The organism is Streptomyces sp. NPDC026092, assembly GCF_040638605.1.
GTDB lineage: Bacteria > Actinomycetota > Actinomycetes > Streptomycetales > Streptomycetaceae > Streptomyces.
The window spans coordinates 1-101,476 of record NZ_JBEZYN010000025.1; the positions used below are offsets into that span (position 1 = coordinate 1).

Genomic DNA, 101,476 nt, shown 5'->3' on the forward strand with positions numbered 1-101,476 from the left:
GCTTTCCGGCTTCTTCGGTTTCCCGTTTCGGCCTTCCTGCGTTTCCGACTCTATCAGATCCTTTCGGGCCTGATTCCCAGTCAGAGTGGGTTGTCCTCGCGGCTGTTGGGCCGTTCCGACGAGTGAGACTTTAGCGGATTCCTTGCCCCCGACGCTAATCGGGCGGCTCGCGCTCAAACCTTCGAACGCGGATTCCTCATTTCGCAAAAACGCACGGAAAGCACGACGACGCGACGAAGCGCCGTCAGCTTCAAATGGATCTTGCGGAATCGCTGTCCGGGGCCGACCGGAGTCGGTGCTCACGTCGGACAACTCGGAGAACACTACGGAGCAGGGAATCCCATGTCAACCCCGGTCCTCGGGCGTACCCTCTCCGTATGACCACGCATGCGCACACCACTCAGTGGTGGGCCGCCTGACCCGGCGGCCCCACTAGACGCATGCACTCAGCGGCCGCCGACTCGGCGGCCGTTCGCGTATCCCCCTCCGGGAGTGCGGCCGACGGGTCGGCGCACATCGGAGAGGGAGAACGACGCGATGAAGCGGATCTTCAGCGGGATCAAGCCGACGGGCCATCTGACCCTGGGCAACTACCTCGGGGCCGTACGGCGGTGGGTCGAGGTGGACCAGCACGCGTCGGACTCGCTGTTCAGCGTCGTGGATCTGCACGCGCTGACCGTGGACCACGATCCGGCGCGGGTGCGGCGGCTCAGTCGGCAGGCGGCCACGCTGATGTTGGCCGCGGGCCTCGATCCGAAGCTGTGCACCCTCTTCGTCCAGAGTCATGTGGACGAGCACGCGCGGCTCTCGTATCTGCTGGAGTGCACGGCCACGGACGGCGAGCTGCGGCGGATGATCCAGTACAAGGAGAAGGGTGCGCGGGCGGTGGCGGCCGGGCATGGGGTGCGGCTGTCGTTGCTGACGTATCCGGTGCTGATGGCGGCGGACATCCTGGCCTACGGGACCGACGAGGTGCCGGTCGGTGAGGACCAGACGCAGCACGTGGAGCTGACCCGGGATCTGGCGGTGCGGTTCAACCAGCGGTACGGGCATGTGTTCACGGTGCCGAAGGCGACGCATCCCGTGGTGGCGGCTCGGGTGATGGATCTGCAGGACCCGGGTTCGAAGATGGGGAAGTCGCACGAGAACGGGGCCGGGATCGTCTATCTGCTCGACGACGAGGAGACCGTTCGGCGGAAGATCATGCGGGCCGTGACCGACAGCGGGCGGGATGTCGCCTACGACCGGGAGGGCCGGCCCGGGGTCGCGAATCTGCTCGATGTGCTGGCGGCCGCGACGGGTGGGAACCCGGAAGCCCTGGCCGGTGTATATGAGTCGTACGGATCCTTGAAGCGGGACACGGCGGACGCGGTGGCGGAGCTGCTGCGGCCGGTGCGGGAGCGGCATGCGGAGCTGGCGGCCGATCCGGGGTATGTGGATCAGGTTCTACGGGAGGGAGCCGAGCGGGCCCGGGGGATGGCCCGGCCGTTGGTGGACCGGGCCTATCGGGCGATCGGGTTGATGCCCGCCGGGTGACGGAAGGCGGGCGCGGTGGCGAGGGCGGCCTCGCCACCGGCGTACGTCAGCCGTTGCCGTTGGCGAGTTCGCGGCTGCGGTCGCGGGCCGCTTCCAGGGCGGCGATGAGGGCGGCCCGTACGCCGTGGTTCTCCAGTTCGCGGATGGCGCTGATGGTGGTGCCGGCCGGGGAGGTGACGGCTTCGCGGAGCTTGACCGGGTGCTCTCCGCTGTCGCGGAGCATCACGGCGGCGCCGATGGCGGCCTGGACGATCAGGTCGTGGGCCTGGGCGCGGGGCAGGCCGAGGAGGATGCCGGCGTCGGTCATGGCCTCGACGAGGAAGTAGAAGTAGGCCGGTCCTGAGCCGGAGAGGGCGGTGGCGGCGTCCTGCTGGGACTCGGGGACGCGGAGCGTCTTGCCCACGCCGCCGAAGATCTCCTCGGTGTGCACGAGGTGGTCGGGGGTGGCGTGGCTGCCGGCCGAGATGACGGACATGCCCTCGTCGACGAGGACGGGGGTGTTGGGCATGACGCGGACGACGGGGGTGCCGGTGGTGAGCCGGTCCTCGATGAAGGAGGTGGGGATACCGGCGGCGGCGCTGATGACCAGGCGGTCGGCGGTGACGTGGGGGGCGAGTTCGTCGAGGAGACGGCCCATGTCCTGCGGCTTGACGGCGAGGATGAGGGTGTCGGCGCGCTTGGCGGCCTCGGCGTTGGTGACGGTCTCGACGCCGTAGCGGGCGCGGAGCTCCTCGGCGCGTTCGGTGCGGCGGGCGGTGACCAGGAGGTTGGCGGGGCGCCAGCCGGCCCGGATCATGCCGCTGAGGAGCGCTTCACCGATCTTGCCGGTGCCGAGGACTGCGACGGTCTGGGTCATGGCTCTGTTCACCTCGCCGGAAGGAATACGTGTCGCCATCCTCGCACCGCGCGGGGGCGCGCGGTGCGGGTGTCCGAGGGGCGGTCAGGCCGTGCGGCGGCGGAGGGTGGCCGCGCCGAGGGCGAGGACGAGGAGGGCGCAGCCCGCGACGACGAGGGCGTCGCGGACGAAGGCGCCGGTGATGTCGGGGTTGCGGAGGACCTCGTTCATGCCGTCGACGGCGTACGACATGGGCAGCACGTTCGAGATCCCTTCGAGGACGGGCTGCATCTGGTCGCGGGCGATGAAGAGGCCGCAGAGCAGCAGCTGGGGGAAGATCACGGCCGGCATGAACTGGACGGCCTGGAACTCGGAGGCGGCGAAGGCCGAGACGAAGAGGCCGAGGGCGGTGCCGAGGAGGGCGTCGAGGAGCGCGACCAGGAGGAGCAGCCAGGGGGAGCCGACGACGTCGAGTCCGAGGAGGCCGAGGGCGAGGGCGGTGGCGAGGGCGGACTGGACGATGGCGAGGAGTCCGAAGGCGAGGGCGTAGCCGGCGATGAGGTCGCCCTTGCCGAGGGGCATGGCGAGCAGGCGTTCCAGGGTGCCGGAGGTGCGTTCGCGCAGGGTGGCGATCGAGGTCACGAGGAACATCGTGATCAGCGGGAAGATGCCGAGCAGCGAGGCGCCGATGTTGTCGAAGGTGCGCGGGTTGCCGTCGAAGACGTACCGGAGCAGGAAGAGCATCAGGCACGGCACGAGGAGCATCAGGGCGATCGAGCGCGGGTCGTGACGCAGCTGCCGCAGGACGCGGGCGGCGGTGGCGAGGGTGCGAGAAAGAGAAGGCGCGAAGCGCGGCCTTGGAAGGGTGGTGGTGGGAGACGGGAGGGCGCTGGTCATGGCTGGGGCTCCTGGAGGCGTACGGCTTCGCGGGCGTCGGCGGCGTCGACGAGGTGGAGGAAGGCCTCTTCGACGGTGGCGGTGTCGTTGCGGCGGCGCAGGGCCTCGGGGGTGTCCTCGGCGAGGATGTCGCCGTCGCGCATGAGGAGGAGCCGGTGGCAGCGTTCGGCCTCGTCCATGACGTGGGAGGAGACGAGGATCGCGGCGCCGCGGTCAGCGGCGATGCGGTGGAAGAGGTTCCACAGGTCGCGGCGGAGGACGGGGTCGAGTCCGACGGTGGGTTCGTCGAGGACGAGGACTTCCGGGGTCCCGAGGAGGGCGACGGCGAGGGAGACGCGGCTGCGCTGGCCGCCGGAGAGCCGGCCGGCGAGGGCGTCGGTGTGCGAGGCGAGGTCGACGTCGTCGATGGCGCGGGCGACGGTGGCGCGGCGCTCTTCGCGGTGGGCGCGGCCGGGAAGGAGGACGGCGGCGAAGTAGTCGAGGTTCTGGCGGACGGTGAGGTCGTCGTAGACGGAAGGCGCCTGGGTGACGTAGCCGATGCGGGAGCGCAGGGCGGCGTCGCCGGCGGGGCGGCCGAGGACCTCGAGGGTTCCGGTGACGTTCGCCTGGGTGCCGACGATCGCGCGCATGAGGGTGGACTTGCCGCAGCCGGAGGGGCCGAGGAGGCCGGTGATCCTGCCCGGGGGGACGGTGAAGTCGAGGCCGCGCAGGACGGTGCGGTCGCCTCGTACGACGGTAAGGGCGTGCGCGGAGATCGCTGGGGCCGGGCCCCCTTCCGAGTAATTCATCATGCGTTGAATAATGCTCCTGGGGGATCGGAGCGTCAAGCGTCCGGGCAGGCATCAGAGCCCCGGCCGATGGATCGGCCGGGGCTCTGATGGTGAAGAGGGAGGGGTGGGGCGTCCCCGTACTACGTGCGCTTGGGCTTCTTTCGGGCCGCCGGGTTGCCCGTACGGGTGCCTCGGCGCTTCTCGTACTGCTTGCGGGCCGTCTCGTACTCGGTGCGGCGCAGCTTCTCGCCCGGCGCCTCGATGAAACAGCGGAAGAAGTAGGCGAGGAGGGAGCCGATGAAGCCGATCATCTTGAGGCTGCGCAGCGAGTCCTCGCGGGCCGGGTCGGCCGGGCGGCGGACGAAGCCCTCCCAGGTCTTGCGGAAGGCGATGGCGCTGCAGATCGCGAACATCAGCACCACGAGCATGTTCACGAAGCCGCCGACCTCGGCGATCTCCAGGCCCTGGTAGGCGAAGCGCAGGACGAAGCAGCCCGCCGCGGCGGCGACGAGCGCCCCGAGGGCGACGCCGGCGCGGCGGAGCCCGTACTGCCCGTCGTGCTCCACCCAGGTCGTCCCGAAGAAACGGATCTCCTCGGGCTGCGGCCCCGCGGGAACAGCAGCGGTGCCTGCGGCGCCGGTGTCGGTCGGCTTGGCGGTCTGGTCTTCGTCGCTCACGTGTCGATTATCCCGGATCCCCAGGAAGAGGGGACGGAAGGCGTCAGCCGCAGCGCTTGGCGACGAAGCCGTCGCTGCCCGTCTTCACGTACGCGTCCGAGATGAACTCACCGGCCGCGATGTTGTCCCAGATGTTCGTCGTGCCGTACGGGCCGCTGACGCGTTCGCCCGTCGTCTGGCAGAGGATCGGCACCCGGACGTCCAGGGCGAGCGTCCGCACGATGCGGTGCTGCGTGCCCGGGCCCGAGCGCACGTTCACGCGGTAGCCCGGGGCGACCGGATAGCGCACCGCGCCCATCGTCGACACCCCGGCCTGTTCCGTTCCGGCTGCGGTCTTGTCCATGCCCATCGTGTTCTCCCCCGTTGGCGCAAAAGCGCTCCGATGACTTTCACTCTCCGCGACGCGCAGGCTAGCAAGCCCCACCGACATCCCGTGCGCCATCGACTAGGCTCCGTGCGTCGCGCACGCGCGCGAAGTCGAGCGGAACCACACGGGGGTGGGCGATGCCGCCGTTGCGCAGGACCGGTGCCGACCGGGAAGCGGAAGAGCCCGAGTACGCGGGTGAGTACCGTCTCCAGGCCTGCCTCGGCGCGGGCGGCATGGGCGTGGTGCATCTGGCCACCTCCGCCTCCGGGCTGCGGCTCGCGGTCAAGGTGGTGCACGGACAGTACGCGGAGGACCCCGAGTTCAGGGCGCGTTTCCGCCAGGAGGTGGCCGCCGCGCGCCGGGTGAGCGGCGCCTTCACCGCACCCGTCGTGGACGCCGATCCCGACGCCGAGCGCCCTTGGATGGCCACCCTCTACGTGCCCGGTCCGACGCTCGCCGACCAGGTGAAGCGGAACGGGCCGCTTTCTCCCGCCGAGTTGCGCCGGCTGACGGCCGGCCTTGCCGAGGCGCTCCGCGACATCCACCGGGCCGGTGTCGTGCACCGGGATCTCAAGCCGAGCAATGTGCTGCTGACCGACACCGGGCCGAAGGTCATCGACTTCGGCATCTCCCGGCCGGTCGACAGCGATCTGCACACGGAGACCGGGAAGCTGATCGGCTCGCCGCCGTTCATGGCGCCCGAGCAGTTCCAGCGGCCCCGCGAGGTCGGGCCCGCGGCGGACGTGTTCGCGCTCGGCTCCGTCCTGGTGCACGCGGCGACCGGGCACGGGCCGTTCGACTCGGACAGCCCGTACATCGTGGCGTACCAAGTCGTCCACGACGAGCCGGATCTGACGGGGGTTCCGGACGCGCTCGCTCCGCTCGTCGCGCGGTGTCTGGCCAAGGAGGCGGCGGACCGCCCGACTCCGGCCGAGATCATGGCGGCGCTGCAGCCTCCGTCGTACGAGGCGGCGGCGTTCATACCCGCCCAGCGGCGGCCGCTCACGCTGCCCGACCCGCTCCCTGACGCGTCACCCGCTTCGGGGGCGTGGGACGCCGACACGCCCGTACGGGCCTCGGTGCCGCGCACCCGGCGGAGGCGGCTGGTCCGGCCGTCGGTCGTGGTCGCCGCCGCGCTCGTGGTCCTCGCGGCCGGGGGCGCGTTCGTGGCCCTGCGCGCGGGGGACGGCGACAACCCTGCGCCCCGGTCGCAGCCCGTCGGGGAGGCAGCCTCCTTCGACGGCTGGGAGACCGTGCTGGGGAAGAACGGCGCCCCGGCGTGCGTCACCGCGGCCGACGCGCTCTACTGCTCGGCCCGGGGCGTCCCGCTCGCCCGGCTCGACCCCGCCACCGGCCGCGTGCTCTGGTCCCGGCCCGGGGCGCCCGGCGCACAGGTCACGGCCCCCCTCCCCTTCGGCGGCCTGGTCGGGGCCGTCTCGGACGACGGAACCCTGCGGGTGTACTCCGCCGACCGAGGCGCTCCCGTCTGGGACACCGGCGCCGCCGCACGCCAGGAAGGCGCCAACGCGGCCGGGAACACGCTGCTCTACCCGACCTCCACCTCGGCCGTCCGGGCCGTCGACGGGGACACCGGGAAGCAGCTCTGGCGCCGCGCCCTGGCCGGCTTCACCGCGCCCCTCTTCGGCCCGTACGACGAGAGCTCGGGCCTCGTCGCCGTCTTCGAGACCACGGGCGGCGCCGCCCGCACCACGCTCGGGGCCCTGCGCCCCGAGACCGGCGAGGTCGTCCGGCGGACGCGGCTCGCGGGCGACCTCGTACCCGTGGGCACGAGCGGCGAGGGCGTGGTGTTCCTGCGGTCGTCGAACGCCGACAGCCGGACCGACGCCCTCGTCCGGTACGACCCGGCCGACGGTTCCGCACGCCGTGCCGCCCTGCCGTACCCGCTGGACGACCCGAGGATCGTCGTGGCCGGCGACACCGCCTACCTCCTTGACACCACCGGCCGCCTCACCGCGCTGGACACCGCCGGCGGGCGGGTGCTCTGGGAGCTGGAGACGGCGACGGGGAACATGTCGGCGCCCGTGCTCGGGCCCGATGGGCGGCTCTACTTCTCCGTGGCCGACGGGCGGTTGCTCGCCGTCGACACCGGGCGCGGGGCCCTGCTCGGGCAGACCGGGCCCCGGCTGCGGGACGGGCGGCTCGGGTACGCGGCAACGGTGCCCGCGCCCGTCGTCGTCGGCGACAAGGTGTTCGGGACCGCGCCCGACGGGTCCGTCTTCGCGGTGGACGGGCGGGATCCGGCGGGGTGGTGAACCCCGTGACCCCGTGACCCCGTGACCCCGTGACCCCGGACAGCGAGGAGCGCGGGGAGCGGCCTTTCGGGCCGCTCCCCGCGCTCCGTCTTTCCGAGCTGTGGCGCGTCAGCCGAGCTTCGACACGTCCCTGACCGCGCCCTTGTCGGCGCTCGTCGCCATCGCCGCGTACGCCCGCAGCGCGGCCGAGACCTTGCGCACGCGGTTCTTCGGGGCGTAGACGCCGCCCAGCGCCTCTCGGCGGGCCGCGAGGGTCGCGTCGTCGACGAGCAGCTCGATCCCGCGGCTCGGGATGTCGATACGGATCCGGTCACCGTCCTCGACCAGGGCGATCGTGCCGCCCGACGCCGCCTCCGGCGACGCGTGGCCGATCGACAGGCCCGACGTACCGCCCGAGAAGCGGCCGTCCGTCACCAGCGCGCAGGTCTTGCCCAGGCCCCGGCCCTTGAGGAAGGACGTCGGGTAGAGCATCTCCTGCATGCCGGGGCCGCCGCGCGGGCCCTCGTAGCGGATGACGACCACGTCGCCGTCCTTGATCTGCTTGTTCAGGATCTTCTCGACGGCCTCCTCCTGCGACTCGCAGACGACGGCCGGGCCCTCGAAGGTCCAGATCGACTCGTCCACGCCGGCCGTCTTCACGACACAGCCGTCGACGGCCAGGTTGCCGCGCAGGACCGCGAGGCCGCCGTCCTTGGAGTACGCGTGGGCCGCGTCGCGGATGCAGCCGCCGGCCGCGTCCGTGTCCAGGGTGTCCCAGCGCTCGGACTGCGAGAAGGCGGTCGCCGAGCGGACGCAGCCGGGGGCCGCGTGCCACAGCTCGACGGCCTCCTCGGACGGGGAGCCGCCGCGCACGTCCCAGGTCTCCAGCCACTCCTTGATGGAGCGGGAGTGGACGGTGTGGACGTCCTCGTTCAGCAGGCCGGCGCGGTACAGCTCGCCGAGGATGGCGGGGATGCCACCGGCGCGGTGGACGTCCTCCATGTAGTACGTGCCGCCGGGCGCCACGTTCGGGGCGACCTTGGCCAGGCACGGCACGCGGCGCGAGACCGCGTCCATGTCGGAGAGGCCGTAGTCGAGCTCGGCCTCCTGGGCGGCGGCGAGCAGGTGCAGGATCGTGTTGGTCGAGCCACCCATGGCGATGTCCAGGGCCATGGCGTTCTCGAAGGCCGCGCGGGTCGCGATCGAGCGCGGCAGGACGGAGTCGTCGTCCTCGTCGTAGTAGCGGCGCGTGATGTCGACGACCGTGCGGGCCGCGTTCTCGTACAGCGCCTTGCGCGCGGTGTGGGTGGCGAGGACCGAGCCGTTGCCGGGGAGGGAGAGGCCGATGGCCTCGGTCAGGCAGTTCATCGAGTTGGCGGTGAACATGCCGGAACAGGACCCGCAGGTCGGACAGGCGTTCTCCTCGATACGGAGGATGTCCTCGTCCGAGATCTTGTCGTTCACGGCGTCGGAGATCGCGTCGACCAGGTCGAGCGTACGGACCGTGCCGTCGACCAGCGTGGCCTTGCCGGACTCCATCGGGCCGCCGGAGACGAAGACCGTCGGGATGTTCAGGCGCAGGGCCGCGTTCAGCATGCCCGGGGTGATCTTGTCGCAGTTGGAGATGCAGATCAGGGCGTCCGCGCAGTGCGCCTCGACCATGTACTCGACGCTGTCCGCGATCAGGTCGCGGGAGGGCAGCGAGTACAGCATGCCGCCGTGGCCCATCGCGATGCCGTCGTCGACGGCGATCGTGTTGAACTCGCGCGGGATGGCTCCGGCCGCCGTGATGGCCTCGGAGACGATCCGGCCGACCGGCTGGAGGTGGGTGTGGCCGGGGACGAACTCGGTGAACGAGTTGGCGACGGCGATGATCGGCTTCCGGCCGATGTCCGCGCCGGGTACACCGGAGGCGCGCATAAGGGCGCGTGCGCCCGCCATGTTGCGGCCGTGGGTGACTGTGCGGGACCTCAGCTCGGGCATCGTCGCTCGCTCCTCAGTGATGCTCAGTGATGATGGGGGTGCTTGGTACGAGCGTACGCCGACCGCCCAAGATCTGGACGGCGTGTCCGGATGCCGGACGCGCTGTTCAGCCTTCGGTCAGGCTCCCCCGAGGGATCCGGTCAGGGCCCGGTCAGGGTCCGCTCAGGCTTCCGTGAGGTAGCGCTGGAGGGTCGGGGCCACGTGGGCCACGATCTCCTCCGGGTCCGCGGAGGCCAGCGGCTCGACCTGGATGACGTACCGCAGGATCGCGATCCCGATCATGTGGGAGGCGGCGAGTTCCGCGCGGAACTTCGGGTCCGGTACGTCGAGGTCGGCGGCGATCCGCTCCAGGAGCCGGCGCAGGACGAAGGTGCGCAGCACCTTCGCCGCCGCCTCGTGGGTCAGCGCGGAGCGGACGATCGCGAGGAGCGGGGCGCGGCTGACCGGGTTCTCCCAGACGCCGATGAAGTAGCGGGCGAGGCGCTCGCCGATCCCGTCGCGGGGGCCGCCGAGGATCGCGGGGAGGACGAGGGCGGGTTCGAAGGAGACCTCGATCGAGGCGGCGAAGACCTCGTCCTTCGTACCGAAGTAGTGGTGCACGAGCGCCGGGTCCACGCCGGCCGCCTTGGCGATGGCGCGCACGGAGGTCTTGTCGTAGCCGCGCTCGGCGAACTGGGCGCGGGCGGCCTCCAGGATGCGCTCGCGGGCGCCGGGTCCGCTCTCCTCCTCGGTACGGGAGGGACGGCCGCGACGGCGCGGGGCGGCCGGTCCGGTCATGGGCGGGGCGCTCCGGAGGGCCGGGACGAGGAGCCGGAGCCGGTGGACCTGGCGGAGCCGGTCGAGCTCGCGGCCGTGGCGGAGGCCAGATGGAGGCGGGTGAAGGCGAGGGCCTCCGCGAGGTCCGCCTCGCGCTCGGCCGCCGACATCGCGCGCCGGGTGTTGACCTCGATGACCACGTGACCGTCGAAGCCGGTGAGCGCCAGGCGCTCCAGGAGCTCGGCGCAGGGCTGGTTGCCGCGGCCGGGCACGAGGTGCTCGTCCTTGGCCGAGCCCTTGCCGTCGGCGAGGTGGACGTGGCCGAGGCGGTCGCCCATGCGGTCGATCATGGCGAGGGCGTCCGTGCGGGCGGTGGCGGTGTGCGAGAGGTCGACCGTGAAGTGGCGGTAGTCGTCCTTGGTGACGTCCCACTCGGGGGCGTACGCGAGCATCTCGCGGTCCTTGTACCGCCAGGGGTACATGTTCTCGACGGCGAACCGTACGTCCGTCTCGTCGGCCATCCGCCAGATCCCGGTCACGAAGTCGCGGGCGTACTGGCGCTGCCAGCGGAACGGCGGGTGGACGACCACCGTGGAGGCGCCGAGCCGCTCGGCCGCCGACCGGGCGCGCTGGAGCTTGACCCACGGGTCGGTGGACCAGACGCGCTGGGTGATCAGGAGGCAGGGCGCGTGGACGGCGAGGATCGGGACCTGGTGGTAGTCCGAGAGCCGGCGCAGGGCCTCGATGTCCTGGCTGACCGGGTCGGTCCACACCATGATCTCGACGCCGTCGTAGCCGAGGCGCGCGGCGATCTCGAAGGCCGTCGCCGTCGACTCCGGATAGACCGAGGCCGTCGACAGCGCGACCTTCGCATCCGGGATGCGCACGACTGGTTCTGCCACGAAGGACAGGGTACGGGGCGGGGCCGGGACCGGGGAGGTGGTTCCGGTCACGGTGGGGGGCGTGGGCGGGTCGCTCGGGGGCGGGCCGGGGGCACGCGCGCGTGGACGGACCGGGCGCCTCACGCGCGCGTGGCGGCCGTTCGGGGCGGGTGCTCCTCCGGCCGGTGGTGGCGGCTACTCCTCCGGCAGGTGGTCCAGGCGGCGCAGGATCACGCCCTCGCGCAGGGCCCAGGGGCAGATCTCCAGCTCGTCGACGCCGAAGAGGTCCATCGCGGCCTCGGCCACGAGGGCGCCCGCGAGCAGCTGCGGCGCGCGGCCCTCGGAGACGCCCGGCAGGGCCGCCCGCTGGTCGGCGGTCATGACGGCGAGCTTGGGGACCCACTCCTCCAGGGACCTGCGGGTCAGCAGGCGGTCGACGTAGAGCCCCTCCCCGGAGCCGGGGGCGCCGGCGATCCGGGCGAGCTGCTTGAAGGTCTTGGACGTGGCCACGACATGGTCGGGCTTGCCGAAGCGGCTGAACTCGCCGACCGTACGGGCGATCTGGGCGCGTACATGGCGGCGCAGCGCCCGTACGTCCGCCTCCTCGGCCGGGTCTCCGGGCAGCCAGCCCGACGTGAGCCGTCCCGCGCCGAGCGGCAGCGAGACCGCCGCGTCCGGCTCCTCGTCGATGCCGTACGCGATCTCCAGCGAGCCGCCACCGATGTCGAGCAGGAGCAGCTTGCCGGCGGACCAGCCGAACCAGCGGCGTGCGGCCAGGAAGGTGAGCCGCGCCTCCTCCTCGCCGGTGAGGACCTGGAGGTCGACACCGGTCTCGTCCCTGACCCGGGCGAGCACGGCGTCGGCGTTCGTCGCCTCGCGGACCGCCGACGTCGCGAACGGCAGGACCTCCTCGCAGCCCTTGTCCTCGGCCGCGGCCAGGGCGTCCCGCACGGTCGCGATGAGCAGCTCCACGCCGCCGGGAGCGATGGCGCCCCCGGCGTCGAGGAGCTGCGCCAGCCGCAGGTCGGCCTTGTGGGAGTGGGCGGGCAGCGGGCGGGCGCCGGGGTGGGCGTCCACCACCAGCAGGTGCACTGTGTTCGAACCGACGTCGAGGACTCCGAGTCTCATGGACGGAACGCTACTGCGCCCGCGCGCATACGCTTGGCGTGTGCCAAAGACGAAAAAGGCGAAGCCGGGCAAAGACAGCGGCGGCGACAGCGCCACGAAGTCTCCCAAGCCCCCCAAGGACCTCAAGACCTCCAAGGACTCCAAGGCCTCGAAGGAAGCCGCGAAGGCCTCCAAGGTCACGATCAAGCAGGGCACGGTGTCCGGAGTGGGCAGCGAGCCGGACGAGAAGGGGCTGGACTTCGCGCGCGCCTGGGTCGAGTTTCCCGACCCGGCCGACGACGAGCAGATCTTCCGCTGCGACCTGACCTGGCTGACCTCGCGCTGGACGTGCATCTTCGGCAGCGGCTGCCAGGGCATCCAGGCGGGCCGCGCCGACGACGGCTGCTGCACGCTCGGCGCGCACTTCTCGGACGAGGAGGACGAGCAGCGGGTCGCCTCGTACGTGGAGCGGCTCACGCCGGAACTGTGGCAGTTCCACGACGTCGGTACGGACTCGGGCTGGGTCCAGCTCGACGACGACGGCGACCGGCAGACCCGGCGCTGGAAGGGGTCCTGCATCTTCCAGAACCGGCCCGGGTTCGCGGGCGGCGCCGGCTGCTCGCTGCACATCCTCGCCCTCAAGGAGGGCAAGGAGCCGCTGGAGACCAAGCCTGACGTCTGCTGGCAGCTGCCGGTGCGCCGGACGTACGAGTGGATCGACCGGCCCGACGACACCCGGATCCTGCAGGTGTCGATCGGCGAGTACGACCGGCGGGGCTGGGGCCCGGGCGGTCACGACCTGCACTGGTGGTGCACGTCGGCGACCTCGGCGCACGGGGCCGGGGATCCGGTGTACGTGACGTACCGGCCGGAGCTGACCGAGCTGATGGGCAAGGCGGGGTACGACGTGCTGGTCGAGCTGTGCGAGGCGCGGCTCGCCTCCCAGCTGCCGCTGCTGGCCCCGCACCCGGCGGACCCGCCGCGCTCCTAGGAGGCGGGCGGGGAGTCCGAGCCGCTCGGGGTTCCCGGGTCCGTGGACGTCGGGGGCTCCGTCGTCGGGGTCGGGTCCGTCGTGGGCGGCGGGGTCGTCGGCTCCTCGGTGGGCGGGGGTGTCGTCGGCTCCGTCGTCGGGGGTGTCGTCGGGGGCTCCGTCGTGGGCGGCGGAGTCGTCGGCTCCTCTGTGGTCGGCGGGGGCTCCTCCGTCGTCGGGGGCGCCGGGGTGGTCGCCCCGCGACCGTCGATCCGTACGACCGCGCCCGACGGGTTCACGCCGACCCGGGCGGACCAGGCGCCCGCCGGTTCGCGCGCCTGGTCGACGGAGATCCGTACCGTCACCGACTCGCCCGGGCGCAGCGTGCCCGAGGCCCGGTCCACGTACAGCCAGGGCGCGTCCGACCAGAGCGCCCAGGAGACGGGCGAGCCGCCGGAGGCGGTGAGGGTGAGCAGGGTGGTGTCGCCGTTGCCCCGGGCCGTGACCGTGATCCGGCCGGGGCTCGCCTCGCCCGGCGCCGAGGGACCCACGGGGCCGCCGGGGCTGATCACCTCGACCGAGACGTCCGGGGACCGGCTGCCCTGGGTGAAGCGCGGGTCGGGGGTGGTGCGGGCGTTGCCCGCGTTCTCGTAGTGGTCGTACGGGGAGCCGTCGAGGCCCGCCGGTTCGTCCGCCTCGCTCGCGCTGACCGGGGCGCCGGCGCGGGCCTCGCCCGCGACGGGACCGCTGCGGTACGAGGCCCAGAGGGCGAGGACGGGGGCCGCGACGACGGCGGCCACGACGGTGGTCGTCACCGCGCGGGCCCGCATCCGGTCGCGGCGGGCCGCGTGGTCCTTGGGGTCCAGGGGGAAGCCCGCGGGCCCGAAGCGCGGGGCGCCCGCACGCGCGCGTGGGGCGTGCAGCATCGCCACGTACGCGGCCGCCCTGGGCGCCTCGACCAGCGGGAGCCGGGCCGGGGTGGGCGTGGTCGCGCCGGGCCACGGGCCGCTCGCACCCGCCCGCTCGGCGGCCCGGCGGCAGCGCGGGCAGTCGTCGACGTGGCGGACGAGCTCGGCGCGCAGGGCCGTGGAGAGCAGCACCTGGTGGTCGCCGGTGAGCCGGGCGACGGTGGGGCAGTTGCCGGTCTCGACGACCGCGAGGGCGGCCCGGGTGCGCTCGACCTCGCAGGCGGCCGAGGAGAGCAGCTCGCGGGCGGCGAGCGGGTCGAGGGAGAGCACGGCGGCGACCGCGCGGTGGCTGAGGCCGTGCCGGACGGCGAGCTCCAGCGCCTCGCGCTGCTCGGGAGTGGTGCCGGCGGCCTCCGGCCAGGCGAGGACGGCCAGTTCGGCGCGGCGTCGCTCGGCGACCTCCTCGGAGACCCGGGTCGGCTCGGGCGCGGCGACCGGCGGGCGGCCGGTGTGCGCGCCCTGCCGCTTGGCGCGCTGCTCGCCGAGGCTGCGCAGACAGGCCCAGCGGGCGAGCGCGTACAGCCAGGCCCTGCGCCCGTCCTCGTCGGACGGGCAGCGCCCGCGGTGGCGCTCGGCGACGGCGAGGACATCGCCGAGGACGGCGGTCGCGGCGTCGTGGTCGCAGAGCACCGAGAGGCAGTAGGTGAACAGGCCGTCCAGATACGCCTCGTAGCGGGCGGGCGGGTGCTGGCCGAGTGTGCGGGGGCTTTCGGCCGCCCGCCGGTGCGCCCGGTGTGCGCCGGTGGTGTGGGTGGGGGGTTCCAGCCTGCTGCTCGTCACTGGGCGACCGTAGGCAGGGCGGGGCGGGGTCTTCGTACCGCTTGAACTCTTTTAATCCTTACGGGTGAAGGTATCCCTCAAAAGGGGACACGAACACGGCATTCCGCTGCCGCGAGGGCGGCGTGGGACCGCCGTCGGACCGCCCCCGCTCCCGGCTCCGCGTCCGCTGTCAGTGGGGGCGGCTACGGTGTGGCGCATGGCTGCCCGTACGAAATCCGCCAAGGACCGGCCGTCCTACCGCTGCACCGAGTGCGGTTGGACGACCGCCAAATGGCTCGGCCGTTGCCCCGAGTGCCAGGCCTGGGGGACGGTCGAGGAGTACGGCGCGCCCGCCGTCCGCACCACCGCCGCCGGCCGGGTCTCCACCGCCGCGCTTCCCATCGGCCAGGTCGACGGCCGCCAGGCCACCGCGCGCTCCACGGGCGTGGACGAGCTGGACCGGGTCCTGGGCGGCGGACTGGTGCCCGGCGCGGTCGTCCTGCTCGCGGGCGAGCCCGGCGTCGGCAAGTCCACGCTGCTGCTCGACGTCGCCGCGAAGGCGGCCAGCGACGAGCACCGCACGCTGTACGTGACCGGTGAGGAGTCCGCGAGCCAGGTCCGGATGCGGGCCGACCGGATCAACGCGCTGAGCGAGCACCTGTACCTGGCCGCCGAGACCGACCTGTCCGCCGTGCTCGGGCACCTCGACGCCGTGAAGCCGTCCCTGCTGATCATGGACTCGGTGCAGACCGTCGCCTCCCCGGAGATCGACGGGGCGCCGGGCGGCATGGCCCAGGTGCGCGAGGTCGCCGGGGCCCTGATCCGGGCCTCCAAGGAGCGGGGCATGTCCACGCTCCTCGTGGGCCACGTCACCAAGGACGGCGCCATCGCGGGGCCCCGCCTCCTGGAGCACCTGGTCGACGTCGTCCTGAGCTTCGAGGGCGACCGGCACGCGCGCCTGCGCCTGGTCCGGGGCGTGAAGAACCGGTACGGGGCGACGGACGAGGTCGGCTGCTTCGAGCTGCACGACGAGGGCATCACGGGCCTGGCCGACCCCTCGGGCCTCTTCCTGACCCGGCGCGACGTGGCCGTGCCCGGCACGTGTCTGACGGTCACCCTGGAGGGCCGCCGGCCGCTGGTGGCCGAGGTGCAGGCGCTGACCGTCGACTCCCAGATCCCCTCGCCCCGGCGGACCACCTCGGGCCTGGAGACCTCCCGGGTCTCGATGATGCTGGCCGTCCTGGAGCAGCGCGGCCGGATCACCGCGCTGGGCAAGCGGGACATCTACTCGGCGACGGTGGGCGGTGTGAAGCTCTCCGAGCCCGCCGCCGACCTGGCCATCGCGCTCGCGCTGGCCTCCGCCGCCAGCGACACGCCCCTCCCGAAGAACCTCGTCGCGATCGGCGAGGTGGGCCTCGCGGGCGAGGTCCGGCGGGTGACGGGCGTGCAGCGGCGGCTCGCGGAGGCGCACCGCCTGGGCTTCACCCACGCATTGGTTCCCACCGATCCGGGGAAGATCCCGGCGGGAATGAAGGTCACGGAGGTGGCCGACATGGGCGACGCGCTGAGGGTGCTGCCGCGGGGAAGGCGGCCCGCGGAGGGGTCCTGACGGACGGGTGCAAACGGTGTGCGAATCCCGCGCGGGGCGGTGTCGCTAGACTTTGCCCTGGTCTCGCCCATCCGTACGAGCCGGAGGAGAGCAGTGGCAGCCAAGGACGGGAACGAAGCGCTGATGCGCGCGGCCCTCAGCGCGGTCGCTCCCGGCACCGCACTGCGTGACGGCCTCGAGCGCGTTCTGCGGGGCAACACCGGTGGTCTGATCGTGCTCGGCATGGACAAGACGGTGGACTCGATGTGCACCGGCGGCTTCGTGCTCGACGTGGAGTTCACGGCGACGCGCCTGCGCGAGCTGTGCAAGCTCGACGGCGGGCTCGTCCTCGACAAGGACATCTCCAAGATCCACCGGGCCGGTGTCCAGCTCGTTCCGGACGCCTCCATCCACACCGAGGAGACCGGCACCCGCCACCGCACGGCGGACCGGGTCTCCAAGCAGTGCAACTTCCCGGTCGTCTCGGTCTCCCAGTCGATGCGGCTCATCGCGATCTACGTGAACGGTGAGCGCCGCGTCCTGGAGGAGTCCGCCGCGATCCTCTCCCGGGCCAACCAGGCCCTCGCGACCCTGGAGCGGTACAAGCTCCGGCTCGACGAGGTCGCCGGCACGCTCTCCGCCCTGGAGATCGAGGACCTGGTGACCGTCCGGGACGTCACGGCCGTCGCCCAGCGCCTGGAGATGGTCCGCCGGATCGCCACCGAGATCGCCGAGTACGTCGTCGAGCTCGGCACCGACGGCCGGCTTCTCTCGCTCCAGCTGGACGAGTTGATCGCGGGCGTGGAGCCCGAGCGCGAGCTCGTCGTCCGGGACTACGTGCCGGAGCCGACGGCCAAGCGCTCGCGCACGGTCGCGGAGGCGCTCACCGAGCTCGACGCGCTCTCCCACGCCGAGCTGCTCGAACTGCCCATCGTGGCCCGCGCCCTGGGCTACAGCGGCTCCCCCGAGACCCTCGACTCCGCGGTCTCGCCGCGCGGCTACCGGCTCCTCGCCAAGGTCCCGCGGCTGCCCGGCGCGATCATCGAGCGGCTCGTGGAGCACTTCGGCGGCCTGCAGAAGCTGCTCGCGGCCAGCGTGGACGACCTCCAGACCGTCGACGGCGTCGGCGAGGCGCGGGCGCGCAGCGTCCGCGAGGGCCTCTCCCGGCTCGCGGAGTCCTCGATCCTGGAGCGGTACGTCTAGGAGCGCGCAGGCCTAAGGGCGCGCACAGCACGCGGAAGGGGCGGTACGGGATCGGATCCCGTACCGCCCCTTCCGCGTGGCGTCAGTCCTTCGCCAGCGTGAACACGGCCGGAGTCACCTTCACGCCCGGCACGGCCGCCTCCGCCAGGTACGTTCCCGGCCCCACCGGGCCCGCCGGGGGCGTGGCGCACTGCGGGGCGCTCCGGGCGCGGTCCCACTCCACGGTGTGCGTGATCGTGGAGCCCGCCGGGATCCGGAGCAGGACGGCGTCGGCCGGGCGCGGGCAGTCCTGCGAGGACCAGACCTCGTCGTCCTTGTTGTCACTGATCGTCAGGACCGCGCTCTTCGGGCCGAAATCGGCCTTGCACTCGGTGGCCGAGGTGTTCTTGGCGACCAGCTGGAAGCGCGGCTTCTCGCCCGGCGCGTACGAGACCTTGGCGCTGCGCAGGGTCAACTGGAGTGCGCCGGGGGCGCAGTTCGGCAGCGGAGAATTGGCCGGAACCTGCTGCCCCGCGCCCGTACCCGCACCGCCGTCGCCGCCCCCGCCGTCGGTGTCGCCGTTCTTGCCGCCGCCCTCGGCGCCGGCGTCCGCGCCCGTGCTCGTACCGGCGCTCGCCCCCGCGTCCGTACCGCCGTCGCCACCGGAGTTGTCACCGGAGTCGCCCGACTCGTCGCGGCCGCCCGGGTGTTGGCTGATCGCAGGACCGGAGCCGGACGGCCCGGGGGTGATCGAGGGCGCGGGAGAAGAGCCGTTGGCGGCGTCGTTGCCCTTCTTCCCGCCGCCGCCACCGGAGGTGACGACCCAGAGGGCGACCAGTGCCACGAGGGCGATCAGGCACAGCGCGACCGCCCTCCGTCGCCAGTAGATGGAGGAGGGAAGCGGCCCGACCGGATTGCGCAGTGATCCCACGCCACGAACCTTACGAGAGATCGGCGCCAACTCCCGCCCCACCCGCCGCCCCAGGCATCAAGTTTTGCCGATGATCACATCCACCCCACTTTCGTCAGGGGTGGTCGTGGTCCTTCGGCCCGGGTGGAGGGCATCGGCCGGCGCCTAGCGTCGCCTGCCATGGACACCCTCGACACCGTCTCCGACGATCTCTATCGCGACGTCACGGACTTCGCCCACTCCACCCCGCACTGGTTCCGGCTGCTCGCCGAGGTGTGGACGGAGGCCGGGCTGCTCCTCTTCGGCGTGCTGTTCCTGGCCGGCTGGTGGCGCGCCAGGTCCGCGCAGGGCGGCGCGATGGCGCTCGCGCTGCTCGCCCCGCTCGCGACGGCCTTCGGGTACGTGGTGAGCGAGGCGCTCAAGTCGGTGGTGGACGAGGAGCGTCCGTGCCGGGCGGTCGTCGGCGCGCCCGCCTCGCTCGTGCCGTGCCCGCCGACCGGCGACTGGTCCTTCCCCAGCAACCACGCCGCCATCGCGGGGGCGGCGGCCGTGGCGCTCGCGCTGTCCTGGCGCGGGCTCGTGTGGCTGACCGTGCCGATGGCGCTGCTCATGGCGTTCTCCCGGGTCTTCGTGGGCGTCCACTACCCGCACGACGTGGTCGTCGGCCTGATGGTCGGCGGGGCGGTCGCGTTCCTGGTCGTCAAGGGGGCGAACCGGCCGGTCCGGGCGCTGGTGGAGACGGCGCGATCGAGCCGGAACGGCGCCGTGGTGTGGTGCGCGGGGCGCGGGCCGCGCTCGCATGCCTCCCCGCGCCCCGGGGGCGTACGCCACGGCGCGTACTGAACGCGCGTGGGGCGGGCGTCGGACGTGTGCCGGACGTGCCAGGATCGGAGTGCGATGACTTCCACCGATGCCTCCTCCCCCGCGTCCACAGCCGTTTCCACCGCCGTGGCGGCCTCCGTGTCGACCGCGTTCGAAGCCCCGGCCGGCGCGGCGCCCGCCGCGCTGCACGGGCCCGTCCTCGCCTGGTTCGACCGGCACGCCCGCGACCTGCCCTGGCGGCGCCCCGAGGCGGGGGCGTGGTCCGTGATGGTCAGCGAGTTCATGCTCCAGCAGACCCCGGTCGTCCGGGTCCTGCCGGTGTACGAGCAGTGGCTGGCGCGCTGGCCGCGCCCGGCCGACCTGGCCGCCGACGCGCCGGGCGAGGCCGTCCGCGCCTGGGGCCGGCTCGGCTACCCGCGCCGCGCGCTGCGGCTGCACGCGGCGGCGGTGGCCATAACGGAGCGGCACGGCGGCGATGTGCCGCGCGAGCACGCGGCGCTGCTCGCGCTGCCCGGGATCGGGGAGTACACGGCGGCGGCGGTGGCCTCGTTCGCGTACGGGCAGCGGTATCCGGTCCTCGACACGAACGTGCGCCGGGTCTTCGCGCGGGCGGCGACCGGCGTGCAGTACCCGCCGAACGCCACGACCGCCGCCGAACGCAGGCTCGCCCGGGAGCTGCTCCCCGAGGACGAGGGCACGGCGGCGCGCTGGGCGGCGGCCTCGATGGAGCTGGGCGCGCTGGTGTGCACGGCGAAGAACGAGGACTGCGCGCGGTGCCCGATCGCCGACCGGTGCGCGTGGCGACTGGCCGGAAAGCCCGCTCACGACGGGCCGCCCCGGCGCGGACAGACGTACGCGGGCACCGACCGCCAGGTGCGCGGCCGCCTGCTCGCCGTGCTGCGGGACTCGGCGGGCCCTGTGTCACAGGCCGCCCTCGACGCGGTCTGGGACGAGCCGGTGCAGCGCGCCCGCGCCCTCGACGGCCTGGTCGCGGACGGCCTGGTGGAGCCCCTGGAGAACGCGGAGTACCGCCTGCCGCAGGGGTGAGGCCGGAGCGGGCCCGTGCCTCCGCGCGGGCCGGGACGCGGTCGAACCGGCTCAACACGAACAGGCGGCACCCGAACCCGGGACCCACCCCGCACCCACCCCGCCGAGCCCCGCCCTATACCCACTCCAGCGCCCTGTTACACAACCGATGGACAGCCGTGCGTCCGCCGACGGCTGGGGCGCACAACCTCGTGACAACAGCTCCGTAGCGTCATCGACGTCAAGCAAACGAGCTGGTCACGGGGATGGAGGCGGTCGGTATGTCGCACGGCGAGGTGCTCGACTTCGAGGAGTACGTACGGACTCGGCAGGACGCGCTGCTGCGCAGTGCCCGCCGGCTCGTGCCCGACCCGGTCGACGCCCAGGACCTCCTCCAGACCGCTCTCGTCCGGACGTACGGCCGCTGGGACGGCATCGCGGACAAGTCGCTCGCCGACGCCTACCTCCGCCGGGTGATGATCAACACCCGGACCGAGTGGTGGCGGGCGCGCAAGCTCGACGAGGTCCCCACCGAGCAGCTGCCCGACGCGTCCGTCGACGACGCCACCGAGCAGCACGCCGACCGCGCGCTCCTCATGGACATCCTCAAGGTACTCGCCCCGAAGCAGCGCAGCGTCGTCGTCCTGCGGCACTGGGAACAGATGAGCACGGAGGAGACGGCCGCCGCGCTCGGCATGTCGACGGGTACGGTGAAGTCCACGCTCCACCGCGCCCTGGCCCGACTGCGCCAGGAACTGGAGAGCCGTGGCGTCGAGGACGCCCGTGCTCTGGAGCGCTCGACCGTACGACGTCACGAACGGGGGCAGGACCGGTGCGCGGCCTAGGCGCCAGAATCGACGGCGACGACGGGCCCGGCGGCCCGCGCCGCCGGACCTTCACGGCGGCGAGCATCACGGCGGTGGCCGTGCTCGCCGCCGTCGCCGTGCTCATGACCGCCTGCTCCACCGGCGGTACGGGCTCCCGGGACGAGGGCGCCGCCCGTACGGACGAGGTGGCCTCGGCCGTCCCCGCGCCGACCTCCCCCTCCCCCTCCTCCGGTCAGATGCCCGCCAAGCGGGTCGACCCGATCGCGCTGCTCAAGGCCGACCCGAAGATCGGCTCGCGGCTGAAGGACGATCTGAAGCCCTGCGTCGCCGACCAGTACCCCGTGGACACCTCGTACGGGAACCTGACGAACGGGACTTCGCCCGATGTCGTCGTCAACGTGATGACCTGCGGTGACGCCGTCGGTATCGGCACGTTCGTGTACCGCGAGAACGGCGACGGCTACAAGAACGTCTACATGGTCGAGGACGCGGCCGTGTACGCCACGATCGACCGGGGCGACCTGGTCGTGACCAAGCAGGTGTACGCGAAGGGCGACCCGGTGGCCTACCCCTCCGGCGAGGACGTGATCACGTACCGCTGGTCGGGCAGCAAGTTCACCCAGCACGACTGGGTGCACAACGACTACAGCCGCGCGGTCGGCGACGGGGGGCTCGACGTCCCGCCGACGCCCGAGCCGAGCGGCAGCTGAACGAGAGCCCGGTTGAACGGGAGCCGCGGTGGAACAAGAGCCGCGGTGGGACGAGAACGTGAAGTGAGAGGGCGCGCGATGGCCGAGACCCATGTGCTGTTCGTCGAGGACGACGACGTCATCCGCGAAGCCACCCAGCTGGCGCTGGAGCGGGACGGCTTCGTGGTGACCGCCATGCCCGACGGCCTGTCGGGCCTGGAGGCGTTCCGGGCGGACCGCCCCGACATCGCGCTGCTCGACGTGATGCTGCCCGGCATGGACGGCGTGAGCCTGTGCCGCCGCATCCGCGACGAGTCGACCGTGCCCGTGATCATGCTCTCCGCGCGCGCCGACTCCATCGACGTCGTCCTCGGCCTGGAGGCCGGGGCCGACGACTATGTGACCAAGCCCTTCGACGGTTCCGTGCTCGTGGCCCGGATCCGGGCCGTGCTGCGCCGCTTCGGCCACGCCGGCGGCCCGGCGCCCGGCGACGCGGGCGAGGACGACGGGCCGGAGGGCGGCCTGCTGGTCTTCGGGGACCTGGAGGTCGACACCGAGGGCATGGAGGTCCGCAGGGGCGGCGCGCCCGTGGGCCTGACGCCGACGGAGATGCGGCTGCTACTCGAGTTCTCGTCCGCGCCGGGCACGGTCCTGTCGCGGGACAAGCTCCTGGAGCGGGTCTGGGACTACGGCTGGGGCGGCGACACCCGGGTGGTGGACGTCCATGTGCAGCGGCTGCGCACCAAGATCGGCCAGGACCGGATCGAGACGGTCCGCGGCTTCGGCTACAAGCTCAAGGGATGACGCAGGGGATGACGCAAAGGATGACCTCCGCCGATGTGTGAGAAGCAGGTCGGCAGGTGAGGCCGCCGGCCCTCCGTACCGGTGTGCGCTGGAAGATCGCCGTCGCCATCGCGGCCGTCGGCGCGCTCATCGCGGTCACGCTCAGCCTGGTCGTCCACAACTCGGCGCGCGTCTCGATGCTCGACAACGCGCGCGAGGTGCAGATGGAGCGGCTCCTCTTCGCGCAGCGGATGTACGAGAGCTCCAAGCCGAAGGAGCCCCGGTTCGGCACCAAGATCAACGACCCGATGCTGCCGCCCCAGCTCGACCAGCTGATGCGCGACAAGCGGCGCGGCACGTTCGTCCAGGAGCACAGCCACGGCGGTCCGCCGGACGTCTGGGCGGCCGTGCCGCTCGCCAACGGCGACGTGCTGTCCCTGCACATCCCGTTCGCCGACCGCAGCGCGGCGATCATGAAGGATCTCGACCGCGCCCTGATCATCGGCTCCGTCTCCGTCGTCTTCGGCGGCTGCGCGCTCGGTGTGCTCATCGGCGGCCAGCTCTCGCGCCGGCTCCGCAAGGCCGCCGCCGCGGCCGGCCGGGTCGCGCAGGGCAATACGGACGTACGGGTACGGGACGCGATCGGCGGAGTCGTCCGCGACGAGACCGACGAGCTGGCCCGGGCCGTGGACGCTCTGACCGACGCGCTCCAGGAGCGGATCGAGGCCGAGCGCCGGGTCACCGCCGACATCGCGCACGAGCTGCGCACCCCGGTGACCGGGCTGCTCACGGCGGCGGAGCTGCTGCCTCCGGGGCGCCCCACCGAACTCGTACGGGACCGGGCGCAGGCCATGCGCACGCTGGTCGAGGACGTCCTGGAGGTCGCCCGCCTCGACAGCGCCTCGGAGCGCGCCGAGCTCCAGGAGATCGCCCTCGGGGAGTTCGTGGAGCGCCGGGTGCGGGCGCTCGACCCGGAGGCGGTCGTGCACGTGGTGCACGAGTCCTGGGTGAGCACGGACCCCCGGCGCCTGGAGCGGATCCTCGGCAACCTGCTGGCCAACGCGGCCAAGCACGGCAAGCCCCCGGCGGGGGCGGACGGGCCCGCGCGGCCGGTCGAGGTCACGGTCGAGGGCCGGGTGGTACGGGTCCGGGACCACGGCCCCGGCTTCCCCGAGGCGCTGCTGCGCGAGGGCCCGAGCCGGTTCCGTACCGGTGCGAGCGACCGCGCGGGGCACGGCCACGGGCTCGGCCTGACGATCGCGGCGGGGCAGGCCCGGGTCCTCGGGGCCCGGCTGACCTTCCGCAACGCGGCTCCGGAGGGCACGCCGCGGGGGGCGGGCGGCGCGATCGCGGTGCTCTGGCTGCCGGACCACGCGCCGACGAACACGGGGAGCTTCCCGATGATCAACTTCGCGGACTGACGACTGTAGACGCGTGAGAGGGCCCCGGCACCTGTGGTGTGCCGGGGCCCTCCCCTATGTACAGCCTTCGTCAGACCGTCTCGGCGACCTTCGCCTGTTCGCCGTCCGTGGCCTGCGGCTTCTTCGCCTCCGGTCCGGCGCCGCGCAGGGCGACCTCCTTGACCAGGAAGGCGAGGACGAAGCCGACGACCGCGATCGCCGCGCCGACCAGGAAGGCCGAGTGCGTACCGGCGGCCACCGCGTGCTGGTACGCCTCGCGCAGCGCCTCCGGCAGCTTCGCGAGGGAGGCCGCGTCGAGCTGGGCGGACTGCTGGGTCAGCTCCGAGCCGCCGCGCGACGCCATCTCGTCCTGGACCCGGCTCGTGAAGAGCGCGCCCATGATCGCGACGCCGAAGGAGGAGCCGAGGGTGCGGAAGAGCGTGGTCGAGGAGGAGGCGACGCCCATGTCCTTCATCTCGACGCTGTTCTGCGCGACGAGCATCGTGATCTGCATCAGGAAGCCCATGCCGGCGCCGAGCACCGCCATGTAGACGCCGGAGGTCAGGCGGGAGGTGTCGGTGTCCATCTGCGCGAGCAGGAACAGGCCGATCACCATCAGGGCCGTACCGATGATCGGGAAGATCTTGTACTTGCCGCTGTTGGTGGTGATCCGGCCGGAGATCAGCGAGACGACCATCATCGCGAGGAGCATCGGCAGGAGCAGCAGACCGGAGTTGGTCGCGGAGGCGCCCTGGACGGACTGCTGGAAGAGCGGCAGGAAGAGGACCGCGCCGAACATCACGAAGCCGGTGAGGAAGCCGATCACCGACATGAGGGTGAAGTTGCGGCTGCGGAAGATGTGCAGCGGGACGACCGGGTCGGCGGCGCGGGTCTCGGCCCAGAGGAACGCGGCGAGCGCGAGGACACCGGTGACCGAGAGGCCGACGATGGTCGCGGAGCCCCAGGCGTACTCCGTACCGCCCCAGGTGGTGACCAGGACGATCGCGGTGATGCCGACGGTCAGCAGCCCGGCGCCGAGGAAGTCGATCCGGGTGGAGCGGTCGCGCTCCTTCTTCGGCAGGTGGAGCACGGCGGTGACCATCGCGAGGGCGACGGCGCCGAGCGGCAGGTTGATGTAGAAGGACCAGCGCCAGCCCCAGTGGTCGGTGATGGTGCCGCCGACCAGCGGTCCGCCGATCATGGCGAGGGCCATCACGCCGGCCATCATGCCCTGGTACTTGCCGCGCTCACGGGGCGGGATCAGGTCGCCGATGATCGCCATGACGCCGACCATCAGACCGCCGGCGCCCAGGCCCTGGACGGCGCGGAAGCCGATGAGCTGGCCCATGTCCTGGGCCATGCCGCTGAGCGCCGAGCCGACCAGGAAGATCACGATCGAGGTGAGGAAGACGCTCTTGCGGCCGAACATGTCGCCGAGCTTGCCCCAGATCGGGGTGGAGGCGGCGGTGGCCAGGGTGTAGGCGGTCACGACCCAGGAGAGGTGCGCGAGGCCGCCGAGCTCGCCGACGATGGTCGGCATCGCGGTGCCGATGATCATGTTGTCGAGCATCGCGAGCAGCATCGCGATCATCAGGGCGAGGAGGACGACGCGGACGCTGCGCGGCTGCTCCGTCTCCGGCGCCGTCTTGGCTTCTGGTGTGGTGGTCATGTCGTCCGCTGCTCCCGTGTCCCCTGCTCCCGACGCCCGCCGGGTGCTACCGACGCCCGCCGGGGTGCTTACTTGCCGACCGGCTAGTTACTACACTGGGGAAGGTAGACCCGTAACTAGCCGGGCGTCAAGTAAGTAAGAGCGTGTGGGAGCGAGCAGACCATGGCCAGAGGCAACACCCGCCAGCGCATCCAGGACGTGGCGCTCGAACTCTTCGCCGAACAGGGGTACGAGAAGACCTCGCTGCGGGAGATCGCCGAGCGTCTCGACGTCACGAAGGCGGCGCTGTACTACCACTTCAAGACCAAGGAAGACATCCTCATCGGGCTCTTCCAGGACCTCACCCGCCCCATGGACGAGCTGATCGAGTGGGCGCGGACCCAGCCGCGCACGCTGGAGACCCGCCAGGAGGTACTGCGCCGCTACCAGCACGCGCTCCTCGACGCGGCCCCGCTCTTCCGCTTCATGCAGGAGAACCAGGCCACGGTACGGGAGCTCAGCATCGGACTCACGTTCAAGGAGCGCATGATCGAGCTGACGGGCCTGGTGCAGGAGCCGGACTTCGCGATGGTCGACCGGGTGAGGTGCGTGAGCGCGATCTTCACGCTGCACGCGGGCACCTTCTTCATGCAGAACGTCGAGGGCGACACCGAGGAGAAGCACGAAGCCGTCCTCGAGGTCGCCCTCGATCTGCTGAGCCAGGCGCATCACGCCTGATCACAGTCTGTATGTCAGATGGTGACGCCCACCGAACGCAGGAACGCGGCCGGGTTGAGGGCGGAGCCGTAGTTCGGGGTCGTACGGATCTCGAAGTGCAGGTGCGGGCCGGAAGAGTTGCCGGTGTTGCCGGACAGGGCGATCTTCTGGCCGGCGCCGACCTTCTGGCCGACGTGGACCTGGATCTTCGACAGGTGCGCGTACTGCGAGTACTTGCCGTTGGCGTGCTTGACGACGATGGCGTTGCCGTACGCGGGGCCGTCGCCGCCGCCGTTCGGGCCGGCCTTCACGACGGTGCCGGCGCCGGCGGCCTTGACCGGGGTGCCGGTCGGGACGGCGAAGTCCTGGCCGGAGTGCTTGTGGGCCCACATGGCGCCGCCCTGGTTGAAGCTGGCGCTCAGGGTGTAGCCGCCGACCGGCTTGACCCAGGAGGGGGCCTTCTTGGCGGCGACCGGCGCGGCCTTGACCTTGACCACCTTGGCGACGGCCGCCTTCTTCGCGGCGGCGGCCTTCTGGGCGGCCGCGAGCTGGGCGGTGGCGGCGTGAGCCTGGGCGTCGGCCTGCGCGGCGACGGCAGCGGACGCACCGGTCGCGGCAGTCGCGATCGGGGCCTTGCCCTCGGCGGCGAAGGCGGACCCTGCTCCGGCGACCAGCGACACTCCCAGACCCGCGGTGGCGAGAGCGACGGCGGTGACTCGGGCGGCGGGGTTCATAACGCGCTTCGACATACGGGGGAAAACCTCCGGACAGAAAGGGACCCGACGCGAGCGGTGCGCCGGGCGGGCTTGCTCATCCTTGGTAACCCGGACCCCCATCCGGCGTAAACCACCCCATCTACGACATTGCGTCGTAGCGGCGGACGGGGAAGTTCAGCCCTTGACGAGCCGGGGCCGCACCTTCGGAATCGGACATACCGACACAAGAGAACTGGTTTATCCGCACGTCGGACTCGCCCGAAACCGTCCATCAGGCCCCTCCGCGCACGGTTCGGGTGGCCTCGGGACCAAAGTCCCGGGGTCGGCGCCCTGAACGTCCCGAAAGAGCACCAAACGCCACCACTATTCCGTCTAGTACCCCTCGAAACGCCTGTGCGCCTTGTCACGGCGCCGCCCCCGCCAATGGGACCTGGGTCACGCAACCGAGGCCTTCTGGATCACGTCCGGGACTACGCTGACGCCGTCGGGCACCAAAGGGGGACACCAATGGATCCGTCAGTCATCGGCACGCGCCTCGCCTCCGCGGCGATGGCCCCGATCCTGAAGAAACTGCTGGTCAGCGACGGTCCGGGAGCCGGCCTGCCGGGCGCGGCCCGGCGCATCCGGCTCTCGGGGCTGGTCTCCTTCCGCGGCGAGAGGCGCACGCTGACGGAGAAGGACGTCCGCAAGCTCGCGGCGACGCTCGTCGAGCGCGCGGTGGCGGGCCCCGGCGAGCCGCCGTTCCCGGCGGACGAGACCGAGGCCCTCACCGACACCCTGGCCGCGACCCTGCTCGCGCTCGGCGACCTCGACATGGACGACGTCCAGGCCGTCCACCTGGGCACCACGGCCCTTGCCAAGCGCCTGCGCGCGGCGGCCCCGGCCCCGGACGGCCTGTCGACGGACTCCGTCCACTTCCTCGGCTCGCTGACGGAGTGGGCCTGCGTCCACATCCTGGAGTTCTTCACCCAGCGCTCCACCTTCGTGCCCCGCTCCCTGGTCGAGCAGACCCGCGGGCAGGCGGAGCTGAACGCCAAGGTCGACGAGGTCATCCGGCGCACGCCCCGGGTGGACGCGCGGGACGCGGAGTTCGAGCGGCGGTACCTGGCGCATGTCGCGAGGAAGCACGGGAGCCTTCAGATCTATGGGGTGGACCTGGAGGGGGCTCCGGAGAAGTGGCCGCTGGACGTGGCGTATCTGTCGCTGGAGGCGACGGGGGCGTTGGCCGGGGGAGCGTTACGCACGGAGCTGGACGCGTTGGCAGCCGCCGGCGACCGCCTCTCCCAGCTGACCGACCGTGCCGCCGCGCTACCTGTCGCGGGGGGCGCCCCGACCGGCCCGGATGCAGCTGCCGTGCTGTCGGAACTGACCACGGCGGCGGCCGAGCATCGCCAAGCCATAAGCGCCGTCGCCGACCTTGCGGTCCGCTCCGCAGCCGGCGGCCGCGCCGACCTCGCCCTCACTCGCCACGACAAGGTGCTTCTCCGCGGCCTCGCCGGCTCCGGGAAGACCACGCTCGTCCAGTGGCTGGCCGTCTCGGCCACCCGCGAGGACCTCGCGGACGACATGGCGTACCTCCGCGACCGCATCCCCTTCGTCCTCCCCCTCCGCACCCTCACCCGCCACGGCGAGCGGCTCCCCACCCCCGACCGCTTCCTCTCCGCCGTCGACTGCCCGCTCTCCCCGCCCGAGGGCTGGGCGGACCGTGTCCTCGCCGCCGGGCGCGGCCTGGTCCTCGTCGACGGCATCGACGAGATCCCCGAGGCGGAGCGCGAGCGCGCCCGCCGCTGGCTCCGCGACCTCCTGGACTCCTACGACGGCAACCGCTGGCTCGTGACTTCCCGGCCCAGCGCCGTACGCGACGACTGGCTGACCGCCGACGGCTTCGCCGAACTCACCCTCGCCCCGATGACGACCGCCGAGGTCACCACCTTCGTACGCCGCTGGCACCAGGCGGCAGGGCCGGAGGCCGCACCGTACGAGCAGCCGCTGCTCGACGCCCTACGGACCACGTCCGACGTCGCCCAGCTCGCCACCAACCCCCTCATGTGCGGTCTGATCTGCGCCCTGCACCGCAGCCGCCGGGGCTTCCTGCCGCGCGGCCGGAAGGCCCTCTACGACGCCGCTCTCTCCATGCTCCTCACCCGCCGGGACCGCGAGCGGGACATGGGCACGCCGTACGGGATCGAGCTGGGCGAGGCCCCGCAGATCCAGCTGATCCAGCGGATCGCGTACTGGCTGACGCTCAACGGCCGCACGACGATGGACCGTTCGCACGCGGAATCGGTCGTACGGGAGGCGGTGCCGGCCATCACCGAGGCGTCCGGGCACGCCCCGGACCGGGTCTTCACCCACCTCCTCCAGCGCAGCGGCCTTCTCCGCGAACCGACCGCCGACACGGTCGACTTCGTGCACCGCACCTTCCAGGACTACCTCGCGGCGAAGGCCCTCGTGGACCGCTGGGACATCGGCGTCCTGGTCCAGCACGCGGCCGACGACCAGTGGGAGGACGTCATCCGCATGGCCGTCGGCCACGCGCGCCCGCGCGAATGCGCGGAGATCTTCGAGGAGTTGCTGCGCGCGGTCGACGCGGCGCCTGACCGCCGCACCCGGCTGCGGATCCTGGTCGTGGCGGCGACTGCCCTCGACCATGCGACGGAGGTGGCACCGGAGACCCGGGATCGGGTCCTGCGCCGGACGGCGGCGATCATCCCGCCGTCCGGGCCCGACGAGGCGCGGGAGCTGGCATCGGCGGGCCGGACGGTCCTGGACCTGCTGCCGGGGCCGGAGGGGCTGAACGAGCTGGAGGCGCAGATGGCCGTGGTGACGGCCTCCCACATCGAAGCCGACTCGGCCCTGCCGTACCTAGCCCGGTTCGCCGACCATCCGAACATCCTGATTCGCTCCCAACTCATGTGGGCCTGGCGCCGGTTCGACACACGTGCGTACGCCGACGATGTCATCGCCCGCCTCGACCCGACCGACCTGTTCTTCACCGTCGGCTCCGACGAGCAGGCCACGGAACTCGCACGACTGGGACTTCGCCCCACCTGCCTCGACCTGCGCTCCACCCTCTCCGAGGAGGGGCTGGTGGCGCTCGCTCCCTTGCTCGCCGAGGCACGGGACCTGAACATGTCCCAGTGGAACTCGTGGTCAGCCACGACCTGCCTCAACTCAGACAGCCTGCACCGTCTCATCGCCTCCGTCGCCCCGGACGAGGGTTTCGACTCGCTCGCCCAGCTCCCGACGCTGCGGGTGATCATCCTCCGGCAGGCTCACCTGCTGACACATCGGGACTGGCGCGGAATCGCGTCCCTCAGCGGAGTACGCAGTCTCCACGTGCGGGCCTCGACGCTCCTCGACATCCCCGCCCGCCTCCAGCTACCGCAGATCGACGAGCTGAGGCTGTATCTGGCCGAAGCCGACGCGCCCTTCGACAAGGTGGCCGAGGTCTTTCCCGGTCTTGAAATGCTCTCTCTGCGACAGGGGCCACTTGATGGGGCGCGGGACGTGGCTCCCCTGGCTGGCCTGCAACACCTGACCCTCATCAGCGGCAGAGGCATCGCTTTCACCGGCACGGAACACCTCGCCCCCAACATCCAAGTCCGCACATGAGCTGACCGCCCCCGCCCACCCCCGATACCTTCACGATCATGACCGACATAGAACTCGCCGACGCCATCGAGTCCGTACGCGATCAGTTGATCGAGGCCGCCGGCCGTGCCACCGGGAAGCCCGTCGCCTTCGAAGTGGGGGACATCGAGATGGAGTTCACGATCGAACTCCGCAAGGAGGTGAAGGGCGGCGCCAAGGTCAAGGCCTGGGTCGTCGAGGCCGGGGCCGATGCCTCCCGGACGCGGGGCGAGACGCACCGCGTCTCCTTCACGCTCAAGCCGCGCGACGCCACCACCAACGGCCCCTGGCTCGTCGGGAACGACGACGCGGGTGACACCTCCGACTTCGGCTCGGGTCCCGCGGATCGATGACCAGGCACTCCCGTCCCACCTTGCGGGCGCCCGTCGTCGTCCGTTCCGAGCCGCACGGCACCCAGGGCAGCGGCGTCCTGCTCACCACCCAGACCGTTCTCACCAGCGCCCATGTCCTCCGGTCCGCCCACTCCGCCTGGGTGTCCTTACCCGGCCGGAGCGAGTCCGTCCTCTGCCAGGTGGTCTGGTCGGACCAGCGGCTCGACGCGGCGCTCCTCCAGGCCCGGGAGAGCCTGACCGGCACGCGCAACCTCACCGAGCTCGGCCGGGTGGCCACCGACCGGCCCGTGCCCGGCTGCGAGATCCTCGGGTTTCCGCAGGTCCAGCGGTACGAGGACGGGCGCAAGCTGGAGAGCGACCAGTACCGCGGCACCCTGCTCCCCCTCGCCGGGCTCATCCGCCGCACGATGGTCGTCGAGCTCGACGCGCCCCCGGCCACCGAGCCCACCGACAAGAATTCACCGCTCGCCGGGCTCTCCGGCGGGCCCGTCTTCGCCGGTGCCGAGCTGCTCGGGATCGTGCGCGAGGTCCCGCGGGGCCGTGGGCACCGGCGGGTGGAGTGCGTGCCCCTGAGCGCGCTCGCCGCCGACACCGAGTTCCGCAGCGCCTACTCCCAGGCCACCGGCCTCGCCTTCCCCTCGCTCGCCGCCCTCACCCACCACTCCTCGACCGACGCGCCCTACGAGCAGGAGTACGGAGAGGCCGTCGCCGCCGCCTACCGCCGTACACGGATCTTCGGCCTCGACGAACTCGGCCGGCGGGCCGCCGAATGGGACCTGGACACCGCCTACCTCTCCCTGGAGGCCACCTCACGGGACCCGGGCGCCACTCCCGTCCCGCAGCGCATCGACGACCTCCTCGCCTCCCGCCCCCGCGTCCTGCTCCGCGGGGACGCGGGCGCGGGCAAGACCACCCTGGTCTGGTGGCTCGCCGCCCACGCGGCCGCCGGGACCCTCGGCCCGCGGCTCGCCGAGCTGAACGGCCTCGTGCCGTTCGTCGTCCCCCTGCGCGCCCTCCGCGCCCGCGGGGCCGGCTTCCCCTCCCCCGCCGAACTCCCGGGAGCGGCGGGCCTGATGGTCGACGCCGCGCCCGACGGCTGGGCCGGACGCGTCCTCGCCGAGGGTCGGGCGCTCCTCCTCGTCGACGGCCTCGACGAGGTGCCCCAGGAGGACCGCGAGGCCGTCCACACCTGGCTGTCGGGGCTCCTCGCCCGCTACCCCCGTACCCGCTGCGTGGCGACCGTACGGCCCCTCGCCGTCGAGGTGGACTGGCTGGGCGGGGAGGAGTTCGAGGAGCTCACCCTGCTCCCCCTGCGGGACGAGGACATCCAGGCGTTCGTCACCGCCTGGCACGACGCCGCCCGCCTCGACGCCGACGACGAGCCCCTCGACGCCCTCGAACGCGACCTGCTCCAGCAGTTCCGCCACAACCCGACCCTGGCGGACCTGGCCCGTACGCCGCTGCTGTGCGCGGTCATCTGCGCCCTCCACCGGTTACGGGAGGGGTTCCTGCCCGAGACGCGCTGGGCGCTCTACGACTCCGCCCTGAGGCTGCTGCTCGGCAGCCGGGACGACCGGCGCAGGATCGACGCCCCCGACGGCATCCGGATGTCGGTGGAGGAGCACCAGCAGCTCCTCCAGCGGCTCGCGGCCTGGCTCGTCCGGGGCGGGCAGACGGAGTTCACCCGGGAACAGGCGCTGCACCAGCTGAACCGGACGCTCCCGGGGATGCCGCGCGTCGCGGCCCAGGGCACGCCCGAGGAGATCCTGACCCACCTCCTCAACCGCACCGGTCTCCTGCACGAACGGACCGACTCCGTCTTCCAGTTCGCCCATCGCACCTTCCAGGACTTTCTGGCGGCCAAGGAGTTCGTCGAGGACGACCTCGTACCCGAGTTGCTGCGGCACGCGCGCGAGCAGCAGTGGCACGACGTCCTGCTCCTCGCGGCCGGCCACTGCTCGCGCCGCGACCTGCCTGTTCTGGTGGAGGGCCTGCTCGCGGCCGGCTCGGGGAGCCGCGACAAGGACCTGAAGACGACCCTGTACGTCCTGGCGGCCCTCTGCGCCCAGCACGCGGCCTGGCTCTCGGAGGGGCTCCACACGCGCGTGCGGAAGGCGGTCGTCTCGGTGCTGCCCCCTCGACGCCCCGGCCAGCTGAAGGCGCTGGCCCGGTTGGGGGATTTCGTCCTGCCCCTGCTGCCCGGGCCCGCGCCGGAGACGGGCGAGCCCGATCTGACGCTCCCGCTGATCTGCGAGATCGGGGGCGCGGCGGCGCTCCCGTACGCGCGCGCCTACGCCGACGACGAGCACACGTTCCGATTGTCCATCAGCTGGTCGAACTTCCCGGCGGAGGCGTACGCCCGCGAAGTCCTGGCCCGTATCCGGCTCGACACGATCAGTCTCTTCGTCACCGGCAGGGACCAGCTCGCGCAGATCCCGCTGCTACGGCACGCACCCGACTTCATCCTCCAGGGCGACTTCGCCCCGGAGGAGCTGACGGCCGCTCTCCGTGAACACGACCTGCGCGGGATCACCATCGCCGACAATCCCCGGCTGACGGACCTCTCCCTCCTCGCGCCCTTCGCCGCCACCCTCGACGCCCTGGCGCTGCAGCGGTGCACCGAGCTGGCGGACCTCACGGCCCTCGGCCGTCTCGACCGGCTGCACACCCTGCTGCTGGACGGCGTCCCGCTGGGGGCCGCCGAGCTGAAGGTGATCGCCGGGCTGCCGCTCCTGCAGCACCTCACGCTGCGGCTCCGCCCGGACGTGACCCGGCTGGACCTGACCCCGCTGCACTCCCTCACCGCCGTCGAAGTGAAGGTCGAGGGGCTCGCCAAGCGCCAGGTCCTCGGCCGTGCGCCCTTCGGCGACCGCCTCACCCTGCGGCCGTAGGGCGCGGGCGCGCAAAAGGGGCGGCCCCGGACTCTTCCGAGTCCGGGGCCGCCCCTGTCACGCGATCGGGCGCTTACGCGTCCTTCGAGAGGTTCGGGCCCGCTCCGCCCGTCGCCTGCTCGATCGGCGGGACGTCCGGCAGGGCCGACTTCTCCTCGCCGCGGAAGGTGAACTTCTTCTCCTCACCTTCGCCCTCGACGTCCACGACCACGATGTGCCCGGGGCGCAGCTCGCCGAAGAGGATCTTCTCGGAGAGCGAGTCCTCGACCTCGCGCTGGATCGTCCGGCGCAGCGGCCGGGCGCCCATGACGGGGTCGTAACCCTTCTTGGCGAGCAGCTCCTTCGCGGCCTGGGAGAGCTCGATGCCCATGTCCCGGTCCTTGAGGCGCTCGTCCACCCGGCTGATCATCAGGTCGACGATCTGCAGGATGTCGGCCTCGGTGAGCTGCGGGAAGACGATGATGTCGTCCACACGGTTCAGGAACTCCGGGCGGAAGTGCTGCTTCAGCTCGTCGCTGACCTTCGCCTTCATCCGCTCGTAGTTGGACTTCGTGTCGCCCTGGGCCGCGAAGCCCAGGTTGAAGCCCTTCGAGATGTCCCGGGTCCCGAGGTTGGTCGTCATGATGATGACCGTGTTCTTGAAGTCCACGACCCGGCCCTGGGAGTCGGTCAGACGACCGTCCTCCAGGATCTGGAGAAGGGAATTGAAGATATCGGGGTGGGCCTTCTCGACCTCGTCGAAGAGGACGACGGAGAACGGCTTGCGGCGCACCTTCTCGGTGAGCTGTCCGCCCTCTTCGTAGCCCACGTATCCGGGCGGGGAACCGAAGAGCCGGGAAACCGTGTGCTTCTCGCTGAACTCCGACATGTCGAGGGAGATCATCGCGTCCTCGTCGCCGAAGAGGAATTCGGCGAGCGCCTTGGACAGCTCGGTCTTACCGACACCGGACGGGCCGGCGAAGATGAACGAGCCACCGGGACGCTTCGGGTCCTTCAGACCGGCTCGCGTACGACGGATCGCCCGCGAGAGGCCGATGACGGCGTCCTTCTGGCCGATGACGCGCTTGTGGAGCTCGTCCTCCATGCGCAGCAGGCGGCTCGACTCCTCCTCGGTCAGCTTGAAGACCGGGATGCCGGTGGCGGTCGCGAGGACCTCGGCGATCAGCTCGCCGTCGACCTCGGCGACGACGTCCATGTCGCCGGCCTTCCACTCCTTCTCCCGCTTGGCCTTCGCCGCCAGCAGCTGCTTCTCCTTGTCGCGGAGAGACGCCGCCTTCTCGAAGTCCTGGGAGTCGATCGCGGACTCCTTGTCCCGGCGGACGCCGGCGATCTTCTCGTCGAACTCGCGGAGGTCCGGCGGCGCGGTCATCCGGCGGATGCGCATCCGGGAGCCGGCCTCGTCGATCAGGTCGATCGCCTTGTCCGGCAGGAAGCGGTCCGAGATGTACCGGTCGGCCAGGGTCGCGGCCTGGACGAGGGCCTCGTCGGTGATGGAGACCCGGTGGTGGGCCTCGTACCGGTCACGCAGACCCTTGAGGATCTCGATCGTGTGCGGCAGCGACGGCTCCGCGACCTGGATGGGCTGGAAGCGGCGCTCGAGGGCCGCGTCCTTCTCCAGGTACTTGCGGTACTCGTCCAGCGTGGTCGCACCGATGGTCTGGAGCTCACCGCGGGCCAGCATCGGCTTGAGGATGCTGGCGGCGTCGATCGCGCCCTCGGCGGCACCCGCACCCACCAGGGTGTGGAGCTCGTCGATGAACAGGATGATGTCGCCGCGGGTGCGGATCTCCTTGAGGACCTTCTTCAGGCGCTCCTCGAAGTCACCGCGGTAGCGGGAGCCGGCGACCAGCGCGCCGAGGTCCAGGGTGTAGAGGTGCTTGTCCTTGAGGGTCTCGGGCACCTCGCCCTTGACGATGGCCTGCGCCAGGCCCTCGACGACGGCGGTCTTGCCGACGCCGGGCTCGCCGATGAGAACCGGGTTGTTCTTCGTACGGCGGGACAGCACCTGCATGACCCGCTCGATCTCCTTCTCGCGCCCGATGACCGGGTCGAGCTTGGATTCGCGGGCCGCCTGGGTGAGGTTGCGGCCGAACTGGTCGAGGACCAGGGACGTCGAGGGGGTGCCCTCGGCAGGACCGCCGGCCGTGGCGGCTTCCTTGCCCTGGTAGCCGGAGAGCAGCTGGATGACCTGCTGCCGCACCCGGTTGAGATCGGCGCCCAGCTTCACGAGGACCTGGGCGGCGACGCCCTCGCCCTCGCGGATCAGGCCGAGCAGGATGTGCTCCGTGCCGATGTAGTTGTGGCCGAGCTGGAGGGCCTCGCGGAGCGACAGCTCCAGGACCTTCTTGGCACGCGGGGTGAAGGGGATGTGCCCGGACGGGGCCTGCTGCCCCTGCCCGATGATCTCCTCAACCTGCTGGCGGACCGCCTCGAGCGAAATCCCGAGGCTCTCCAGGGCCTTAGCGGCGACACCCTCACCCTCGTGGATAAGGCCCAGGAGGATGTGCTCGGTGCCGATGTAGTTGTGGTTGAGCATCCGGGCTTCTTCCTGAGCCAGGACGACAACCCGCCGCGCGCGGTCGGTGAACCTCTCGAACATCGTTAATCGCTCCTCAGAGCGGTCAGTCAGTTAGGGGTCGATCCCCTCCCTGTCCTTCCGCAGCTTAGTCCCGCAAGCGGGGACCGCTCATTCCAACTGCCGACATCCGTCCGGATCACCCCCTTGTCCGTGGGGAGACCTGCTGCCGAACAGCCGACAAATGCTCCAACTCGATGGTGCGAGACGATGTTCCCGCAGGCCAAGCAGTTACCCCCGCCTCCAGTACGCCGATGGCGAACGTGAGACGCGAATCCCCGCGAGTCGTCCCTCCTCACTAGGAATGTCTTACCCGTAGGCACTGACACTCCATGCGGCACACCCCGGTTCCCTCCGCTACGGGCGAACATCCTTGCGCCGCCGAACGCCTCCGTACGCCCCCGAAACGGACACGGAGTGCTACCGGCCAGGGACACAGGGTCAGCCAGGCATCCGGTCCGGGTACCCCTGGGGCGTAACCAAGGAGCCCTCGGGGGCGTTCCCCGGGCATGTCCTTCAGCGTCCGGCGCGTGCCGCCGCCCCGCTCGCCGCTCGACGGCGCGCCGCTCGCCGGTGCGCCGTGCGAGGGCGATCCGGTGCGCTGGTACGAGGAGGAGCTCGGCTGGGCGACGGTGCCGGGGCCGCCGGTGGGCCTGGTGACGGGGGTGCGCTTCGACGTCCTGGAGCTGCCCGCCGAGGCCGGTCGCGCGGTGCTGCGCAGGACGGGCATGGGCGCCACGGGGCCGGTGGCCCTGGTGGGGCGACGGATGCGGCTGCTGGTGGCCGCGGGAAGCGCGGAGGAGCTGCCGGGGCTGCTCGACTGGCTCGAATGGGGCGGGATCTCGCTGGATCTCACCGCGATGGGCGCCGGCAGCCGGATGACCGCTCCTGTTCCCCCAGGATGGAGCGGTTCCGGCGCGCCGGGCGCCGCGGTGTGGCTGCGGGCCCCCGAGCCGGGCCGCGCGGTGGAACCCTCACTGCCGGCCCTGCGACCCGCCGAGCGGGCCGATGGGGCCGCCCCCTGTCTCGTACGCCTGGTGGCCGCCGCGGCGGCCGAGTGCCACCGGGTGCGTCTGCTGAGCGCGCGCCCCCGGCCGACGGCTCAGCGGTTGGCGTTCTCGTAGGCGGTCTTGACCTCCGCCGGGACGCGACCGCGGTCGTTCACGGGGTAGCCGTTCTCCTTGGCCCACGCGCGGATCTTCGCGGTGTCCGGACCGGCACCCGGGGCGACGCGGCCCTTGCCACGCGTACCGGCGCTGCGGCCACCGGTGCGCCGACCGCTCTTGGTGTACGGCTCGAGCAGGCCGCGGAGCTTCTCCGCGTTGGCGGTGGTGAGGTCGATCTCGTAGGTCTTGCCGTCCAGCGCGAACGTCACGGTCTCGTCCGCCTCGACACCGTCGAGGTCGTCGACAAGAAGGACCTGAACCTTCTGTGCCACCGGATTTCCTTTCATCGAAAATGCAGTACGCGGAAAGGAAACCGCTTTTCCCGGAAAAACACAAACCCCTGGGAGAGGTTCAGAAGGCTGGGAACGCGGGAAACGTGCGCGATTCGGACATAGAGGTTCCGAGCTGGTTCCCGTTCAGGATCAGAGCGATCGTTACGTCACAGGTGCAGAAGCATCCGGCTGTTGCCCAAGGTGTTCGGCTTCACTCGTTCGAGACCGAGGAACTCGGCGACACCCTCGTCATAGGAACGCAGGAGCTCGCTGTACACATCTCCGTCGACCGGAGTCTCACCGATCTCCACGAAGCCGTGCTTCGCGAAGAAGTCGACTTCGAAGGTCAAGCAGAATACCCGGCGCACCCCGAGCCAACGCGCGGTGTGCAGCAACTTGTCGAGCACGTGATGTCCGACGCCCGCACCCTTGAACTCGGGATCGACGGCGAGAGTACGTACTTCGGCGAGGTCTTCCCACATGACATGGAGTGCGCCGCAGCCGACCACGACGGCGTCCTCGTCGCGCTCGGCGACCCAGAACTCCTGGATGGCCTCGTAAAGCGTCACCGTCGCTTTGTCGAGCAGGATGCCCCGGCGGACGTACGGATCGACAAGGCGGCGTACCGCGGCGACATCACCGGTACGGGCGCGACGAACGGTGACGGCTTTTGAAGCGGCGGGGGACGACGGCATGGGGGGACGTTATCGCCCGGTGTCGTCAGGGGCGTCGGCAGCCTCGCCGACTGTCTCGTCCGGGGCGGCGGGAGCCTCGGCCGGAGTCTCCGCAGGTGCGGGGGCGGGGGCCGGTGCGGGAGCCGGTGCGGGGGTGGGCGCGGGGGCTTTCTCCGCAGGTGGGGCGGGGGGCTCGGGGGCGTTGTACCCGACGACGCGGATCGCGTCGCTGAGGGCCTCGCGCTGCTCGCTGGACATCATGCCGAAGAACGCGACAAGGGCGGATGCGGGGTTGTCGCTCTGCGCCCAGGCTTCGTTCATCAGTGCGGCCGAGTAGGCGGCGCGGGTGGAGACCGCCGTATATCGATAGGCGCGCCCGTCGACTTCCCTGCGTACCCAGCCCTTCTGATGGAGATTGTCCATTACGGTCATGACGGTGGTGTAGGCGATGGACCGTTCCTGCTGGAGATCCTCCAGGACTTCCCGGACGGTCACCGGCCGGTTCCATTGCCAGACGCGTGTCATGACGGCGTCTTCGAGCTCTCCCAATTGACGGGGCACACCGCCACCATAGTCCGCGAACCGGTAATGGCCGGTTATTGACGGTGGAAACGCAACAAAAAGGACGTACGACCTGAAAGCGGTCGCACGTCCTTCGGGTGTCCTTCTTCGCGCGCCTTCCGGAGCGGGCGGCGCCGCGCGGGCTACGAGGCCGCGCGGTCCGACTGCCGGGTGGCCTCGGCGCGGGCGAGGGCGGCGTCCACGGCGGCGTCCTCCTTGGCCTTGTTGGGGCCGCCCTGGCTCTTCACGATCGTGACGACGAGCGCGGTGAAGAACACGGCCATCACGACGGGGGGCAGGAGCGCGGATACGTAGTCCATGGCGACCAGGGTAGCTATCCGGCGGCGCGTTCCTCGGGCGGGGGCGGGGGTACGGGGCGTCGGCGCGGCGGGAACACCTCGGAGGGCTTGGGCGCCGGGCGCTTGGCCGGTGCGGGCGCGGCGGGCGGCTTCGGGGTGGCGGGCCGCTTGGGCTCGTCGGCGGCGCGCCCGCCGGGGAGGGCGAGCAGCCGGGCGCGGGGCGCCGGGTGCGCGGACAGCGCCTGGGCGGGCAGGGCGGATGCGGGAAGCGCGGGACCGGGCAGCACGGAGCCGGGCGCCGCCTGGGCGAGGCGGGCGAGTCGGGCGCGTACGGAGCGCTCGGCGAGGACCTGGCAGCGTTCGAGGAGCACGGCGGCCCGGGGGTTGGCCCGCAGGGCGCGCAGGGCCGCGAGGTCGTCGGCGGCGGGGTCGTACCCCGCGCCGAGGGCGTCCTCGAGGAGCTCCAGATAGCCGGTGAGCGAGCCGGGCAGGGCCTCGCGGTACCGGGTCAGGTCGGCGAGGAGGAACGCCCGGAGCCGGCCTGCCTCGCGGACGGCGTCGTCCACGGATTCGGCGAGGCGCAGACAGTCCTGGACGTCCTCGTCCTGAAGGGGGACGGGGTTGAGGGCGGTGGCAAGGGCGCGGCGGACCACACGCAGCTCGTCCGCGCTGAACGCCATGCCGCCCCGGGATCCGTATGGCGTGGGCATGGGGTGACGATACGCGCTAATCGGACAAATTTCGTTTACCGATCATCCCCGGGCGCGGCGCGGGACGGCACCCTGCACCGCGCGCGGCTACAACCGGGAGACGTTCCGCTCGTACACGAGCCGCAGCCCCACAAGGGTCAGCCACGGCTCGTGCTCGTCGATCTGGGTGGAGTCGCCGAGGACCATCGGGGCGAGGCCGCCCGTCGCGATCACCGTGACGGTGGAGGGGTCGCCGTCCCGGCCCACGAGTTCGCGCTTCATGCGGGAGACCACGCCGTCCACCTGGCCCGCGTACCCGTAGACGATGCCCGACTGCATCGCCTCGACCGTATTCTTGCCGATCACGCTGCGCGGCCTGGCCAGCTCGATCTTGCGGAGCATGGCGCCCTTGACGCCCAGCGCCTCGACCGAGATCTCGATACCGGGCGCGATCGCGCCGCCCGCGTACTCCCCGCGCGCGGTGATCGCGTCGTACGTCGTCGCCGTGCCGAAGTCGACCACGATCGCCGGGCCGCCGTAGAGCTCGACCGCCGCGACCGCGTTGATGATGCGGTCCGCGCCGACCTCCTTCGGGTTGTCCGTGAGGATCGGTACGCCCGTCTTGACGCCGGGCTCGACGAGGACGGCCGGGACGTCGCCGTAGTACCGCCGCGTCACCTCGCGCAGCTCGTGCAGGACCGAGGGGACCGTCGCACAGATCGCGATCCCCTCGATGCCGTCGCTCAGCTCGACGCCGAGGAGCGGGTGCATGCCCATCAGGCCCTGGAGCAGGACCGCCATCTCGTCGGCCGTGCGGCGCGGGTCGGTGGAGATGCGCCAGTGCTCGACGATCTCCTCGCCGTCGAAGAGGCCGAGGACCGTGTGCGTGTTGCCGACGTCGATGGTGAGCAGCATCAGGCCCGCACCTCGCGCAGGTCGAGGCCGATGTCGAGGATCGGGGAGGAGTGCGTGAGCCCGCCGACCGCGAGGTAGTCCACGCCCGTCGCCGCGTACGCCGCCGCGTTCTCCAGGGTGAGCCGGCCGGAGGACTCCAGGACCGCGCGGCCGGCGACCAGGGCGACGGCCTCCTCGGTCTCCAGGGGGGTGAAGTTGTCGAGCAGGATCAGGTCGGCGCCCGCTTCCAGGACCTCGCGGACCTGGTGCAGCGTGTCGACCTCGACCTCGATCGGGACGTCCGGGAACTGCTCCCGTACGGCCTTGAAGGCCTGCGCGACGCCGCCGGCGGCCACCACGTGGTTGTCCTTGACCAGCGCGGCGTCCGACAGGGACATGCGGTGGTTGACGCCGCCGCCGCAGCGCACCGCGTACTTCTCCAGGGCGCGCAGGCCCGGCGTGGTCTTGCGGGTGTCGCGGACGCGGGCCTTGGTGCCCTCCAGGACGTCCGCCCACGCGCGCGTGGCGGTCGCGATGCCGGAGAGGCGGCACATGATGTTCAGCGCGCTGCGCTCGCCGGTGAGCAGGTCGCGGGTGCGGGTGGTGACGCTCAGGAGCTTCTGGCCGGCCTCGACCCGGTCGCCGTCCTCGACGTGCCGCTCGACCTCGAAGGTGTCGGTGCACACGATGGACAGCACGGCCTCGGCGATGCGCAGGCCGGCGACCACGCCCGCCTCGCGGGCGGTGAAGTCGGCGGTGGCGACCGCGTCCTCGGGGACGGTCGCGACGGTCGTCACGTCCACGCCGCCGTCGAGGTCCTCCTCGATGGCCAGGTGGGCGATGTCCTCGACCTGGACCGGGTCGAGGCCGGCGTCGGCGAGGAGCTGGGCGAGCGCCGGGTCCAGGCCGCTCTCGTAGATCTCGTCGGCGCAGCCGCAGCCGTCACCGCAGCCGCCGGAGTCCTCGGCGGGCGCGCTGATCTGGATGAGGGGGACGTCCACGGGCTGCGGACGTGCTTCTTCGGGCGTGCTCACGACTGCGGCTCCTCTGGGGCTACGGGTGTGACGGGGGGAAAGTCTGCGGTGGCGGTACGGCGGACCACGAGCCGCCGGTCCGAGGTGAGGCGGACGACGAGATGGCGCTGCCAGTCCTCGGCGCGCTCGGGGTGGTCCTCGCGCCAGTGGCAGCCGCGGGTCTCCTCGCGCTCCAGTGCGGCGGCGACCAGGACCCGGGCGACGCACAGGAGGTTGGTCGTCTCCCAGGACTCGACGCCCGGCTCGGCGGTCTTGCCGAAGTGGTCCTCCGTCGCGGAGAGGCTCAGCGCCTCCAGGGCGTCGGCGGCCGTCCCGAGGCTCTCGGCGGACCGCAGCACTCCGGCGTTCGCGCTCATGATCCGCTGGATGCGGACCCGGGTCTCGGGCGCGAGCAGCGGCAGCACGGTCGGGCCTGCGGGCACCACGGGCAGGCCCTCGGGGTGCGGGCCGCGCGTGGCGATGTCGTCGGCGATCCGCTCGGCGAAGACCAGGCCCTCCAGGAGCGAGTTCGAGGCGAGCCGGTTGGCGCCGTGGACGCCCGTGCAGGCCACCTCACCGCACGCGTAGAGGCCCGGGACCGTGGTCCGGCCCGTCAGGTCGGTGCGGACGCCGCCGGAGGCGTAGTGGGCCGCCGGGGCGACCGGGATGGGCTCGGTGACCGGGTCGATGCCGTGGGACCGGCAGGCGGCCAGGATCGTGGGGAACCGGTGCTCCCACATGTCGGCGCCGAAGTGCCGGGCGTCCAGGTACATGTGCTCCGCGCCCCGCTCCTGCATGCGGCGCATGATCGCCTTGGCGACGATGTCGCGGGGGGCGAGCTCGGCCAGCTCGTGCTGCCCGAGCATGAAGCGGACCCCGTCCGCGTCGACGAGGTGGGCGCCCTCGCCCCGTACCGCCTCGGAGACCAGCGGCTGCTGCCCCTCGGAGTCGGCGCCGAGGAAGAGCACCGTCGGGTGGAACTGGACGAACTCCAGGTCGGAGACCTCCGCCCCGGCCCGCAGGGCGAGCGCGACGCCGTCGCCGGTGGAGACGGCCGGGTTGGTGGTGGCCGAGAAGACCTGGCCCATGCCGCCGGTGGCGAGGACCACGGAGGGGGCGTGGACGGCGCCGACGCCGTCGTGCTGGCCCTCCCCCATGACGTGCAGGGTCACGCCCGCGGTGCGGCCGTCCTCGTCCTTGAGGAGGTCCAGGACGAGGGCGTGCTCGATGGTGCGCAGCCCCCCGTCCCGTATCGCCTCCACGAGGGCGCGGGAGATCTCCAGTCCGGTGGCGTCGCCGCCGGCGTGGGCGATCCGGCGGCGGTGGTGGCCGCCCTCGCGGGTCAGGGCGATCTCGCCGTCGTCGGTCTTGTCGAAGTCGGCGCCGGTGGCGATCAGCCGGCGGACCGCGTCGGGGCCCTCGGTGACCAGGAGCCGGACGGCCTCGGTGTCGCAGAGCCCGGCGCCCGCGACGAGGGTGTCGTCCAGGTGCTGCTCGGGGGTGTCGCCGTCGCCGAGCGCGGCGGCGATCCCGCCCTGCGCCCAGCGGGTGGAGCCGTCGTCGAGGCGGGCCTTGGTGACGACGACCGTGCGCAGTCCGGCTGCGGTGCAGCGCAGGGCCGCGGTCAGCCCGGCGACGCCGGAGCCGACCACGACGACATCGGCGTCGATGGACCAGCCGGGCGCGGGCGCGTGCAGCCGTATTCCAGTCACTTGGTGGCTCCGAACATCAGCGGGATGTTGTCGATCAGCCGCGTGGTCCCCACGCGCGCGGCGACGGCGAGGAGCGCCTCGCCGCGGTGGTCGTCGGCGACCTCGGTGAAGTCGGCCGGGTCGACCAGGGCGAGGTAGTCGAGGGTGAGCGGCGGCTCGGCCTTCGCCGCCTCGTCGACGACGGCGCGGGCCGCGGCCCGTACGGCCTCCGCGCCGCCGCTCTCGGACGCCTGGGCGACCGCGTGGGCGTCCGCCGCGGCGCGGGCCTCGCCGAGCCGGGAGAGCCCCTCCGCGCGGGTCTCGGCCCGGTTCTGGGAGCCGGGCAGCGAGTCGGCACGCGCGCGCAGGGCGTGCTGGGCGGCGAGCCGGTCGCTCGCGGCGAACAGGGCGCGGGAGAGCGCGAGGGCGGTGCGGCGCTCGCCGGCGGAGAGGTAGCGGTTGCGGCTGGAGAGGGCCAGGCCGTCGGCCTCGCGGACGGTCGGCACGCCGACGATCTCCGCGGGGAAGTTCAGATCGCGGACCATCCGGCGGATCAGGGCCAGCTGCTGGGCGTCCTTCTGGCCGAAGAAGGCCAGGTCGGGGCGGGTGAGGTGGAGCAGCTTCGCGACGACGGTGAGCATCCCGTCGAAGTGCCCGGGCCGGGAGGCGCCTTCGAGGAGCTCTCCCATGGGGCCCGCGCTGATCCGGACCTGGGGCTCCCCGCCGGGGTACACCTCGTCGACGGAGGGCGCGAAGACGGCGTCCGCGCCGGCCGCCTCGGCCGTCCTGAGGTCGGCGTCCAGGGTGCGGGGGTAGCGGTCGAGGTCCTCGCCCGCGCCGAACTGCAGCGGGTTGACGAAGACGGTGACGACGACGAACCCGTCGGGTCCGACGCACTCACGGGCCGTACGGACCAGGGTGGCGTGGCCGTCGTGGAGCGCGCCCATGGTCATGACAACGGCGGTACGGCGGCCGGTGGGGCTGTTTTCGGCCAGGACGGGTGCGGGCGCGTGGCGGGACGCCAGGGCGTGGAGTTCGTCCGCCGTACGGATCAGGGCGAAGGTCGTCGATGTCATCGGTCGGTCTCCCCGTCGGCGAGCACGCCCAGCAGGTCCTCGGCCAGCTCGGGCTTGAGCAGGCCGTGCGCGAGCGCCCGGTCGGCGGTCGTGCGGGCCATCGCCAGATAGCCGGCGACGGTACCGGGCGCGTGCTTGCGCAGCTCGGCGACGTGAGCGGCGACCGTGCCCGCGTCACCGCGCGCGACGGGGCCGGTGAGCGCGCCGTCGCCGGAACGCAGCGCGTTGTCCAGGGCGGCGCCAAGGAGCGGGCCGAGCATCCGGTCGGGGGCGGCGACGCCGGCCTTGCGGAGCAGGTCCATGGACTGGGCGACCAGGGTGACCAGGTGGTTCGCGCCGAGGGCGAGGGCCGCGTGGTAGAGCGGGCGGGCCTCCTCGGCGATCCACTCGGGCTCGCCGCCCATCTCGATCACCAGGGCCTCTGCGGCCAGGCGCAGCTCCACGGGCGCGGTCACCCCGAAGGAGCAGCCGACGAGGCGCTGGACGTCCACGGAGGTGCCGGTGAAGGTCATGGCGGGGTGCAGGGCGAGCGGCAGGGCGCCGGCCCGGCGGGCGGGGTCCAGGACCCGTACTCCGTACCGCCCGGAGGTGTGCACGAGCAGCTGACCAGGGCGTACGGCCCCGGTCTCGGCGAGGCCCTCGACCAGGCCCGGCAGGGCGTCGTCGGGCACGGTGAGCAGCACGAGATCGGCCCGGGCGAGGACCTCGGCGGGCGGCACGACCGGCACGTCGGGGAGCAGCTCGGCGGCGCGCCGGACGGACGCGTCGGAGACCGCGGAGACCGCGACGGGGCGGTGGCCCGCGAGCTGGAGGGCCGCGGCGAGGGCGGGTCCCACCCGGCCGGCTCCGACGACTCCGACGGTGAGTCGCGCGGGTCGGTCTTCCGCTCGGGGTTCTGCTCGGGACTCAGCTGGATGGTTCACGCGGCAACGGCCTTCCGTTCCAGTCCGCGGGGGGTACCGGACGATTTCTGGTCATGCTACGCCAGCGTTTCGCCCTCCTCCGTGACTGTCCACAGGGTGTGGGTGGTGGTGTGATGATCGGCCCATGGACGAAGGCGTGGACCAGAACGTGGACGAAGACGAGAGCGGCCGGTCGGACCGGCCGATGGACGGTGCCGAAGCCCGGCGCCGTCAGGCCGAGGTGTGGGGCGGGGCAGCGCGGAAGCTGGCGCACTCGCCGGTCGAGGGCACGGTCGGGGACCGGCTGCGGGCGCTCGCCGACTGGGCCGCGGACACCGAGGACGACGGCGGCTTCCTCGACGCGTACGGCGACGGCCTCGTCGAGGAGGTCGAGCGCCGGGTCGCCGCTGAGCTCGGGTTTCCGGCGGCGGTCTTCTTCCCGACCGGGACGATGGCGCAGCAGGTGGCGCTGCGCTGCTGGGCCGGGCGGACCGGCAGCCCCGTCGTCGCCCTGCACCCGCTCGCCCACCCGGAGGTCCACGAGGGCGGCGCGCTGGTGTCGGTGAGCGGGCTGCGGACGGTCCACCTGACGGACGATCCGAGGCCGCCGACGGCCGAGGAGGTACGGGGCCACACGGAGCCGTTCGGGACCCTGATGCTGGAGCTGCCGCTGCGGGACGCGGGGTTCGTGCTGCCGACCTGGGACGAGTTGGTGGCGACCGTGGAGGCCGCGCGGGAACGTGATGCGGTGGTGCACATGGACGGCGCGCGCCTGTGGGAGTGCGCCCCGCACTTCGGGCGCGATCTGCGGGAGATCGCGGGCCTCGCGGACAGCGTGTACGTGTCCTTCTACAAGTCCCTGGGCGGCCTCTCGGGGGCGGCCCTCGCCGGCCCGGAGGACGTCATGGAGGAGGCCCGGGTGTGGCGGCACCGCTACGGCGGCCAGGTCTTCCAGCAGTACCCGGCGGCGGTCTCCGCACTGCGGGGCCTGGACCGGGAGCTGCCCCGGCTGCCCTCGTACGTGGCCCACGCGCGCGTGGTCGCAGGGTGGCTGCGGGCGGCCTTCGAGGAGGCGGGCGCGCCGTGGTTCCGGGTGCACCCCGAGCCGCCGCACACCCACCAGTTCCAGGTCTGGCTCCCGTACGACCCGGACGTCCTGACGGCGGCCTCCGTGGCGCTGACGGAGGCGACCGGCACGGTCCTCTTCCGCCGCTGGCGGAGCCCCGGAGCGGGCGGTCCGCCGGGGGTGGCGATGGCGGAGGTGACGGTGGGCGAGCCGGGCCTCGCGTGGACGGAGACGGACGTACGGAAGGCGGTACGGGCGTTCCTGGAGCTGCTGCCCCGGCCTTAGGCGGACAGCCCTCATACGGGTGTTCCTGGAGCTGCCGCCCCTGCCGTAGGGGGACAGCCCTCAGCAGGCCTTCGGGTGGTGCCGGCGGCTCAGGGCCGTACGCAGCCGGCCCCGGGCGGGCCGGCCCGCGAGGACCGCGCGGAACCGGCGGCGGTCGCGGAGGGCCCGGACGGTCGCGACGTCGTGGGTGCCGGGCAGCGGCGGCATCCGCTCCTCGTGCTGCGCGGCGCGATAGGTGTCGAAGAGGTACTGGTGCATCGCGTTCATGACCTCACGATGGCTCCGCCCTACGGCCCCGTCGCGCCGATTGACGGGCGGCGTCAAACGGCGCGACACCACCCACCGGGCGTCCCGCACCATGGGGGACGTGAGCGTGACCATCGACATCACCGGCCTTCCGCACGAGCGGATCGTCTTCGCCCCCTCCCCCCTCGCCGAACTGGGGGCCGCACTGCACGCACTGTGCGAGCCCGGCCACCACCCGGGCCTGCACGGCTGGGCCACCACCACCTGCGCCGGGCTGAAGCCGGAGCTCGCCGACCGGCTCCACGAGGCCGACTTCATGTGGCGCTCCACCCGGTCCGACTTCCTGCTGACCGCCCAGCCGCGCGCGACGCTCGCCGAGGAGCTGGACGATCTCGACCGCATGGACGACGAGAAGTTCGTGGGCGCGGCCCTGGAGATCTCCTGCAACAGCCAGTACGGCGAGGGCGTGCCCTCCCCGCTCGTCGACCCGCAGGCCCGCTGCCGGGTCCTCGACCTGGCAGCGGCGCGCGGCCCGCGCCAGGCCGCGTTCGTGGAGCGGATGCTGGCCGACCCGCCCGGCACGCGCGCGTGGATCCGCAGGCTCATGGAGGACTGCGACGAGGCGTTCTTCGCCGACACGTGGAACCGGGTCCGGGTCCAGCTCGCGGCCGACGCCCGGCACAAGACCGAGCTGCTGCGCCGCAAGGGCCTCACCGAGGCGCTCGCCGCCGTCTCCCCCGCCATGAGCCTGGAGGAGGACGCCCGCGGCACCCGGATCGTCGTCGACAAACTCGTCCACGGCCGTACGACCGCCCAGGGCTCGGCGCTCACGTTCCTGCCGACCGCCTTCGGCCGGCCGCACCTCTTCGCCCTGCACGCGGCGGGCTGGCAGCCGGTGGTGCAGTACCCCGTCTCCACCCGCGAACTCGCCGGCACCGCGCCCGTGGAGACCGTCAAGCTCCGCCTGGAGGCCGTCGCGCACCCGATGCGGATGCGGATGTGCCGGAACCTCGCCCGCGCCTCGTACACGACGAGCGAGCTGGCCGACGCGTACGGCATCTCCGCGCCGGAGGTCTCCCGGCACCTCGCCGTCCTGAAGAAGGCCGGGCTGCTCACCACCCAGCGCCGCGGCCGCTACGTCCTGCACCAGCTGGACGTGACCGTCGTCGCCCGCCTGGGCAGCGACTTCCTGGAGGCGGTCCTGCGCTGAGGCGCGGTCCTCAGCCCGCGCCGCCGCCCGCCCGGACCAGGCCCGTCTCGTACGCGAGCACGACCACCTGCACGCGGTCGCGCAGCTCCAGCTTGGTGAGGATCCGGCCGACGTGCGTCTTCACCGTGGCCTCCGAGAGCACGAGCCGGGCGGCGATCTCGCCGTTCGACAGGCCCTGGGCGACCAGGAGCATGACCTCGCGCTCCCGGTCGGTGAGTCGCTCGATCTCCTTGTGCTGCGGCTCCTTCCCCGAGGACGGCAGCATCGGCGAGAAGCGGTCGAGGAGGCGGCGGGTCGTGGACGGGGCCACCACCGCGTCGCCGCTGTGCACGGAGCGGATCGCGCCGAGCAGCTCGGCCGGCGGTACGTCCTTCAGCATGAAGCCGCTCGCGCCCGCCTTCAGGCCGGAGAAGGCGTACTCGTCCAGGTCGAAGGTGGTCAGGATCAGGACGCGCGGCGCACCGGGCTCCGAGCAGATCCGCCGGGTCGTCTCGACCCCGTCCAGCTTCGGCATGCGGACGTCCATGAGCACCACGTCCACGGCCGTCGAGCGCAGCACCTCCAGCGCCTCCACGCCGTCGCCCGCCTCGGCCACGACCTCCATGTCCGGCTGAGCGGCGAGCACCATGCGGAAGCCGGTGCGCAGCAGCACCTGGTCGTCGACGAGCATCACGCGGATGGACATGAAGATCCTTAAGGGTCTCAGTGAGCGGGGTCGTCAGGGGGCGTCGAGGGGCGAGCGGGCGTCAGTGGGCGGGCTTGAGGGGAAGCAGGGCGCTGATGCGGAAGCCGCCGCCGGGGCGCGGGCCCGCGTCCAGGGTGCCGCCGACCATGCCGACCCGCTCCCGCATGCCGATCAGGCCGTGGCCTCGGCCGTCGGCGCCCCCGTCCTCGTACATCTCGTGGGTCGCGCCCCGTCCGTCGTCCTCCACGAGCAGCCCGAGACCGTCGTCGAAGTAGACCAGACGGACGCTCGCCCCGACGTCGGGACCGCCGTGCTTGCGGGTGTTGGTGAGGGCTTCCTGCACGATCCGGTACGCGGTGAGCTCGACGCCACTCGGCAGCGGACGCGGGGTGCCCTCGATCCGGAAGTCCACGGTCAGACCGGCGCCCCTGACCTGCTCGACGAGGTCCTCGATCTGCTCGACGTCCGGCTGCGGCACGTACTCCCCGGCCTCCTTGTGCTCGCCGGTGCGCAGGATGCCGAGCAGCCGGCGCATCTCGGCCAGCGCCTGCCGGCCGGTCGAGGAGATCGTCTCCAGGGCCTGCTTGGCCTGGTCAGGCGAGGAGTCCAGGACGTACGCGGCGCCGTCGGCCTGGACGACCATCACCGACACGTTGTGCGCGACGACGTCGTGCAGCTCGCGGGCGATCCGGGCGCGCTCGGCGGCGACGGCGACCTTGGCCTGCGCCTCGCGCTCCTGCTCCAGGCGGGAGGCTCGCTCCTCCAGCTGCGCGAAGTACGCGCGGCGGGTGCGCAGGGAGTCGCCGAGCACCCAGGCGAGGGCGAACGGCACGGTCATGATGATCGTGAAGAAGACGTGCGCGGCCGTGGAGTTGATCTCCTCCTGGTCCGGCCAGCGCAGCTGGGAGAGGGTCGCGGCGCTCAGACCGGCGGCCAGGGCGAGCCGGGAGGCCCAGCGCGGGCCGTCGTGCGCGGCGACCGTGTAGATGATCACGAGCATCGCGAAGTCGGCGAAGAACGGCATGAGCCCGAAGGCGAGCTGGGCGACGCCGATGACGATCGTGAGCACGAGCATCTTCTCGGGCGCGCGTCGGCGCAGGGCCACCACCAGGCACAGCAGCGCGGCGACCACGCCGTACGCGGCGGGGTTGTCGACCGCCGGGTAGGACGAGCCCACCCACAGCACGGAAAGCCCGAAGAGGACGACGGCCCAGAAGCTGTCGACGCCCGTCGGGTGTCTGCGGATGAAGTCGTAGAGGCGCTGCACGTAACCCAGCGTAGGGAAAGCGAATAGGTGCAGGGGTCAACCGTGGGGTCGATCCTTGACGCGAGGACCGTACTCCCCAAGGTGGAGACTGGGGCCCGTGACGGATGAGACGTGTCAGTGGCAGGGGTGGCGCGAGGCCACGGAGCGGGCGCTGTACGGCCCGGGAGGCTTCTTTCTGCGCCCCGAGGGACCCGCGGGGCACTTCCGCACCTCGGTGCACGCGTCCCCGCTCTTCGCGGGGGCGGTGGCCCGGCTCCTCGTCGAGGTGGCGGAGGAGCTGGACACGGACGAGGTCGCGTTCGTGGACATGGGCGCGGGGCGCGGGGAGCTGGTGACGGGGGTGCTCGCGGCTGTCGGTTCCCTCGCGGAGGGGCTGTCGGTACGGGCGTACGGCGTCGAGCGCGCGGAGCGGCCGGCGGGGCTCGACCCTGTGGTGGAGTGGACGGACCGGGTCCCGGAGGGGGTACGGGGGCTGCTCTTCGCGAACGAGTGGCTCGACAACGTGCCGGTGGACGTGGTGACCGTGGACGAGTCGGGGACCGTGCGGTACGTCGAGGTGCGGGCGGCGGACGGGGCGGAGCGGCTCGGGCGGGCCGTGGAGGGCGCGGACGCGTCGTGGCTCGAGCGGTGGTGGCCGCTCACGGAGCCCGGCACGCGCGCGGAGATCGGGCGGGCGAGGGACGAGGCGTGGGCGGCGGCGGCCGGCTGCCTGGCGGCGGGGCGGGCGGTGGCGGTGGACTACGGGCACGTACGGGAGTCCAGGCCGCCGTTCGGGACGCTGACGGGGTTCCGGGGCGGGCGTGAGGTGGCGCCGGTGCCGGACGGGTCGTGCGACGTGACGGCGCATGTGGCGATGGACGCGTGCGCCTCGGGCGGCGGGCAGTTGATCTCGCAGCGGGAGGCGCTGCGGGGCCTGGGCGTACGGGGCGAGCGCCCACCGCTCGCGCTCGCGTCGAGCGACCCGGCCGCGTACGTGCGGGCGCTCGCGGCGGCGGGCGAGGCGGCCGAGCTGACCGCGCGCGGCGGCCTGGGCGACTTCTGGTGGCTCACGCGGCGGGTGGCATCGGGGCGAGGGGCCTGACAGAGCGCCGCCCCCGGGCGAGGGGCACGACAAGGCACCACCCCCGTGGGTTGTGCCCACCCTCCCCCTAGGACTTCGTCCTGGGGGGACCCCCAGCCCTGCGGAACCATTGCCCACAACGGTGGGGGCGGCAGGGATACTGTCCCCATGACGGAGACGACGGTCGGAATCGGCGGGGCGGCGGAGAGCACCGACATGGTGCTGAACATCGGGCCGCAGCACCCCTCGACCCATGGCGTGCTCCGGCTGCGGCTGGTTCTCGACGGTGAGGTGATCCAGCGGGCCGAGCCGGTCATCGGCTACATGCACCGGGGCGCCGAGAAGCTCTTCGAGGCGCGGGACTACCGGCAGATCGTCATGCTCGCCAACCGCCACGACTGGCTCTCCGCCTTCTCCAACGAGCTCGGTGTCGTCATGGCCGTCGAGCGCATGCTCGGCATGGAGGTCCCCGAGCGGGCCGTCTGGACGCGGACGCTGCTCGCCGAGCTGAACCGGGTGCTCAACCACCTCATGTTCCTCGGCTCGTACCCCCTCGAACTGGGCGGTATCACCCCGGTCTTCTACGCGTTCCGGGAGCGCGAGGAGCTCCAGGCCGTGATGGAGGAGGTCTCCGGCGGCCGGATGCACTACATGTTCAACCGGGTCGGCGGGCTCAAGGAGGACCTGCCCGCCGGGTGGCTCGACCGGGCGCGCGCCGCCGTGGCCGACGTACGGTCCCGGATGGACGTCTACGACAAGCTCGTCACCGGCAACGAGATCTTCCGTGGCCGCACCCGCGGCGTCGGCGTGCTGACCCCCGAGGCGGTGCACGCGTACGGCGTCTCCGGGCCCATCGCCCGTGCCTCCGGTGTCGACTTCGACCTGCGGCGCGACGAGCCGTACCTGGCCTACGGGGAGCTTCAGGACACCCTGAAGGTCGTCACCCGCACGGAGGGCGACTGCCTCGCCCGCTTCGAGTGCCTCCTGGACCAGACCCACAACTCCCTGGACCTCGCGGACGCCTGCCTCGACCGGATCGCGAAGCTGCCGCAGGGGCCGATCAACCAGCGGCTGCCGAAGGTGCTCAAGGCCCCCGAGGGGCACACGTACGCCTGGACCGAGAACCCGCTCGGCATCAACGGCTACTACCTGGTCTCCAAGGGCGAGAAGACGCCGTACCGGCTCAAGTTGCGCTCGGCGTCCTTCAACAACATCCAGGCGCTGACCGAGTTGCTGCCGGGCACCCTCGTCGCCGACATGGTGGCGATTCTGGGTTCGCTCTTCTTCGTCGTCGGTGACATCGACAAGTAGGGCTCAGGTCCCCTTGCCTCAGTTCCCCTTGCCCATCAGCACGAAGTCCCTGCCGTCGTTCTCCGGGCGCACCCGCTCCACCACGGTCCAGCCCCAGCGTTCGTAGCGGTCACGCAGTTCGGGCACGTCGAGCGTCATCAGCAGGCGGGGGTGGGACGCGGGGGCCTCCGCGAGGAGGGCGTCGTGCAGTGCGCGGCCGAGGCCGCGGCCCTGGTGGGCGGGGGCGACGACGAGCTCGGCGAGTTCGAAGGCCTCCTCCGCGCCGCCCGTGAGCGCGGTGTCGAGCCACCCGGCGGCGAAGCCGGTCACGGCGCCCTCGGCGTCGTACGAGGCGACGCAGCGGAAACCGGGCTGCCGCTCCGCCGTCTTGCCGAGCAGCCGCTCGACCGTGCGCAGCGCCCCGCGCGGCGGTTCGTGCCAGGGCGGGCCGCAGAAGGCCTGCGCGCACAGGGCGATCCACTCGTCGCGGCGCGCGGCCACGTCCTCCGCGGCGAGCGCCGTCGGCGCCCCGATCGTCAAGAGCCGACCACTCCGCGCAGCTCCGTCACGTCGAGCTGCTCGGTCTCGTCGTGCGCGGTCAGGTCGATGACCTTGCCGATCGCCCGCTGTTCCGGGGTGCGGCGCACGACGGTCGCGAGGACCTCCTCGCCCACCACGTCGGCCAGGTCGGCGTCCTGCACGGCCTCGATGGCGGCGGCCGTCTTCTGTGCGCCCTGCGTGCCGAAGAAGTCGAAGCCGCCCTCGGGGCGGGCCACACGGCGCGTGGCGTACGGGACGATCGCGGAGGCGGCCGGGACGGCGCGTACCGCGGGAACGGCGGAGGGAACGGCCGCGAGGGCCGTCGAGGGGGCGGGTACGACGGCGGACGACGGTCGAGCGTGCTGCTCGCTCCCGGCGGCCGCCGCGTGCTTCCCCTGCGGCTCCTCCGTCTCACGGGCGCGCTCGGCGAGATCGCGGCTGCGGGCGGCCTCGGCCGTACGGCGGGCCTCTTGGGCGGCGGCGTTGCGCGCGAGGTTGCGCAGGGCGTCGGCGGCCTGGCGGTAGGCGGCCGGGGTGGGCGTGGATCCGGCGGCCGGCAGCTCCTTGGCCGGGCCGGACGACTCCAGGGCGAGCTGCCTGCGGCCTTCGAGGGCGCTGGCCCGCTCGGTCTCGGCGGTGGCGTACCGGCGCAGCAGCGCCGCGTGTTCGCCGCGCAGTCCGGCGAGTTCGACCCGCTTGGCGCGCAGCTTGGCGTCGAGCTTGGCCCGCAGCTCGCGCGACTCCTCCAGGTCGGCCTCGAGCTCGGCTATCCGCTCCTCGGTCTTCCACTGGTCCGCCGTACGGGCCCGGGTGAGCTCCGCGACCTGCCGGCCGGCGCTCCGGTCCCAACTGCGCATGATGACGCCACCGGTGATCGCCGCGGCGGCCGCGGCGGCCACGAGCAGCCGCAGCGCCACGGGATCGGCGAGCAGCCAGGCGCCCGCGGCACAGACGACCGACGCTCCGGCGACCGCTGAGGGCGGCAGAAGCTTGTGGAGGGGAGGTGAATGGCGGTGGCGTCCACGTGGCATGGCCTGAAATTTACCGTGCGTAGGCGCGGTATGGGGTGTCGGCCCGGCAATCTCTTGGCCACTTCTCGCCGTCGTGACCGAGTCCCGGTCGGTACCGGGCCGACTCCCCTCCCCCGAGCCTTACTTCTTGACCAGGCCCTTCGACTCCAGATAGGTCTTCGCCACGTCCTCGGGCTTCGCGCGCTCGGCGTCGACCTTGCGGTTCAGTTCGGCGAGATCGGCGGTGGTGAGGACCTTTGTGATCTTGTCGAGAGCGGCCGCGATCTCGGGCGATCCGGCGTCCTTCGCATTGACCACCGGCAGCACATTGTCGGCGTTCTGGAGCTTCTTGTCGTCGTCGAGGAAGACAAGGCCGAAGGACTCGATGGTGGCGTCCGTCGTGGTGGTCAGCACCAGCTGGTCCACGCCGTCCTTGACGGCCTGCTTGGCCTGCGGGGTGCCGACTCCCTTGGGGTCGATCCCGGTCACGTCGATGCCGTAGGTCTTCTTCAGGCCGGGCGCGCAGAACGGCCGTATCTCGCATTCGTCACCGGCCGCGATCTTCACCTTCAGCTTGGACGCGCCCAGGTCGGAAAGCGTCTTCAGCTTGTTCTTCTCGGCGAATTCCTTCGAGACCGCGAAGGCGTTCTGGTCGACGGCCTCGCCGACCGCGAGGACCTTCAGGCCGCGCGGCTCCGCGAGCTTCTTCAGCGCCTCCACCGTGGCGGCCGCGTCGCCGGACGCGACCGGCTTCTCCTCGGGCGCCTTGGGGCCGTTCGCCTTCGCATTGAGGAATTCCGCGATCGTCGCCGCGTATTCCGGTACGACGTCGATCTCGCCCTTCTCCAGGGAGGGTTCGTACAGCTCGCGGTTCTTGACGGTGGTGATGGTCGCGTCGTATCCGGCGTCCTTCAGCACCTGCGCGTAGAGCTCCGCGAGGACCTTGGACTCGGTGAACGCGGCCGCGCCCACGACGAGGGAGCCCTTCTTGCCGGCGCCGGACGTGCCGCCGCTGCCGCCGGCCTTCCCCTGCTCCAGGCTGTCGCCGCCGCACGCGACGAGCGAGACGGTCAGCGCCGCCGTACCCAGTACCGCACCCGCGATGCGCGAGGTCCTGCTCACGAGATCACTCCTAGTCGTCGTTCGTTCCGTGTCACAAGCGGTTCGTTCCAAGCCGGGCAATACGGCGTTCAGGCGCGTCGGGCAAGGAGGCGGTCCGCGCCCACCAGGGCGGCCTCCACGACGAGGGCGAGCAGCGCCACGAGCAGGGCGCCCGCGACCACCTGCGGGGTGTTGTAGGTGTTGAAACCGGCGGTGATGATCCGGCCCAGGCCCCCCTGGCCGACCATGGCCGCGATCGTCGCAGTGGCGACGACCTGCACGGCGGCCGACCGCAGCCCCGTCATGACCAGCGGCCGGGCGAGCGGCAGTTCGACCTTCCGGAAGACCTGTCCGCCCGACATGCCCATCCCCCGCGCGGCCTCCACGACCGCCCGGTCCACCTCCCGCATCCCGACGTACGCGTTGGTGAGCAGCGGCGGCACCGCGAAGAGCACCAGGGCGATCACCGTGGGCACGTACCCCGCGTTGCGCAGCGGCGACACCATGAAGAGGGCCAGGACCGCGAAGACGGGGATCGCCCGCCCCACGTTGGAGATGTTCACGGCGAGCGCGCCGCCCCGGCCGATGTGGCCGAGCCAGAGCCCGAGCGGCAGCGCGATCGCGCAGGCGAGCAGCAGCGCGACCCCGCTGACGTACACGTGCTCACCGAGGCGGTGCCACACCCCGCCGTCGCCCGCCCAGTTGGCGCCGGTCGTCAGCCAGCTCCAGGCGTCCGCCACGATCCCCACCGCTCACTCGCCCCCCGGCGCCGTGCGTATGCGGGTCCACGGGGTCAGCAGCCGCTGCACGCCGAGGAGCAGCAGGTCCGCGACCACCGCGAGCAGGACGCACAGCACCGAGGCCGCGAGCACCTGCGCCTTGAAAAACGTCGGCAGCGCGTCCTCGATGAGGTTGCCGAGGCCACCCCGCCCGACGATCGAGCCGACCGTCGTGAGCGCGATCGTGGAGACCGTCGCCATGCGTATACCGGCCATCAACGCGGGCAGCGCCAGCGGCAGCTCGACCTCCCAGAGCAGCCGCCCCGAGCCGTACCCCATGCCGCGCGCGGCCTCCCGCGCCTCGGCCGGCACCGCGTCCAGGCCCGCCACCATGTTCCGTACGAGAATCGTCAGGGAGTACAGCACGAGGCCCGTCACCACCAGCGCGGCGGAGAGCCCGAAGAACGGCAGCAGCAGCGAGAACATCGCCAGCGAAGGAACCGTGTACAGCAGCGTCGTCAGACCGAGCACCGGTCCGGCGAACCGCGGCCGGGCCCGGACGAGCAGCGCCAGCGGAAAGGCGACGGCGATACCGATGAGGACGGACACGGCCGTGATGCCCACGTGCTGGAGCAGCGCGTCGGTCAATTCCTGGCTGCGGGTGCGCAGATACTCCCCGCAGATCCAGTCGTTCGTCACCAGACAATTCGCCGCGCTCATGTACCCTCCCCCCGGTCACTCGCCGTTGCCGAACGTATGTCTGACCGACCCTATCCCCCGGCACCGACAATCGCCGAGGACCGCCACATTCCGGCAACACGCCCTTCACACGCACCCGTCACTCAGGCGTCAGAATGGGGAACATGATCCGGTTCGAGCATGTGACCAAGCGGTACGCGGACGGCACGACCGCCGTCGACGACCTCTCCTTCGAGGTCGCCGAGGGTGAACTGGTGACGCTCGTCGGCCCGTCCGGCTGCGGCAAGACCACCACGATGAAGATGGTGAACCGGCTCATCGAGCCGACCGAGGGCCGCGTCCTCCTCGCCGGCGAGGACATATCCGCGATCGACCCCGTCCAACTGCGCCGCCGCATCGGATACGTCATCCAGCAGGTCGGCCTCTTCCCGCACCGCACGGTCCTCGACAACACCGCGACCGTCCCGCACCTGCTCGGCGCCCCGCGCGCCAGGGCCCGCGCCCGCGCCGCCGAACTCCTCGACCTGGTCGGCCTCGACCCGAAGACGTACGGCAACCGCTACCCCGAGCAGCTCTCCGGCGGACAGCGCCAGCGCGTCGGCGTGGCCCGCGCGCTCGCCGCCGACCCGCCCGTCCTCCTGATGGACGAGCCCTTCGGCGCGGTCGACCCCGTGGTCCGCGAGCACCTCCAGAACGAGTTCCTCCGCCTCCAGTCGCAGGTCCGCAAGACCGTGCTGCTCGTGACCCACGACCTGGAGGAGGCCGTCCGCCTCGGCGACCGCATCGCCGTATACGGCCAGGGCACCATCGAGCAGTTCGACACCCCGGCCCGGGTCCTCGGCGCACCCGCCACCCCCTACGTCGCCGACTTCGTCGGCGCGGACCGCGGCCTCAAGCGGCTCTCGGTCACCGCCGTGGACGCCGGCGCCCTGGAGGACGTCCCCGTCCTGCGCGCGGGCGAGCCGACACCGAGCGCGGACGCCGCCGCCTCCAACGCCCCCTGGTCCGTCGTCCTCGACGCGGACGGCCGCGTCGAGGGCTGGGTCGCCGCGGACGAGCCCGGCCGCACCCGCCCGGCCCCGGAGCCGGTGCCGCTCGGCGCCTCCCTCCGGGAGGCACTGGCCGCGCTGCTGCAGAACGACACCGGCTGGCTGCCCGTCACCGACCCCGCCGAAGGCGGCCGGTACGCGGGCGTGCTCACCCCGGCCGCCGTCCACCGCGCCCTGCGCGCGGCCTCCCCGGAACCGGCATCGGACCCCGCACAGGCACCGGCCAAGACGCTCAGTTCGCGCTGAGCCGCCCGCTCATCCACACCAGGCCCGGCGGGATCTCCCGGTTCCAGGTGTTGAAGTTGTGGCCGCCGCTGTCCAGCGTGATCGAGGAGACCCGCGCGGGGGCCTTGACCTTCTTGATGAAGTCCCGGGTCCCCCGCAGGTTTCCCTCGCCCTGCTTGGACGTCGTCACCAGGAACGACGAGTTGCCCTGCGGCAGGTGGTCCAGGCTCCACAGCAGGTTCGCCCGCTTGCGCGCCCTGTCGTCACGGTGGAAGAGATCGCCCGTCGTGACGTCCTCGGCCGCCTGGTAGTACGCCGAGAACCCGGCGCCCGCCGCGAACCTGTCCGGGTGGTGCAGCGCGATCTTCAGCGCGCAGTAGCCGCCCGTGGAGTTCCCCATGAACCCCCAGTTCCGCGCCTTCGTACCCACCCGGTACGTCTCCGAGACGGCCTTCGGCAGGTCCTGCGCGAAGAAGGTCTCGGTCTGCGGACCGCCCGGGATGTCCACGCACTCGGTGTCCCTCGGGGGCGCCACCGTCGGCCGCAGCATCACCAGGATCATCGGCCGCATCTTCTTCTCCTTGGCCTGGAGGAAGGCGGTCTTCGGGTACTTCAGCCCCTTGAGCAGGTTCTCCGCCGTGCCCGGGTAGCCCGTGAGCACCACGGAGGCCGGGAACGTGGCCTTCTCGTACCCCTTCTGGAAGTACTCCGGCGGCAGGTACACGTACGCCGGCGAGCTGATGCCCGACTTCTCGCCCGCGACCACGACCTTCTGTATCTGCCCGCCGACCGAGGGCTTGGAGCCGCCCGGCACGTCCAGCGCCTGCGTACCGACGACCTTGAGGTCCTTGGAGGCCGCCGAGTGGTCGACGACCACCCCCATGTCCTGCTCCTGGCCGAAGAGATCGGCCCACGACCCGTAGAAGAGGAACGAGTTGTTCGCCGCGAGACCCACCGAGGCGAACAGCGCGAGCTGGGTCACGAGCAGCAGCCCGATCCGGCCGAGGACGGCCCGGACGCCACCCCGGGCGAGGCGCGGCCACAGCCAGACCGTGGCCACGAAGAACACCACCGCCAGCGCGACCGCAAGCACCAGGACCTTGTTGCTGGTGAGACCCATGAGACGCCCGAGCCTTCTTCCTGAGAATTTCCTGTACGTGTGAATGAACCCGCTCCCCCGCGAAGCCGTCCTAGAAGGCGCAAAACCTCCGGACCCGGCCCGCCCCTGACCACCGCGTGGCCGCCGGAGAACGAATCTTTCGCGGAGCTACGGGAAGCACGGGAAGCGATGTCTGTCACGGTAGATGGGGACAAGTCAGGATTGGTTCCGGTTCGGGTGCGCCGGATTCTGCGCGGACCACGCCCCGAGAAGGTGCCCTCCCTCGTCGGAACGGCCTGCACCCTCGTCGGCCTGATCGACATCGCGGCGGGCGTCTTCCCCCGCTTCCGGGCCAGCCGGATGCACGCCCTCGCCGAGGTCCTGCCCGGCACGCTCGGACCGCTCTCCGCGGCCCTCTCCCTCAGCGTCGGCGTCCTCCTCCTGCTCCTCGCCCACGGCCTCAAGCGCCACAAGCGCCGCGCCTGGCGGGCCGTCGTCGTCCTGCTGCCACTCGGCGCCGTCGCCCAGTTCGTCTGGCGCCACTCCGTCCTCGGCGCCCTGCTCTCCCTCGCGCTCCTTGCCCTGCTCGTACGCCACCGGGACCAGTTCGCCGCCCTGCCCGACCCCCGCAGCCGCTGGAAGGCGCTCGCCAACTTCGTCCTCATGGGCGCCGGCTCGATCCTCCTCGGCCTGGTCATCGTCAGCGCCCACCCGCGCGTCGTCGTCGGCAACCCCAGCCTCACCGACCGCCTCGAACACGTCCTGTACGGACTCTTCGGCTTCGAAGGCCCCGTCGGCTACGGCCGCGGCGTCGACTGGACCGTCGGCTACTCCCTCGGCGCCCTCGGCATGCTCACCGCCCTCACCACCATCTACCTCGCCTTCCGCCCCGAGCACCCCGCCGCCCGGCTCACCGAGGACGACGAGACCCGGCTGCGCGCCCTGCTCGCCAAGCACGGCGGCCGCGACTCCCTCGGCCACTTCGCACTCCGCCGCGACAAGGGCGTCGTCTTCTCCCCCAGCGGCAAGGCCGCCGTCTGCTACCGCGTCGTCTCCGGCGTCATGCTCGCCAGCGGCGACCCCATCGGCGACGTCGAGGCCTGGCCCGGCGCCATCGAACGCTTCATGGACGAGGCCAAGGCCCACTCCTGGACCCCCGCCGTCATGGGCTGCTCCGAGACCGGCGGCGAGGTATGGACCCGCGAGACCGGCCTCGACGCCCTCGAACTCGGCGACGAGGCGGTGGTGGACGTCGCGGATTTCTCCCTCTCCGGGCGCGCCATGCGTAACGTGCGCCAGATGGTGAAGCGGATCGAGCGCAACGGCTACACCACCAAGGTGCGGCGCGTCCGCGACCTCAGCGACGGCGAACTCGCCCGCGTCCGCCGCGCCGCCGCCGACTGGCGCGGCACCGACACCGAGCGCGGCTTCTCCATGGCCCTCGGCCGCATCGGCGACCCCGGCGACGGCGACGCCGTCATAGCGACCGCGCACAAGTGGGAAGGGGCGGCGCGAAGCGCCTCCGGCAGGGCGGTGGCGGGAGACGGGTGGGCCGACGAGGACGGCACCGCCTCCCCCTACGGCGACCTGAAGGCGATCATCCACTTCGTCCCCTGGGGCCCCGACGGCATGTCCCTGGAACTCATGCGCCGCGACCGCTCCGCCGACCCCGGCATGAACGAGCTCCTCATCGTCGCCGCCCTCCAGGACTCCCCCCGCCTCGGCATCGAACGCGTCTCCCTCAACTTCGCCATGTTCCGCGCCGCCCTCGCCCGCGGCGAGAAGATCGGCGCCGGACCGGTCCTCCGGCTCTGGCGCGGACTGCTCGTCTTCCTCTCCCGCTGGTTCCAGATCGAGTCCCTGTACAAGTTCAACGCCAAGTTCCGGCCCCGCTGGGAACCCCGCTTCGTCGTCTACCGCAAGAGCCGCGACCTGCCCCGCATCGGCTTCGCCGCCATGCAGGCCGAGGGCTTCGTCAACCTCCAGCTGCCCCGCCCGTTCGCCCGCCGCAGGGCCGCCGCCGAACCCCGCCCCTGCGCCCACATCGTCGCCCCGCAGGCCGACCGCGAGTGCCGCGCGGCATGACGACCCCGTGAGCCGCACGGGCCGCGCGCACGGGCCCGTAGGGTCCGCGCGGCCGAGCGGGCCCTACGCTGGGCATATGAGTACGTCGATCGGCCGGGGCACGGCCTTGGGCCTGCCGGAGTGGGACCGCTGCGCGGTCATGGGCGTCGTCAACGTCACCCCCGACTCCTTCTCCGACGGCGGCCGCTGGTTCGACACCACCGCCGCCGTCAAGCACGGACTCGACCTGGCCGCCGAAGGCGCGGACCTCGTCGACGTCGGCGGCGAGTCCACCCGCCCCGGCGCCAGCCGCGTCGACGAGGACGAGGAACTGCGCCGCGTCGTCCCCGTCGTCCGCGGCCTCGCCGCCGAAGGCGTCACCGTCTCCGTCGACACCATGCGCGCCTCCGTCGCCCACGCCGCCGTCCAGGCGGGCGCCGCACTTGTCAACGACGTCAGCGGCGGCCTCGCCGACCCCGCCATGGTCCCCGCCGTCGCCGCCGCCGAGGTCCCCTTCGTCGTCATGCACTGGCGCGGCTTCAGCCAGGAGATGAACAGCCTCGCCGTCTACGACGACGTCGTCACCGACGTCGTCACCGAACTGCGCCGGCGCATGGACGCCGTCGTCGACGGCGGCATCGCCCCCGAACGGATCGTCATCGACCCCGGCCTCGGCTTCGCCAAGCTCGCCCCGCACGACCTGGCACTCGTCGCCCACCTCCCCGAACTGCGCGCCCTCGGCAGGCCCCTGCTCGTCGCCGCCTCCCGCAAACGGTTCCTCGGCCACGTCCTGACCGCCCACGAGGGCGCCGCCCCACCGCCCGCCCGCGAACGGGACGCCGCCACCGCCGCCGTCTCCGCCATCGCCGCCCACGAGGGCGCCTGGGCCGTCCGCGTCCACGAAGTCAGGGCCACCGCCGACGCCGTACGCGTCGCCAGGGCCGTCGAAGGAGCCAGGTGACCCACCAGACCGACACCTCGGCGGTCGAGGCCGCGAACACCGCCTTCTACGAGGCGATGGAGATCGGCGACTTCGAAGCGGTCTCCGCGCTCTGGCTCGACGACGGCGCCACCCCCATCAGCTGCGTCCACCCCGGCTGGCCCGTGCTCTCCGGACGCGGCGAGGTCCTCCGCTCGTACGCCCTGATCATGGCGAACACCGAGTACATCCAGTTCTTCCTCACCGACGTCAAGATCTCCCTCGGCGGCGACGTGGCCGTCGTCACCTGCACCGAGAACATCCTCAGCGGCGGACCCGCCGAGGACGGCGCCGAGCTCGGCCCCCTCGTCGGCCAGCTCGTGGTCGCCACCAATGTGTTCCGCCGCACATTCGCGGGCTGGAAGATCTGGTCCCACCACGGCTCCCCCGTCCTCACCGAATCGGACGACGAAGAGGACGAGGAGCCGGGCGCCTGACGGGATCCGGGGGCCGATCGGGTGAGCCCGGGGATTGGATTCCGGCCCTCTGGGTAGGGGCCGCATCCAGTCCCCTGTGGCCGCCGCCCGAACCCCCATGGGCAAGCGCTGTCGGTGCCCGCAGGTAGATTCGATGCTGGACACCCGGCCGTCCGCACCCGGCTGCGTGGCCACAAGAACTACGACAGCAGGAGTGATTCGCGTGGATCGTGTCGCGCTGCGCGGCCTCAAGGCCCGAGGACACCACGGCGTCTTCCCCAAGGAACGCGAGGAAGGCCAGACCTTCATCGTCGACCTCGTCCTCGGCCTGGACACCCGCCCCGCGGCCGCCGACGACGACCTGACGAAGACCGTCCACTACGGCGTCGTGGCCGAAGAAGTCGTCGACGTCGTCCAGGGCGAGCCCGTGGACCTGATCGAGACCCTCGCCGAGCGGATCGCCCAGCAGTGCCTCAAGCACGCCGGCGTCCAGGAGGTCGAGGTCGTCGTCCACAAGCCCGACGCGCCGATCACGGTCCCCTTCGACGACGTGACCATCACCATCACCCGGAGCCGAGTATGAAAGCCACGCACAGCGACCCGACCGTGCAGCCCGTACCGGCCTCCGTCGTCGAGGCCGTCGACGCCGCCGACGTGACCCTGTCCAACCCCAAGTGGGCCGTCATCGCCCTCGGCGCCAACCTCGGCAACCGCCTGGAGACCCTCCAGGGCGCCGTCGACGCCCTGGAGGACACCCCGGGCCTCCGGGTCAAGGCCGTCTCCCCCGTGTACGAGACGGAGCCCTGGGGCGTCGAGCCCGGCTCCCAGCCCTCGTACCTCAACGCCGTCGCCCTCGTGAAGACGACCCTGCCGCCCAGCTCCCTCCTGGAGCGCGCGCACGCCGTCGAGGAGGCCTTCCACCGGGTCCGCGAGGAGCGCTGGGGCGCCCGCACCATCGACGTCGACATCGTGGCCTACGCCGACGTGGTCTCCGACGACCCCGTCCTCACCCTGCCCCACCCCCGCGCCCACCAGCGCGCCTTCGTCCTGGCCCCCTGGAACGACGTGGACCCCGAGGCCCGGCTGCCCGGACTCGGCCCGGTCGCGGACCTCCTCACGGCACTCGGCCACGACGGAATCGTGCCGCGCGCCGACCTGGAACTCCGTCTGCCCGAGTAGTCGTTAGGCTCGTGGAAGACCGCCCGCGAGACGACACGAAGGACACCCGGTGAAACAACTGCGGCTCAAGGTTCTGGCCGGACTGTTCATCGTGGCCGGAATCCTGTCCTGGGGCGCCGCGCGCCTCTGGGACGCGGTCGGCACCCTGCCGAGCGTGCCGCTCGCGGCCCCGATCGTCCTCGCGTCGATCGCGGCCGTCCTGACGGCCACGGCCCTCTCCATCCGCGCCCGCCTGAAGGCCCAGCGCGAGCGCCGCCCCGGCGCGAAGGGCGTCGAGCCGCTGATGGCGGCCCGCGCCGTGGTCTTCGGCCAGGCGAGCGCCCTCGTCGCCGCCCTGGTCGCCGGCATGTACGGCGGCACGGGCGTCTTCCTCCTGGGCTCCCTGGACATCCCGTCCCGCCGCGACCAGGCGATCTACGCCGGCTTCTCGGTCCTCGCCGGCTTCGCCGTCATCGCCGCCGCCCTCTTCCTTGAGCACGTCTGCAAACTCCCGGAAGACGAGAACGACACGAACGGCAAGGGCGCCTCGCCGGTCTCCTGAGCCCCGGAGTCACCGGCAGAGCGCATCAAGCCCCCTGAGAAGCCCGGAAACACGCCCCGCACCTCCCGGGCACTCCGACCGGCTCCCGGCGGGACTGCCCCGGCGGGACCGGCAGCGGTGCTAGCGCGCCATGATCAGGCTCATGGCCTCGTTACGGGTCGCGGGGTCGCGGAGCTGGCCGCGGACGGCCGAGGTGATGGTCTTCGCGCCCGGCTTGCGGATGCCGCGCATGGACATGCACATGTGCTCGCACTCGAAGACGACGATGACGCCGCGCGGCTCCAGGATCTCCATCAGCGAGTCCGCGACCTGCGTGGTCAGCCGCTCCTGGACCTGCGGGCGGCGGGCGTAGACGTCGACCAGGCGGGCCAGCTTGGACAGCCCGGTGATCTTGCCGGACGTCGAGGGGATGTAGCCGACGTGCGCCACGCCCCTGAACGGGACGAGGTGATGCTCACATGTCGAGTACACCTCAATGTCCTTCACGAGCACCATCTCGTCGTGCCCGAGGTCGAACGTCGTCGTCAGGACGTCCTCCGGCTGCTGCCGCAGGCCCGCGAATATCTCCTGGTACGCCCGCGCCACCCGCGCCGGCGTCTCCCGCAGGCCCTCGCGGTCCGGGTCCTCGCCGACCGCGATGAGGAGCTCTCGTACGGCGTTCTCGGCGCGCTTCTCGTCGAACTCGCCGATCGTGCCCTCGCCGTCCAGTGTCACCGGGTCGGTCATCTGTGCCTCGTTCCGTCTGGCTCATGGCGCGAAATGTGCCGCGCCCCCACAGGCTAAAACCTGTGGGGGCGCGGCTTCCATTCCGGGTGGGCGGAGGTCAGGCCTCCGGGGCCTCCTCGGGGGCGACCTCGATCGCCTTGGTGGTGTCCACCGGTGCGCTGCCGTTGGCGCCGTTCGTCAGGGCCAGCTCCTTGGGGGAGAGGACCGGCGGACGGGTCGACGGCGTGCGGCGGGACGAGCCCGTCCAGGCCGGGCGGGCCGGGCGCTTGACGATCGGCGCGAAGATCTCGGCGATCTCCTCCTTGCCCAGCGTCTCCCTCTCCAGGAGCTGCAGGACCAGGTTGTCGAGGACGTCACGGTTCTCGACGAGGATCTCCCACGCCTCGTTGTGCGCGGTCTCGATGAGCTTCTTGACCTCTTCGTCGACCAGCGCGGCGACCTCTTCCGAGTAGTCGCGCTGGTGCGCCATCTCACGGCCGAGGAACGGCTCGGTGTTGTCGCCACCGAACTTGATCGCGCCGAGCCGCTCGGTCATGCCGTACTGGGTGACCATCGCGCGAGCGGTGGCCGTGGCCTTCTCGATGTCGTTCGCCGCGCCCGTGGTGGGGTCGTGGAAGACGAGCTCCTCCGCCGCGCGCCCGCCCAGCATGTACGCCAGCTGGTCGAGCATCTCGTTGCGGGTGGTCGAGTACTTGTCCTCGTCCGGGAGCACCATCGTGTAGCCCAGGGCACGGCCGCGGGACAAGATCGTGATCTTGTGGACCGGGTCGGAGTTCGGCGAGGCCGCCGCGACCAGGGCGTGACCGCCCTCGTGGTACGCGGTGATCTTCTTCTCCTTGTCCGACATGATCCGGGTCCGCTTCTGCGGGCCCGCGACCACGCGGTCGATCGCCTCGTCCAGCGAGTGGTTGTCGATCAGCTTCTTGTCCGAGCGGGCGGTCAGGAGCGCCGCCTCGTTCAGGACGTTGGAGAGATCGGCACCCGTGAAGCCGGGGGTGCGGCGGGCGACGGCGCCCAGGTCGACGTCCGGGGCGACCGGCTTGCCCTTCTGGTGGACCTTGAGGATCTCCAGACGGCCCTGCATGTCCGGACGGTCGACCGCGATCTGGCGGTCGAAGCGGCCGGGGCGCAGGAGGGCCGGGTCGAGGATGTCGGGCCGGTTCGTGGCGGCGATCAGGATGACGCCGCCCTTCACGTCGAAGCCGTCCATCTCGACGAGCAGCTGGTTGAGGGTCTGCTCGCGCTCGTCGTGACCGCCGCCGAGGCCGGCGCCGCGGTGGCGGCCGACCGCGTCGATCTCGTCGACGAAGACGATCGCCGGGGCGTTCGCCTTGGCCTGCTCGAAGAGGTCACGGACACGGGAGGCACCGACACCGACGAACATCTCGACGAAGTCGGAACCGGAGATCGAGTAGAACGGGACGCCCGCTTCGCCTGCCACGGCGCGCGCGAGCAGCGTCTTGCCCGTTCCGGGCGGGCCGTAGAGCAGCACACCCTTGGGAATCTTGGCGCCGACGGCCTGGAACTTCGCCGGCTCCTGGAGGAACTCCTTGATCTCGTGGAGCTCCTCGACGGCCTCGTCCGAACCGGCCACGTCGGCGAAGGTGGTCTTCGGGGTGTCCTTGGTGATCAGCTTGGCCTTGGACTTCCCGAAGTTCATGACTCGGGAGCCGCCGCCCTGCATCTGATTCATCAGGAACAGGAAGACGACCACGATGAGAACGAAGGGCAGCAGCGAGAGCAGCACCGACAGGAAGGGGCTCTGCCGCTCCGGGGAGACGGTGTAGCCCTTGTCGAGGTCGCCGGCGGCGGACTGCTCCTGGAGCGTGGTGGTCAGGTTGGCGCCCTGGTCACCGATGTAGCTGGCCTGGATCTTGGTGCTGCCGCCGTACTTGTCCTTGTCGGCGTCCTTCTTGAGTTCGACCTTGATGACCTGCTCGTCACCGGTCGTCAACTTGACCTGATCGGCCTGCTTGTCACTGATCGCCTGGACGACCTTGCTGGTGTCCACCGTCTTGTAGCCCTCGGACGAGCCGACGACCTGCATCAGCACGACCACGGCGAGGACGGCCAGCACGATCCACATGACCGGCCCACGGAAGTATCGCTTCACGTCCATCCATACGGAGCGAGAACGCCCCGTCCCTCCTGCCCGTAGGTAAATGCTGCTGTGAGAGCTGCTATGAGAAAAAGCTGTTCTTCGGACGGTACCTCAGCCAGGTGACCCGTGACCGCCTTCCCTTGCTCCAACGGCGGGAGAGCGGTACGGGTTCCCCGTGCGTCAGCCCCCGTAGACGTGCGGCGCGAGCGTGCCGACAAAGGGGAGGTTGCGGTACTTCTCGGCGTAGTCGAGGCCGTATCCGACGACGAACTCGTTGGGGATGTCGAAGCCGATCCACTTCACGTCGATCGCGACCTTCGCGGCGTCGGGCTTGCGCAGCAGGGTGCAGACCTCCAGGGAGGCCGGCTCGCGCGAGCCGAGGTTCGACAGCAGCCAGGACAGCGTCAGACCGGAGTCGATGATGTCCTCGACGATCAGGACGTGCTTGCCCTTGATGTCGGTGTCGAGGTCCTTGAGGATGCGGACGACGCCGGAGGACTGGGTGCCGGCGCCGTAGGAGGAGACGGCCATCCAGTCCATGGTGACGGGGGTGGACAGCGCGCGCGCCAGATCCGCCATCACCATCACGGCGCCCTTGAGGACACCGACGAGGAGCAGGTCCTTGCCCGCGTACTCCGCGTCGATCTTCGCGGCCAGCTCGGCCAGCTTCGCGTCGATCTCTTCCTTGGTGATGAGCACCGACTGGAGGTCGGTGCCCATGTCCTTCTCGTTCACCCGGGTCACTTTCGTTGCAGCTTGCGTCAGCCTTGCCGAATGACCAGTCTGCCACCCTGCCGCCGTGCCTCGACGCGGCCGGGCAGATTGATGGCGCCTTGTCCACGCCATCCGGTGATGAGCCGGTCGACCTCTTCGATGTGGCGGGCGAAGAGGGAACCGGCGGGCGCGCCCTCGGCGATCATGGCGCGGCGCAGGATGCGGCGGCGGACGGCGGGCGGGAGTCCGAAGAGTTTGGCGCATTCGAGTCGGCCGGACTCGTCGCGTACGGCGGCTTCGGCGTCGGCGGCCCAGGAGTCGAGGGCGTCGGCGTCGTCGCGGGAGAGCTGGGCCGTACGGGCGAGGGCTTCGACGACGCCCTTGCCGAGGGCCTTCTCGAGGGCGGGGAGGCCCTCGTGGCGGAGCCGGGAGCGGGTGTAGGCGGGGTCCGCGTTGTGGGGGTCGTCCCAGACGGCGAGTTCCTGGGCGACGCAGGCCTTGCGGACGGTCTGCCGGTCGAGCTCCAGGAAGGGGCGGCGGTAGCGTCCCGCGGCGCCGGAGACGGCGGCCATGCCGGACAGGGAGCGGATGCCGGAGCCGCGGGCGAGTCCGAGGAGGACGGTCTCGGCCTGGTCGTCGCGGGTGTGGCCGAGCAGGACGGCGGTGGCGCCGTGGCGTTCGGCGGCCTCGTCGAGGGCGGCGTAGCGGGCGTCGCGCGCGGCGGCTTCGGGGCCGCCTTCGCTGCCGACGGTGACGGCGACGGTCTCGACGGGGTCGAGGCCGAGCGCGGCCATGCGTCCGGCGACCTCGGCGGCGCGCTGGGCGGAGCCGGCCTGGAGGCCGTGGTCGACGGTGATGCCGCCGGCGCGGACGGCGAGTTTGCGGGATTCGAAGGCGAGTGCGGAGGCGAGCGCCATGGAGTCGGCGCCTCCGGAGCACGCGACGAGGACCAGCGGAGCGGGTCGGTCCGGGGAGGGGCCGAGGGGGTGCCGGCCTGCTGTCGCGGCGGGGTCGGTCTGGTGCTCGGTGAGGACGTCGTGGAGTACGCGGCGGACCGCCAGGCGTATCGCCGCGACCGCAGGATGGGGACCCATGTCCGGTGCCCTTCGTGAAGGAGTGGGGTGCCTCGGTCGGAGTCTTAACGGTCGGAAGAGGGGGTTCGGTCACTCAGAGTGCGTCGATGGTGACAGAACATGGCCGTTACCCGAGCATTGCACGCCTCACCCTCCGTCTACGGTCCCTCGGATGGGTGATTGGGGGTGTGTTCTTCCGTCGTACGTCGCACCCGTCTCAGGAGTCTGCCTTACGGTGCACCCTCGCCACCCAGTCGGCCGGTTTGGCGATCTCGGCCTTGGTGGGGAGCGTGTTGGGGGAGGTCCAGACGCGGTTGAAGCCGTCCATGCCGACCTCGTCGACGACGGCGCGGACGAAGCGCTCGCCGTCGCGGTACTGGCGGAGTTTGGCGTCGAGGCCGAGGAGCTTGCGCAGGGCGAGGTCGAGGCGGGAGGCGCCGCGGGCGCGGCGCTGCTGGAACTTCTCGCGGATCTCGGCGACGGAGGGGACGACCTGGGGGCCGACGCCGTCCATGACGTAGTCGGCGTGGCCTTCGAGGAGGGACATCACGGCGGTGAGGCGGCCGAGGATCTCGCGCTGCTCGGGGGTCTGGACGATCTCGACGAGGGAGGGGGAGGGTTCGCCCTCCTCGCCCTCGGGGCGGCCGCCGGCGAGGGCCTGGGCGGCTTCGCGGAGGCGTTCGACGACGGTGGAGGGGTCGACCTCGGTGGCGCCGAGGAAGGACTGGATCTCGCCCTGGAGGTGGTCGCGCAGCCAGGGCACGGCGGTGAACTGGGTGCGGTGGGTCTCTTCGTGGAGGCAGACCCAGAGCCGGAAGTCGTGCGGGTCGACGGCGAGTTCGCGTTCGACGTGGACGATGTTCGGGGCGACGAGCAGGAGGCGGCCGCCGCCGTTCTCGCCGGTCGGGAGTTCGCGGGTGGCGGGGGCGAAGGTCTCGTACTGGCCGAGGATCCGGGAGGCGAGGAACGACAGGAGCATGCCGAGTTCGACGCCGGTGACCTTGCCGCCGACCGCGCCGAGCATGGTGCCGCCGGGGGTGTTCGAGCGGCGTTCCTGCATCTTGTCGAGGAGCGGGGAGAGCAGTTCGCGGAAGCCGGCGACGTTGGCCTTGATCCAGCCGGCGCGGTCCACGACGAGGACGGGGGTGTCCCGTGGTTCGTGGCCCTCGGGGATCATCCGGGTGAAGGCCCGTACGTGTTCCTCGGACGCCTTGGCGTGCCTGCGGAGCTCCGCGACGACCTCGCGGGCCTCTTCGCGGCTCACCTCGGGGCCCGGCTTCACCAGTCGGGTCGCGGTCGCGACCGCGAGATTCCAGTCGACCATCTCGGCTCCACCGATGCTCGTCATGCGTCAACCGTACGTTCTCCGGACCCGATCAGGGCAGGTTCGGTACGGGTCCGGCTTGGGGCGCGAGCGCGGCCGAGAGCCGGTCGAGGGCGGGTTGTGCCTGGTACGGGGAGGGGGTGCGGCCGGCGAGGAAGGCGAAGGCGAGGAGGCGGCCGTCGGCGGTGACGACGGTTCCGGCGAGCGTGTTGACGCCCGTGAGGGTGCCGGTCTTGGCGCGGACGAGGCCGGCGCCGCCGAGGGCGGGGCCGGTGTCGAAGCGGCCCTTGAGGGTGCCGCTGAAGCCGCCGACGGGCAGGCCGGTGAGGACGGGGCGCAGCGCGGGGCGGGCGGGGTCGGCCGCTCGGGTGAGCAGGCCGGTGAGCAGGGCCGCGGAGAGCCGGTCGTCGCGGGAGAGGCCGCTGCCGTCGGCGAAGCGGGCGCCGGCGGTGGGCAGGCCGAGGGCGGCGAGCTCGGCCTGGACGGCCTTGCCGGCGCCGGTGAAGCTCGCGGGCTGCTTGCGGGCGAGGGCCGTCTGGCGGGCGAGGGCCTCGGCGAGGTCGTTGTCGCTGTTCGTGAGGGTGCGCTCGACGAGGGCGGCGAGCGGGGCGGATTCGGTACGGGCCAGGGGGCCGCTCGTGGTGCCTTCGGCGGGCTTGGGGGCGCGGCCGGGGGCGGGGGCGCCGTGGACCTTCGTACCGGCCTCGGTGAGGAGCTCGGCGAAGGCGGAGGCCGCGTCTCCTGCGGGGTCGGCGCTGCGCGGGGCGGGGCCGCTGTCGGAGCCTCCCCCAGAGCCTTCGGCCTGGGAGGTACCCCCAAGTCGTCCGCCGTCGAGCATGAGGGCGCTGACGGGGGCGATGTTCTCGTTGGGGCCGATGGGGTGCCGGGCGGGGCCCTGGTAGCGGCTCGTGTCGTAGGTGAGGCGTACGGCGGTGATGCCGCGGGCCTTCAGGGCGCGGGCGGTGTCGCCGGCGAGGGCCTTCAGGCGGGCGCGGTCGAGGGTGGGGTCGCCGCCGCCGACGAGGGTGACCGTGCGGCCGTCGGGGGCGGCGACGACGGTCGTCGGGATGCGGTGGTCGGGGCCGAGGGCGGAGAGCGCGGCGACCGAGGTGGCGATCTTGATGGTGGAGGCCGGGGTCATGGCCGTGGTGGCGCCCTCGCCGTACAGCTGCTTGCCGGTGGTGACGTCGACGACCGAGGCGGTGCGCAGCGGCCCGAGGCCGGGGTCGGCGAGGAGCGGGACGAGGACGGCCGCGAGGTCACCCTGGTGGGCGGTCCCGGGGGTGCCGAGCGCGCGCAGCACTCCGGGGGCGCTCGGGGCGGGGGCGGGGCGGCGCGGGGCGGCGGGCGGCGCGTGATGTGCGCCACCTGTCGGGGTCGCGGCGGCCGCCCGGGCGCGCTCGGCCTTACGCTGACCGTTGTCCCACGGTCCGGCGGCGGTCACCGCTCCGGCGGCCAGGGCCAGACCGAGTACGGCAGAGCACGCCGTGAGCTGCCAGGTCCTCGGCTCCGGCATTGCTGACCAGCCCCTTTCGCGATCACACACAGGCGTGAGGGACACTTAATCACTGCGCGTTGCCGCAGGCATTCACATGTGTTGATTCAGGAGGAGCCACCCGTGGAGTTCGACGTCACCATCGAGATCCCGAAGGGGTCGCGGAACAAGTACGAGGTCGACCACGAGACGGGTCGCATCCGCCTGGACCGTCGCCTCTTCACCTCGACCAGCTACCCGGCCGACTACGGCTTCGTCGAGAACACCCTCGGCGAGGACGGCGACCCGCTGGACGCGCTCGTCATCCTGGACGAGCCCACGTTCCCCGGCTGCCTGATCAAGTGCCGCGCCATCGGCATGTTCCGCATGACGGACGAGGCCGGCGGCGACGACAAGCTGCTGTGCGTCCCCGCCTCGGACCCGCGCGTCGAGCACCTGCGCGACATCCACCACGTGTCGGAGTTCGACCGCCTGGAGATCCAGCACTTCTTCGAGGTCTACAAGGACCTGGAGCCGGGCAAGTCGGTCGAGGGCGCCGACTGGGTCGGCCGCGCCGAGGCCGAGGCCGAGATCGAGGCCTCCTACAAGCGCCTCGAGGCGCAGGGCGGCGCCCACTGAGTGGGTTCCTGATTCATCCGTGACGGGCGGTGCACCTGCTGGTGCACCGCCCGTCGCACATTCGTCCCGTCGCACACCCATACTGGGGCTGATCGTGCGTCGCGGAGTGAGGGCGATAACAGTGGCGGAGCCGGACGGCCCGGAGGACCGGAAACCGCAGTCGGACGAGGCGCACAGCGCCTTCACCCCGCCCGCCGGGGTGGAACAGCTGGTGGTGGCGGAGGAGGAGCATCCGACCTCCGAGTTCGCCATTCCCAAGGGGCTGGCTCCGGAGCCGCCCGCCGAGCCGGAGGGCTCGGCGTTCGCGCCCCCGTCGACGTACTCCGCGAAGCAGGCGCCGCAGGCCTTCACGCCCGCCCATGGGATGCCGCTCGTACGGCTGCCGGCGGATGCGCCGTGGCAGGACCGGATGCGGACGATGCTGCGACTGCCGGTGGGCGACCGGCCGGTGCCGGAGACCGCGCCCAAGGAGGACGAGCCCGGGCCCGCGGTGGGCCGTGTGCTCGACCTGACCCTGCGTATCGGCGAGCTGCTGCTCGCGGGCGGTGAGGGCGCGGAGGACGTCGAGGCGGCGATGTTCGCGATCTGCCGCAGCTACGGCCTGGACCGGTGCGAGCCGACGGTGACGTTCACGCTGCTCTCGATCACGTACCAGCCGTCGCTGGTGGACGACCCGATCACGGCGAACCGGACGGTCCGGCGGCGCGGCACGGACTACACCCGGCTGGCCGCCGTCTATCAGCTGCTCGCCGACATCAACACGCAGGAGCACGACGTCACGCCGGAGGAGGCGTACCGGCGGCTCGCGGAGATCCGGCGCAACCGGCACCCGTACCCCGGCTGGGTGCTGACGACGGCTGCGGGTGTCCTGGCGGGGGCGGCCTCGGTACTGCTCGGCGGTGACTTCACGGTCTTCTGCGTGGCGGCGCTCGGCGCGGTGCTCGGCGACCGGCTGGCGTGGCTGTGCGCGGGGCGCGGGCTGCCGGAGTTCTACCAGTTCCTGGTGGCGGCGATGCCGCCGGCCGCGATGGGAGTGCTGCTGACGCTGCTGCACGCGGATCTGCGGCCCTCGGCGGTCATCACGGGTGGCCTGTTCGCCCTGATCCCGGGGCGGGCGCTGGTGGCGGCCGTGCAGGACGGTCTGACCGGCTTCTACATCACGGCCTCGGCCCGGCTCCTGGAGGTCGGGTACTTCTTCGTGGCGATCGTGGTGGGTGTGCTGTCGGTGCTGTACGTGGCCGTGCAGTTCGACGCGCAGCTGAACCCGGAGGGGACGCTGGGTCTGGTCGAGCGTCCGGTGGTGCAGATCGTGGCGTCGATGGTGCTGTGCGCGACGTTCGCCATCCTGTTGCAGCAGTCGCGGGCGACGGTGGTGTTCGCGACGTTGAACGGCGGGGTGGCGTGGGTGGTCTACGCGTCGATCGCGGTGACGGCGGGCGGTTCGGCGGTCATGGCGACGGCGGTGGCGGCGGGCCTGGTGGGTCTCTTCGGGCAGCTGATCGCCCGGTACCACCACACGTCCTCGCTGCCGTACGTGACGGCGGCGATCGGGCCGCTGCTGCCGGGTTCGGCGACGTACTTCGGGGTGCTGTCGATCGCCCAGAACAACCTGGACCAGGGCTTCGCCAACCTGGCGAAGGCGGCGGCCCTGGCCCTGGCGATCGCGATCGGCGTGAACCTGGGAAGCGAACTGGCCCGCCTCTTCATGCAGGCCCCGCGCGCGGCGGCGGCACGGCGTGCGGCGAAGCGGACCAGGGGCTTCTGACGGGTCTTGCGGGGCTTGCCGGCCTTGCGGGTCTTGCCGGCCTGCGGTCTTGCGGGTCTTGCCTGTCTTACGGACCCGGGGCCCTGGGGCCCCGGGGGGGTTCAGCGCTTGGCGTGGCGGCCGCGGCCCGGGTTCGGGGTGCCGGGGGCGTCGTGGCCGTCCTCGTCGTCCTGGGCGGCCTTGGCCTTCTTCGACTGCGAGCGGGCGCGAAGGTACTCGATCACGATCGGGACCACGGAGATCAGGACGATCAGGATGAGGATCGCCTCGATGTGCTCGTGCACGAAGTCGATCTTGCCGAGGGAGGCGCCGAGGATGGTGACGCCCGCGCCCCAGAGCACGCCGCCGATGATGTTGAACGTGATGAACGAGCGGTAGTTCATCCGGCTGACACCGGCGATGATCGGCGTGAACGTCCGCACGATCGGGACGAAGCGGGCCAGGATCAGCGACTTCGGGCCGTGCTTCTCGAAGAACTCGTGCGCCTTCTCCACGTTCTCCTGCTTGAAGAGCTTGGAGTCGGGGCGCTTGAAGAGGGCGGGGCCGACCTTGCGGCCGAAGAGATAACCGACCTGGTCGCCGATGATCGCGGCGGCCACGATGAGCGTGCAGACGAGCCAGAGCGGCTGGTCCAGCTTGCCGGTGGTGACCAGCAGGCCGGTGGTGAAGAGCAGCGAGTCGCCGGGCAGGAAGAACCCGATGAGCAGGCCGGACTCGGCGAAGACGATGACGAGGACGCCGATCAGACCGAAGGTCTGAATCAGATAGTCCGGGTCCAGCCAGCTCGGTCCGAGGGCAAGCGTATTCACGGGGTTCCGGGCTCCTGCGGTCGGTGTGAGAGAGGGGGACGGCTGCCCCAAAGTATCAACGCATTCTTACCGGCCCGGGTTCCACGGGCCCCCCGCCGGGCGTTCCCGGGATGCGACGGCGGGCGGCCGGTCCGAGGCTGGTGGCCAGGAGGTGGATGCGGATGGGCATCGAAGAGTACGGCGGCGGCCAGGGGCCGCACCCGGATGTGCTGGTCGTCACCACGAACGACGTACCCGGCTACGAGGTCCGGCAGATCATCGGCGAGGTCTTCGGACTGACCGTGCGCTCGCGGCATCTGGGCAGCCAGATCGGCGCGGGGCTGAAGTCGATGATCGGCGGGGAGCTCAAGGGTCTGACGAAGACCCTGGTGGAGACCCGCAACCAGGCGATGGAGCGGCTGGTGGAGCAGGCGAAGGCGCGCGGTGCCAACGCCGTGCTGATGTTCCGCTTCGACGTGACGGAGGCGGCCGACGTGGGGACGGAGGTCTGCGCCTACGGGACGGCGGCGGTGATCGCCCCGCGCGCGTGAGGTCCGACAGGCCCGATTCCGGGGCGCGACACCCTCCATTCTCGGGGTGTTGTGCGGCATTTGTGCACCTATGGTGGGGCGGTGGCCATCGATACCCCGTCGTCCGGGCCCCCGCCCCACGTCCCCGAGACGCCTCTCCGTGTCCTGTTGCCGCAGGTGCTGCCCGCCCTCGTCGTGGGCGTGTTGTCGAGCCTGCTCTTCCTGGGGATCGAATGGGTCTCCGAGGAGTTCGAGCACGTTCTGTGGAACACCCTTCCGGACGCACTCGGGATCGGCGGCTACTCGTCGCTCTGGATGATCGTCATGCTCACCGCGACGGGCATCGCGGTGGGCCTGGTCATCTGGAAGGTCCCCGGGCACGCGGGCCCCGATCCGTCCGAGACCGGTCTCGGGGGCGCCCCGCTGGCGCCCTCGGTCGTCCCGAGCCTGCTGCTCGCGGGCACGCTCACGCTGGCGGGCGGGGTCAGCCTCGGCCCGGAGAACCCGATCATCGCGGCGAACATCGCGCTCGCCTACTGGCTCGGGCGCAAGGCGGCGCCGTCCTCGCCGGCCGCCTTCTGGGTCGCGCTGGCCTCCGCCGCCACCATCGGCGCCCTCTTCGGCACCCCGGTGGCCGCCGCCCTGGTCATCTCCGAGGCCCTCGCCAACCAGCCGGGCCCCGGGTCGCTGTGGGACCGGCTCTTCGCGCCGCTCGTCGCCGGCGGGACGGGGGCCCTGACCACGTCGCTGATCGCGCACCCAAGCTTCGACCTGTCGCTGCCCCAGCTGACCGACCCGGGCTGGGCCGATCTGCTCGCCACGCTGATCGTCGCCACCCTGGCCGCCCTCTTCGGCCTCCTCTGCTGCTACGGCCTCCCCCACGTCCACCGGGCCTTCCGGCGGCTGAAGCACCCGATGCTGATGCTGCCGGCCGGCGGTCTCGTCCTCGGGCTGCTGGGCGCGCTGGGCGGGCATCTGACGCTCTTCAAGGGCCTGGATCAGATGAAGGAGCTCGTCGCGAACCTCGGCGGCTGGTCCTCCGGCGAACTGGCCAAGATGGCGGTGGTCAAGCTCGTCGCCCTGCTGGTCGCCGCCTCCTGCGGCTTCGTCGGCGGCCGGATCTTCCCCGCCGTGTTCATCGGCGTCGCCTTCGGCATGCTGGCCCAGGCCCTGGTCCCGGAGATCCACCCGGCGGTCGCCATCTCCTCCTCCGTGCTCGGCGTGCTGCTCGCGACCACCCGGCAGGGCTGGGTGAGCCTCTTCGTCGCCGCCGTCCTCGCCTCCTCCCCGGCCATGCTCGCGCTGCTCTGCCTGGCCTCCCTGCCCGCCTGGCTGGTCGTCACCGGCCGCCCCCAGCTCGAACTCGACGAGACCGGCGCCTCCCTGCGCTGACCACCCTCTACCGGCCTCCCACCGGCCTTCCCCCTAAGGAGTCCCCATGGCGCTGCACAAGGGCCCCGGTAAGCCCGGGTCCGAGCCGGACCGGCACCTCGCCCTCAACCCGTTCTTCGGAGAGGCCAACCCGGTCGGCGGCATGACCGAGGCGCCGCCCCGGCACCGGCTCCCCGACGGGCCGCTGCCGCCCATGAGCGCCTATCAGCTCGTCCACGACGAGCTGATGCTCGACGGGAACTCCCGGCTGAACCTCGCCACCTTCGTGACCACCTGGATGGAGCCCCAGGCCGGTGTGCTGATGGCCGAGTGCCGCGACAAGAACATGATCGACAAGGACGAGTACCCGCGCACCGCCGAGCTGGAGCGGCGCTGCGTCGCCATGCTCGCCCAGCTGTGGAACGCGCCGGACCCCACGGCCACCGTCGGCTGCTCCACGACCGGCTCCAGCGAGGCGTGCATGCTCGCCGGCATGGCCCTCAAGCGCCGCTGGGCCAAGCGGAACGCCGACCGCTACCCGGGCAGCGCCCGGCCCAACCTGATCATGGGCGTCAACGTCCAGGTCTGCTGGGAGAAGTTCTGCAACTTCTGGGAGGTCGAGGCCCGGCTCGTCCCCATGGAGGGCGACCGCTTCCACATGGACGCGGAGTCGGCCGCCGCGCTCTGCGACGAGAACACCATCGGCGTGGTCGCCGTGCTCGGCTCGACCTTCGACGGCTCCTACGAACCGGTCCAGGAGATCTGCGCCGCGCTCGACGCCCTCCAGGAACGGACCGGCCTCGACATCCCCGTCCATGTCGACGGCGCGTCCGGCGCGATGATCGCCCCCTTCGTGGACGAGGAGCTCGTCTGGGACTTCCGGCTGCCGCGGGTCTCCTCGATCAACACCTCCGGTCACAAGTACGGCCTGGTCTATCCGGGCGTCGGCTGGGCGCTGTGGCGCTCGCCCGCCGAACTCCCCGAGGACCTCGTCTTCCGGGTCAACTACCTGGGCGGCGACATGCCGACCTTCGCCCTGAACTTCTCCCGGCCGGGCGCCCAGGTCGTCGCGCAGTACTACACGTTCCTGCGGCTCGGCCGGGACGGCTACCGGGCGGTCCAGCAGACCACCCGTGACGTCGCCCGGGGTCTCGCCGAACGGATCGAGGCCATGGGCGACTTCCGCCTCCTCACCCAGGGCGACCAGCTGCCCGTCTTCGCGTTCACCACCGCCCCCGACGTCACCCGCTTCGACGTCTTCGACGTCTCGCGTCGGCTGCGGGAGCAAGGCTGGCTCGTCCCCGCGTACACCTTCCCCGCCAACCGGGAGGACCTGTCCGTGCTGCGCGTGGTGTGCCGCAACGGCTTCTCCGCCGACCTCGCCGACCTTTTCATCGAGGACCTGCGGCGCCTCCTGCCCGAACTCCGGAGCCAGACCGGCCCGTCGCCGAAGGACCCGGGGGCCGCCACCGCCTTCCACCACTGAGCGACGGGGCGCGGGGGGGCACCGTCAGAGTCGCTGGTCGTCGCAGGCCAGGACGAACTTCTGCCCGTGCTCGCCGTCGGCGGATATCGCGTACGCGCACGCGGACCCGGAGCGGAGCATCCCGATCGGCGTACGGCGGGTGTAGCCCGTGCCCTCGCCCGAGGGGCGGAAGCTCCGGCCGCCGTCGACGCTCACGAACTCCCGGTCCTCGGCGGTGATCAGGACCCGGCCCGCCGGACCGGGAAGGGGCAGACCCTGGAGCGTGCGCGGCTCGTCGACCGGCCCGGTCGTCCACATCCGCTCCCAGGTGCGGCCGCCGTCCAGGGAACGGTGCAGGGCGCGCATCGGGTTCTTGACCGGGTTCCCGCCCTTCAACTCGCCCATCTCCGCCGCGTAGACGGCATCCGGGCCGACCGCGACCGAGGTGTACCACCCCGGTTCGGCGGTCGGGCTCGGCAAGCGGCTGAGCGACCAGCTGCGGCCCTGGTCCCGCGAGACGGCGACGGCCGCCCGGCCGGAGAGCGGGTCGGTGCCGGAGACCCACCAGGAGCCGTCCGGCTCCGCCACCTCGGCCGGCCTCGGCCGTGCCCCGAGCGGCGGCCCCTGCGCGAGCGCCCGCCGCCGGCCGTCAGCCGGGTCGATCACGACCAGCCGCTCCCGCGCGCACTCGTCCCGGGTCGGCGGCCCGGCGGGCTCGGCGCAGTCGGTGGTGAGGACGGCCCCGGCCGGGATCACCGGGGCCGTACCGCTCGTGCGCGCGTCGCCCTGGCGCCAGGTCCGCCCGCCGTCCCGGGTGAACCAGGTCCGCCGCGTCTCCGGTGTCGCCCCGCCCTCCTCGATCAGGGCCCGGCCGGGACCGAGGACCTTCAGGTCCGCCGAGATGCCGTCCGTCGACGGGACCTCGGGCAGCGGGGACCGGCGCAGCACCCAGCTCTTCGCGCCCCGGTCGAGCACGGCCACGGGCTGGCGGCAGAACCCGCTCTCCGGCGCGCCCGCGTCCTCCACGCAGTCGGCGAGCAGCGCGAACCCGCTCCCGTCCACCGCGAACCCCGGGCTGTGCGACCACCCGGGCAACCCCTCGGCGGACGGTATGCGGGGCGGAGCCCCGGCGCCGGATCCGCCCGAACCGCCCTTGCCGGGCAGGCTGGTCGAACTCCCCTTGCCGGGCGGGTCGTCCGTCCCCTCCCCCGTACACGCCGCCACCATCAGCAGCGCCACGACGGCGCCCGCCACTCCATGAAGCCGATGAACCCTGCGCATCCCCCGTCCCCCTGTCCCTCAGGCAGACGGCCCCCGGTGAACCGTCTGCCTTGGGTACACCGCTCGACCGCTTCGGGTTCCCATTCGCCCGCCACGAGTTCCGGAAGCGCCGCTACCGCCCGTCCTACGCGCTCAAGCGCCTGAACCTCCGTACCGCCAGCGGGAAGAAGACCGCGAGCAGCACGAGCGGCCACACCACGGCGGCCAGCACGTGGCCCGGTTCGCCGCCCGGGTTGCCGAAGAGGTCCCGTACCGCCGTCGCCGTCGCCGACATCGGGTTCCACTCCACGACCGTGCCCAGCCACGCCGGCATGGACTCGGGCGAGGCGAAGGCGTTGGAGAGGAAGCCGACCGGCCAGACCAGGATCTGCACGGCCATCACCAACTCCGGCTTCCCCGCGACCATCGCCAGGTGGATGCCGATCCAGAGCATCGCGAACCGCAGCAGGAGCAGCAGCCCCATCGCCCCGAGGAACGCCCCGAAGCCGCCGTGCGCGCGCCAGCCGATCGCGTACCCGACGCCGGCCATCAGCAGCAGCCCCGCCGCGGACTGGAGCATGTCGGCGACCGAACGCCCCACCAGGACCGCTCCGTCGGCCATCGGCATCGAGCGGAACCGGTCGATCACGCCCTTGTTGAGGTCCTGCGTGACGGCCGTCATCGTGCCTTCGAGGCCGAAGACCATCGTCAGCGTCAGCATTCCGGGCACGAGGAAGTCGACGTAGTCGCCCTCGATCCCCCGGCCACCGCCGACGAGATAGCCGAACATCAGCAGCATCATGATCGGGAAGGCGAGCCCGACCACCATCACGATCGGCTGCCGTGCCCAGTGGGCCAGCTCCCGGCGGGTCATCGTCCAGCAGTCGCTCATCACATACGCCACGCTCATGCCACCACGCCCTCCGTCGCCTTCTCCTCGCCCGCCGTCTCGTCGACCGTCTTCTCGTCGCCCGTCAGGTGGAGGAAGACCTCGTCGAGGGTCGGCCGCCGCAGGGCGATGTCCTCCGCCTCGATCCCGGCCGCCTCCAGGGCCCGTACGGTCTCGGCGAGCGCCGCCATCCGGTCGGTCACCGGCGCGCTGACCCGCCGCCGGTCCGCGTCGACGCTCACCTCTGCGGCGGGTACGGGCAGCAGCCGCGCCGCCTCGTCGAGCCGCCGGGCGTCGCGCAGGACGACGTCGATACGGTCGCCGCCCACCGTGGTCTTCAGCTCGTCGGCCGTTCCGTCGGCGACGACCCGGCCCCGGTCGACGACCGAGATCCGGTCGGCGAGCTGGTCCGCCTCCTCCAGGTACTGCGTGGTGAGCAGGACCGTCGTCCCGCCGCCCACCAGCGAGCGCACCGACTCCCACACCTCACCCCGGCCCCGGGGGTCGAGTCCGGTCGTGGGCTCGTCCAGGAAGAGCACCTCCGGCTCGGTGATCAGCGAGGCGGCGAGGTCGAGGCGCCGCCGCATGCCGCCGCTGTACTGCTTGACGGGCTTGCGCCCGGTGTCCGTGAGCCCGAACCGCTCGAGGAGCTCGTCGGCCCGCGCGCCCGCCCGGCGGGCGCCCAGGTGGTAGAGCCGGCCGAACATCTCCAGGTTCTGCCGGCCGCTCAGCTCCTCGTCGACGGCAGCGTGCTGCCCGAGGAGCCCCATCCGGCGCCGCACCTCGGCCGCCTGGCTCCGGACGTCGAAGCCAGCCACCCGCACGAGGCCCTCGTCGGCCCGCAGCAGGGTGGCCAGGATCCGTACCACCGTGGTCTTGCCCGCGCCGTTGGGGCCCAGCAGGCCGTGCACCGTGCCGCGCCCCACGCGCAGGTCGAGGCCGTCGAGCGCCTGCTTGTCGCCGTACCGTTTCCGCGCGCCTTCGACGACGATCGCGTCAGTCATTCCAGCCTCCCAGCCCAGCTCAGTAGTCAAACTTGACCACTCCACCGAAGGTACGCCCCGGCGGTTCGATTAGTCAAACTTGATTAGAGGGAATCCCCCGGATCGGGCTCGCCCGTCGCGAACGGGTTCTCCTCGCCCTCGGCGAGCACCCCCACGAACGGGTCACCCTCGCCCGCGAAGGTGTACGCGCCCGCCTCGATCCGCTCGATGAGGCCGAGCGTCCACTCCTTGCCCGCGTCGGCCGAGTGGATCCAGAGGTGCATGATCTCGCCGATGTGCCCGAGCTGCTGCGGGCCGCCCTCCGGGGTGTAGTACTCGGTGACGGCCTCGCGCCACTCGTCGAGCGCCCGCACCCGCTGCCGCAGCAGCTCCACCGCCTCCGTCCTGGGGAGGTCGACGATGAAGCCGATCCCCGCGGACAGGACGTCCATCTTCTGGTCGTACGTGGTCAGCGCCTCGCGCAGCAGCGTGAAGTACTCCGCCGTGCCCTCGTCCGTCACCTCGTACTCGGTGCGCGGCGGGCCGCCGGCCGTGCTCGGCGCGATCTCGTACGCGCGCAACAGGCCCTGCTTGGCCATCTGCTTCAGCGCGTGATAGATCGAGCCGGGCTTGGCGTTGGACCACTCGTGCGCGCCCCAGAACTCCAGGTCGTTGCGGACCTGGTAGCCGTGGGCCCGCCCGTGCTGGCGCACCGCGCCGAGGACAAGCAGCCGGATCGCTGACACCTTCGCACCTCCTAGTCAATTTTGACTAGGGTACGGGTCGCTGCCCTTGCACGCCTTACGCGCCCGTGCCCTGCCCCTCGCCCTGCTCCTCCGCGATCAGCGTGAAGGAGTCCTTGCCGTCCAGGGACTCCCGGACGATGTCCGCGTGCCCGGCGTGCCGCCCCATCTCCTGGACCAGGTGGAGCAGCATCCAGCGGATCGAGACCCGGCCGTCCTTCGGGAACCAGGGCGCCGGCGGCAGCGGGAAGGTCTCGTCCAGGCTCGGGACGGAGCGTACGAACTCCTCGGTCTCCTTCGTCACGCCCGCCCAGAAGGCCAGCACCTCGGGGATGCTCTCGCCCTCCAGGAGCCGGAACGCGTCGCCCCAGGTCTCCTGGGAGCGCTGCTTCTCGTTCGGGCGCTGCTGGGCGAGCCGCAGCCAGACCAGCTCCACCTCGGCGACGTGCTTGATCAGCCCGGAGAGGCTGAGCGCGCTCGCGCTGGGGCGGCTCGCCGCCTGCTCCTCGGTGAGGCCGAGGGCGGCGCGGCGGATCGCGGCCCGCTGGGCCTCGACGAAGTTGAGGAACGCTCCGCGCTCGTCGCCCTGGGCCTCCGCGGGAACAAGAGCAACCATGGTTCAGTCCGCCTTCCTGTCACGAAAATGAGAGTGGGTGCCGGGGAGTTCTCCTCTCCCGACACCCACCACGTTATGGAGCCTTGCGGACAGCTACGGTCCTCAACACCCGACCGGACAGACCTAGAACGGGAAGCGGCTCCGGCCGTGCTGGATCGAGATCCACTTCTGGGTCGTGAACGCCTCGATCATCGCGTCGCCGTTCAGCCGGCCGACGCCCGAGTGCTTCTCGCCGCCGAAGGGCACGATCGGCTCGTCGTGGACGGTGCCGTCGTTGATGTGGATCATGCCGGTGTGGATGCGCTTGGCGACCCGTACGCCCCGCTCGGTGTCACCGGTGTGGACGGCGCCGCTGAGGCCGTACGGGGTGTCGTTGGCGATCCGTACCGCCTCGTCCTCGCCGTCGAAGGGGATGAGGAGGGCGACCGGGCCGAAGATCTCCTGGCTGAGGACGGGCGCGTCGGCCCGGAGGCCGCCGAGGACCGACGGGGAGACGACGTTGCCGTCCGCCGAGCCGTGCAGCAGCGCCGTCGCGCCGGCGGCCACGGCCTGCTCGACGACGGCCGAGACGGACTCGGCCTGCTGGGAGTTGATGAGCGGGCCGATGTGCGTGGCGGGGTCGGCGGGGTCGCCGACGCGCAGGGTCTTCACCTTGGCGACGAACTTCTCGGTGAACTCGGCCTCCAGCGTGCGGTCCACCAGGATCCGGTTGGCGGCCATGCAGACCTGGCCCTGGTGCACGAAGCGGCTGAAGACGGCCGCGTCCACGGCGTAGTCGACGTCGGCGTCGTCGAGGACGATGAGCGCGCTGTTGCCGCCGAGTTCGAGGACGGCGTGCTTGAAGTTCTGCGCGCAGACGGTGGCGACGTGGCGGCCGACCTTGTCGGAGCCGGTGAAGGAGATGACCTTCGGGACCGGGTGGGTCAGGAGCGCGTCGCCGATCTCGGCGATGTCGGTGACGACGACGTTCAGCAGACCGGCCGGCAGACCGGCGTCCTCCAGGACCTTCGCGACGAGCGTGCCGCCGCAGATCGGCGTGTTCTGGTGCGGCTTGAGCACGACCGCGTTGCCGAGCGCGAGCGCGGGCGCGACGGACTTGAGCGAGAGCAGGAAGGGGAAGTTGAAGGGCGAGATGACACCGACGACGCCCACCGGGAGGCGGTAGACGCGGTTCTCCTTGCCGTCGACCGGCGAGGGCAGGATGCTGCCCTCGGGGCGCAGGGCCAGGTGGACCGCCTCGCGCAGGAACTCCTTGGCGAGGTGCAGCTCGAACGCCGCCTTCAGGCGCGTACCGCCGAGCTCCGCGACGATCGTGTCGCCGATCTCCTGCTCGCGCTCCTCGACGATCCGCAGGGCGCGCTCGAAGACGAGCCGGCGGGTGTACGGGTTGGTCTCGGCCCACTCGCGCTGGGCGCGCTCGGCCGCACGGTAGGCGCGGTCGACCTCGTCGACGGTGGCGATCGTGATCGAGGCGAGCTTCTCCCCGGTGTACGGGTTGAAGTCGATGATGTCCCACGAGCCGCTGCCCGGCTTCCACTCGCCGTCTATGTACTGGTGAGCCAGGTCGGTGAAGTAGGACATGAGGCGAGACCCCTTAACCCGCGGTGGCGGACGCTGTGGCGACCGTGACGGCCGGGACGGCCGTGATGGCTGCACTGACTTGATGTCACGTCATCGTACTTACGTCCTACGTGAGTTGAAGGAGTCCTCGAAGAAGATCACGGCTTTCGGCCGGATCGGGACTCTCCTGGGCCAGCCGCTCCATCACGCGCGCGTACTGGGCGACCTCCTCGCGCTTGTCGAGGTACAGCGCGCTGGTCAGCTGTTCCAGGTAGACGACGTCGGAGAGGTCGGACTCCGGGAAGCTCAGCATCGTGAAGGCGCCGCTCTCGCCCGCGTGCCCGCCGTAGCTGAAGGGCATCACCTGGAGCGTGATGTGCGGATGCTCGGAGATCTCGATCAGATGCCTCAACTGGCCCTGCATCACGGCCCGGTCGCCGTACGGGCGGCGCAGCGCCGCCTCGTCGAGGACGGCGTGGAAGTGCGGGGCGCGCTCGGAGACGAGGACCTTCTGGCGCTCCAGGCGGAGCGCGACGCGGCGGTCGATCTCGGCGCGCGGGGCGTCGGGCATGCCGCGGGTGACGACGGCGTGCGCGTACGACTCGGTCTGCAACAGGCCGTGCACGAACTGGACTTCGTAGATCCGGATGAGCGAGGCGGCGCCCTCCAGGCCGATGTACGTCTGGAACCAGCCGGGCAGCACGTCGCCGAAGCTGTGCCACCAGCCCGCCACGTTGGCCTCGCGGGCGAGGCCGAGGAGCGAACCGCGCTCGGACTCGTCGCTGACCCCGTAGAGCGTGAGCAGGTCCTCGACATCCCTTGCCTTGAAGCTCACCCTGCCCAACTCCATACGGCTGATCTTGGATTCGGACGCACGGATCGAGTAGCCGGCCGCCTCGCGGGTGATGCCGCGCGATTCGCGCAACCGCCTCAGCTGCGAACCCAGCAGGATGCGCCGTACGACGCTTCCGCTCGCTCCGCTCGATTCGACTGCGGTCACGGCTCCAGCCTCTCCTTCGCGGTCTCGGGCCCCCGGAGCCCCGGATTCTGCCACTAAACGCTTCAGCGCGTACACATTCGATTACGGAAAGACGGCGACTTCAGGGCGACTTCCTGATCAAGACGAAATCGATGCGCAGAAGATATGCACAAAATCGGCACGGGGCCGGACAGGTCCGGCGCGTGCACGTGCATCTGCCCTTGCATCCAGTGGTCGCATTCGGAACGATGGACCCCGCGCAACCGCACCACATCCGCGATTCGCCGCGATTCCCGGGAGTGCCTCGCATGGGGACGAATGGATCGACCATGCTCGAGCCGTTACGGCAGGGGCTTCCGCCGATCGATCCCGCCACGGTCTCCAGCTCGGCCTCCTGCGCCCTGCCGCCCGCGTACGAAGCGGTGCGCGGCGCACGGAAGTTCACCCGGGCCACGCTCGCGCAGTGGGATCTCACCGAACGCTTCGACGACGTCGCCCTGGTCGTCTCCGAACTCGTCACCAACGCGCTGCGGCACGCTCTCCCGTCGGACGCGACGCAGGACGAGGACCGGAACACTCCCCCCGTCCGGCTCCATCTGATGCGGTGGACGAGCCGCCTGGTATGCGCGGTGCGCGACCCGAGCCACAAGAGCCCCGAGACGCGCTCGCGGGACGAGGACTTCGCGGCGGAGTCGGGACGCGGGCTCTTCCTGGTCGATTCGTTCAGCGACAGCTGGGGCTGGCACCCGCTGGCCGGGACGCTGCACGGCAAGGTGGTCTGGGCGCTGTTCCGGCTCGGCCCCGAGTGACGCGCGTAGGTGTACGAAGAAGGGCCCCGGCGGGGATGCCGGGGCCCTTCTCCTGTTGTACGTACGGGTCCGGGCGGACGGGCCTCGGCGTACGCGTCACACGAGGTGGTCGAACTCCCCGTCCTTGACGCCCAGGAGCATCGCCTCTATCTCGGCGGGCGTGTAGACCAGCGCGGGCCCGTCCGGGTGGCGCGAGTTGCGCACGGCGACGTTCCCGCCCGGCAGTTTGGCGAACTCCACGCAGGAACCCTGGGAGTTGCTGTGCCGGCTCTTCTGCCACACGACACCCTGGAGCTCCGTGGCCGCCATGCCGTTGTACGCGTGATGCGCGTGCGCATGATGCACTGGTAGCTCCCCGAAGATGATTGGTGCAGGTGTCAACTTCCTCGGATCATAGCTGTGTTCATATGCCAATGCATGAGCAGATGCACGTGCACGGGGGGTGGCGTAGCGACTACGCGACTCCGTGCGACCCCGTCCATGCGGCCCCGCGCGCGGGGCTTGGCGTCAGCGAGCTACCGACGAGTAAGGCAAGAGTGCCATCTCGCGGGCGTTCTTGACGGCCCGGGCGATCCGGCGCTGCTGTTGCGCGCTCACTCGCGTCACCCTCCGGCTTCGGATCTTCCCCCGGTCGGAGATGAACTTCCGCAGAAGGTCGGTGTCCTTGTAGTCGATGTATGAGACGCCGTCACGGTCCAAAGGGTTCGGTCGAGGCGTGGACGACTTGGCGGACCTCGCGGACTTGGCGGACTTGCCGGGATTGGCGAGGTTCCGGGGGGACTTGGGGGACACGGTCAGACCTCCAGGAGGGAGTCGAAGGCGGGCGGGAGCTGCTTCCAGGCCTCGCGCCCGGCGGCGTACTCGGCATCGGTGAGCAGGCAGGAGTCGAGGACCTCGGCGAGACCCTCGCGGTCCAGGCCGGGCGAGGTGAAGACCAGGTGCTGGCAGCGGTCGCCGTGTTCGGGGTGCCAGTCCATGGCGGCGGCGGCCCGGCGCACGGGCGGGATCATCTCCCAGGCGGCGTCGGGCAGGGAGACCAGCCAGGGGCCGACGCTCTCGACGCAGAGCGCGCCGCCGGCGGCGTCCCAGTGGAGCAGGACGTCGGGTTTGTCGGCGAGCCAGAACCGGCCGCGGCTGCGGGCGGCGGCGCAGGTCAGCTCCTCCAGGGCCGCGTACAGCCGCTCGGGGTGGAAGGGCCTGGTGTGGTGCCAGACGAAGGTGGTCACCCCGCTGTCGTCCGCGTCCTGGGGCAGCAGCGCGCAGGCCGGGTGCTGCGCCGCCGCGGCGGCCTCGACGTCGAAGCCCGCGAGGGCGGCCGCGGCCAGCTCGGTACAGGGCGTGGCGGCGGAGGTGACGGGGATCTGGCGGGCGGTGGGGTGGAGTTGCGCGAGGAGGGCGCGGTCCGCGTCGTCGGCGGCCGGGTCGCCCTCCGGGTCCTCGACGACGGCCAGGACGGGTGCGTACTCCAGTTGGCGCGCCCAGGTGTCGGCCACGGTCCGCCGGTCGGTGGCGGCGGCCGCGAGCCCGACGTCGGCGAGGTCGTCGCCGTTGCCGAGGCAGGGCAGGACCAGCGCCGGGTCGACGGCGGTGATCACGGACGTCAGCCGGAGCCCGGCGGCGACCACGACCTCGGCCATCGCCCTGGGCTCGACGGAGTCCCAGAGATCGACGACCGCGAGCCGGGTGAGCCCGGAGTCGGCGAGCCGCCGCAGTTCGGGGACGAGGTCCTCGCGCAGGGCGCAGCAGGCGCAGTCGTTGACGAGCGGGGTCTCGCCGGTGGACAGGACGCCGGTGGCGTCGCGGACCGTACGGGCGACCGTCCCGGTCTCCGGGGCGGTCGCCAGGTCGTGGTGGAGCGCGACGCTGCCGGGGACGGCGGCGAGGAGCCGGTCCACGGTGGTGCGGCGGGCCTCGGAGTGGAGCCCGCCGACGAGGGCGACGGAGAGAGACATCAGAGCGTCGCCCCGCGCCTTCCGTACCGCTGCTCGAAGCGCTCCACGCGGCCGGCGGTGTCGAGGACGCGTGCGGTGCCGGTGTAGAAGGGGTGGCTCGCCGAGGAGATCTCGACGTCGACGACGGGGTAGGTGTGGCCGTCCTCCCACACCACGGTCCTGTCGGACGTGAACGTGGAGCGGGTGAGGAAGGCGAAGTCGCCGGCCTTGTCACGGAAGACGACCGGACCGTACGGGGGGTGGATGTCGTGGCGCATGGGGGTCAGCGCTCCTCTCGGAAGTCGACGTGCCGGCCCGCGACGGGGTCGTACTTGCGCAGGGTGAGGCGGTCGGGGTCGTTGCGGCGGTTCTTGCGGGTGACGTAGGTGAAGCCGGTACCGGCGGTGGACCGGAGCTTGATGATCGGGCGGAGTTCGTTGCGGGCCATGGTGTGTAGAGTAAATGAAAATGGTTCCCATTTCCAAGAATCTTCCGTTCCTCGTCCGAGAGGTAGGTCACCCTTGTCCGCCCACTGCCAGCTGACCGGCGCACAGCCCGGCTTCGGCAACCGCATCTCGCACTCGCACCGCCGCACGTCACGACGGTTCGACCCGAACATCCAGAAGAAGCGCTACTGGCTGCCGAGCGAGGGCCGGTACGTCCGGCTGACGCTGAGCGCCCGCGCGATCAAGACCGTCGACACGATCGGCGTCGAGGCCGCCGTGGCCCGGATCCGGGCGCGGGGGGTGCGGGTCTGATGGCGAAGAAAAGCAAGATCGCGCGCAACGAGCGGCGGCGGGGCGTGGTGGAGCGGTACGCCGCGCGACGGGCCGAGCTGAAGGAGATCATCCGGCGGCCGTCCACCCCGGAGGCCGAACGGGAGTCGGGGGTACGGGAGGCGGCGGTACGGGAGGCGGCGGTACGGGAGTTGCGCCGCCAGCCGCGCGACGCGAGCGCGACGCGCGTCCGCAACCGGGACGCGGTGGACGGGCGGCCTCGGGGGCACCTGAGGAAGTTCGGGATCTCCCGGGTGCGGCTGCGGGAGCAGGCTCATGCGGGGTTCTTGCCGGGGGTGCGGAAGGCCAGTTGGTAGCGGGGGGAGAGAGACGGGTGGTCACGATCCTTCTCGGGGTGGGGCGAGTGACTCCGACAGGTCGTCCAAGGCGTCCAGAAGCAGACCCGCGCCCTTGCGCAGCAGGGGGTCCTCCATCAGCGGGCCGAGGTTCGCGACCGTCTCGCGGAGCTCGTCCCACTCCGGCACCTTGCGCTCCCGCACCGCCTTCCCGCCCCGCTCCGTCGACCGGCGCAGCTCCTCCGCGAGGGTCGCGGCGGCCGGGACGGGCGGGGTGCCGCGTTCCGGCAGGTGCGCCTCCATCAGCATCGCGACCCGGCTGAACTGGGCCAGGGCGTGCCCCGCGTCGTCCGCCGCGGCCCGTGACAGGCCGCGGTGGCGCACGGGTTCGTGGGTCGCCCGGTCCAGCGCCTCCTGCCAGGCGATCCGGGTGGCCCGGGTGTCGAGCAGCGCCTCGCGCACGTCGGCGCAGAAGTGGCCGGCCGGGTTGGCGTAGTGGGCGACGACGGAGGCGGCGTAACGGCCGTCGGTCACCAGCCAGTCGGCGAGGCGGCCGCGCAGCCGGGGCGTCTCCCAGGCGGGGTAGACGGCGTACGCGAGCATCGCGAGGACGCCGCCGAGGAGGGTGAGGACCACCCGCTCGTACACGGTCTGCGTCCAGGCCGAACCGCCCATGCCGAGCAGGAAGACGACGTACGCGGCGACGCACACCTGGCTCACGGCGTACCCGGTGCGCATCAGCAGGTACATCCCGAAGGCGCAGGCCACGGCGAGCGCGGCGGAGGCGTACACGCCGGGGTCGGCGACCTCGACGACGGCGGTGGCGAGGGCGACGCCGACGAGGGTGCCGCCGAAGCGGGCGACGGAACGGGAGTACGTCTGCGAGAAGTCGGGGCGCATGACCATCACGGAGGCCATCGGGGCCCAGTAGCCGTGGCCGAGGGGGAGGGCGGAGCCCAGGACGTACCCGGCGGTGGTGACGGCGGTGACGCGGACGGCATGCCGGAAGACCGGGGAGCCGGGGCGGAGTTCGGCGCGCATGCGGGCGGCGACGACGGGGACGAGGCGGAGGAGGGTGGGGCGGGCACGGGGGCCGGGGGTGGGGGTGGGGGTGGGGGGTGCGGTGGGGGGTTGGGTGGGGGCGCCTGTGGGGGTTTGTGTGCCGGCTTCTCTGCTGGTTTCTGTGTGGGGTTCGGCGGTCTCGACGACGTCGTCGAGGAGGGCGGCCAGGCGCACGGCCGCGCGGCGGGGTGGTCCGCCGAGGATGGCGCCGGTGTCGGGGGTACGGAGGGCGGCGACGGCGCCGGGCGGGAGGTCGACGGGCTCACCGTGCCGGATCGCGTGGGCGGCGGCGTCCAGGACGGAGGCGGCCGCGGCGAGGAGTTCGCGGACGCGGTCGCGTTGCGGGCCCTCGGCGGGGGCGCCGACCGCGGGGTCGGCGAGGGAGGCGAGCACGGGGCGGATCCGCTCGGCGAGGCCCCGGGCGCCATGGAGTTCGGCGGGGCGGGTACGGGCCTGGCGGGGCGTGACGGCGGCGGCGCTGCGGGCGGTCATGAGGGGGACGGGGTCGAAGGGGGCGACCGGGTCCTGGCGGAGCCGCCGGGCGTAGTCCGCCTCGGCGGCGAGGGCGTCGGCGAGGGCGTCGCGCTGTGCCCCCCAGCGGCGGACGGGGAGCAGGACGACGAGGGCCGCCTGGACGACGCCGCCGACGGCGATCATCGCGGCGTGGCCGGCGGCCGCGGCGACGGAGGTGGGCAAGGTGACGGTGACCAGCATCATCGCGACGTTGGAGGAGGCGATGATGCCGATCGTCGGGCCGGCGGCCCAGGCGAGGCCGGACAGGAACGTCCAGACCGCGAGCAGCACGAGGAAGGGGCCGGGGTGGGTGCCGGCACCGGTGACGTAGCCGAGGAAGGTCGAGACCGCGAGGCTGGCGCCGGAGGCGAGGGCGAGGGTGGGGCGGGGGCGCCAGGACCGCTGGAACGTGGCGATGGCGGCCTGGAAGGCGCCGAACGCGGAGCTGATGGCGGCTCCCGGCCCGAAGAGCGCGAGCGTCACGCCGACGACGAGGGCGAGGCCGAGGGCTGCGCGGGCGGCGACGAGCGGTTCGAGCCGGCGCCGCTCGACGGTGAGCCCGGAACGGGCGGTCGCTTTCAGGGCCCGGAGCCAGCTCATGGCGGGAGCCTAGCCGCGCAGCGGTACAAAGGGGGCTATTCCCCCACCCCGCCCCTTCCCGAAACCCTGCCGGGGGCGTGGGGGGTGGGGAGGCGGGTCGGGGGCCCTACCCGGGGCCGGTACGACGGCCACGGCCGGGAGGGGCGGGACGGACCGCACCGGGAGGGGGCGCCACCGGCGGGTGGGACCTTGCGGCGGGGTACCGCTGGAGGAGCGCGCCGGCGGGGCGGGAGGTGGGCGCCGCCGGGGCGGGCACGGCCGGGAAGGGCGGGGCACCGCCGGTGGGTGGGGCCTTGTCGGGGTGCCGCCGGAGGGGCCTGGTGGGGTGGTGCGGGGGCGCGCCCGGTCGGGTGGTGGGGCCGGACGCCTGGGCGGCGCAGGGTCGCGCCCGCCGGGGGCCGGTAGGGCCGGCGCCGCTGGCGGGTGGGGCCTTGTGGCGGGGCGCGCGCCCGGAGGGGGCGGGGCCGGGCGGGGCGCTCGGCCTGGGGCGCGGGGTTGGGACGTTGCGGGTCGTGCGGGTCCGCCCTGGGGGCGTGTGGTGCAGCGGCGACACCATCGCCCAGGTCGACTGGTGCCACGCTTGGCACCGGAGGCGCCACTCCCTCCGTGGGCAATAAGTTGGCTGTTCAGCGGAGGCATCCGCCCCCCTCCCCCTGCGAACGACCCTCCCCCGCACCGGGGCGCCATCCCATCGACTCACGCCAATGGCTCGCCATGGCGCCATCAATGTGCCACTATGGCGCCACACGGTGAAGCAAACGCTGAGGCACCTAAGGGGTCGGATCATGGAGACAGCGCAGAGCAGTCGGCAGGTCGCCTCGCCCGGTGCGGTTGTTGCCTTCGTGCGGTTCGTGCTCTGTGGGGGTGGCGTCGGGGTCGCTTCCAGTTTTGGGGTGGCCGCGCTCGCCTCCTGGGTGCCCTGGGCCCTGGCGAACGCGCTCGTCGCCGTCGTCTCCACGGTGCTCTCGACCGAGCTGCACGCGCGGTTCACGTTCGGGGCCGGTCGGCGGGCGACCCGGCGTCAGCACGTGCAGTCGGCCGGGTCCGCGGTGGCCGCGTATGCGGTGACCTGCGTGGCGATGTTCGTCCTGCAGCAGCTGGTGGCCGCGCCCAGTGCGGTGCTTGAGCAGGTCGTCTATCTGTCCGCCTCCGCGCTCGCCGGTGTCGCGCGGTTCGCCGTGCTGCGGCTCGTCGTCTTCGCGCGGAAGCGGTCCGGGACCGCCCGGACGGCCACCCTCACCCGCGCCGCCGTCCAGCCCGCCGCGCTCTGCCGCGCCGCCTGACCCCCTACCCGCCTTCGACCTCCCCCCGCCCCCGCCCCAGGCCCGCCGCGTTCGCCGCCGTCGTGCCGTGGGTCCAGCCCGCCTCGTCCCACATCGCCCGGACCCGGGTCGTCCGCGTCTGCGGGAACATCTCGTCCGTGTGGGACGTGACCGCGGCCTCGCGGCTGCGCAGCGCCGGAAGCAGCGTCGGCTCCTCCGCCGTCACCCGGCGCGCGGTCGCCGCGAGGCGGGTGCCCAGGCGGTTCGCGTACGCCAGCAGGAACGACTGCCGGAAGGACTTCGTACGCTTCCGGCCGCCCGCCCGCTGCTCCGCCTCCGCACGCGTCATCGCCGCCGTCCCCTGCACCAGGAGCGAGGTGTACAGCAGCTCCACCGGATCCAGGTCCGCCTCGAAGCCGACCACCGTCGAGAAGCCGTACGGCTCGTTCCACACCGCCCGGCAGTGGTTCGCCGTCGCCACCGCGTCCAGCAGGATCGCCTTCGCCTGCTCGTACGGCGGCTCCACCCCGATCCGTATCGCCCCCGGCACATCCCCGGAGGGCGTACGCGAGGCGAGCGCCGCCTCGTCCAGGCTGTGGCGGGCCATCAGTTCCTGGGCCTTGGCGGTCAGCGCCTCCGCCTCCTCCGGGTACCCCGTCGCCTCCGCCTTCGCCAGCAGCGCCCGTACCCGCGTCAGCATCCGCGGCTCCCCCGCCGTCGGCGCCGGAAGCGCGTCGCCCGGCACCGGGCCCACCGGTTCCAGGGACGGCAGCCGTACCAGCAGGCGGTACAGCTCGAGGGCCGTCGTCGCCGACGAGAAGCGGTCCGAGCCGCCACGGGCGGGCTCCGTGTCCAGGTCTGCCAGTTGGGAGGCCCAGCGGTGCGGCAGGTGTGCGTAGCCGGCCGTCTCCGCCACGATCAAGGAGCCCGCGAGGCGTACGTGTTCCTCCGCCAGGTCCCGCTTCACCAGGCGTACGAGATCCGCCGGCTGCCAGCCCCGCTCCCATGCCCTTCGTACGAACTCCTCGCCCCGGAGCGCCAGTTCCGCGTCCGCCGAGCGGTCCGCCGCAAGCAGCGACGCCGCCGTGTCCAGGGGCGTGTCCTCGTCCGTGTACAGAGCCGTCTCCAGGGCCCTGTCCACCGTCGTCTTCGTACTCACGTCTGCCTCACGTCTGCTTCGCGTCCCATGCCTCGCGCGCCCGGCCGATCACCGCGCGGTGGTCGAGCGACCAGTCGATCAGCTGCTTGATCAGGTGCGTCATGCTGTGCCCGGTCGCCGTCAGCTCGTACTCCACCTGCGGCGGCGTCGTCGGGTACACCGTCCGCGTCACCAGGCCGTCCCGCTCCAGGCGGCGCAGGGTGAGGGTCAGCATCCGCTGCGAGATCCCGGTGACCAGGCGTTGCAGCTCCTTGAAGCGCCGTGCGCCCGCCGCCAGTTCGACGACCACGTGCACGGTCCACTTGTCGCCGAGGCGGTCCTGGACATCCCGTACGCCGCACTCCTCCGCACAGCTCACCGGGGGGCCGGCGGCCTCCGCCCCGGTGACCTCGGTGGTTACCTCGGTGTGCCCCTCGTACATGAATGTGCCTCCTTACAAGATCCGCGCCGTCGCCTCCAGGATGGTCCTCAACGGCCAGAACCACGAAACCAGGGGGAATCATGCTGCTCGTCACCGGTGTCTCCGGCGGACTCGGCTCGCTCGTCGCGGAGCGCCTCGCCGGGCGGCAGGACGTCGTCCTCGGCACCCGCGCCGGGCTGCCCGGCACCCGGCCCGTCGACTTCGACGCGCCCGCGACCCTGCCGGAGGCCTTCGCCGGGGTGGACACCCTGCTGCTGATCTCGGCCGGGTACGGCGAGGACGACCTCGTGATCGCCCGGCACGAGGCCGCGATTTCCGCCGCCGAGGCGGCCGGGGTCCGGCACATCGTCTACACCAGCCTCTCCGGCGACGGCGACCACCTCACCTACTCCCTCGCCCACCGCTGGACCGAGCGGCGGCTCCAGCGGTCGAGCGTGGCGTGGACGGTGCTGCGCAACGGGCTGTACGCCGAGTTCCTCACCTGGATCGCGACGCCCGACGCCGACCACCGCATCACCGGCCCCCTCGGGGACGGCCGGCTCGCCGCCGTGGCGCGCGAGGACCTCGCCGAGATCGCGGTCCGCGTCGCCACCGACCCGGCCGCGCACGCCGGCCGCACCTACGAGCTCGTCGGCGAACGGCCGCTCGGCGGGGCGGACCTGGCGCGTGCGCTCGGCGCCACGTACGCACCCGGGACGCTCGCCGAGGCGCGTACGGCGCTCGCGGCCTCCGGGGCCGTGGACTTCCAGGTGCCGATGCTGACGGGCACGTACTCGGCCATCGCGCACGGCTTCATGGACGGTACGGGGGTCAAGAGCGACCTGCGGGGGCTGCTGGGGCGGGAGCCGCTGGACGCGCTGGAGGTGTTCGTGGCGGCGGTACGACGGGGGTAGGGGGTGAGGGGGTAGGGCCAGGCATACCTTGGAGACGCCCTTCAGTGGTCGTGATCGGAGGGTGAGGCCAGGGTTCGCTTGAGGCATGACCTCAACTCGCCACGACATCGCCGTTCGGTTGATCGGGCTTCGCCGCCACCACCGTGACGTCCGCGCCCTGGACGGCGTCGATCTGGACTTCCGTACCGGGACCTTCACCGCCGTCATGGGGCCCTCCGGCTCCGGCAAGTCCACGCTGCTGCAGTGCGCGGCGGGGCTCGACCGGCCCACGGGCGGGACGGTCGAGGTGGGCGGGGTCGGGTTGGCGGGGCTGAGCGAACGGCGCCTGACGCTGTTGCGGCGGGACCGGATCGGCTTCGTCTTCCAGTCGTTCAACCTGCTGCCCTCCCTGACGGCCGCCCAGAACGTGGCCCTGCCGCTGCGGCTCGCGGGGCGGCGGGTGTCGCGGAGCGAGGTGCGGGCGGCGCTGGAGCGGGTCGGGCTGGGCGGGCGGGAGCGGCACCGGCCCGGGGAGCTGTCCGGTGGGCAGCAGCAACGGGTCGCGATCGCCCGGGCGTTGATCACCCGGCCCGCGGTGCTCTTCGGCGACGAGCCGACCGGGGCCCTGGACTCGACCACCAGCCGCGAGATCCTGACGATGCTGCGGGAGCTGGTGGACCGGGACGGCCAGACGATCGTCATGGTCACCCACGACCCGGTGGCGGCGGCGCGCGCGGACCGGGTGGTGTTCCTGGTCGACGGGCGGGTGGAGGGGGAGCTGTACGGGCCCACGGTGGAAAGGGTCGCGGGGCGGATGGCCGGGTTGGAGACGGCTGCCGCCCTTGGTGTGGCCGGCTCCGGGGTGGCCCGGGACGGGGCGGAGGTTCTTCCGTGCTGACCGTCGTTCTCTCCGGGCTTCGGGCCCGTTGGGCCGCCTTCCTCGGGAGTTTCGTCGCCCTCGCCCTCGGCGTCGGGCTGCTCGCGACCATGAGCCTCGGCCTGTCCGCCACCTTCGACGCGCCCGAGCGTGCCCCGCAGCGGTTCGCGGCGGCGCCGGTGGTCGTGAAGGGGCGGGACGCTGTCACCGTAGAGGTACGGCGGGGTCCGGGCACCGCCACCGTATCGAAGAAGCTCGACCGTCCACAGCCTGTGGATATCGAACTGCTTGCCGAACTGAAGGCTCGCTGGACCGTCACCACCGCCGGTGGCCCCGACGCCGTCGGCGTCCACGGCCCCGCCGCCGAGGTCCGTACGCTCGTCGGGGAACGGGCCCGGGTGCTCACCGGGAACGAGCGGCGGCTCGCCGACCCGGAACCGGAGCGGGACGCCGAGGCGCTCGTCGCCGTCAACGCCCTCCTCGGCACGGCCGGGGGCGTCACCACCTTCGTGTCCGTCTTCGTCGTCGCGTCCACGTTCGCGTTCGCGGTCGCCCTGCGGCGGCGGGAGTTCGGGCTCCTGCGGACGGCGGGCGCGACGCCCGGTCAGGTACGGCGGATGCTGCTCGCGGAGGCCGCCGGTGTCGGGGTGCTCGCCTCGGCCGCCGGGTGCGCGCTGGGCGCGTGGGCGGCGCCGTGGCTGGCGCGGGTGCTCGTGGAGGGGGGCCTCGCGCCCGAGTGGTTCGCGATCGGCGGCGCCGCGTGGCCCTTCCACGTCGCGTTCTGGACGGGCGTGACCGTCGCCCTCACCGGGGCCTTCGCCGCCTCGCGGCGGGCGGGGAGGGTCGGTCCCGCGGACGCGCTGCGGGAGGCGGACGTCGACGCGGACGTGCTGCCGCTCGGCCGGGCGCTGCTCGGCACGGGGCTGCTGGTGACGGGCGCGGGGCTGCTGGTGTGGACGGGTGTCACCGAGCCGTCGGAGCTGCTGAAGCGGAAGACGTACACGACGGTGCCGATGCTGCTGATCGCGGGCGTGGCCCTGCTGGCCCCAGCACTGGTCAGGCCGGTCGCGCGGGCGGTACGGCTGCCGGGGGCGACGGGGATGCTCGTACGGGAGAACAGCGCGGCGGCCGTCCGCCGTACCGCCGCGGTCGCCGCGCCGGTCCTCGTGACGGTCGCGCTCGCCGGCTCGCTGCTTGGTGCGTCGACGACGGTCACGAGCGCGAAGGCGGCGGAGGCGCGGGAGCAGACGCGGGCGGAGTGGGTGGTGACGGGGGACGACCTGCGGCCGGTGCCGGGTACGTCGGCGACGGGCGCGACCTCCGTCTTCGTACGGGACGGGGCGGAGGCGCTGGTGAAGTACGGGGCCCGGGCGGTCTCCGACCCGGCCGCCTTCGCGGAACTGGCGCGGCTGCCGGTGGTGGCGGGGGACGTGGCCGACCTGGACGACCGGTCGATCGTCGTGAACGAGGAGTTCGAGCGGAGGGGGGTCGGTGACGTGGTGGAGGTGTGGCGCGCGGACGGGAGCGGACCGGTAAGGCTGCGGGTGGCGGCGGTCCTCGCGCTCGGGACGGGTGACAACGGGCCTTACGTGACGCGAGCGAACGCGCCGGGGGCGGTGGTGGACCGGATCGATGCGGGGGGTGTGGAGTCGGGAGCGGCTTTGGCGGGGGCTGGTGGGACCGTACGAGGGGTGGACGCGGGGGCGGGCGCGGGCGGGACGGTTCGCGGCGTGAATGCCGAGGCCCTGGCCGCTGCCGGTGGGACCGTGCGGAGCGTGGATGCCTGGGCCGCCGCCACGCACCCGGCCTCCAGCCCGGAGACCCGGCTCGGGCTGCTCCTGGTCCTCGGCATCGCCCTCGTCTACACGGTGATCGCCCTCGCCAACACGCTCCTCATGGCGACGTCGGTACGCGGCGCGGAACTGGCCGCACTCCGTCTCGCCGGCGCCACCCGCGCCCAGATCCTGCGGGTCGTGACGGGCGAGTCGGCGCTCGCGGTGGCGATCGGTGCGGCGCTGGGCCTCGCGGTGACGGCGGCCTGCCTGGCCGTCCAGGGCGCCGCGCTCGCGGCCCTCTCGGCCCCGGTCGCGCTCGCCGTGCCGTGGGCCGCCGTGGGCGGGGCGGCGGGCACCTGCGCCTTGGTCGCGGCGGCCGCCTCCGCCCTCCCCGCGTGGCGCGCGACGCGCTGAGCGGCGAAGGTGGGTGGACGGGGCGGTGACCAGGGTCGGAGCCGGGTCACCGCCCCGTCCTGGGGTCCGGGGGTCAACATCGGGGCACGCACACCACTCGTTCCAGTGGTCATGAGTCATTGGCATATGCCAGCCGACTCTGCGCCCCCTACGTTCCCCGCATGGTCACTTCATCGCATGAGGCCTCTCATCGGATCTTCGAGGACCGGCCGGAGCTGCTGGCGCCGGTCTTCCAGATCCTCGGTGTGCGGCTGGCGCCCAAGGCGTCGATCGAGGCGCTGACGCCGGACATGACCGCGTTACGGCCACTGGAGCGCCAGGTCGACAGCGTCTTGCGCGTCACCCCGTCCGAGGGGACGCCCTTCCTCCTCGCGATCGAGCTACAGGGGCGGCGGGACCCGGACAAGGGGCCGAGTTGGGCGTACTACCTCGCGTACCTCAGGGAGAAGTACGAGATGCCGGCGCTCCTTCTCGTCGTCTGCCCGGACCGGCGCACGGCCCGATGGGCCGCCGGCCCCTTCAACACCGGCGTCGACCACTGGCACTCCCTCACCACCCGCCCCCTCGTCCTCGGCCCGGACAACGTCCCGGTGATCACCGACCCGGGCGAGGTGAACCGGAACCTGGCCATGGCGGCCTTCTCCGTCATGGCCCATCGCCGCGATCGGGACATGACGGCGACGTTGGAGGCCCTGGCAGACGCCCTGGGCACGGTCGGCAGCGACTCGGACTCCGTCGCGTACTACTCGGAACTGCTGGAGATCGGCCTGGGCGACACCCCGGCCCGCACGACCTGGAGCCCGCCGACCAGGGCTTGGCCCCTCGGTCCGCACGGCGCCGGCGGGGCTCGGTTACGGGAGCAGGATCAACTTGCCTTGCGCTCGGGCGGATTCGCTCAGTTCCTGGGCTCGGGGCGCCTCCTTCAGGGGGAAGGTCTCCGCCACGCGGATCGTCAGGGCGCCGGTTGCCGTCAGGTTCGCCTGGGTGGTGAGGTCCTCGCGGACCTGTTCCGGAGTGCCGAGCGTGCCCGAGAAGACGATGCCGTGGGTGTGCGCGTCCGGGGACGCGATCGTGATGATGCGGGTCTTCTCGCCCGCCATCAGGTCGATCGAGACCGGCAGCGTGTCGTGGCCCGCCGCGTCGAAGACCGCGTCGATGCCGGCGGGGGCCGCCGTGCGGACGCGGGTCGCGAGGCCCTCGCCGTACGTCACCGGGATCGCGCCCAGGGACTTCAGGTACGCGTGGTTCCGCTCCGACGCCGTGCCGATCACCGTCACGCCTGCCGCGACCGCCAGTTGGACCGCCGCCGAGCCGACCGCGCCCGCCGCTCCGTGCAGCAGCAGGGTCTCGCCCTCCCGCACCTCCAGCAGGCGCAGCACCCGCGCCGCCGTCTCGCCCGCCACGGGGAGGCTCGCGGCCTGCTCCCAGGAGAGTTCCGCCGGCTTCGGGACGTACAGGTCCGACAGCGCGTACTCGGCGTACGCGCCCGTCTTCGTCCAGCCCAGGACCTCGTCGCCGACCCGCACCCCCGACACCCCCGGGCCCAGCGCATCCACCGTGCCCGCGAACTCCAGGCCCGGGATCGCCGGGAACGTCGTCGGGTAGAACTCCTCCACCCAGCCGTAACGGCGCTTGTAGTCCACGGGGTTGACGCCCACCGCCGCCACCTTCACACGGACCTCGCCCTCCCCCGGCTCGGGCACCGCGACGCCCGACTCGTGGCGCAGGACCTCCGGGCCCCCGAACTCCTCGTACACGATCGCTTCCATCTCGGCCTCCGTAGACTCTCGTTCGTCGATGAGGCCAGCTTGTCCTCCATTTCCCCGTTCTCCGCCCGTCGTTCGGGTAGGGCTGCCTGGTCGAAAGGACAGGCCTAAGCTCCCCCTATGGACGCGATCACGCTCACCACCGCGTACGAGGTCATCCGGCAGCCGCTCGGTCAGATCCTGCCCCGGCTCTCCGCCGCCCTCGGCCCGCTCATCCCGCACCGCGCCGCCGCCGAACTCGCCACGCACTGCGCCCATTCCCCGTACAAGAGCGTCGGCGAGCCCGCGCACGGGCTGCCGACCGCCGCCGAACTCACCCCGCTCCTCGCCTCCGGCACCCCCGGCCGGCCCTGGCAGGGGCCTGCCGTCGTCGGCGGCGCCGAGCGCGAGATCGTCGCCGTCACCAGCGACGCGACCGCCCGGCGGTCCGTTCTTGTCCTCGTACGGGACGAGGGTGGGGTTGTGTCCGATGAGACGCTTGGCGTCGCTCAGGCTCTCTGGGATCTTGTCACCAGTCACTTCGACCGGTTCGCCATCGAAGCCATGCCCGGTGCCCTCGCCCGGTCGCGGGCCGCCGCCGACACCCGGGCGCGGGTCATCGCCGAGCTGACCACCACGCACTCCTCGGCGCTCTCCGGGATCCTCGCCGTGCTCCGCAGCCGCACCCTCGACGACGCGGCCGCCCGGGCCACCGCCACCGACCTCGCCGTCAACGCGCTGATCCAGATGCGGGCAGAGGCGGAGCGGGACCGGTCCGTCGCCGAGGAGCCCGCCCTCGAAGCGTTCGAGCGGCTCGCGGACGGGCTGCGCACGATGCTCCGGCACAGTCCCGTACGGCTCGAACTCGGGCCCCCCGCCACCTCCCGCACCCTGCCCGCCGATGTCGCCCACGGTGCGCGGGCCATCGTGCGCGCGCTGCTGCTCGCCGTCCTCGAACAGGAGGCGGTCGGCCGGGTCCACGTCGGCTGGCAGGTCACCGAGCACGAGCTGCGGGCCACCCTGCGGGACGACGGGCCCGGCGCCCTGGGCGCCTGCCCGGCGGGCGCCGGAAGCGTCACCGACCGGCTCGACGTGCTCGGCGGGCAGCTCGAGTTCGACGCCGTCCCCGGCTGGGGCACGACCTTCACGGCGACCCTGCCGCTCGCCACCCCCGACGCGCCCGTCGCCGCCGTCGACCCGCTCACCGGGCTCGGCGAACGTGAACTGGAGGTCCTCACCCATCTCGCCCTCGGTCACCGCAACCGGCAGATCGCGGCCGCGCTGCACATCAGCGAGTCCACCGTGAAGTTCCACGTCGCCAACATCCTGAACAAGCTCGGGGTGGGGTCCCGGGGCGAGGCCGCCGCGCTCTTTCACCGGGCGGCCTAGGGCCTGTCCGGCGGATCAGGGTCGGATAGGCCGCGGCGTCTGGTGCGGTGCATCGCAAGGCGCCGGAGCGTCTCGATAGCGGAGCTATCG

The 101,476-nt window shown here is 72.2% G+C and carries 97 protein-coding genes; 40 read left to right on the plus strand and 57 right to left on the minus strand.

Features of this window, described 5'->3' with window-relative positions; genetic code table 11:
- The first annotated feature begins 537 nt into the window (after positions 1-537).
- Positions 538-1,536, plus strand: coding sequence for a tryptophan--tRNA ligase (gene trpS / locus AB0F56_RS30980; RefSeq protein WP_362015626.1), 999 nt, complete (start codon positions 538-540; stop codon positions 1,534-1,536).
- Positions 1,537-1,582: 46 nt separating this feature from the next.
- Here trpS and proC read toward each other — a convergent pair whose 3' ends face one another.
- The 5 genes from proC to AB0F56_RS31005 all read right to left on the minus strand — a co-directional run bounded on the left by proC (position 1,583) and on the right by AB0F56_RS31005 (position 5,058).
- On the minus strand, positions 1,583-2,392 hold the full coding sequence (gene proC, locus AB0F56_RS30985) for a pyrroline-5-carboxylate reductase (protein ID WP_362015629.1): 810 nt from the start codon (positions 2,390-2,392) through the stop codon (positions 1,583-1,585).
- An 84-nt stretch (positions 2,393-2,476) separates the two neighbouring features.
- The gene (locus AB0F56_RS30990; RefSeq protein WP_362015631.1) at positions 2,477-3,268 is read right to left on the minus strand and encodes an ABC transporter permease; all 792 of its coding nucleotides are present in this window, start codon (positions 3,266-3,268) and stop codon (positions 2,477-2,479) included.
- Positions 3,265-4,059, minus strand: a complete 795-nt coding sequence (locus AB0F56_RS30995) for an ABC transporter ATP-binding protein (protein ID WP_362015634.1) — start codon at positions 4,057-4,059, stop codon at positions 3,265-3,267. Before AB0F56_RS30995 ends, AB0F56_RS30990 begins: the two co-directional genes overlap by 4 nt.
- 119 nt (positions 4,060-4,178) lie before the next feature.
- Positions 4,179-4,628 carry a hypothetical protein gene (locus AB0F56_RS31000; RefSeq protein WP_362015849.1) on the minus strand — a complete coding sequence of 150 codons (450 nt, stop codon included), beginning with the start codon at positions 4,626-4,628 and terminating at the stop codon, positions 4,179-4,181.
- Positions 4,629-4,758: 130 nt separating this feature from the next.
- On the minus strand, positions 4,759-5,058 hold the full coding sequence (locus AB0F56_RS31005; RefSeq protein WP_362015636.1) for a peptidase: 300 nt from the start codon (positions 5,056-5,058) through the stop codon (positions 4,759-4,761).
- A gap of 161 nt (positions 5,059-5,219) precedes the next feature.
- Here AB0F56_RS31005 and AB0F56_RS31010 point away from each other — a divergent pair, with 161 nt between their 5' ends.
- Positions 5,220-7,355 carry a PQQ-binding-like beta-propeller repeat protein gene (locus tag AB0F56_RS31010; protein WP_362015639.1) on the plus strand — a complete coding sequence of 712 codons (2,136 nt, stop codon included), beginning with the start codon at positions 5,220-5,222 and terminating at the stop codon, positions 7,353-7,355.
- Positions 7,356-7,463: 108 nt separating this feature from the next.
- On the opposite strand, the gene ilvD is transcribed toward AB0F56_RS31010, so the two are convergent.
- The 4 genes from ilvD to AB0F56_RS31030 form a co-directional block, all read right to left on the minus strand.
- Complete coding sequence (gene ilvD / locus AB0F56_RS31015) at positions 7,464-9,317, minus strand: dihydroxy-acid dehydratase (RefSeq protein ID WP_362015640.1); 1,854 nt, start codon at positions 9,315-9,317, stop codon at positions 7,464-7,466.
- Positions 9,318-9,479: 162 nt separating this feature from the next.
- Positions 9,480-10,094 (minus strand): TetR family transcriptional regulator, encoded by a 615-nt coding sequence (locus AB0F56_RS31020; protein WP_362015642.1) that lies wholly within the window; start codon positions 10,092-10,094, stop codon positions 9,480-9,482.
- Positions 10,091-10,975 carry a sugar phosphate isomerase/epimerase gene (locus AB0F56_RS31025; RefSeq protein ID WP_362015645.1) on the minus strand — a complete coding sequence of 295 codons (885 nt, stop codon included), beginning with the start codon at positions 10,973-10,975 and terminating at the stop codon, positions 10,091-10,093. Before AB0F56_RS31025 ends, AB0F56_RS31020 begins: the two co-directional genes overlap by 4 nt.
- 174 nt (positions 10,976-11,149) lie before the next feature.
- Positions 11,150-12,082, minus strand: a complete 933-nt coding sequence (locus tag AB0F56_RS31030) for a Ppx/GppA phosphatase family protein (protein WP_362015647.1) — start codon at positions 12,080-12,082, stop codon at positions 11,150-11,152.
- 40 nt (positions 12,083-12,122) lie between these two features.
- On the opposite strand from AB0F56_RS31030, the gene AB0F56_RS31035 reads away from it, so the two are divergent.
- Positions 12,123-13,052 carry a hypothetical protein gene (locus AB0F56_RS31035; RefSeq protein WP_362015650.1) on the plus strand — a complete coding sequence of 310 codons (930 nt, stop codon included), beginning with the start codon at positions 12,123-12,125 and terminating at the stop codon, positions 13,050-13,052.
- On the opposite strand, the gene AB0F56_RS31040 is transcribed toward AB0F56_RS31035, so the two are convergent.
- Entirely contained in the window at positions 13,049-14,779 is a 1,731-nt protein-coding gene (locus tag AB0F56_RS31040) for a hypothetical protein (RefSeq protein ID WP_362015652.1), read from the minus strand. The genes AB0F56_RS31035 and AB0F56_RS31040 overlap by 4 nt on opposite strands.
- Positions 14,780-14,975: 196 nt before the next feature.
- On the opposite strand from AB0F56_RS31040, the gene radA reads away from it, so the two are divergent.
- Together radA and disA are read left to right on the plus strand one after the other, a co-directional pair.
- Complete coding sequence (radA, locus tag AB0F56_RS31045) at positions 14,976-16,367, plus strand: DNA repair protein RadA (RefSeq protein WP_362015654.1); 1,392 nt, start codon at positions 14,976-14,978, stop codon at positions 16,365-16,367.
- Between the two features lie 123 nt (positions 16,368-16,490).
- Positions 16,491-17,549, plus strand: coding sequence for a DNA integrity scanning diadenylate cyclase DisA (disA, locus tag AB0F56_RS31050; protein WP_362015852.1), 1,059 nt, complete (start codon positions 16,491-16,493; stop codon positions 17,547-17,549).
- An 82-nt stretch (positions 17,550-17,631) separates the two neighbouring features.
- Here disA and AB0F56_RS31055 read toward each other — a convergent pair whose 3' ends face one another.
- On the minus strand, positions 17,632-18,459 hold the full coding sequence (locus AB0F56_RS31055; RefSeq protein WP_362015656.1) for a hypothetical protein: 828 nt from the start codon (positions 18,457-18,459) through the stop codon (positions 17,632-17,634).
- Positions 18,460-18,618: 159 nt separating this feature from the next.
- Between AB0F56_RS31055 and AB0F56_RS31060 the strand changes: the two genes are divergently transcribed.
- The 6 genes from AB0F56_RS31060 (at position 18,619) to cseC (ending at position 24,006) form a co-directional block, all read left to right on the plus strand.
- Positions 18,619-19,281 (plus strand): phosphatase PAP2 family protein, encoded by a 663-nt coding sequence (locus AB0F56_RS31060; RefSeq protein WP_362015659.1) that lies wholly within the window; start codon positions 18,619-18,621, stop codon positions 19,279-19,281.
- A 54-nt stretch (positions 19,282-19,335) separates the two neighbouring features.
- Positions 19,336-20,307: an A/G-specific adenine glycosylase gene (locus AB0F56_RS31065; protein WP_362015662.1), complete on the plus strand. Its 972-nt coding sequence runs from the start codon at positions 19,336-19,338 to the stop codon at positions 20,305-20,307.
- Positions 20,308-20,567: 260 nt separating this feature from the next.
- Entirely contained in the window at positions 20,568-21,131 is a 564-nt protein-coding gene (locus AB0F56_RS31070) for a SigE family RNA polymerase sigma factor (RefSeq protein WP_362015665.1), read from the plus strand.
- Positions 21,119-21,823: a hypothetical protein gene (locus AB0F56_RS31075; RefSeq protein WP_362015668.1), complete on the plus strand. Its 705-nt coding sequence runs from the start codon at positions 21,119-21,121 to the stop codon at positions 21,821-21,823. Before AB0F56_RS31070 ends, AB0F56_RS31075 begins: the two co-directional genes overlap by 13 nt.
- 78 nt (positions 21,824-21,901) lie before the next feature.
- Positions 21,902-22,606, plus strand: coding sequence for a two-component system response regulator CseB (cseB, locus tag AB0F56_RS31080; RefSeq protein ID WP_362015671.1), 705 nt, complete (start codon positions 21,902-21,904; stop codon positions 22,604-22,606).
- 56 nt (positions 22,607-22,662) lie between these two features.
- Entirely contained in the window at positions 22,663-24,006 is a 1,344-nt protein-coding gene (gene cseC / locus AB0F56_RS31085; RefSeq protein ID WP_362015673.1) for a two-component system sensor histidine kinase CseC, read from the plus strand.
- Between the two features lie 70 nt (positions 24,007-24,076).
- Here cseC and AB0F56_RS31090 read toward each other — a convergent pair whose 3' ends face one another.
- Positions 24,077-25,654 carry an MDR family MFS transporter gene (locus AB0F56_RS31090; protein ID WP_362015675.1) on the minus strand — a complete coding sequence of 526 codons (1,578 nt, stop codon included), beginning with the start codon at positions 25,652-25,654 and terminating at the stop codon, positions 24,077-24,079.
- Positions 25,655-25,816: 162 nt separating this feature from the next.
- Here AB0F56_RS31090 and AB0F56_RS31095 point away from each other — a divergent pair, with 162 nt between their 5' ends.
- Positions 25,817-26,371, plus strand: coding sequence for a helix-turn-helix domain-containing protein (locus AB0F56_RS31095; RefSeq protein WP_362015678.1), 555 nt, complete (start codon positions 25,817-25,819; stop codon positions 26,369-26,371).
- 14 nt (positions 26,372-26,385) lie between these two features.
- Here the strand turns inward: AB0F56_RS31095 and AB0F56_RS31100 are convergent, their stop codons facing one another.
- Entirely contained in the window at positions 26,386-27,099 is a 714-nt protein-coding gene (locus AB0F56_RS31100; RefSeq protein ID WP_362015680.1) for a M23 family metallopeptidase, read from the minus strand.
- 474 nt (positions 27,100-27,573) lie between these two features.
- On the opposite strand from AB0F56_RS31100, the gene AB0F56_RS31105 reads away from it, so the two are divergent.
- Genes AB0F56_RS31105 through AB0F56_RS31115 form a run of 3 tightly spaced genes read left to right on the plus strand, consistent with a single transcriptional unit; the run spans position 27,574 to position 33,943 of the window.
- The gene (locus AB0F56_RS31105) at positions 27,574-30,681 is read left to right on the plus strand and encodes an NACHT domain-containing protein (RefSeq protein ID WP_362015683.1); all 3,108 of its coding nucleotides are present in this window, start codon (positions 27,574-27,576) and stop codon (positions 30,679-30,681) included.
- A 38-nt stretch (positions 30,682-30,719) separates the two neighbouring features.
- Positions 30,720-31,052 carry a trypco2 family protein gene (locus AB0F56_RS31110; protein WP_362015685.1) on the plus strand — a complete coding sequence of 111 codons (333 nt, stop codon included), beginning with the start codon at positions 30,720-30,722 and terminating at the stop codon, positions 31,050-31,052.
- Positions 31,049-33,943, plus strand: coding sequence for an NACHT domain-containing protein (locus AB0F56_RS31115; RefSeq protein ID WP_362015688.1), 2,895 nt, complete (start codon positions 31,049-31,051; stop codon positions 33,941-33,943). Before AB0F56_RS31110 ends, AB0F56_RS31115 begins: the two co-directional genes overlap by 4 nt.
- Positions 33,944-34,016: 73 nt before the next feature.
- Here AB0F56_RS31115 and AB0F56_RS31120 read toward each other — a convergent pair whose 3' ends face one another.
- The gene (locus AB0F56_RS31120) at positions 34,017-36,542 is read right to left on the minus strand and encodes an ATP-dependent Clp protease ATP-binding subunit (protein ID WP_361956355.1); all 2,526 of its coding nucleotides are present in this window, start codon (positions 36,540-36,542) and stop codon (positions 34,017-34,019) included.
- A gap of 485 nt (positions 36,543-37,027) precedes the next feature.
- Between AB0F56_RS31120 and AB0F56_RS31125 the strand changes: the two genes are divergently transcribed.
- Positions 37,028-37,642: an SCO3374 family protein gene (locus tag AB0F56_RS31125; protein ID WP_362015690.1), complete on the plus strand. Its 615-nt coding sequence runs from the start codon at positions 37,028-37,030 to the stop codon at positions 37,640-37,642.
- Here the strand turns inward: AB0F56_RS31125 and AB0F56_RS31130 are convergent.
- From AB0F56_RS31130 to AB0F56_RS31175, 10 genes are all read right to left on the minus strand, one after another.
- Positions 37,621-37,956, minus strand: a complete 336-nt coding sequence (locus AB0F56_RS31130) for an Lsr2 family protein (RefSeq protein WP_362015693.1) — start codon at positions 37,954-37,956, stop codon at positions 37,621-37,623. The two genes, AB0F56_RS31125 and AB0F56_RS31130, sit on opposite strands and share 22 nt — an antisense overlap.
- A gap of 167 nt (positions 37,957-38,123) precedes the next feature.
- Positions 38,124-38,651: an amino-acid N-acetyltransferase gene (locus AB0F56_RS31135; protein ID WP_362015696.1), complete on the minus strand. Its 528-nt coding sequence runs from the start codon at positions 38,649-38,651 to the stop codon at positions 38,124-38,126.
- Positions 38,652-38,660: 9 nt separating this feature from the next.
- Positions 38,661-39,191, minus strand: a complete 531-nt coding sequence (locus tag AB0F56_RS31140; protein WP_362015698.1) for a BlaI/MecI/CopY family transcriptional regulator — start codon at positions 39,189-39,191, stop codon at positions 38,661-38,663.
- 143 nt (positions 39,192-39,334) lie between these two features.
- Entirely contained in the window at positions 39,335-39,511 is a 177-nt protein-coding gene (locus tag AB0F56_RS31145; RefSeq protein WP_362015701.1) for a hypothetical protein, read from the minus strand.
- Between the two features lie 14 nt (positions 39,512-39,525).
- A complete protein-coding gene (locus tag AB0F56_RS31150; RefSeq protein ID WP_362015855.1) occupies positions 39,526-40,170 on the minus strand; it encodes a hypothetical protein in 645 nt (214 codons plus the stop codon).
- Between the two features lie 117 nt (positions 40,171-40,287).
- A complete protein-coding gene (locus tag AB0F56_RS31155; protein WP_362015704.1) occupies positions 40,288-41,094 on the minus strand; it encodes a type III pantothenate kinase in 807 nt (268 codons plus the stop codon).
- Positions 41,094-42,107: a carboxylating nicotinate-nucleotide diphosphorylase gene (gene nadC / locus AB0F56_RS31160; protein WP_362015707.1), complete on the minus strand. Its 1,014-nt coding sequence runs from the start codon at positions 42,105-42,107 to the stop codon at positions 41,094-41,096. The genes AB0F56_RS31155 and nadC overlap by 1 nt, the downstream gene beginning before the upstream one ends.
- A complete protein-coding gene (locus tag AB0F56_RS31165) occupies positions 42,104-43,798 on the minus strand; it encodes an L-aspartate oxidase (RefSeq protein ID WP_362015709.1) in 1,695 nt (564 codons plus the stop codon). Before AB0F56_RS31165 ends, nadC begins: the two co-directional genes overlap by 4 nt.
- On the minus strand, positions 43,795-44,853 hold the full coding sequence (gene panC / locus AB0F56_RS31170; protein WP_362015712.1) for a pantoate--beta-alanine ligase: 1,059 nt from the start codon (positions 44,851-44,853) through the stop codon (positions 43,795-43,797). Before panC ends, AB0F56_RS31165 begins: the two co-directional genes overlap by 4 nt.
- Positions 44,850-45,776: a DUF2520 domain-containing protein gene (locus AB0F56_RS31175; protein ID WP_362015715.1), complete on the minus strand. Its 927-nt coding sequence runs from the start codon at positions 45,774-45,776 to the stop codon at positions 44,850-44,852. The genes panC and AB0F56_RS31175 overlap by 4 nt, the downstream gene beginning before the upstream one ends.
- Before the next feature lie 184 nt (positions 45,777-45,960).
- Here AB0F56_RS31175 and AB0F56_RS31180 point away from each other — a divergent pair, with 184 nt between their 5' ends.
- On the plus strand, positions 45,961-47,106 hold the full coding sequence (locus tag AB0F56_RS31180) for a beta-eliminating lyase-related protein (RefSeq protein WP_362015857.1): 1,146 nt from the start codon (positions 45,961-45,963) through the stop codon (positions 47,104-47,106).
- A gap of 60 nt (positions 47,107-47,166) precedes the next feature.
- On the opposite strand, the gene AB0F56_RS31185 is transcribed toward AB0F56_RS31180, so the two are convergent.
- Entirely contained in the window at positions 47,167-47,373 is a 207-nt protein-coding gene (locus AB0F56_RS31185) for a hypothetical protein (protein ID WP_362015717.1), read from the minus strand.
- Positions 47,374-47,473: 100 nt separating this feature from the next.
- On the opposite strand from AB0F56_RS31185, the gene AB0F56_RS31190 reads away from it, so the two are divergent.
- Positions 47,474-48,562 carry a DUF5937 family protein gene (locus AB0F56_RS31190; protein WP_362015719.1) on the plus strand — a complete coding sequence of 363 codons (1,089 nt, stop codon included), beginning with the start codon at positions 47,474-47,476 and terminating at the stop codon, positions 48,560-48,562.
- A gap of 10 nt (positions 48,563-48,572) precedes the next feature.
- Here the strand turns inward: AB0F56_RS31190 and AB0F56_RS31195 are convergent, their stop codons facing one another.
- Both AB0F56_RS31195 and AB0F56_RS31200 read right to left on the minus strand, forming a co-directional pair.
- Positions 48,573-49,247: a response regulator transcription factor gene (locus AB0F56_RS31195; RefSeq protein ID WP_362015721.1), complete on the minus strand. Its 675-nt coding sequence runs from the start codon at positions 49,245-49,247 to the stop codon at positions 48,573-48,575.
- 61 nt (positions 49,248-49,308) lie between these two features.
- On the minus strand, positions 49,309-50,514 hold the full coding sequence (locus tag AB0F56_RS31200; RefSeq protein ID WP_362015723.1) for a sensor histidine kinase: 1,206 nt from the start codon (positions 50,512-50,514) through the stop codon (positions 49,309-49,311).
- 97 nt (positions 50,515-50,611) lie between these two features.
- Between AB0F56_RS31200 and AB0F56_RS31205 the strand changes: the two genes are divergently transcribed.
- Both AB0F56_RS31205 and AB0F56_RS31210 read left to right on the plus strand, forming a co-directional pair.
- Complete coding sequence (locus AB0F56_RS31205) at positions 50,612-51,595, plus strand: SAM-dependent methyltransferase (protein ID WP_362015726.1); 984 nt, start codon at positions 50,612-50,614, stop codon at positions 51,593-51,595.
- A 147-nt stretch (positions 51,596-51,742) separates the two neighbouring features.
- A complete protein-coding gene (locus tag AB0F56_RS31210; RefSeq protein ID WP_362015728.1) occupies positions 51,743-52,885 on the plus strand; it encodes an NADH-quinone oxidoreductase subunit D in 1,143 nt (380 codons plus the stop codon).
- A gap of 18 nt (positions 52,886-52,903) precedes the next feature.
- Here AB0F56_RS31210 and AB0F56_RS31215 read toward each other — a convergent pair whose 3' ends face one another.
- The 5 genes from AB0F56_RS31215 to AB0F56_RS31235 all read right to left on the minus strand — a co-directional run bounded on the left by AB0F56_RS31215 (position 52,904) and on the right by AB0F56_RS31235 (position 56,954).
- The gene (locus AB0F56_RS31215; RefSeq protein ID WP_362015730.1) at positions 52,904-53,404 is read right to left on the minus strand and encodes a GNAT family N-acetyltransferase; all 501 of its coding nucleotides are present in this window, start codon (positions 53,402-53,404) and stop codon (positions 52,904-52,906) included.
- The gene (locus tag AB0F56_RS31220; protein WP_362015733.1) at positions 53,401-54,435 is read right to left on the minus strand and encodes a hypothetical protein; all 1,035 of its coding nucleotides are present in this window, start codon (positions 54,433-54,435) and stop codon (positions 53,401-53,403) included. The genes AB0F56_RS31215 and AB0F56_RS31220 overlap by 4 nt, the downstream gene beginning before the upstream one ends.
- Before the next feature lie 120 nt (positions 54,436-54,555).
- Complete coding sequence (locus AB0F56_RS31225; RefSeq protein ID WP_362015735.1) at positions 54,556-55,536, minus strand: ABC transporter substrate-binding protein; 981 nt, start codon at positions 55,534-55,536, stop codon at positions 54,556-54,558.
- 68 nt (positions 55,537-55,604) lie between these two features.
- A complete protein-coding gene (locus AB0F56_RS31230) occupies positions 55,605-56,264 on the minus strand; it encodes an ABC transporter permease (RefSeq protein WP_362015737.1) in 660 nt (219 codons plus the stop codon).
- A gap of 3 nt (positions 56,265-56,267) precedes the next feature.
- Positions 56,268-56,954: an ABC transporter permease gene (locus AB0F56_RS31235; protein WP_362015739.1), complete on the minus strand. Its 687-nt coding sequence runs from the start codon at positions 56,952-56,954 to the stop codon at positions 56,268-56,270.
- Between the two features lie 143 nt (positions 56,955-57,097).
- Here AB0F56_RS31235 and AB0F56_RS31240 point away from each other — a divergent pair, with 143 nt between their 5' ends.
- Complete coding sequence (locus AB0F56_RS31240) at positions 57,098-58,228, plus strand: ATP-binding cassette domain-containing protein (protein ID WP_362015742.1); 1,131 nt, start codon at positions 57,098-57,100, stop codon at positions 58,226-58,228.
- On the opposite strand, the gene AB0F56_RS31245 is transcribed toward AB0F56_RS31240, so the two are convergent.
- A complete protein-coding gene (locus tag AB0F56_RS31245) occupies positions 58,215-59,327 on the minus strand; it encodes an alpha/beta hydrolase-fold protein (protein WP_362015744.1) in 1,113 nt (370 codons plus the stop codon). The two genes, AB0F56_RS31240 and AB0F56_RS31245, sit on opposite strands and share 14 nt — an antisense overlap.
- Positions 59,328-59,495: 168 nt before the next feature.
- On the opposite strand from AB0F56_RS31245, the gene AB0F56_RS31250 reads away from it, so the two are divergent.
- From AB0F56_RS31250 to AB0F56_RS31275, 6 genes are all read left to right on the plus strand, one after another.
- Complete coding sequence (locus AB0F56_RS31250) at positions 59,496-61,391, plus strand: phosphatidylglycerol lysyltransferase domain-containing protein (protein WP_362015747.1); 1,896 nt, start codon at positions 59,496-59,498, stop codon at positions 61,389-61,391.
- Positions 61,392-61,467: 76 nt separating this feature from the next.
- On the plus strand, positions 61,468-62,331 hold the full coding sequence (folP, locus tag AB0F56_RS31255) for a dihydropteroate synthase (RefSeq protein ID WP_362015749.1): 864 nt from the start codon (positions 61,468-61,470) through the stop codon (positions 62,329-62,331).
- Positions 62,328-62,786, plus strand: coding sequence for a nuclear transport factor 2 family protein (locus AB0F56_RS31260; RefSeq protein ID WP_362015752.1), 459 nt, complete (start codon positions 62,328-62,330; stop codon positions 62,784-62,786). Before folP ends, AB0F56_RS31260 begins: the two co-directional genes overlap by 4 nt.
- Before the next feature lie 202 nt (positions 62,787-62,988).
- Entirely contained in the window at positions 62,989-63,348 is a 360-nt protein-coding gene (gene folB / locus AB0F56_RS31265) for a dihydroneopterin aldolase (RefSeq protein ID WP_158988273.1), read from the plus strand.
- Positions 63,345-63,944, plus strand: a complete 600-nt coding sequence (gene folK, locus AB0F56_RS31270) for a 2-amino-4-hydroxy-6-hydroxymethyldihydropteridine diphosphokinase (protein WP_362015755.1) — start codon at positions 63,345-63,347, stop codon at positions 63,942-63,944. Before folB ends, folK begins: the two co-directional genes overlap by 4 nt.
- A 49-nt stretch (positions 63,945-63,993) precedes the next feature.
- On the plus strand, positions 63,994-64,485 hold the full coding sequence (locus AB0F56_RS31275; protein WP_362015757.1) for a DUF3180 domain-containing protein: 492 nt from the start codon (positions 63,994-63,996) through the stop codon (positions 64,483-64,485).
- Positions 64,486-64,605: 120 nt separating this feature from the next.
- Here AB0F56_RS31275 and folE read toward each other — a convergent pair whose 3' ends face one another.
- The 6 genes from folE to dacB form a co-directional block, all read right to left on the minus strand.
- Positions 64,606-65,211, minus strand: coding sequence for a GTP cyclohydrolase I FolE (gene folE, locus AB0F56_RS31280; protein ID WP_362015758.1), 606 nt, complete (start codon positions 65,209-65,211; stop codon positions 64,606-64,608).
- A gap of 97 nt (positions 65,212-65,308) precedes the next feature.
- The gene (ftsH, locus tag AB0F56_RS31285) at positions 65,309-67,330 is read right to left on the minus strand and encodes an ATP-dependent zinc metalloprotease FtsH (protein ID WP_362015761.1); all 2,022 of its coding nucleotides are present in this window, start codon (positions 67,328-67,330) and stop codon (positions 65,309-65,311) included.
- A gap of 162 nt (positions 67,331-67,492) precedes the next feature.
- The gene (gene hpt, locus AB0F56_RS31290; RefSeq protein WP_362015860.1) at positions 67,493-68,032 is read right to left on the minus strand and encodes a hypoxanthine phosphoribosyltransferase; all 540 of its coding nucleotides are present in this window, start codon (positions 68,030-68,032) and stop codon (positions 67,493-67,495) included.
- 41 nt (positions 68,033-68,073) lie between these two features.
- Entirely contained in the window at positions 68,074-69,120 is a 1,047-nt protein-coding gene (gene tilS / locus AB0F56_RS31295; protein ID WP_362015763.1) for a tRNA lysidine(34) synthetase TilS, read from the minus strand.
- A 196-nt stretch (positions 69,121-69,316) separates the two neighbouring features.
- A complete protein-coding gene (locus AB0F56_RS31300) occupies positions 69,317-70,447 on the minus strand; it encodes a zinc-dependent metalloprotease (protein ID WP_362015765.1) in 1,131 nt (376 codons plus the stop codon).
- Between the two features lie 28 nt (positions 70,448-70,475).
- Positions 70,476-71,939, minus strand: coding sequence for a D-alanyl-D-alanine carboxypeptidase/D-alanyl-D-alanine-endopeptidase (gene dacB / locus AB0F56_RS31305; protein ID WP_362015767.1), 1,464 nt, complete (start codon positions 71,937-71,939; stop codon positions 70,476-70,478).
- Positions 71,940-72,041: 102 nt separating this feature from the next.
- On the opposite strand from dacB, the gene AB0F56_RS31310 reads away from it, so the two are divergent.
- Entirely contained in the window at positions 72,042-72,536 is a 495-nt protein-coding gene (locus tag AB0F56_RS31310) for an inorganic diphosphatase (RefSeq protein ID WP_003968257.1), read from the plus strand.
- A 121-nt stretch (positions 72,537-72,657) separates the two neighbouring features.
- Positions 72,658-74,301, plus strand: a complete 1,644-nt coding sequence (locus AB0F56_RS31315; RefSeq protein WP_362015769.1) for a threonine/serine exporter family protein — start codon at positions 72,658-72,660, stop codon at positions 74,299-74,301.
- Positions 74,302-74,402: 101 nt separating this feature from the next.
- Here AB0F56_RS31315 and AB0F56_RS31320 read toward each other — a convergent pair whose 3' ends face one another.
- Complete coding sequence (locus AB0F56_RS31320) at positions 74,403-75,110, minus strand: VTT domain-containing protein (RefSeq protein ID WP_362015772.1); 708 nt, start codon at positions 75,108-75,110, stop codon at positions 74,403-74,405.
- A 161-nt stretch (positions 75,111-75,271) separates the two neighbouring features.
- Between AB0F56_RS31320 and AB0F56_RS31325 the strand changes: the two genes are divergently transcribed.
- The 3 genes from AB0F56_RS31325 to AB0F56_RS31335 all read left to right on the plus strand — a co-directional run bounded on the left by AB0F56_RS31325 (position 75,272) and on the right by AB0F56_RS31335 (position 78,476).
- Positions 75,272-75,640 carry a YbjQ family protein gene (locus AB0F56_RS31325; RefSeq protein ID WP_362015774.1) on the plus strand — a complete coding sequence of 123 codons (369 nt, stop codon included), beginning with the start codon at positions 75,272-75,274 and terminating at the stop codon, positions 75,638-75,640.
- Positions 75,641-75,721: 81 nt separating this feature from the next.
- Positions 75,722-77,011, plus strand: coding sequence for an ion channel protein (locus AB0F56_RS31330; RefSeq protein ID WP_362015777.1), 1,290 nt, complete (start codon positions 75,722-75,724; stop codon positions 77,009-77,011).
- 46 nt (positions 77,012-77,057) lie between these two features.
- Positions 77,058-78,476 (plus strand): glutamate decarboxylase, encoded by a 1,419-nt coding sequence (locus AB0F56_RS31335; RefSeq protein ID WP_362015780.1) that lies wholly within the window; start codon positions 77,058-77,060, stop codon positions 78,474-78,476.
- 24 nt (positions 78,477-78,500) lie between these two features.
- On the opposite strand, the gene AB0F56_RS31340 is transcribed toward AB0F56_RS31335, so the two are convergent.
- The 7 genes from AB0F56_RS31340 to AB0F56_RS31370 form a co-directional block, all read right to left on the minus strand.
- The gene (locus AB0F56_RS31340; RefSeq protein WP_362015783.1) at positions 78,501-79,709 is read right to left on the minus strand and encodes a sialidase family protein; all 1,209 of its coding nucleotides are present in this window, start codon (positions 79,707-79,709) and stop codon (positions 78,501-78,503) included.
- Between the two features lie 151 nt (positions 79,710-79,860).
- Positions 79,861-80,625 carry an ABC transporter permease gene (locus AB0F56_RS31345; RefSeq protein ID WP_362015785.1) on the minus strand — a complete coding sequence of 255 codons (765 nt, stop codon included), beginning with the start codon at positions 80,623-80,625 and terminating at the stop codon, positions 79,861-79,863.
- On the minus strand, positions 80,622-81,608 hold the full coding sequence (locus AB0F56_RS31350; protein WP_362015788.1) for an ATP-binding cassette domain-containing protein: 987 nt from the start codon (positions 81,606-81,608) through the stop codon (positions 80,622-80,624). The genes AB0F56_RS31345 and AB0F56_RS31350 overlap by 4 nt, the downstream gene beginning before the upstream one ends.
- Before the next feature lie 83 nt (positions 81,609-81,691).
- The gene (locus AB0F56_RS31355; RefSeq protein WP_362015791.1) at positions 81,692-82,333 is read right to left on the minus strand and encodes a PadR family transcriptional regulator; all 642 of its coding nucleotides are present in this window, start codon (positions 82,331-82,333) and stop codon (positions 81,692-81,694) included.
- A gap of 55 nt (positions 82,334-82,388) precedes the next feature.
- Entirely contained in the window at positions 82,389-82,946 is a 558-nt protein-coding gene (locus AB0F56_RS31360) for a DinB family protein (RefSeq protein WP_362015793.1), read from the minus strand.
- Positions 82,947-83,069: 123 nt separating this feature from the next.
- On the minus strand, positions 83,070-84,527 hold the full coding sequence (locus AB0F56_RS31365) for an aldehyde dehydrogenase family protein (RefSeq protein ID WP_362015796.1): 1,458 nt from the start codon (positions 84,525-84,527) through the stop codon (positions 83,070-83,072).
- 106 nt (positions 84,528-84,633) lie between these two features.
- Entirely contained in the window at positions 84,634-85,506 is an 873-nt protein-coding gene (locus AB0F56_RS31370) for a helix-turn-helix transcriptional regulator (protein WP_362015799.1), read from the minus strand.
- A 287-nt stretch (positions 85,507-85,793) separates the two neighbouring features.
- Between AB0F56_RS31370 and AB0F56_RS31375 the strand changes: the two genes are divergently transcribed.
- The gene (locus AB0F56_RS31375; protein WP_362015802.1) at positions 85,794-86,294 is read left to right on the plus strand and encodes an ATP-binding protein; all 501 of its coding nucleotides are present in this window, start codon (positions 85,794-85,796) and stop codon (positions 86,292-86,294) included.
- Between the two features lie 96 nt (positions 86,295-86,390).
- Here the strand turns inward: AB0F56_RS31375 and AB0F56_RS31380 are convergent, their stop codons facing one another.
- The 5 genes from AB0F56_RS31380 to rpmG form a co-directional block, all read right to left on the minus strand.
- Positions 86,391-86,603: a DUF397 domain-containing protein gene (locus AB0F56_RS31380; RefSeq protein ID WP_362015863.1), complete on the minus strand. Its 213-nt coding sequence runs from the start codon at positions 86,601-86,603 to the stop codon at positions 86,391-86,393.
- Between the two features lie 198 nt (positions 86,604-86,801).
- Positions 86,802-86,993 carry a 30S ribosomal protein S18 gene (gene rpsR, locus AB0F56_RS31385; protein WP_362015866.1) on the minus strand — a complete coding sequence of 64 codons (192 nt, stop codon included), beginning with the start codon at positions 86,991-86,993 and terminating at the stop codon, positions 86,802-86,804.
- 95 nt (positions 86,994-87,088) lie between these two features.
- Positions 87,089-88,246: a GTP-binding protein gene (locus AB0F56_RS31390; protein ID WP_362015805.1), complete on the minus strand. Its 1,158-nt coding sequence runs from the start codon at positions 88,244-88,246 to the stop codon at positions 87,089-87,091.
- The gene (locus tag AB0F56_RS31395; protein ID WP_362015808.1) at positions 88,246-88,503 is read right to left on the minus strand and encodes a type B 50S ribosomal protein L31; all 258 of its coding nucleotides are present in this window, start codon (positions 88,501-88,503) and stop codon (positions 88,246-88,248) included. The genes AB0F56_RS31390 and AB0F56_RS31395 overlap by 1 nt, the downstream gene beginning before the upstream one ends.
- 5 nt (positions 88,504-88,508) lie before the next feature.
- The gene (gene rpmG / locus AB0F56_RS31400) at positions 88,509-88,673 is read right to left on the minus strand and encodes a 50S ribosomal protein L33 (protein WP_362015811.1); all 165 of its coding nucleotides are present in this window, start codon (positions 88,671-88,673) and stop codon (positions 88,509-88,511) included.
- Between the two features lie 73 nt (positions 88,674-88,746).
- Here rpmG and rpmB point away from each other — a divergent pair, with 73 nt between their 5' ends.
- Both rpmB and rpsN read left to right on the plus strand, forming a co-directional pair.
- A complete protein-coding gene (rpmB, locus tag AB0F56_RS31405; protein ID WP_362015814.1) occupies positions 88,747-88,983 on the plus strand; it encodes a 50S ribosomal protein L28 in 237 nt (78 codons plus the stop codon).
- Positions 88,983-89,318: a 30S ribosomal protein S14 gene (gene rpsN, locus AB0F56_RS31410; protein ID WP_362015816.1), complete on the plus strand. Its 336-nt coding sequence runs from the start codon at positions 88,983-88,985 to the stop codon at positions 89,316-89,318. The genes rpmB and rpsN overlap by 1 nt, the downstream gene beginning before the upstream one ends.
- Before the next feature lie 21 nt (positions 89,319-89,339).
- Here rpsN and AB0F56_RS31415 read toward each other — a convergent pair whose 3' ends face one another.
- Entirely contained in the window at positions 89,340-91,472 is a 2,133-nt protein-coding gene (locus tag AB0F56_RS31415; RefSeq protein WP_362015819.1) for an FUSC family protein, read from the minus strand.
- A 785-nt stretch (positions 91,473-92,257) separates the two neighbouring features.
- Between AB0F56_RS31415 and AB0F56_RS31420 the strand changes: the two genes are divergently transcribed.
- Positions 92,258-92,755: a GtrA family protein gene (locus tag AB0F56_RS31420; RefSeq protein WP_362015822.1), complete on the plus strand. Its 498-nt coding sequence runs from the start codon at positions 92,258-92,260 to the stop codon at positions 92,753-92,755.
- Between the two features lie 4 nt (positions 92,756-92,759).
- Here the strand turns inward: AB0F56_RS31420 and AB0F56_RS31425 are convergent, their stop codons facing one another.
- Together AB0F56_RS31425 and AB0F56_RS31430 are read right to left on the minus strand one after the other, a co-directional pair.
- A complete protein-coding gene (locus AB0F56_RS31425) occupies positions 92,760-93,893 on the minus strand; it encodes a DUF2786 domain-containing protein (protein ID WP_362015825.1) in 1,134 nt (377 codons plus the stop codon).
- A gap of 7 nt (positions 93,894-93,900) precedes the next feature.
- Positions 93,901-94,314, minus strand: a complete 414-nt coding sequence (locus tag AB0F56_RS31430; RefSeq protein ID WP_362015828.1) for a helix-turn-helix domain-containing protein — start codon at positions 94,312-94,314, stop codon at positions 93,901-93,903.
- Positions 94,315-94,394: 80 nt separating this feature from the next.
- Here AB0F56_RS31430 and AB0F56_RS31435 point away from each other — a divergent pair, with 80 nt between their 5' ends.
- The 3 genes from AB0F56_RS31435 (at position 94,395) to AB0F56_RS31445 (ending at position 98,252) form a co-directional block, all read left to right on the plus strand.
- Positions 94,395-95,207, plus strand: a complete 813-nt coding sequence (locus AB0F56_RS31435; RefSeq protein WP_362015831.1) for an NAD(P)H-binding protein — start codon at positions 94,395-94,397, stop codon at positions 95,205-95,207.
- Positions 95,208-95,292: 85 nt separating this feature from the next.
- Complete coding sequence (locus AB0F56_RS31440; RefSeq protein WP_362015834.1) at positions 95,293-96,084, plus strand: ABC transporter ATP-binding protein; 792 nt, start codon at positions 95,293-95,295, stop codon at positions 96,082-96,084.
- Positions 96,078-98,252, plus strand: a complete 2,175-nt coding sequence (locus AB0F56_RS31445) for an FtsX-like permease family protein (RefSeq protein ID WP_362015837.1) — start codon at positions 96,078-96,080, stop codon at positions 98,250-98,252. Before AB0F56_RS31440 ends, AB0F56_RS31445 begins: the two co-directional genes overlap by 7 nt.
- 187 nt (positions 98,253-98,439) lie before the next feature.
- Here AB0F56_RS31445 and AB0F56_RS31450 read toward each other — a convergent pair whose 3' ends face one another.
- Positions 98,440-98,595: a hypothetical protein gene (locus tag AB0F56_RS31450; protein WP_362015840.1), complete on the minus strand. Its 156-nt coding sequence runs from the start codon at positions 98,593-98,595 to the stop codon at positions 98,440-98,442.
- Between the two features lie 508 nt (positions 98,596-99,103).
- Positions 99,104-100,021: an NADP-dependent oxidoreductase gene (locus AB0F56_RS31455; protein ID WP_362015843.1), complete on the minus strand. Its 918-nt coding sequence runs from the start codon at positions 100,019-100,021 to the stop codon at positions 99,104-99,106.
- Between the two features lie 117 nt (positions 100,022-100,138).
- Here AB0F56_RS31455 and AB0F56_RS31460 point away from each other — a divergent pair, with 117 nt between their 5' ends.
- Complete coding sequence (locus tag AB0F56_RS31460; RefSeq protein ID WP_362015846.1) at positions 100,139-101,386, plus strand: LuxR C-terminal-related transcriptional regulator; 1,248 nt, start codon at positions 100,139-100,141, stop codon at positions 101,384-101,386.
- Positions 101,387-101,476: the final 90 nt, after the last annotated feature.

What these genes read in the sequence shown, in the direction of transcription:
- AB0F56_RS30990 (WP_362015631.1), bottom strand. Translation starts at nt 3,268, where the DNA reads ATGACCAGCGCCCTCCCGTCTCCCACCACCACCCTTCCAAGGCCGCGC.
- dacB (WP_362015767.1), bottom strand. Translation starts at nt 71,939, where the DNA reads ATGCCGGAGCCGAGGACCTGGCAGCTCACGGCGTGCTCTGCCGTACTC.
- AB0F56_RS30995 (WP_362015634.1), bottom strand. Translation starts at nt 4,059, where the DNA reads ATGATGAATTACTCGGAAGGGGGCCCGGCCCCAGCGATCTCCGCGCAC.
- AB0F56_RS31065 (WP_362015662.1), top strand. Translation starts at nt 19,336, where the DNA reads ATGACTTCCACCGATGCCTCCTCCCCCGCGTCCACAGCCGTTTCCACC.
- AB0F56_RS31005 (WP_362015636.1), bottom strand. Translation starts at nt 5,058, where the DNA reads ATGGACAAGACCGCAGCCGGAACGGAACAGGCCGGGGTGTCGACGATG.
- AB0F56_RS31110 (WP_362015685.1), top strand. Translation starts at nt 30,720, where the DNA reads ATGACCGACATAGAACTCGCCGACGCCATCGAGTCCGTACGCGATCAG.
- AB0F56_RS31460 (WP_362015846.1), top strand. Translation starts at nt 100,139, where the DNA reads ATGGACGCGATCACGCTCACCACCGCGTACGAGGTCATCCGGCAGCCG.
- AB0F56_RS31115 (WP_362015688.1), top strand. Translation starts at nt 31,049, where the DNA reads ATGACCAGGCACTCCCGTCCCACCTTGCGGGCGCCCGTCGTCGTCCGT.
- radA (WP_362015654.1), top strand. Translation starts at nt 14,976, where the DNA reads ATGGCTGCCCGTACGAAATCCGCCAAGGACCGGCCGTCCTACCGCTGC.
- AB0F56_RS31090 (WP_362015675.1), bottom strand. Translation starts at nt 25,654, where the DNA reads ATGACCACCACACCAGAAGCCAAGACGGCGCCGGAGACGGAGCAGCCG.
- AB0F56_RS31350 (WP_362015788.1), bottom strand. Translation starts at nt 81,608, where the DNA reads ATGACTGACGCGATCGTCGTCGAAGGCGCGCGGAAACGGTACGGCGAC.
- AB0F56_RS31455 (WP_362015843.1), bottom strand. Translation starts at nt 100,021, where the DNA reads ATGGAAGCGATCGTGTACGAGGAGTTCGGGGGCCCGGAGGTCCTGCGC.
- cseB (WP_362015671.1), top strand. Translation starts at nt 21,902, where the DNA reads ATGGCCGAGACCCATGTGCTGTTCGTCGAGGACGACGACGTCATCCGC.
- AB0F56_RS31060 (WP_362015659.1), top strand. Translation starts at nt 18,619, where the DNA reads ATGGACACCCTCGACACCGTCTCCGACGATCTCTATCGCGACGTCACG.
- AB0F56_RS31415 (WP_362015819.1), bottom strand. Translation starts at nt 91,472, where the DNA reads ATGAGCTGGCTCCGGGCCCTGAAAGCGACCGCCCGTTCCGGGCTCACC.
- AB0F56_RS31395 (WP_362015808.1), bottom strand. Translation starts at nt 88,503, where the DNA reads ATGCGCCACGACATCCACCCCCCGTACGGTCCGGTCGTCTTCCGTGAC.
- AB0F56_RS31070 (WP_362015665.1), top strand. Translation starts at nt 20,568, where the DNA reads ATGTCGCACGGCGAGGTGCTCGACTTCGAGGAGTACGTACGGACTCGG.
- rpmG (WP_362015811.1), bottom strand. Translation starts at nt 88,673, where the DNA reads ATGGCCCGCAACGAACTCCGCCCGATCATCAAGCTCCGGTCCACCGCC.
- AB0F56_RS31440 (WP_362015834.1), top strand. Translation starts at nt 95,293, where the DNA reads ATGACCTCAACTCGCCACGACATCGCCGTTCGGTTGATCGGGCTTCGC.
- panC (WP_362015712.1), bottom strand. Translation starts at nt 44,853, where the DNA reads ATGACATCGACGACCTTCGCCCTGATCCGTACGGCGGACGAACTCCAC.
- AB0F56_RS31145 (WP_362015701.1), bottom strand. Translation starts at nt 39,511, where the DNA reads ATGGACTACGTATCCGCGCTCCTGCCCCCCGTCGTGATGGCCGTGTTC.
- AB0F56_RS31250 (WP_362015747.1), top strand. Translation starts at nt 59,496, where the DNA reads ATGTCTGTCACGGTAGATGGGGACAAGTCAGGATTGGTTCCGGTTCGG.
- AB0F56_RS31120 (WP_361956355.1), bottom strand. Translation starts at nt 36,542, where the DNA reads ATGTTCGAGAGGTTCACCGACCGCGCGCGGCGGGTTGTCGTCCTGGCT.
- proC (WP_362015629.1), bottom strand. Translation starts at nt 2,392, where the DNA reads ATGACCCAGACCGTCGCAGTCCTCGGCACCGGCAAGATCGGTGAAGCG.
- AB0F56_RS31195 (WP_362015721.1), bottom strand. Translation starts at nt 49,247, where the DNA reads ATGTCCATCCGCGTGATGCTCGTCGACGACCAGGTGCTGCTGCGCACC.
- hpt (WP_362015860.1), bottom strand. Translation starts at nt 68,032, where the DNA reads ATGGGCACCGACCTCCAGTCGGTGCTCATCACCAAGGAAGAGATCGAC.
- AB0F56_RS31365 (WP_362015796.1), bottom strand. Translation starts at nt 84,527, where the DNA reads ATGTCCTACTTCACCGACCTGGCTCACCAGTACATAGACGGCGAGTGG.
- disA (WP_362015852.1), top strand. Translation starts at nt 16,491, where the DNA reads ATGCGCGCGGCCCTCAGCGCGGTCGCTCCCGGCACCGCACTGCGTGAC.
- AB0F56_RS31185 (WP_362015717.1), bottom strand. Translation starts at nt 47,373, where the DNA reads ATGAACGCGATGCACCAGTACCTCTTCGACACCTATCGCGCCGCGCAG.
- AB0F56_RS31010 (WP_362015639.1), top strand. Translation starts at nt 5,220, where the DNA reads ATGCCGCCGTTGCGCAGGACCGGTGCCGACCGGGAAGCGGAAGAGCCC.
- AB0F56_RS31030 (WP_362015647.1), bottom strand. Translation starts at nt 12,082, where the DNA reads ATGAGACTCGGAGTCCTCGACGTCGGTTCGAACACAGTGCACCTGCTG.
- AB0F56_RS31380 (WP_362015863.1), bottom strand. Translation starts at nt 86,603, where the DNA reads ATGGCGGCCACGGAGCTCCAGGGTGTCGTGTGGCAGAAGAGCCGGCAC.
- AB0F56_RS31155 (WP_362015704.1), bottom strand. Translation starts at nt 41,094, where the DNA reads ATGCTGCTCACCATCGACGTCGGCAACACGCACACGGTCCTCGGCCTC.
- folK (WP_362015755.1), top strand. Translation starts at nt 63,345, where the DNA reads ATGAAAGCCACGCACAGCGACCCGACCGTGCAGCCCGTACCGGCCTCC.
- AB0F56_RS31390 (WP_362015805.1), bottom strand. Translation starts at nt 88,246, where the DNA reads ATGTCTCTCTCCGTCGCCCTCGTCGGCGGGCTCCACTCCGAGGCCCGC.
- rpsN (WP_362015816.1), top strand. Translation starts at nt 88,983, where the DNA reads ATGGCGAAGAAAAGCAAGATCGCGCGCAACGAGCGGCGGCGGGGCGTG.
- AB0F56_RS31360 (WP_362015793.1), bottom strand. Translation starts at nt 82,946, where the DNA reads ATGGTTGCTCTTGTTCCCGCGGAGGCCCAGGGCGACGAGCGCGGAGCG.
- AB0F56_RS31335 (WP_362015780.1), top strand. Translation starts at nt 77,058, where the DNA reads ATGGCGCTGCACAAGGGCCCCGGTAAGCCCGGGTCCGAGCCGGACCGG.
- trpS (WP_362015626.1), top strand. Translation starts at nt 538, where the DNA reads ATGAAGCGGATCTTCAGCGGGATCAAGCCGACGGGCCATCTGACCCTG.
- AB0F56_RS31135 (WP_362015696.1), bottom strand. Translation starts at nt 38,651, where the DNA reads ATGCCGTCGTCCCCCGCCGCTTCAAAAGCCGTCACCGTTCGTCGCGCC.
- AB0F56_RS31095 (WP_362015678.1), top strand. Translation starts at nt 25,817, where the DNA reads ATGGCCAGAGGCAACACCCGCCAGCGCATCCAGGACGTGGCGCTCGAA.
- AB0F56_RS31180 (WP_362015857.1), top strand. Translation starts at nt 45,961, where the DNA reads ATGGACGGTGCCGAAGCCCGGCGCCGTCAGGCCGAGGTGTGGGGCGGG.
- folE (WP_362015758.1), bottom strand. Translation starts at nt 65,211, where the DNA reads ATGACCGACCCGGTGACACTGGACGGCGAGGGCACGATCGGCGAGTTC.
- AB0F56_RS31300 (WP_362015765.1), bottom strand. Translation starts at nt 70,447, where the DNA reads ATGACGAGCATCGGTGGAGCCGAGATGGTCGACTGGAATCTCGCGGTC.
- AB0F56_RS31125 (WP_362015690.1), top strand. Translation starts at nt 37,028, where the DNA reads ATGTCCTTCAGCGTCCGGCGCGTGCCGCCGCCCCGCTCGCCGCTCGAC.
- AB0F56_RS31345 (WP_362015785.1), bottom strand. Translation starts at nt 80,625, where the DNA reads ATGAGCGTGGCGTATGTGATGAGCGACTGCTGGACGATGACCCGCCGG.
- ilvD (WP_362015640.1), bottom strand. Translation starts at nt 9,317, where the DNA reads ATGCCCGAGCTGAGGTCCCGCACAGTCACCCACGGCCGCAACATGGCG.
- folP (WP_362015749.1), top strand. Translation starts at nt 61,468, where the DNA reads ATGAGTACGTCGATCGGCCGGGGCACGGCCTTGGGCCTGCCGGAGTGG.
- AB0F56_RS31420 (WP_362015822.1), top strand. Translation starts at nt 92,258, where the DNA reads ATGGAGACAGCGCAGAGCAGTCGGCAGGTCGCCTCGCCCGGTGCGGTT.
- AB0F56_RS31220 (WP_362015733.1), bottom strand. Translation starts at nt 54,435, where the DNA reads ATGCCACGTGGACGCCACCGCCATTCACCTCCCCTCCACAAGCTTCTG.
- AB0F56_RS31100 (WP_362015680.1), bottom strand. Translation starts at nt 27,099, where the DNA reads ATGTCGAAGCGCGTTATGAACCCCGCCGCCCGAGTCACCGCCGTCGCT.
- AB0F56_RS31325 (WP_362015774.1), top strand. Translation starts at nt 75,272, where the DNA reads ATGGGCATCGAAGAGTACGGCGGCGGCCAGGGGCCGCACCCGGATGTG.
- AB0F56_RS31435 (WP_362015831.1), top strand. Translation starts at nt 94,395, where the DNA reads ATGCTGCTCGTCACCGGTGTCTCCGGCGGACTCGGCTCGCTCGTCGCG.
- AB0F56_RS31375 (WP_362015802.1), top strand. Translation starts at nt 85,794, where the DNA reads ATGGGGACGAATGGATCGACCATGCTCGAGCCGTTACGGCAGGGGCTT.
- tilS (WP_362015763.1), bottom strand. Translation starts at nt 69,120, where the DNA reads ATGGGTCCCCATCCTGCGGTCGCGGCGATACGCCTGGCGGTCCGCCGC.
- AB0F56_RS31210 (WP_362015728.1), top strand. Translation starts at nt 51,743, where the DNA reads ATGACGGAGACGACGGTCGGAATCGGCGGGGCGGCGGAGAGCACCGAC.
- ftsH (WP_362015761.1), bottom strand. Translation starts at nt 67,330, where the DNA reads ATGGACGTGAAGCGATACTTCCGTGGGCCGGTCATGTGGATCGTGCTG.
- AB0F56_RS31245 (WP_362015744.1), bottom strand. Translation starts at nt 59,327, where the DNA reads ATGGGTCTCACCAGCAACAAGGTCCTGGTGCTTGCGGTCGCGCTGGCG.
- AB0F56_RS31430 (WP_362015828.1), bottom strand. Translation starts at nt 94,314, where the DNA reads ATGTACGAGGGGCACACCGAGGTAACCACCGAGGTCACCGGGGCGGAG.
- AB0F56_RS31105 (WP_362015683.1), top strand. Translation starts at nt 27,574, where the DNA reads ATGGATCCGTCAGTCATCGGCACGCGCCTCGCCTCCGCGGCGATGGCC.
- AB0F56_RS31150 (WP_362015855.1), bottom strand. Translation starts at nt 40,170, where the DNA reads ATGGCGTTCAGCGCGGACGAGCTGCGTGTGGTCCGCCGCGCCCTTGCC.
- AB0F56_RS31240 (WP_362015742.1), top strand. Translation starts at nt 57,098, where the DNA reads ATGATCCGGTTCGAGCATGTGACCAAGCGGTACGCGGACGGCACGACC.
- AB0F56_RS31235 (WP_362015739.1), bottom strand. Translation starts at nt 56,954, where the DNA reads ATGAGCGCGGCGAATTGTCTGGTGACGAACGACTGGATCTGCGGGGAG.
- AB0F56_RS31020 (WP_362015642.1), bottom strand. Translation starts at nt 10,094, where the DNA reads ATGACCGGACCGGCCGCCCCGCGCCGTCGCGGCCGTCCCTCCCGTACC.